We start from the raw sequence: 115,343 nt of genomic DNA, 5'->3' as shown, positions 1-115,343 counted from the left end.
CGAGGTTTCGCTGTTCACCCCGGCCGGCATTCGTTTCGTCTGGGCCATTCCGCTGTACACGGTGCTGCTGGTGGCGCTCGGCCTCGGCCTCGTCGCACTCGTGCGGCAGACCTACATCGTCGTCGCCGCCGTCCTGTTCCTGAAGCTGGGTACCGAAGCGGCACTATTGCTCGCGAGCGTCGATTTCGGCAACGCGCTGCGCCGGTATTCGCCGTTCATCAACGCCGAGTACAGCACCGGGCAGATGCAGGGAATGCCGGACGGCATCTGGGGTAGGAACGTGGCGATCGCGTTCTACGCCACCTGTTTCCTCACCGTTTTCGGCATCGGGCTGTGGAGGTCCGCACGGGTCGACCGGACCTGACCTTCACCGAGGGGAAAGCCGGATCCGCATGCGGCGGAACGGCTTTCCCCTCGCCTCGATAACCGCGGCGAATCCCCGTCGACCGATCAGTTCTCCGCCGCCGCGCGGTAGCCCCGCACCGACAAGGCGCCGAACACCGCGACCATTCCCACCGACCAGGCGATGGTCTGCAGCAGCGGTGTGACGGTCGCCCCGCCCTGCAGGAATCCGCGCATGGCCTCGATGGCGCAGCTCATCGGCTGTGCGCGGACGATCGGCTGGAGCCATCCGGGATAGCTGTCTATCGCCACGAATCCGGAGTTGAAGAACATCCCGACCAGCACCACGATCGAGAAGATCTGCACCGCCTGCCGGCCGACCGGGCTGAGCGCGACCGCGACCACCAGCGGTGTGAACCCGGCCACCACGATCACCGGCACCACGAGCACGCCGAGCACTCCGACCACGCCATGGTCGAACCGCAGCCCCAGGATCACCCCGACGACCAGCACCAGCACCGTCGCGACGAAGGCACGCGCGCATTCGGCGAACAACCTGCCGAGCAGACCGCTGAACCGCTGCACCGGCAGTGACCAGAACCGCCTGAGCAACCCGTTCTCCCGCTCGCCGACAAGCGATTCGGCCGTACCCATCGCCCCGTACATCGCGCCGGCCACCGCGATCAGCGGCACGAAACCGTGCAGCGGCTCGCTGCCGCCGACCGCGCCGAGGGTGCGGCTCAACACCAGATCGAAGGTCAGCAACAGCAGGATCGGCAGCACGAGCGTCGAGGCCACCACCACCTGCTGCCGGCTCCAGCGGCGCAGCAGCCGCTCGGTCTCGACCAGCGCTTCGTTCACCAGTGTCGTCATCGCCGTCCCCTCTCCGCCCACACCGCCGACGCCGCCCCGACCAGCAACAGACCCACGGTCCACGCCGCGGCGACCGGCAGTGAGTCCGGGTAGCGCCCGTCGGCGAGCCCGCGCAGGGTGTCGGCCAATTGGGAGACGGGCTGATTGCGGACGAACGGTTGGACCCAGCCCGGAAACCCTTCGGCCCGTACCAGTCCGGTCGAGATCATGATCAGCAGCAGTTGCGGCACGAACAGGACGGTCGCGCCCAACTGCGGATTGGCCGTCGCGATGCCGAGTGCGTCGGTGGCGAGCATCATCGCGACGCCGAAGCCGAGCGCGAGTCCGACGAAGACCACGGTGGGACCCGCACCGTGGAAGCGGAACCCGAACAGCGTCCCCATGACGAGGGCGCCGCACAACCCGACGACCGCGCGCACCAGATTCGCCGACATCCGCGCGGCCGGCGGTACCCAGGCCCGCACCGGCAGGGCACGCAGGCGGGTGCCCATTCCCCCGGCCACTTCCCGGGCGGCACGGTCACCGGCGAACATCGAGCCGAAGAACATCGCGTGCACGACGATCAGCGGCAGCAGGTACTGCGCGTAGTCGAATCCGGCGGCCGCCATCGACTTGTGCAGTGGCACATGGAAACAGACGAAGAAGATCAGCGGCGCGGTGAAGGCGAGCACGAGGTCGCCCTCCCGCAGCGCGGCTCGGATCGAGCGTTCGCTCAGCGCCGCCCACTGCCGGCCGGGATCGGCGGTCCATGATTCGGCGATGCCGGCCGGTGCTCCGGGCGCGCTCGCCACGGTGACGCTCACACCGCCGCCTCGGTCGTGAGCCGGATGAACACCTCGTCGAGCGAGGGGCGCCGCAGGGCGATATCGATCAACTCGATGTCGGCCGCGGTGATCCTGGCGAGCGCCGCGGCCAGTGTCGCCGCGCCGTCGGGCGCGGGCAGGGCCACGCGGTCGGCGGATTCGGGCACGGTGCACTCCCCCAGTCCGGACAGTGCGGCGACCACGGCCGGCACATCGCCCGCGTCGACCGGAACCACCTCGCAGAAACTCGAACCCGAGCGCGACTTGAGCTCGTCGGCGGTGCCCTCGGCGATCACCGTTCCGTGGTCGACGACGACGATGTTGTCGCTGAGCGCGTCGGCTTCCTCGAGGTACTGCGTGGTCAGCAGAATCGTCACCCCGGCGGCTTTCAGTTCGCGGATCAGCGCCCACAACCGCTGGCGACTGACCGGATCGAGACCGGTGGTCGGCTCGTCCAGGAAGACCACCGCGGGCGAACGCACCAGGCCGCAGGCGATGTCGATGCGGCGCCGCATTCCGCCGGAGTACTGCCCGACCCGCCGGTCGGCGGCGTCGGTCAACGAGAATCGTTCGAGCAGTTCGTCGGCGCGCTGCCGGGCGGATCGGCGCGTGTGCCCCAGCAACCGGCCGAAGAGCACCAGATTCTCACGGCCGGTGAGCATTTCGTCCAGCGCCGCGTACTGGCCGGTGAGCATGATCGACTTGCGTACCTCGGCGGCGTCGCGCACGACGTCGAATCCGGCCACCGACGCGCGACCGGCGTCCGGCCGCACGAGCGTCGACAGCACCGACACCATCGTGGTCTTTCCCGCGCCGTTCGGCCCGAGCATGGCGAGCACACTGCCCGTCCGCACCCGGAAGTCGATGCCGCGCAATGCCCGTACGTCGCCGAACGATTTCTCGACCGATTCGACGACGACGGCGTCGTCGTGCTCCGCCCGCGGTGGCGCCATCGCGTTCTCCATTCTGTGTCGTTACTCGGCTCCGCCGTCGCGAACCGCGGCGAAGACTCGCTGGTCGAGCAGGGCAAGGGGATGATCGGTGTCCGGCAGTACCGCGATCGGCCGCAGTCCCGCCGCCGAAAGCTGTTCGCGCCATTCGTCCTCGGTGAGGAAGATCCGATCGGTGCCGGCGCGCACGTCGGTGGCGCCCGCCAGTGGCCGGCCGTCGGGCGGGGACATCAGGAAGTGCACGGAGGTCAGCAGTTCGCAGTGCGCCCAGCAGGTCTCGATGATGACCACCGCGCCGCCCGGTTCGAGCAGATCGTGTAGTTCGTTCAGGGTGTGTCCGATGTGACCGGCATTGTGCAGCACGTTCGACGCGATCACCACGTCGTATCGTGGCTGCCCGCGCAGGTCGGTGTTCATGTCGACGAGGGAGAAGCGCATCCAGGAACGATCGGCGAATCGCACACGCGCGGCGTCGAGGAAGAAGTCGGACACATCGGTGAAGTGGTACTCGACCGGCAGCCCGTCGAGCCCGGCGACGACATCGTCGGTGGTACCGCCAATGCCCGCGCCCAGCTCCAGGATCCGGACCGGGGTACGCCGTTCGCGCAGCCGATCGACCAGCCCGGCGACGATCTCGCGGGCCGCGCGATTGAGGTAGCGGCTGATCAGGTTGCTGCGGTAGGCGGACTCGGCGACGAGCATGTCGCCGCCCGGGAAGAGCAGTTCCTGCACCCGCATACGGTCCCGGGCGAGGTCGGCCAGATGGTCGTCGCTGGCGGTGAGGAACGTCGCGAGCTCGGGGGCGTACCCGAGGTCGGCGCACACCTCGGCGAGCCCGCCGCGGATCGTGGGCGGCGGCGCACCGGCCGGGCGGTACCCGAGATCCGGGTCGCCGGTGAGACAGCCGTGCGTGGTCAGTGCCTCGAGCCATTGACGCAGCAGCCAGCGGTGCCGGGGCGCGAACCCCAACCGGTCGGCGATCGCGGCCACCGACTGCGCGGTGGTGTGATCCGCCGCCGGGTCGTGCAGCGCCGGCTCGACCACGCGCAGCATGGCCGCGAGCCCGAAGCCGTCCATATCCGCTCGGGCCGAACGGAATCGGTCGACGTCGAGATCGGCGGGCACGATCTGTTCGGCCGCCCGGCGTGCCCGGTCGGCGAGGTCGGGCGCGGCCCGCGGCGGGCTCTGCGCCGGCGTGTGACCCAGCATCCGGATGACGTCGTCGATCGAGGCGCCGCTGATCAATTCCGCCACCGGCAGCTCGACGCCGAACTCCGCCTGCACCCGGCGGCGGAACTCCAACGCCTGCAACGAATCGAGACCGAGCGCGACGAGCGATCGCGTGCGGTCGATGACGTCCACGTCGTCCTCGCCGAGCGCGCGGGCGACCAGTTCCACGATTCGCGTCCGCGGCTCGACCGCGGCGACGACGGCCGAACCGACGGGAGCGGAACGTTCCACGGCGGCGGGCGCGGGCGCGCTCAACTCGGACAGCAGGCTCCCGTGGCCGAACGCTCCGAACACCGACCGCCCGCGATCCCAGTCGAAGGCCGCGACGATCGCGTTCGCGTCGAGACCGCCGAGCCCGAGCGCGATGGCGTCCGCCGAATCCATCGGCAGATAGCCGACTTCGGCGAGCGTCGACACATCCGCGGCCCCGGCCCCGCGATGTACCGCCCACTGCCCCCATTGCACCGAGACGCACTCGGTGCCCGCGGCGCGCGCCCGGTGCGCGAGCGCGTCCAGCATCCGGTTGGCCGCGGCGTACACGATCGTTCCTCGGCCACCGAGCGTGGCGGCGAGCGACGAGCACAGCACGACCCGGCCGTCATCGGTCAAGGGCAGCAGTTCGAGCACGTGCTCGAGACCGGCGATCTTGGCCCGCAGTGCCCCGCCGACGTGCGCGGAGGTGATCTCGGCGAGGTCGGCGCTCTCCACCCCGGCGTGGTCGGCGGCGGCGTGGATGATCAAATCGGGTGGCGCGTCGCGGAATTCGTCCGCGAGCGCGCGCACCGCCGCGGGGTCGCCGATATCGCAGGCCCAGACCCGCACATCGGCCCCGCGTACCCCGGCGAGCCGCTCGGCGACGGCGGGCGTGGCGCCCGTACGGCTCACGAGCGTGATCCGCCGCGCGCCGGAGCGGGCGAAGTGGTCGCAGAACTCGAGTCCCAGTTTCCCGGTGCCGCCCGTGATGACGATGTTCTGCCGGGCGGGAACGAGCCCGGCGCCGACCACTCCCGTGGTCAGGCGCTTGGCGTATCGATACCCCGCGCGCACCGCCAGCTCCGCCTCGCCCGTCGTGTGCAGCGCGACGAGGATCGACTGTGCCGCATCGGGAGTCGGGGCCGCCGGCAGGTCGAGGTGCCGGAACGCGATCCCCGGATGTTCGGCGCCGATCGACCGGAAGCCGGCGCCGATCGCGGCGGCGGCGGGGTCCGGCAGGTCACCGTCGAACACGGCCTCGGCGCCGACGGTGACGAGCCAGCATTCGGCGACCCGCCGGCCCGGCTTCGACCACCAGGACCGCTCGGCGAAGAACTGGGTCACCGCGGCCGCGGCGTCGCGGTCCGAGAGGTCCGGCAGCAGTACCGCGACGGTATCGATGTCGCCGTTGTCACCGCCCGCGTCGCTGTCGACCGGACGGGCGGTCGCGTCGAGGTCCGCGGCGGCGGCGCACAGCTGTCCGACGAGCTCGGCACACTCGCCGAACGGGTCGGCCAGACCGATCGACCGCGGGGCGGTCAGTGCCGATCGGGTTGTCCGCGTCCAGCTTTCGACCAGCAGTTGCGGCCGGGCCGAGGCCGGAGCCGTGGCCCGCGGGGTGACCGCCCGCACGGAGTCGCGACCGGACTCGAGCCAGAGCCGCTGCCGGCTCATTCGCATCGCCGGAAAGTCCAGCAGCGGCAGGCCCGGGTGCGCGGCGGCGACCCGCAGGGCGGACCATCGGTATCCCGAATCGGCGACCGCCAGCTCGGCCAGATTCCGGGTGAACGGTGCGAGATCCACGGCCGTTCGGTTCGACGTGGCGGACACCGTCGCGGCGGGCGTGGCCGCGAGATTCTCGCGTAAGGGCAGGTGCAGGGTGGGATGGGCGGCCAGTTCTACGAACGAATCGAGATCGTGCTCGACCGCGGCGGCGACCGCGCGATCGAAACGGACGATGTTGCGCAGGTTCAGGAACCAGTAGTCGTGCAGCGGGCGGTCGGCGGTGACGGGCGTGCCCAATGTCGCACCGATGCAGTCGATCTCGCTGTCCAGGAAAGCCGCCGCGACGTGGTGGCGCCGCAGCGTGGCGCCGAACTCGCCGCGCAGCTCGTCCACCTTGTGGGTGTGCGCGGGGTATCCCACCTTGATCACCCGGCTGAACCGGCCGATCGCGGCGAGTTCGGCGACGACCTCGGCGACGGTCGCGCGTTCACCCGAAATACCCACCAGGCGCGGCGAATTGATCACCGAGACCGCCGACCATCCGGGGTGCGGCGCCAGCAACGCCTCACATTCGTCTCGATCGGCTTCGACCAGCGCCATCGCGTAGGCATCCGAGGCGATGCGGTCGACCGCCTCGGCGCGTGCTCCCACCACCACGAGTGCGTCGGCGAGCGACATCTTTCCCGCCACGTACGCCGCGGCGATCTCACCCTGACTGTGCCCGACGACGCCGACCGGCTCGACCCCGGCCGCGCGCCACATCGCGGCGAGACCGGCCATCTGCAGGAACAGCGCGGGCTGCACGATTCGCGTCGCAGCGCCGGAAGCCGCGGTGCCGCCCGATGTTTCGGGGTCGGCGAGCAGGTACTCGACCGGCGCGGTTCCGCGTTCGCCGAACAATTCGGCGAACAGCGCCGCACAGCGATCCACTTCCGCGCGATAGGCCGCGGACCGCTCGTAGTACAGCCTTCCCATTCCCGGCCGCTGCCCGCCCTGCCCCGGAAAGACGAACGCGTGCCGCCGAACCGCGTCGGCCCGGCCCAGCACCAGAGCGGGGTGAGCATGACCGTCGAGGAGTGCGCGCAGCGCGTCGAGCAGACCGTCCCGATCGACGCCGAGCACCAGGGCCCGATGGCGGCGCGCGGCGCGCGTTCGGAACAGCATCGCGGCGACCTCGTCGACCGAGACCGCGGGATGATCGGCCACGTAGGACAGGATTCCCACGGCCTCCTCGCGGAGCAGGTCCGTATTGTCGGCCGACAGCAGGACCGGCACCGAACCGTCGGGCAACCGATAACTATCCATCGACGGCCTCCGCCGGATCGGGCATCGAGATGATGGCGTGAGCGTTGGATCCGGCGGCGCCGAACGACGAGACCGCGCCGTAGCGGTAACCATCGACCGCCTGCCACGGCGTCGGAGTGTCCACGAGCCGCAGCCCGGAGCGATCCCAGTCGACCCGGGTGGTCGGCCTGCTCGCGAACAGCGTCGGCGGTACGACCCCGTGCAGACCGGACAGCAGCAGTTTCGCCAGGCCGAGCATTCCCGCCGCCGCCTGAGCGTGTCCCACATTGGATTTCACGGATCCGAGCAGCGGTGTCCCCGCTGTCCCGTACGTGTTCTGCAACGCGGTGATCTCGACCGGATCCCCGGCGCGGGTGGCGGTGCCGTGGCCTTCGATCATGCCGATCAGCGCCGGGTCGATGCCCGCGCTCGCGATCGTCTTGGTGATCAGCCGCTCCTGCGCCTCCTGGCGCGGCACCAGGATCGGCCTGCCCGCGCCGTTGTGATTGTGGTGCGAGGCCAGGATCCGGCCGTAGACGCGGTGCCCGAGCCGCCGCGCCCGCGATTCATGCTCCAGGACCACGAATCCGGCGCCCTCGCCCCACAGGGTGCCGCTCGCGTCGTCGGAATAGGAGCGACAGTGGCCGTCGGCCGAGACGGCGTTGTACTTCGCGAACTCGTAGAAGGCGATCGGCTCGCCCATGACCGACACCGCGCCCGCCAGTGCCCATTCGCACTCCCCGGCCCGGACCGCCGCGGCGGCCAGGTGCAGCGCGGTCAACGACGAGGCGCACGCGGAGTCGACGGCGACGGTCGGTCCGGTCAACCCGAGGCTGTGCGACACGCGCCCCGGCGCGCCGAACACGCTGAACCCGATGGTCCGCTGCCCGGAGTGCTCGTTGACCTCCGCGAGCCGCGGACCGTACTCCATCGCCGAAATGCCCAGGAAGCAGCCCGCGTCCGCGCCGTCCAGCTCGAAGGGATTGATCCCGGCGTGCTGCAACGCCTTCCAGGCCACGCGCAGCGCCACCCGCTGCTGCGGGTCGGCGGCGACGGCCTCGTTCTTGCCCATGCCGAACAGCGCGGCGTCGAATTCGGCTGCGCCGTCGAGGAAACCACCGGCATCGCGCAGCCCGCCCCAGCCGTCGAGTTCGTGCAGCGACAGCATTTCCTCGATGTTCCACCCGCGATCCCGGGGAAACGGGCCTATCAGTTCCCTGGATTCGACGACAGCGGCCCACAACTCCCGCGGTTCCTCGATGCCCCCCGGAGCCTCCACGCCGATACCGGAGATGACGATATGGTCGGTGTCCCTGCTCATGCGGCCCGCCCGGCGGCCAGCAATCGGGCCAGCGCCTCGACGTGATCGTTCAGGTAGAAGTGACCGCCGTCGAAGACCGTGATCTCCACGTCGTCGCTGTGCCGGCGCCAACTGTTCAGATCCGCGAGGGACACGATCGGGTCGCGATCGCCGCCGATGGCGTGGATCCGGGTGGCGATCTTGACGTCGGGCGGGCACGAATACCCGTCGGCGGCAGCATGATCGGCCTTGATCGCCGGCAGCGAGACCCGCATGAGGTCGCGACTGGCGAGCACCTCGGACCCCATACCCTGCAGCATCGTCAGATGGTCGAGCAGCCCCTCGTCATCGGTTGGCGTCGGTGTGCGGTGCTCGCCGCGCGACGGGGCCACCGCGGCCGAGAGCACGGCCTGGGCGACCGGCAGCCTTTCGGCCTCCGCGAGCCTGATGAACTCGAACGACACCATCGCACCCATGCTGTGGCCGAAGGTGAAGAACGGCCGCCCGCTGCGCGCCACCGCGCCGCGGACTTCGGCGAACGCACCCGCCGCGATCTCGCGCAGCGAGGTCAACGCCGGTTCGTGCGCGCGATCCTGGCGCCCCGGATACTGAAAGACGTACACGTCGAAATCGGCGCTGAACGCCTTCGAGAAGACGCGGTACGCGGATGCCCCCGCACCGGCGTGCGGAAATATCAGCAGCGGCGGCGAACCCGGCGAACCCGGCTTGTGAAACTTTCTCGTCCATCCCGGTTTGCCCATGTGCCTACTCCGCGCTCGATGTCGCCGTGCCGAATTTCGCCGCGCTGAACCGGTTTCCGAGAGCCGCGAGCGTGGCGGCGTCCAGTCCGGACGCCCCCATGGGTTCGATCGCGGGAACGGGCGCGATCGCCGCGGTCGGTGGGGCCGCGTCCAATTGCCGGGCCAGCTCGTGGATCGCCGGCGCGCTGAACACCGTTTTGACGTCCAGCGCGAACCCCTGTTCGCCGAGCAGTGTCGCGAGCCGCAGGGCCGCGATGCTGTCCCCGCCGAGGGAGAAGAACGTGTCGTCGCGACCGATCTCGTCATCGTCGGTGAGCGCGAGTACCGTCCGGATCGCTTCGGCGACAGTCGTTTCGGCGGCGGTGCTCGGTGGTCCGCCGAGGCCGGAGGTGAGCATCCCGAACTCGAACTCGGCCGAGGCGAACAACGGCATCGAGTCGTCGGCGTCGCCGATGCCGGTCCCCGGGTCGGCCGCCCAGGCGCCGGCGCGCGCGGCGAATCCGTCGGCGAAGTGTTCGATCTCCGGGCGTCCGGCGAACTGCCGTGGAAAGGTGATCTCGATCGTGACCGCGCCACCGCTCGCCGGTACGACGTCGAACACGATGTCCACGTCGTGCGGTCTGGCCACCTGCCGCGCGATCTCGCGCGCGGCCCCGGCCTCGAAGTCGAGCACGAGGGGTCCGGCCGAACGAACCTGCAACTGCGCCTGGAAGAGCGGGCCGCCGCCGGTGAGGTGGGTCAGGTGCTCGATGCGCGGGCCCGCGTGCGCACGCGCCCGCGAAAGCACGTGCGCGGTCGCGTCGATCAATTGTCCGGCCGTGCGGTCCGCGAGATCGACGCGGATGGCGAGCCGGTTTGCGAAATTGCCGATCACCCCGGCGGATTCGGGCGTCCGGGCGGGGTCGATGAGACCGATCACGACGTCGTCGCCGAGCCCCGCGTCGCGCAGGGCCGCGGCCGCGAGTGCGAGCAACGCCGCGCTCGGTTCGGCGTCGCCGGCCAGCGCCGCCACGGTGTCCGACGACAGCGTGAGGGTCCGGCGCGAGATTCCACCGCCCGCGCCGACCGCGGCGACCGGCACCGGCTCGGGCGCGTCCGCCAACTGCTCGGTCCAGAACGCGATCGCGGGATCGGCGGCGGCCGCCGACAGACCCCGGACCTGTGCGGCGGCGAAATCACGGTAGTGCCCGGACGCGGCGACCGGCTCGCCGCCGTATCCCGCGAACAGGCCCGTCACCAGCAGGTCGAGTGCCTGATCGTCGGCCGCGACCTGATGCACGGTGACGGACAGGACCGCGCGAGCGGGTAGCCGATACAGGCGCAGCCGGATCGGACGTTGCCGTACGAGATCGAATCGGTGCTCGGCGTCGGCGACCAGCGCCGCGAACAGTTCGACGTCGCCGGTGATGCCCTCGATGACCTCCACGACCGAATCCGGTGTGGAAAGCACTGTCTGATAAGGCATTCGGCGGTCATCGGGAAAGACACTGCGCAGGATCTCCTGCGCGTCGAGCAGCGCGACGGCGGACCGGTCGAGGGCGCCCGGATCGAGTTCGCCGGTGATCTCCATGGCGGAGAACAGGTTCGGCGTCACCGGTGGACCGTCACCGGTGTCGGATCGGCGCAGCCGTTCCGGCAGCAGTGCGGCCTGCTGCGCGAGTGACAGCGGCACCGGGCGCTGTCTCGGCACATCTACATCTGGCATCGCGAATCCCCAACCCGCGGAGCGAAAATACTTGGGCGCCACCGGCGAGCAGCCCCGCACGGTAGCGAAGCCTACCCTAACCTAATTGACGGCTCCGTGTCCTCTTCTCCATGCTTTGCACTTCGGCTTCCTCGATCCGGCAACCGATTTCGGCAACCGTGTCGATCGAACGCTCGACCGCGTCGCGACGCTCCGCACTCGTCGTCGCGAGGCCGGCGGCGGACCCGGAACCCGATGCGCCGGAGATCAACTCGGGCGCGTCGGCGCGCGACCCACTCGCGAGTGAATGTTGGTTAGGCTAACCTGGCATTCATGGGTAAAGGTATCAATGGACTGCTGCTCAAAGCATGGCGCGCCGACGATTACCGACTGACAGTCACCTCGGTCGACAGCGTCACCGACAAGTACCTCCGCATCGGCTTCACCGCGGGTGGTCTGCTCACCGATCACCCGGTGCACCCGACGCAGTGGATCCGGATGTGGTTCGCCGACGACGACGGTAAGGAGCACCAGCGCGGGTACACCCTCGTCGATCCCGACCCCGCCTCGGACACCTTCGGCGTCGAGTTCGCGCTACACGGTGGTCCCGCGTCGCGGTGGGCCCAGAACGCCGCGGTCGGCGACGTCGTCGACGCCAGCGTCATGGGCAAGGGCGTCGGCGTATCGAAATTCACTGCGCCCGAGACCGAGCCCTCGGAGTACGTGATCTTCGGCGATACCGCGTCCCTGCCCGCGATCAACTCGCTCCTGGGCGCCATCGGCGACGCTCCCGCGCGGGTATGGCTGGAATGGCAATACGACTCCGACCCCACCCTGCCGATCCGATCCCGCCCCGCTACCGAAGTGACGTGGCTGCAGCGAATCGACAACGGACGGCTGATGCGCGAACAGGCCGAATCGATCTCCGTCGCGGACGGCGCCTTCGCCTGGATCGCCTGCGACGGCGCCACCACACGATCGATCACCAAAACCATGAAAACCCAGCACGCGCTGCCGAAAGAGGCGATCAAGGCCCAGGCGTACTGGCGGTAGGCACGTCGATCTCGGCCACCTCCACGAACATCCGGGCGACCCGCTCGAGCCGGTCATCCGCCGCTCGCCGCGCGAGCAGGTCCGCGAACGCGCGGATCGTCCGGGTTTCGAAGACGTCGGTCATACGGACGTCGTCCACCTGCAGCAATCCACGTACCTTCGCCACGAACGTGGTGACCAGGACCGAGTTGCCGCCCAGATCGAAGAAGTCGGTCTCGACGCCCGGCCGCTCGACTTCCAGGACCGCGGCGGCGATGTACTCGAGCGCCGCTTCGAGCACGGTGGCCGGCGGCACCACGATCTCGCGCCGATCGCCGGATCGTTCGAGGAGTTCGGCGCCGACGGCGGTGCGATCGATCTTGCCGTTCGGCGTCAGCGGCGCGGAGCCGGGGACCACCACGACATCCGGAACCATGTGGGCGGGCAGAAGCGCGGCAACGTGATCGACGAACTCCGCTGGTGGCGTTGGTGTTTCGGCGTACACCGCAGCGAACAGGCGCGGGTTCGGCTCCCCCACCACGGCGGCGACAGCGTGCCGGACGCCGGGGTGCGCGGCCAGGGCCGCCTCCACCTCACCGAGTTCGACCCGATGGCCGCGGATCTTCACCTGATGATCCCGGCGGCCGAGGAAGTCGATGCAGCCGTCGGGGCGATAGCGCGCGAGATCGCCGGTCCGGTACCACCGCACGCCGTCCCGGTCGATGAAGCGCTGCGCGGTGCGTTCGGGATCGCCGCGATAGCCCGCGGCGACCGCGTGCCCGCCGATGAGCAGCTCGCCCGTCACCCAGTCCGGGCAGTCGTCGTCGCGCTGGTTGACCACGCGGCAGCGCACGCCCGCCAGCGGACGACCGTACGGGACGGTCGCCCAGTCGGCCGGCGTGGCGTCGGTGACCTCGTACCAGGTGGAGTGGATCGCGGTCTCGGTCGTGCCGCCGAGTCCGACGAACCGCAGCCCGGGCACCGCGGCGCGCAGGCGCCGGGCCAGGTCCGCGCTCACCGTGTCGCCTCCGGTCAGCACCAGGCGCAGTGACCGGATCCGGTCCGGATCGGCTGTGGCCGAGAGCATCTCGACGAGTCCGGGTGCGCAGTTGAGGACGGTGACGCCGGTGGCCGCGATGGTGTCGGTCCACGCGTGCGCGTCGCGCTCGTCACCCGGTTCGAGGCACACCAGCGAACCGCCGGCCGACAGCGCGGCGAAGATGTCGAACACCGACAGGTCGAACTCGAGCGCGGACAGGGCGAGCAGCCGGTCGTGCTCGTCGATGCCGAACTCGGCGCGGATCGCGTCGACGGTGTTCGCCGCCGCCGCATGGGTCACCTCGACGCCCTTGGGCTCGCCGGTGGAACCGGAGGTGTAGAGCACGTAGGCGAGCGCGGCCGGATCGGTGTGGATCGGTGCGTCGAGCGTGTCCGCGACGTCGTCGAGCCGGATCGCGATCAGGTCGGCCGCCGACTCGGAATCGTCGGTGATGACGTGCCGCGCACCGGAACTCGCGAGGATGCGACGACGGCGGGCGAGCGGCTGACCGGGGCTGGCCGGGACGTAGGTGGCCCCGGCGGCGAGCACCCCGAGCACGGCGGCGACCTGGCGGCCGCGTCCGGCGAGCGCGACAGCGACCGAGTCGTTCGGGCGAACCCCCGCCGACCGCAGGGTGTGCGCGAGGGTGAGTGCCCGCCGCGCCAGCTCACCGTAGGAGACATCACCGTCGGCGGTGACGAGTGCGATCCGTTCCGGGTCGCGGGCGGCGCGCTCGAAGAAGTGGCCGTGCAGGGTTCGCGGCGCCGAGTCGACCTCGGGTATGTCGCCCGCCCGTGTTCGGAGCGTCTGTTCCCCCAGCCGTGTGGGCAGCGGTCGCTCCCACGCGTCCGCCGAGCCGGCGAGCAGCTCGAGCGCGGCGCGGAACCGTGCGAACATCTCGTCGATCGCGCTGCCCGCGAACGCGTCGCGGCGGAAGTCCCAGTTCAGCAGGATGCCGCCGTTCAGTTCGAGCGCTTGCGCGTCGAGGTTCACCTGCGGACCCTGCGAGAGCACCCACACCGACTCGCCGAACACCTCGAGGCTCTCCGGCGCGAACAGCTCGCCGAGGTGCAGTGCGGAGGTGTAGACGACCGAGGCGGTCACCGCGGTGCGGCGGGCCCGGCCGAGATCACGCAGGACTTCGAGTCCCTCGTAGGACGAGTGCGCCGCGGCGACCCGCATCTGGCGCATCAGCCGTGCGGCGGCGTCGGCGAAACCGTAGGAGCCCTCGCGCAGGTCGACGGTCAGCAGGATCGAGTTGGTGAAGTCGCCGACCACCTGATCGATCTCGGGGTGGATCGGCTGCCGGTTGAACAGTGGGAGATTGAGCAGGAACCGCTGCTCGGACGACCACTGCGCGACGGTCTCGGCGAACACGGTCGCGAACACCGCGTCGGGGGTCAACCGGTGCCGGTACGCGAGGTCGTACAGGCGCGTCTTGGTCTCGGCGTCGAGCCACGCGCGATAGCGCACGCTGCGCCGGGCATCGGCACGGCGCGATTCCGCCACGGTGGGCAGGGCGGGGATGTCCGGCAGCTCCGGAATGCGTTCCGCCCACCATTGCCGATCCTGCTCGTACTGCGGGGGCGTCTGGCTGCCCCGCCAGTTCACGTAGTCACGGAACGTCACCGCGATGGGCGGCAGCGCATCCGCGGAGTCCGAGCGGTACAGCACCGCGAGGTCGGCGAGCGCACGCCGGTAACTCACCGCGTCGCCGATCACCATGTCCATATCCAGGTGCAGCCGGTGCCGGTCGCCGGGCAGCAGCGTCAGGGTGAAATCCACGACCCGCCCGGCCGCCACGTCCATGCGCTGATGGCTCTTCTCGTCGCGGAGTCGTTCGAGCTCGGCCTCGATCCGGGCCGGCGCCGCGTCACGCAGATCGACGATCGTCCAGATGTCGGGGGGCGCGGCGGGCATCGTCTGCTGCATGCCGGTCGCCAGGAACCGGGTTCGCAGCATCGGGTGCCGGTCCACCAGCCGCCACACGGCGCGTTCGAGTCGAACGGGATCGATTGCGGTGCCGTCGAACTCGGCGTAGAGATGCGCCGCGACCCCGCCGAGCGCCTGGCCGTCGTGCCTGCCGACCCAGTAGGCGTGCTGCATCGGTGCGAGCGAAAAAGGCTCGCCGTCATCGGAACTCGTGGATACGACGGGCAGGGGCGCCGCCACCGCGCGGGTGGCCAGCAACTCCGTCCACCCGGTCACGGTGGGGTCGGTGACGAGTTGCGACGGCGTGACGTCGAAGCCGTGCTTGCGCCACATCGCGGCCATGACAACCAGTTTCAGCGAATGCAGGCCGTAGCGCACCAGATCCTCGTCGAACGAAATGGTCTCCGGTGTCACCTCCAGTTCGGCTGCGACGATCTCTCGAACTTCCTCGCGGGTGATCAAATCTTCTTCTCCCGAACGCAATTGAGTATTGCTAGGCTAACCTAAGTTCAACAGTTTGGTCGATCCGTGCGAGACGGCGGCCGGTAGGGATTCACTGTGACAACCATCGATGGCATCGGCGTCGACTCGAACCGATCGGAACTGCTGCGACTTCTGCTGGGGGGCTGGATGAGTGCGGGCATCGGTGCCGCCGTGGAGCTCGGAATCGCCGACGCGCTGCATCCACACCCGGCCGACCCCCGGACCCTGGCGAAAGCCGTCGGCGCGGAACAGGAACCACTCACCCGGCTGCTCCGGCTGTTGCGGTCACTGGGGCTCGTGGACCGCGATTCGACCGGCGCGTACGCGCTGACCAGCACCGGCGAACTGCTGCGCGCGGACCATCCCCAGTCGATGCACGACCTCGTGCGCCTGTACCAGGAGGGGTATTTCGCCGACGCGTGGCGATCGCTGGTACCGGGCGTGCGCACCGGAGCGCAACCGTTCGCGCTCGCGCACGGGCAGTCGGTGTTCGACTACCTCGCGGAGCGGGCCGACGCACTGGCGACGTACAGCGCCGGAATCGCGGTCGGCAGCGAATTCGTCGCCGCCCTCCCCGAGCACATCGACTTCGAGGGTCGATGTGTGCTGGACGTGGGCGGCGGCGACGGCACGCTGCTCGACGCGATCCTGACGGCGGTCCCGACCTCGACCGGAATACTGCTGGAACGAGCGGCGGCGGTCGGCCCGGCCACCGAACGGCTCCGATCGCACGTCACGGACGGGCGCTGCGAGGTGATCGCCGGCGATTTCTTCTCGGCCCTGCCCGACGGCGCCGACACGATCATCCTGTGCCGGGTGCTGCACAACTGGAACGACGACGAAGCGGCGCGGATTCTGCGCAACTGCCGCGCCGCGCTGCGTCCCGGCGGGCAGCTGCTGACCATCGAGCGCGTCGTCTCCGAGCACCGGCCGACACCGGTGACCGCCGTGTTCGACGTGCACATGTTCGTGATGACGAGCGGTCGCGAGCGAACCGATGTCGAGTATCGGAAACTCCTGACGGACAACGATTTCGAGCTCACCGAGATCCGGCCGCTGCCGCTCGAGATGAGCGTCGTGCAAGCCCGTGTCCGCTGAGACCAACGGCGCGTCCGGGCCGAGCGCCGCCATGATCCAGGCCGGGATCGTCGTCGACGAACTCATCCGCTGCGGGGTTCGCGAGGCGGTGCTCTGCCCGGGGGCGCGCAACGCGCCACTGTCGTTCGCCCTGTTCCGGGCCGACGCCGAACACCGGCTGCGGCTGCACGTTCGCATCGACGAGCGCAGCGCCGCCTTCCTCGCGGTCGGACTGGCCGTCGGCGGCGACCACCTCGTCGCGGTGGTGACCACGTCGGGCACCGCGGTCGCCAATCTGCTCCCGGCCGTCCTGGAAGCCGGCTACAGCAACGTTCCGCTGCTGATCATCAGCGCCAACCGGCCACTCGAACTGGTCGGCACGGGAGCGAACCAAACCATCACGCAGCCGGGCATTTTCGGCGATGCCACGCGCATCGCCCTGGTCCTGAACCAGGCGGATCAGCACTACGACGCCACCGGCGAGCGCCTCGCCGCCCACAACGCGCGCTGGCGCGCCGCGGTGTGCCGCGTCGCCGCCGCCGCGCTCGGCCGGCGCGACGGCGCCCCCGGCCCGGCTCATCTGGACATCCCGTTCGCGGAACCGCTGATCGGCTCGGGCACGACCACCACCGTGCCGGGGCGGCCGGGATCGGCGCCGTGGACCGACGTCGTCCAGTCCTCCCTCGACGCCCCGGCCACGGTGGATCTGCGCCCGGACACCCTGGTGATCGCCGGGCACGGCGCCCCCGAGTCGCCCGCGCTGGCCGGCGTGCCGACGATCGCCGAACCTTCGGCGCCCCAACCCGCGCCACGCTACGCGGTGCATCCGCTGGCCCTGCCGCACCTGCAGCCCGAACAGGTGATCGTGCTGGGCCGCCCGACGTTGCACCGATCGGTCGCCCGATTGCTCGCTGCACCATCGGTCCGGGTCATCACCGCCGCCGCGGACAGGAACTGGACGGATGTCGCGGGAACCGCCACCGTCGCCGCCCGGCACATCCGCACGGTCGGCGCGCCCACCCGCGCCTGGACCGAAACCTGCCGGGACACCACCGATATCGCCGCCGCCGCGGTCGACCGCATGCTCGACGACACCGCGCGGACGACCGGGCTGCACGTGGCCCGCGCGGTCACCCGGGCGCTGCGAGGCGGGGACACACTGGTTCTCGGATCGTCGAACCCGATCCGCGACGTCTCGCTGACCTGGCGGCGGGACGCCCGCGTGCGCGTGGTGTCCAACCGCGGTGTCGCGGGCATCGACGGTCTCGTCTCGATGTCCATCGGCGCCGCGCTGACCGGTCGCCGGACCGTCGCGTTGCTCGGTGACCTGACCTTCGCGCACGACAGCGGCGGCTTGCTGATCGGCCCGTCCGAACCGACGCCGCACGATCTGACGATCGTGGTGGCCAACGACAACGGCGGGGGGATATTCGGCCTCCTCGAGCAGGGTGCGCCGCAGTTCGCCACCGTGTTCGAGCGGGTCTTCGGCACGCCGCACGGCACGGACCTCGCGAAACTGTGTGCGGCGCACGGAGTTCCGCACGCGACAGCGGACACCGGCGACCTCGGCGGCGCGCTGCGTGACGGCGGCCGCGGAGTGCGCGTCGTCGAAGTACAGACCGCTCGGGACGGATTGCGGGAGTTGCACGCGGCGATCCGGAGCGAAGTGGACAGCGGACTGTGTGCCGAGGCTCGGCAGACAGCGGTGCAGCGAACATCGGAGTAAGGAGATCGTCGTGCTCGACGGGTTCGTACCTTGGCCGGACGACTTCGCCCGGCGCTATCGGACGGCCGGCTACTGGATCGGCGAAAGCCTGGGCGATTCGCTACGCCGGTATGGCGACACCTTCGGAGACCGGATCGCGCTGGTCGATCCGGGCGGCGCCGGCCGCGGCGGGATCGAATGGAGCTACGCGGAACTCGACGCCGAGGCCGACCGGTACGCTGCGGGCCTGTACGCCTCGGGAATCCGATCGCGCGACCGCGTCGTCGTCCAGCTACCGAACCACGCCGAGTTCGTCGCGCTGATCTACGGCATCGTCCGAATCGGCGCGATCCCGGTGTTCGCCCTGCCCGCGCACCGCTACGCCGATATCGCCTACTTCGTCGAGCACACCGGGGCCGTCGCTTATGTGGTCGTGGACGAATACGACGGCTTCGACTACCGCGACCTCGCGCGCCGGGTCGCGGCGGAGTCCACGACGCTGCGGCACATCGTGATTCACGGCGCGGCCGCCGAGTTCACCGCGCTCGCGGACCTGCGCGCCGATCCGATCGAGCTCGCCCCGGTCGATCCCGCCGACGTGGCGGTGCTGCTCATGTCGGGCGGCACCACCGGACTGCCGAAGCTGGTGGCCCGCACGCACGACGACTGGTCCTACAGCGGCCGCGCGGTCGCCGCGTCCTGCGACTACGACGACACCACACGACACCTGATCTGCCTGCCGATTCCGCACAACTGGACGCTGACCCACGGCATGCTCGCCACCTTCCACGCGGGCGGACGGCTCGTCCTGGCCCCGAGTCCCGATCCGTCGGTCGCCTTCGAGATCATCGAGCGGCAGCGGATCACCGACACGGGCCTGGTTCCGGGTGCGGCGCTGGCGTGGGTCGAGAGCGCCCCGTACTACGACTTCGATCTCTCCTCGCTGCGCCGAATCGTCATCGGCGGCACCAAACTTCCCACCGAGCTGGCGCGCAGGGTCGAGCCGGCGCTCGGCGGCAAGGTGCACCAGGCCTTCGGAATGGCCGAGGGACTGTGCGGATTCCAGAGCGGCGCCGACGACCTCGAACTGCGGCTCACCGCGCAGGGCAGACCGGTCTCGCCCGCCGACGAACTCCGGATCGTCGGGCCGGACGGCGACGTGGTGCCGGACGGCGAGGTCGGCGAGCTGCTCACCCGCGGGCCGTACACGATCCGCGGCTACTACCGCGGCGGCGCGCACAACGAGCGGTCGTTCACCCCGGACGGGTTCTACCGGACCGGCGATCTGGTCCGGGTGCTGCCGAACGGTCAGGTCGTCTTCGAGGGCCGGGTGAAGGACCAGATCAACCGCGGCGGAGAGAAGATCGCAGCCGAGGAGGTCGAGAACCACATCCTCGCCCACGAGCAGGTGCTCGACGTGGCGGTGGTCGGGCTACCGGATTCGCTGCTGGGCGAGCGCAGTTGCGCGTTCGTGCGGGTGCGCGACGGCGCGCGCGTCGACCAGTCCGCGCTGGCCGGCTTCCTCACCGACCGCGGCGTCGCCCCGTTCAAGATCCCGGACCTGGTACGGACCGTCGACGAACTCCCGCGCACGGCGGTCGGCAAGATCGACAAGAAGCGGCTGGCGACGTTCTCCTGAGACGTGCCGTCGCGGCCGCGCTCCGAATTGCTCGGAGTGCGGCCGCGACGTGTCACCGGGTCCGGATGTCGTGGTACCCGACGAGCACCCCGTGCGAGAACCCGTAGGTTTCGTTGCCCCGCACACGTTTCGGCGTGACGGCGGCACCGGGGCTCGCGGACCGATATCGAGGCCGCGAACAGCCGCGGCGCCGATGATGTCGTCGGGTATCGGACAGGCCGGTGCGTGGCGCCCGCTACGGCGGCGGACAGCGGGCGCCCTCGACCGAGAACGGTTGAGTTCGACCGCCGGTCAGGCCTCGAGCGCGCGGGCGGCGACCAGCGCGACGATGCCGCGCTCCCACAGCCGGGCGAGGCGATCGATCTCGGCCGCCTCGAACAGCGACTCGCTCCAGCGCCAGTGCGTCATGAGCCGCGGCCCGTCGGGTGTCGGCTCGATGGCGCAGACGACATCGAGCGCGTAGCGCAGCGGCAGGTCCGGTTCCCCGGCGATCGGCAGCGCCGCCGCGAGGGCCGGATCGGTGACCATCGACCACGAGTGCCCGGTCGATCCACCGAGGTCCAACCGGCCGAGGTAGTTGAACTCGACCTGCGGCTCGTTGGCGTCGGCCAGTCCCGGCACGCGGGAAATCTGCTGCAGCAGACCGAAATCCACTCCCTGCTCGGGCAGCGACCCGAGGTGGTCGGTCACCGACTCGAGCAGCAGCCGCGCCGCCGTCCCGTCGGTGAGCGCGCGTCCGGCGTGCGCGCCGCCGCCGATGCGGACCGGGAACACACTGGTGAACCAGCCGACGGTGCCCGAGGTATCGGCGCCGACCACCGCGTCGTGCCGGCCGTGGCTCTCCAGTGCGACGAGCGAGCCCGCGGTGTGGTCCTGCCCGCGCTCGCGTCGCCACGCTGCCAGCGTCGCCGCGAGCGCGGCGAGCAACAGCTCACGCACACCGTCGCGTCCGGTCGCCGCGGCCAGCAGCTCGGCGGTCGTCGCCGTCGGCGTCGGCACGACCGTCACGCGCAGCGAGGACCAGGTGTCGATGCGCGGATCGGGTTTCCGGCTCCCGATCGCCGGGTCCGGCGCGCCCACCTGCGCCATCCAGTAGTCGCGCTGGGCGAGCACCTCGGGCGTACCCGCTCGCTCCCGAATCAGTTGGGACCAGTGGCGATACGTCGTCTGTTCCGCCGGAACGGCAGGCGCGGCGCCCGCGGCGACCCGATCCCACGCGGCGGCGAGATCGGCCAGCAGGATGTGCCAGGACACGACGTCGACGGCCAGGTGGTGCACCGCGACGAACAGCAGATCGCCGTGCGGCGTCCCGCGCAGGCTCACCGCCCGCACCAGATCGCCTGCGCGGGGATCGATGTCGTCGATCGCGGACCGGGCGACGGCGGCGAGCACGGTCTCGAACGGCTCCCCCGTACCCGAGGCGTCGACTCGGGACACCACGTCCGCGGCCCGGACACTCCCCGGCTCGCGCGTCACCAACCGCGGGCCGTCCGGCCCGTCGGCCAGCCGTGCGCGCAGCGCGTCGTGCCGGTCGAGCACCGCCTGGAGCACGGTGTCGAGGTCGGCGCCCGGGATTCCGGCGGGCACCGAGATCAGCACGTGCTGCGTGAACCGGCGATAGCTCCCGTGGTCGAGCATCCAGGACACGATCGGCAGCGGCGGGATCTCGCCGTAGTCACCCGCGGCCGGCGCGAGGGGCGCCGGCCCACGGTCGATGGCCGCGGCGAGATCGCGAATCGTGGGCGACGCGAACACCATTCGCGGGGTGAGGTGCAGTCCCAGTCGGCGCGCCTTGTTCACCACCGAGATCGCGACCACGCTGTCCATGCCCGAGGCGAACAGGTCCTCGTCGATACCGGGCGCCGTGCCGTCGAACACTTCGGCGAGGATCTTGCTCAGTGCGCGCTCGGACTCGGAGTCCGAGGTGGCCGATGCCGGACCGGTGGCGCGCAGCGACTCCTCGGCGAGCGCCGCGAGCGCTCGCGCGTCGCGTTTTCCGTTGGTGGTCACCGGCATCCGCGACAGCGCCACCACCCGGGCGGGCACCATGTACGCGGGCAGGCGTTCGGTCAGCGCGGCACGCAGCCCGCCCGGATCCGCGGATCGGCCGGGTTCGGCGACCACGAAACCGACGAGGCTCGCCGCGTCGCCGCGGCGCACCACCGTCGCCGCCACCGCGGCGATCCCGGGCAGTGCCCGCAGCGCCGCTTCCACCTCGCCGAGTTCGATGCGGTAACCGCGGATCTTCACCTGCTCGTCGGCGCGGCCCAGGTAGTCCAGTCCCCCGCCCGGCAGCCGGCGAACGAGATCGCCGGTGCGGTACATGCGGTGGCCGGACCGGAACGGATCCGCGACGAACGCGGCCGCGGTGGACCCCGGTCGAGCGGCGTAGCCGCGAGCCAGCTGCGGGCCCGACAGGTACAGCTGGCCGACGGCGCCCACGGGCGCCAGGCGCAACCGGGAATCGAGGACGTAGGCCGACATGCCGGCGGTCGGCGTGCCGATCGTCGGCGCGGTCGCGCCCGGCGCGCGCACCTCGGCGACGACCGCCTCGACGGTCGTCTCGGTCGGTCCGTAGCAGTTGTGAACGGCGAGCGCCGACAGTGCGCGCAGCCGGGCCCACAGCTGCGCGTCGATAGCCTCGCCGCCCAGGGCGAGAACACTCAGGCGGTGATCGAGCAGTCCCGCCGCCGTCAGTTGCCGGAACATCGACGGGGTCGTGTCGATCATGTCGATCTCGTGCCGGGCGATGCCGTCGACCAAGAGTTGCGCGTCGCGGGTGGCCGCGTCGTCGAACAGGTGGACGCTGTGACCGTCCAGCAGACCGACGAGGGGCTGCCAGGAGGCGTCGAAGCTCAGCGACCAGGCGTGCGCGATGCGGAGCTTGCGGCCCAGGCGCGCCTGCGCGGGCCGGTACACCCGCTCCCGGTGATCGTGGAAGTAGCTCACCAGTGCCCGGTGGGTGCCGATGACACCCTTCGGTTCGCCGGTCGATCCGGAGGTGAAGATCAGGTACGCGCACTGCAGCGGGTGCCGGGCGCTGTTCGGCCGCGCCCCGGTTGCGCCGTCGCGACCGTCCACCGCCGTGAGCACGAGGTCGGGCGCGGCCTGCCGCAATATCGACTCGATCCGCGCCGCGGGCAGCGACATGTCCACGGGGACGTACGCCGCACCCGCCGCGAGGGTGGCCAGAATCGCCACGATCGAATCGACACCGCGTGGCATCTGCAGGACCACAACGGATTCGGGGCCGATTCCGGCGGCGGCGAGCTCGTCCGCCAGCCGGTCGACCGCCGCGCCCAGCTCCCGATAGGTCAGCGCCGCGGTGTCGGTCGTGAGCGCCACGGCGTCCGGGCTCGCCGCCACCTGCCGCTCGAACAGGTCGGCGACCGTGGCCGCCGACTGCTCATCGGCCGCGGTGGCGCCCATCCACAGCAGTTCCTCGCGCGCGCCGGCCGGCAGCACATCGAGGTCGTCACACCGCGATTCGGCCGCGTCGGGCAGGCGCCGCAGCAGGGCGAGCAGCGCGTCGCCGATGTCGGCCGGACGCAGCGGCAGCGCCCCCGGCACGGCTTCCACGGTGATCAGCAGTTCGGCCCCGTCGGGAAAGGCCACCACGGTGAGCGGATAGTGGGTCATGTTGCCGGTCGGAACCGGCCGGAACGTCACCTCACCGGTCGTCACCGGCTCGAGCAGATCACCGAGCGGAGCGTTCTCGAAGACGAACATCGTGTCGAACAGCGCGGTGTGCCCCGCGGTGCGCTGCACCGCCGACAGGCTCAGGTATCCGACGTCACGCATCGCCGCCGATTCCCGTTGCAGCCGAGCGCATTCGGCCGCGACCGACGCCGACGGATCCAGCTCGAAAGCGACCGGAACAGTGTTGAGGAACAGCCCGATCATGCGATCGATGCCGCCGAAGTGCTCCGGCCGTCCGGTCACGACGGTCCCGTACACGACCGACCGGCGGTCGGTGAGCCGGGCCAGCAGGATCGTCCACGCGTACTGGACCACGGTGTTGAGGGTGAGCCCGTGCTCGCGTGCCCAGTTCCGCAGCCGCGTGACCTCGGCGGCGGTGAGCACGAACGGGCTGACCTGCGCGGGCTCCGGCGCCGCCGACTGGGAGATGCCCATGGTGGTGCCGCCGGCGGCGATCATCAGCGGTTCGCTCGCGACGGCGAGATAGTCGGACCAGCGCTGCTCGGCCGCCGGAACGTCCTGTGCCACAACCCAGCCGATGTAGTCGCGGTACGGCCGCACCGGTGGTAGGGACGCGGCGTCTCCCCCGGCCCGGTACAGCTCCTGCAGCTCGGCGAAGAACACCCCGAGCGACCACCCGTCCATCAGGATGTGGTGGACCGACACGATCAGGCGCCACCGCTGCGCGTTCCGCAGCCGGACGAGCTTGATCCGCAGCGCCGGACCCCGGCCCAGATCGAACGGGCGCCGCAGTTCCGCCGCGGTGAGCGCGTCGAGGTCCTCCGGCGTGGCGTCGCAGTCGGCCCAAGGCAATTCCACCGCGGTCGGCACGATCTGCACCGGCCGCGGCAGGTCCTCGTCCCAGAACATGACGCGCAGATTCGGATGCCGGCGCAGCATCGCCTCGGCGCTGCGGCGCAGCACCGGAACGTCCAGCGGGCCGTCGATATCCATGACGAGCGGCATGGTGTAGACGTCGTGTCCGTCCTGCGACAGTCGTGCGAGCGCGAACAGCCCCTGCTGCAACGGGCTCAACGCGAGCACATCGTCGATACCTGCTTCGCTCGTCATTGCCACATCCGTCGTAACACCAGTAGTCCTTCATCGGCGCTGTCGAGGATCGCCGACTCGCCGCTCGGCCGGTCCGGGTCGTCCGCGACGGCACGCAATGTGTTCTCGAACGCGGTCCGGATGATCCGGGCGTCGTCCGGTTCGAACGCGTCCGGCGCGTAGGCCAGCATCGCGCGCACCCGATCGTCGTCACCCAGCGCGTTCGCCGGGAAGATCAGCAGCACGAGCGGATGGTCGGTGCCGCCGCCCCAGTCGAACGACTCCAGCGTCAGGCCGGCCACGCCGAGCAGCCGCTCCAGATCCTGCCGGCCCGGCGGATACGACTCGAACACGCACATGCTGTCGAACAGTGTGCGAGCGCCGGCGGCCCGCATCGCCGAGGAGAGCCGATACTGCGGGAACTCCATGAGTGCCATTCGCCGCGAACGGATCTCGGCCAGATGATCGCGCCAGGTTCGGTCCGCGCGCAGCGGGATCACGACCGGCACCGTGTTGGCGAGGCATCCGATGGCGGTGTCGACGTCGTCGAGTTCGGGCGAGCGTCCCGACACCGCCTCGCCGAAAACGGCGTCGTCCGAACCGGTCACGTAGCGCAGCGCGTTCGCCCAGGCCAGTTGGCACACCGCGCTGAAGGTGGTGCCCAGCTCCGAGGCGAGTGCGGTCAGGCGGTCCACCACGGCATCGTCGATGACGAAGCTGTCCGTGACCGGAACGGTATCGCCCGCCGCGCGCCCCGGGGCGACCAGGCAGGGTCGCACCCCGTCGAGGTAGCCGTGCCAGGCCCGCTCGGTGGCTGCTTCACGATCCCGGGTCAGCGCGAGGAACTGCGCGAAGGTCGCCGGATTTCCGATCGGCGGCGCGGCGGGATCGGCGTACTGCGCGAACACTTCTCGCGGCAGCAGCTGTCCGGACCAGCCGTCGCCGAGCATGTGGTGCATGGTCGTGACGAGCAGATGGGCGCCGTGCGGGAGGTGAACGACCGTTGCCCGGACCAGCGGGCCCCGCGCCAGATCGAATTGTTCGGCCTGATCGGCGCGCAGGAATTCGGCCAGTCGCGCGTCCGCGTCCGCCGCCGCGGTGAGATCGATGTCCCGGATCGGGACGTCCAGGTGGTCGAAGACGATCGCGTACGGCTGCCCTGCCCGCGACACCGACACCGCCACACGCAGATTGGGATACCGGTTGACGGCGGAGTCGAACGCGCGCGCGAGCCGATCACGGTCCAGCGCGCCCCGCACGGTGATCAACGTCTGGCCGTTGTACAGCCCGTCGGAGCCGGCGACCAGGGCGGTGTAGTACAGCCCCGCCTGCATCGGCGCGAGCGGGTACACGTTCTCGTAGTCGCCGTAGCGATCCCGCCACGTGTCCAGATCGAGCTGGGTCACGTCGGCGGCGAGCACGTCACTCGGGGTGAGCCGCCGGACAGGTTGGGCACGAACGGTTTCCGCCAGTTCACCCAGTGCCGATGTCCACTGCCGGGACACCTCGCGCGCGTCGTCGGCGGCCAGCGCGCCGGTCGGGAACCGGAACGATGCCCGCAGCGTCGCCCGGCCCGATTCGGTGAGCGTCACGGTGTTGACGTCCAGCAGCGCCGCGACCGGCATAGCCTCGTGCGCGTGCCCGCCGAGGTACCCGAACTCCGGCGCGACGTCCCACTCGCGCACCCGAGCCGAATCCGAGCCGACCGCGAACCGGCCCATGTAGTTGAAGCTGATCTGCGGCGCCCGGTACCGCTCGAGCACCGGACGCGTCTCGTCGTTGCACCAGCGCAGCAGACCCCAGCCGATCCCGGAATCGGGCACCGCGAGCAACTGTTCCTTGCCCGCCTTGACCGCGGCCTCGATTTCGAACACCTCGCCGGTCAGCGCGACCGGATAGGTACTGGTGAACCAGCCGACGGTGTTCGCGAGATCCGCACCGGCGAACAGGGTTTCGGAACGTCCGTGCCGTTCCATGGTGAGCGCCACCGCCGCGACGTCGCGATCGCGGGCGCGACGGAATCGGTGGATCGCGACGACCAGCGCCGCCACCTGGATGTCCAGGAAGTCGCAGCCGAACGCCTGCGCCGCGATCGTCGACAGGAACGCGGTGTCCTCGGGGTTCACCTCGGCGGTGACCTCGCCCATCGTCCCGACGGTGTCCACGGCGGGATCCAGCGCACGGCTGCCGAGCGGCGGATCGGCGCACTGCGCCACCGACTCCCAGTACGGCAGGGCGGCGACCACGCCGTCGGCGGTGGCATGCCGGACGAGGCTGGCGTTCCAGGCCCGCACCGAGGTTCCCGCGTCCGCGGGCTGCGGTCCGCGCTCCCACTGCTGCCGCAGGTCGTCGTGGATGATCCGCCACGACACGCCGTCGACCACGAGGTGGTGCGCCACGATCAGCAGGCGGCCGGCGGATAGGTCGGCGGCCCGCACCCACACCGCCGCGCACATCCGGCCCGCCGCCGGATCGAACCCGGCGGCGACGGCGCGCAGTTGCTCGGCCAGCACCCCCGCCACGTCGTCTTCCCAGCGCGGCACCTCGACTTCGCGCAGGTCGAACTCGCCGGACGAGATCGCCGGCACGTCGTAGCCGACGCGGCCGTCCGGGCCGGTGGCGATGCGCGCACGCAGCAGCGGATGCCGGTCGGCGACGGCGCGAACGGCCGCCCGGAGCTCGTCGAACGAACAGTGCGCGGGCGTCACGACCGCGGTCGCCTGGCAGTAGGCGGCGTAGTTCGCGCTCTCCTGCACCAGCTGGATGGCGATCGGGTGCAACGGAATCCAGCCGGTGTCCGCGCCGACCGCGGCCAGCGCGGGAGCGGCGATCGCGTCGATCGGTTCGGTCGCCGCCGCGATCGCCGCGACAGTGCGCGCTTCGAACAGCGCACTCGTCGTCACGAGCAGGCCGCGCTTCTTGAGCGCCGACGACATCCGGATCGCGCTGATGGAATCGCCGCCGAGCGCGAGGAAGTCGTCGTCGGCGGCCGGCTCGACCGCGATACCGAGGACCTCGCGCACGACCGCGGCGACCGCGTGCTCCGCGGCTCCCCGCAGCGCGCGGCCGCCGGCCCGGCCCGCGCCGCCGCCGAAATCCGGTGCCGGAAGGGCCTTTCGGTCCAGTTTGCCGTTCGCGGTGAGCGGCAGCGCGTCCAGCCGCACCAGAGCCGCGGGGATCATGTAGTCGGGCAGCCGCTCGGCGAGGAACGCCCGGGCCGGGATCGCGGCGTCGGCTTCTCCGGTCGTGGCGACGTAGTACCCGACCAGCGCCGCGCCGCCGTCCCGCTCGACGGCGACCGCGGCCGCGGCGGCGACGCCGGGCGCCTGCCCCAGAACCGTTGCGACCTCGTCGAGTTCGATGCGATGACCCCGGATCTTGACCTGATCGTCGGTCCGGCCGAGATACTCCAGACTGCCGCTGGGATGCCAGCGGGCGACATCACCGGTCCGATACATTCGCGCACCGGGCTCGCCGGCGAACGGACTGGCGACGAAGGTGCCCGCGGTGTGCCCGGGCCGGCGATGATAGCCCTGCGCCAGTTGCACACCGCCGAGGTACAACTCACCGGCGACGCCGATCGGCGTCTCCCGCAGCCGATCGTCGAGCACGTGCACGGTCGAATTCCATTCCGGCAGACCGATCAGCGCGTTGCGGAAGCGTTCTGGGGCGGCCAGCGCGTTCGCGAAGTCCTCGTGCGTGAGGTCCATGGCCGCTTCGGTCGGGCCGTAGAGCCCGAGCACCCGCCCGCCGAACACGCGCGCGGCCGTGTCGACCAGCGGTGGCGGGACGGCCTCGCCCCCCAGGTACACGAACCGCATCGACCGCAGTCGCGCCGGATCGGGCTCGGCCTCGAGAAAGACCCGCAGCACACTGGGGACCAGCGAGATCTGGGTGATCCGGCGCGATTCGATGATGCCGGCCAGCGCCTCCACGTCGGCCTGCCACCAGTCCGGCGGCGGCAGTACCGTGGCCGAACCCGTACACAGGGCGTTGACCAGTTCGAAGACCGACACGTCGAAACCGATCGGCGCCTTCTGCAGAATGCGCTCGGCGCCGAAGCCCAGGTAATCGCGCACCCACTGCACATGGTTGGCGATAGCGCGGTGATTGACGACCACGCCCTTCGGTCTGCCGGTGGTGCCCGAGGTGTACAGCAGGTAGGCGGCGTCCAGCGGATGGATCGGGCGGGCGAGCGCGGCGGCCGGCACCGGTGCGGAATCCAGTCGAGCGAGGCGCCCGAGAATCGAGTCGTCGTCCAGATCCAGCACCGGGACACCCGCAGCCGGCGCCGGCGCGGCAGAACCGGACGCGGACTTCACCACCACGGCCGGCCGCGCGTCGCCGAGCATGAACCCGATCCGATCGGCGGGATAGCTCGGATCGATCGGGACGTACACCGCGCCCGCTCGCAGCACCGCCGCGAACACCACCGGCAGCCGGTCGCTGCGCCTGGCATACACACCGACCCGATCACCCACCCGCACACCGGTGTCGATCAGCAGGCGGGTGAATCGATTGACCTGTGCGTCGAATTCGGCGTAGGTCAGTTCGACGTCGTCGAACACCACCGCGACGCGCTCGGGGTAGGTGGCGGCGGAGTGCCGGATCATCGCGTCGACGGTATCGCGTTCGATGGGCACGACCGCGCCGCGCGACCAGGTGCGGATCGCCGCGCGGTCCGACGGCGAGAGCGCCAGCAGGTCGTCGACGCGGACGTCGGCGGCGGCTCGCGCCAGGGTCTGATCCAGGTACTCGAACAACCGCGCGATGGTCGCGGCGTCGAACAGATCGGTGCGGTAGGTCAGCTGAACGTCGACCCGGTCGGCCTGCAGGAACGCCTCGACCGAGACGGGGAACAACGAGGCGCCGTGATCGGCCAGCTCACAGGTGGTGACGACGCCGGGCAGCCGCGGGCCTTCGATCTGCTTGTGCAGGAACAGCACCATCGTGTCGAACAGCGCCGAACCGACGTTTCCGGTCGCGGCGTTCACCGCGCGCACCACGCCTTCGCGCGGAAAGTGCGCGTGCGCGAACGCCGACGTGGTCACCGCGCGCACATGCTCGACCAGCTCACCGAAGGTCGTGGCGCCGGCGCCGGTCAACCGCAGGGGGATGACGTTGCTGAAGTTCCCGACGAGCAACTCGGTGCCCGACTCCGCCCGGTTCGCGACGGTCGTTCCGACGACAACGTCGGACTGGCCGGTGAACTGGCGCAGCGCGACGTGATACGCGGCGAGAAAGACCGCGAACGGCGTCGCGCGCAGGGCAGCGCTCAGCGCTCGCAGGTTGGTGTCGGCCGCCGCGCCTAGCGGGCGGTCCAGGCGGGCGCCCCGCTCGGTGACCTCGGCGGGACGCCGGTCCACCGGCAGCTGGAGTTCGGTTGTCGCGCCGTCGAATTCGCTCGCCCAGAAGGCGATGTCCGCGGAGTGGTCGGCGGTCTCGAAGGTGTTCTGCTCCCACTCGGCGAAGTCGGCGACCTGCAGGCGCGGCGGCTCGGCCGAGATCTCCCCCGCGCGGGCCTGGCGGTAGTACCGCTCCACATCCCGCGCGAGCGGCAGCATCGCCATGCCGTCCCAGGCGATGTGGTGGATGAGCAGCACCACGGTCAGCCGGCGCGGATCGAGGCGCACGAAGGTGATCCGCATCGACGATTCGCTCGACAGGTCGAGTGGCTCGTGCGCGGCCGCGTCGATCAGTTCGGCGCGCCGTTGCCGTGCCTGATCGGCGGTCGAGGCCGTGAGGTCGACCCGCCGCACGCGCGGCGGCAACTCGTCGTGGACACGCTGGTAGGGGTTACCCTGCTCGTCCTCGTGGTAGGTGGTGCGGAGCACTTCGTGCCGCCGCGCCAGCGCCGAAAACGCCCGCAACAGCGCGTCGTCCACGACGTCGCCCTCGAAATCCATTGCCAGACACAGGTTGTACGCGGTGCTGTCCGGCGCGATCTGCTGATGCGCCCAGACATATCGCTGCGCGAAGGACAGCGCGGCGCGGGTGGAATCCGCGCGCACGGGTACCGCGGGGGCGAGTGCGAGCCCCTCTTCGGCGAGCCGTGCGCGCATCGTGGCCTGCAGGTCTTCCAGCGATGGCATCTCAGTCGAACCGATCTTCGTGTCGAGTTACACCGGCGCCGGCTCGAGCCGCCACCCGCTCGCGTGCGAGCGCTGCGCCCAGAAATCGGCGTATCGGCCACCCAGCGCCAGCAATTCGTCGTGGGTGCCGCGTTCGACGACGCGGCCGTCGGCCACGAACAGGATCTGATCCGCGTGGGCGATCGTGTCGAGACGGTGCGCGACGACGATCACCGTCTTGCCCCGCGTCACCTCGTGGATGCCGCGGACGACGACCGCCGTACTGTGCGGATCGAGCGCACTGGTCGCTTCGTCGAGCAGCACGATCGGCGCGTTCTTCAGCAGTGCGCGCGCGATCGAGACCCGTTGCCGCTCACCACCGGACAGGGTCGCTCCGCCTTCGCCGACCCGGGTGTCGTAGCCGTCGGGCAAGCGGTCGGCGATCTCGTCGACCCGCGCCGCTCGCGCCGCCTCGAGCACCTCGGCATCGGTGGCGTCGGGCCGGCCGATCCGGATGTTCTCCAGCACCGAGCGGTCGAACAGGTAGACGTCCTGGAACACCAGACTCAGCTGCCCGAACAGCGTCGCCGACGGCTGCTCGCGCACATCGTGCTCGCCGACCAGCACCCGGCCCGAGTCCACGTCGGTGAAGCGCGCGGCCAGGCGCAGCAGCGTGGTCTTGCCCGCGCCGCTCGGCCCGACGATCGCGGTGGTGGTGCCCGCGGGCACGGTGAAACTCACGTCGGTCACAACCGATTCGCCGGGCCGGTAGCCGAACGAGACCTCCTCGAAGCGCACGGCCGGCGCGCCGGGTGTCACCGGCGTCCCCGCCTCGGGCAGGGGCGTTTCGGCGAGCAGTCCGGTGACCCGATCGAGCGCGGCCGCGGCGGCCCGCAGCCCGCCGCCGAGCGCGGCGGCCTGGGTCAGCGGGTCGACGAAGCGCGCGCTGACCGCGATGAGCGCGATCGCCGTTGCGGCCGAAAGCGATCCGCCGGTCACCCGCGCCAGGACCAGGGCGACCAGCACCAGCAACACCGCCTGCACCGACAGCGCGAACACGATCAGCCCCGGAACCGCGCCGAACGTGAGCCGGAGGTTCGCCGAACGCTGGCGGCGCAGGGCGATGTCGAGCTGGCGGTCGCCCGCGGCGACCGAGCCGAACGCGCGCAGTACCGGCTGCGCCTGCGCGAATTCGACCACCCGGGAGTCCGATTCGGCCGCGGCGTCGTGCGCGCGGGCTTCCGAGCGCGCGTAGCCGCGGGCGGTGAGGGTGTTCACCAGGAACAGCGCCGGGGCGGCCACCAGCATCGCCAGCGCGAGACGCCAGTCGACGAACAGCATCCCCACCGCGACCCCGAGGGGAACGACGACGCTGGAGACCGCCTTGGTCAGCAGATGCGCCACCGCACCCTGGATTTCGCGCACGCTCTCCACCGCGGTCCGCGAGAGCACGCCCGAATGCCGGGTCCGGAACCAGCCGAGCGGCAGCGAGTTCAGCTGGTCGCCGATCCTGGTCTGCATGTGACGCTGCATCCGGACCGCCATGCGCAAGGCCACCATCGTCTGGAGGTAGCCGAGCCCGGCGACGACCGCGACCGCGACCGCCATCGCCCCGGTCCACAGCCATGCCCGGGCGAGGTCACCGGAGAACATCGCGTCCAGCGTCGGCACCAGCAGGAGATAGGCGACGGCTTCGGCGAGACCCTGGGCGACTATGGCCGCCAGCAATTTCGGTGTGAGCGGGGCGAACTCGTCCGGTACGAGCCCGAACAGCTTGCGAAACATCGAGTCTCCTGCCTATCGCCGCGGTGCGGCGGTCTGTCCCGCGACGGTGGCGAGTGCCGCTTCGTTGATTTCCCAGAGCCGCTGGTAGGTGCCGCCCGCGGCGCGCAGGCTCGCGTGGTCGCCCTGTTCGACCACGGTGCCGCCGTCGAGCACCAGGATGTGGTCGACCTCGGTGATCGTGTGCAGCCGGTGCGCGATGACCAGGACCGTGCGCCCGGCCACCAGCACGGCCAGCGCGTCCTGCACGGCGGCCTCGGACTCGGGATCGGCGAACGCGGTCGCCTCGTCCAGCACCAGGACGGGGGTGTCCGCCAGCAATGCCCGGGCGATCGAAAGCCGTTGTGCCTCACCGCCGGACAGCGTCGCGTCGACACCGATCTCGGAGTCGTATCCGCGCGGCAGCGCGAGGATCCGGTCGTGGATCTGTGCCGCCCGCGCGGCCCGCTCGAGCGCGTCGTCGTCCGCATCGGCGGCGGCCAGGCGCAGGTTGTCGCGAATCGAACCGCGGATCAGCCGGACGTCCTGGAACACGAATCCCACCGTGCGGTACAGCTCGGCACTGGGATAGTCGCGGATGTCGCGCCCGCCGATCGTGATCCGCCCGGCGGTCACGTCGTAGAACCTGGGCAGCAACTGCGCCAGCGTCGACTTACCGGCCCCGCTCGGGCCGACCAGCGCGGTCACCGTTCCCGGCCGCAGTTCGAGGTCGACATCGCGCAGGACCTGATGATCCTCCCGGTAGCCGAAGCCGACGGATTCGAATCGCACCGTGGCCGTTGCCTCCTCGGCCGGGGTGGCCCCCGGGCCGGGCGCCAGCTCGGGCTCGCCCAGCAGCTCGTGCAACCGCGTGGCCGCGATACCCGCGGTGCGCAGCGCCTGTCCACCGTAGCCGAGACCCAGCAGCGCGCCGCCGAGACCGAGACCGACCAGCAGGAACGGCAGCACGTCCAGCGCCGGCACCCACTCCAGCTGCACGGCGCCCAGCCCCGCGATCACCACGACCACCAGGACGAACACCGGCGCTACGATGAGGTCCGAAACCGCCTGGAGCCGCAGCATCGGTACCTTCCACGCCTCCATGCTGCGCGTCTGGGCGTCGACCGCGTCCTGGAACTCACCGTGCGCCTTGCCCGCCTGGCCGAACGCGCGGACCACCTGGATGCCGTCGACGAACTCGATCACCGCGGCCTGCGTGCGCCGCTCCGAGCGGTTGTACACCGCGAGCCGATCCATGCTCTTCTGATCCATCATGTTCTTCAGCGCGATCGCGTAGGCCACCAACAGCACCAGCAACACCACGGTCAGGTGCCAGTCGACGGTGAACAGATAGCCGAGCGTGACCAGTGGCACGACCAGCGCGCTCACGAACTCCACGCGCGCGTGCGCCACCATGAAGTGCAGTGCCTCGACATCGTCCTGGAGCAGCTTCTTCACCTCGGCCGACGAATTCGCGCCGAACCAGCCGAGCGGGACCCGGGTCAGTTTGGCCGCCAGCAGCCGGCGCAGGGTCAGCTGAAAGTTCGCGTCGGCCAGATGGGTCCAGCTCAGCGCGACCACCTGCAGCACCGCGCGGGCGGCGAACAGCGACACGGCGATCCACAGCAGAGCCCACACCCTGCCGTCGTCGGTGTCCGCGGCGAGCAACTCCCGGCAGATCTCGACGATCAGCACGAACGGGACCACCGCGCACACCGACGCCACCGCCGCGATGAGGCCGGCCCACGCGAGCGTCGCCCGTACCGGGGCCAGTATCTCCTTGCGCGCCAACGCCATCTCGCGCTTGCGTGCCTTCATCACCGCCCGCGACGGCCGGTTTCCCGTGTCTTCCGCCCACGCCTCGACATCGGCCGCCATGCGTCCCCGCCTCTCGATTGCTCCGGCTGCCGGGGACCCGCTGTGGCACAACACGAGTCCCGCGGATATAGGTTAGCCTAACTTCGCTTCGCGAGGGGGTGTGTCGCGAAGGAGGTCTCGAGGGCACCCGGTTCACGGCGCCACGTTCGCGATACGCCAGTGCCGCGCCCGCCGGTACTGTTCCCCGATCCGCGCGAAAGCCCCTCCCGTGCCGAGCAATTCGGCCGGTGACCCCTGCTCCGCGACCGCGCCGCGGTCGAGCACGACCACCCGGCCGGCCGCCGCCAGCACGGCCGGGCGGTGGGCGATCACGATCACCGTGCGATCGGGATCGGCGCCGAGATCGATGATCGCCCGGGAGATCGCCGCCTCGTTCTCCGGGTCGAGCGCGGAACTGGCCTCATCGATGAGCACGATGCGCGCCTGTTTGAGGATCGCCCGGGCGATCGCGACGCGCTGACGTTCACCGCCCGAGAGCTGGGCCCCGGCCTCGCCGACCCTGGTCTGCCAGCCCTCGGGCAGCCGGGCGATCAGTTCGCCGAGCCTGGCCGCCGCGGCCGCCGCGTGGAGTTCGTCCCAGGTCGCGTCCGGGCGCGCGAGGCGCAGATTGTTCTCGATGGTGTCGTCGAAGAGGTACACGTCCTGGAAGACGACGGCGATGTCATCGAGCAGCGCTCCCGGATCGAGGTCGCGAACGTCGACGCCGCCGACGCGCACCCGGCCCGCGTCCACATCGAAGAATCGGGCGATGAGCCTGGTCACCGTCGTCTTGCCCGAGCCCGAGGAACCCACCAGCGCCGTGGTGGTGCCGGGCGCGAAACACAGCGACACCGCGCGCAGCGCGGGTTCGCCGGCACCGGGGTAGGTGAACGTCACGTTGTCGAATTCGATTCCGGCCGACTCGATCTCACGGACCGGCCGCGCGGGTGCGGGCAGGGCGGGAGTGGCGAGCAGCAGTTCGATGCGCGCGATCTTGTTCGTCAGGGCGCGCAGAGCGCCGATCAGGTCGACGAGTCTGCCGAGCGGCTCCAGGAAGCGAGCGCCCAGCACCAGCAGCGCGATCGCCTCGGGAATCGAGATCCGATCGCGCAGGACGAGTTCGGAGCACAGCGCGAGGACGGCGACGAATCCGGCCATGATCACCGCGGCGTATACGAAGAAGGGCCGGCGCGCGCGGCGCATCCCCGCGCGATAGGTCTCGCGATGATCCCGCAGTGCGGTGACCATCGCGGGCGTGCCGCCGGCATGACCTGCCGCGCGCAGCACCGGCTGCGCCTGCCCCAGCTCGATCGCCCGCCCGGCGACCCCGGCCGAGGCCCGTTCCAGCTCGATCTCGGCCGCTTCGGCGATCCGCCCCGCCCGGCGCAGCGTCCAGGTTGCCAGCAGCGCTATCACGCACAGCAGCACCGTCATTCGCCAGTCGACCAGGAGGGTCACCGCGACGATGGTCGCCGGCAACAGCGTCGAGGTGATCGCGGGCCCGGCGACGGTCACGGCCAGGTGCGCCGCGTCGCCCACATCGGCGGTCATCGCCCGCGCGAGCCGGGCCTTGTGTTCGGCCGTGAACCACCCCAGCGGCAGGGTGCTCACGTGACGCATCAGCCGGCGGCGCAACTGCGAGCCGAGCGCACCCGCCGCCGCGAAACCCACCGGCGTGGCGATGACGCTCAGCACCGCGTACACCACGGCGCCGATCGCGCCGAGCACCAGCCAGGGACGGGCCGCGGCCAGGTCGGGCGCGGGGCGCGCGACCGCGGCCAGAATCGGCACCAGCAGACCGAGCATCAGCCCCTGCAGGACGGCCTGCGCGCCCGTGAGCAGCCACAGGCCGGCCAATATCCGCGGCTCCGGCCACAATCGGAACAGTCGGCGGATCATACGAGAACCCCTTCCTGCGCCGCCCACATCCGGGCGTACAGCCCGCCGTGCGCGAGCAACTCGCGGTGGGTGCCGCGCTCGCACACGCGTCCGTGGTCGAGTACGACGATCCGGTCGGCGTCGGCGATCGTGTTCAGCCGATGCGCGATGACGATGACCGTTCTCCCGATCATCAAGGTGGCCAGCGCGTTCTGGACCGCGGCCTCACCGTCGGGGTCCAGCGCGGCGGTCGCCTCGTCCAGGACGACGATCGGCGCACCGGACAGGATGGCTCGCGCGATCGTGAGGCGCTGACGCTCGCCACCGGAGAGACCGCCCCCGCCGGCGTCGAGCCGAGTGTCATATCCCTCGGGGAGTCGCTCGATCACCTCGTCGATGTGCGCCGCCGCGGCCGCGGCGCGCACCTGGGCGTCGCTCGCGCCGGGGCGGCCGATGCGAATGTTCTCCGCGACGCTGTCGCGCAGCAGCGAAACATCCTGGAAGACAAGCGACATGGACGCCAGCAGGTCGGCGGACGGAATCGAGCGCACGTCGACGCCGCCGATCCGGATCGACCCGTCACCGACGTCGTAGAAGCGTGGCAGCAGGCTCGCGAGTGTCGTCTTACCCGCGCCCGACGGGCCCACGAAAGCGGTGACGCTGCCCGCCGGGCACACGACGCTGACGTCATCGATCGCCGCGGTCACCCCGTCGTAGGAGAACGAGACATGATCGAATACGACGTCGTGACCCGCCGGCGGGCGCGGGGACCGCGGTTCGGGTAGCGGCGAAAGAGCGAGCAGCCGTTCGATGTTCGCCGCACCCATGCGGCCCTTGCGCACGCCCTGGGCGGCGGACACCATCGGGAGCACCGAGTTCGGCAGCCCGACCCCGACCACCAGGAACGCCACCAGGTCGGCGACGGTGAGCATGTCCGCCCGCAGCAGCACCAGCCCCGCCGCCGTCACCACCGTGAGCACGGCCATCTCCGAACCGAACAGCCGCGAGGCCGCCGAGCTGTAGCGCACCTCGGCGACCCACACCGCGAACGCTCGCGCGAATTCCGCCACCGCGTCGTCGAAACGGCGCAGTACTCGCCCGCCGGTGCCGAACGCCTTCACCACCTGGATGCCATCGGCGTACTCGACACTCGCGGCGCTGATCCGGTGCTCGGCGGCGATGAGCCGGTTCGTGTGAGTCGTCATGGACCGCATGGAGATTCGGTAGCAGACCAGCATCAGCGCGGGAGCGGTCAATGCGATCAGCGCCATCGGGACGTCGACGAAGAACAGGTAGCCCGCACCGACCGCGAGCACGGCGGCGGCGCCGGTGAGCTGACCCAGCGCGTGCGCGATGACCTCGTGCATCTCCTCCAGATCACCTGTCATCGCCCGTTTGACCCGGCCGGATCCGACGGCCCGGAACCACCCCAGCGGCACCCGGCCGAGATGGCGCACGATCCGCCCGCGCAGCTCGTGCAGAATCGCCGCATCCGCGAAATGCCCTACGCGCGAAGACTGTACGAACAATGCCAGCCATAGTGCGGCGCCCGCGGCCCCCACACCGACCCACACCCGAACCGTTGTCGCGGCCCCCTCGCGGTTGTCGAGGACGGCCCGGGCGATTTCGGCGACGGCGATGTACGGCACCAGCCCCGCCGCCCCGCTCAACGCGGACAGCACCGCACAGATCACCAGGTATCCCCGAACCGGGGCCAGGAGCCGCGCCAGGGCTCCCGTATTCGCGAGTTCCGCCGATTCGTCGACGGTCGAACTACTCATGCGCCTGTCACCTCTCCGGAATCACGATCAAGATAGGACTGCCTAACCTCACTGAATCGTGGATCCTCGAGTCGACTTGATGTCAAATGAAGTCATGGACAGTCCCCGGGTGGTATCGATCGGCCAAGCGGCCGCGCTCTTCGGCCTCACGCCGTCCACACTGCGCTGGTGGGAGTCCGAGGGCGTCCTGCCTGCGCCGCCGCGCCGCAACGGGCACCGGGTCTACGACGAGCCCGCGCTGCGCCGGATCGGCCTGGCCTACCTGTGCCGCGTGACCGGGGCCATGCCGCTCCAACACGCCGCCACGGTGACCAACGGGAGCCGAAACGCACACTGGCACAACTCGGTACGAAGCCACGCCGACCAACTGGCGGATCGAATCGACCAGTTGCGCAGCGCCCACGCGTATCTGCTGCACCTGCTGCAGTGCCCCGACGACGACATCGTCGGCGACTGCCCCGACCTGGCCGCGGAATTGATCGAGCACACCCCGCGCGGCCGGATCGCCGGCACGGACCTGCTCGACGCGGCCGGATCCCACCCCGAACACCCGCCGACCCGGCCACCGCGTGATGAAACAACCCGCGCCCGTGACGAAAACCGCGCGCGACCGGACTGCTGCGCGGTCTGCGCGACACCCCTGGCCCGGGCTACGCGAGGCCGGCGCCGTGTCTATTGCTCACGCGCGTGCCAACAGAAGCGCTATCGGTCGGTCGCCGCGGCCCGGGACAGAGTCGCACCGAATACGCCGTGTGCGTTGGACTTTCACTCCGACTCGACCGGATAACGCCACCCGAAAGCACTCGACCGTATCAGCATCTTGACGCGATTCTGGACACCTGTCTATGTTGAGGTGTGGCCCAGACCCCAGCCTCGGAAGGCAACCGGAGTCGTCCGCGCAGCCTCGTCATCGGCGCCAGCGGGTTTCTCGGCTCGCACGTCACCCGTGAGCTCGCCCGGCGCGGCGAGACGGTGCGCGCAATGGTGCGCGCCACCAGCTCGTTGCGGGCGCTCGACGGCCTGGACATAGAGCTCGCCATCGGCGACATTGACGATCCGGTTTCGCTGCGGGCGGCCATGACCGACGTCGACACCGTTTACTACTGCGTGGTCGACGCCCGCCCGTGGCTGCGAGACCCAACACCCATGCTGCGCACGAACGTTGAGAGTTTGCGGACGGTGCTGGATGTGGCGGTGGACGCCCACCTCCGGCGCTTCGTGTTCACCAGTTCGATCGCGACACTGCCGATCGGCCGCGATGCCGTCGACGAGGAGTCCGGCCCGCACAACTGGCAGCACCTCGGCGGGGATTACGTTCGCTCACGGGTCCGGGCGGAGCAACTCGTCCTGGACTATGCGCGCGAGCGCGGCCTGCCCGCGGTCGCGATGTGCGTCGCGAATACCTATGGCGCGGAAGACTATCTGCCGACCCCGCACGGCGGATTCGTCGCAGCGGCCGCACGCGGCGTGTTGCCGTTCTACGTGCGCGGCGCCGGCGCCGAGGTCGTCGGGATCCGCGACGCGGCCGAGGCCCTGATCCTCGCGGCGGAGAAAGGCAGACCCGGGGCGCGGTACATAGTCTCCGCGGGCTTCCGCGCCACCCGCGAAATCCACGACTACGCGGCATCTCTCACCGGTGCGCGCCCGGCACGGTTCGGTATCCCCCGGATGCTCCTGCCCGTGATCGGCGTGCTCGGCGAAGTCACCGCGTGGGCCACGCGCACGGACGTGCGCGTCACCCGCACCACGATGCGCCTGATGCACATCATGACCCCCGTGGACAACACGAGGACCCGCAGCGAACTCGGCTGGACCCCTCGCCCGATCGAAGATTCCCTCGCCGAGGCGGCCGCCTTCTTCACCCGCCGACGCCGCCGCGAGAGTTCGCCCGCCGATATCGATTCCTGACATCCACGGTCGCCGCGACAGCCTCACAGCAACCTCCCAGCACTCCTGGACGCCACGTCCAGGCACGCCCGGCACAGTGAAGTTCATCCACTTGGAGCTACCCGTCAGGGTGACCGACACTAGGGAGAACAGCTATGGGGTTCACGAAATCGACGGTCGCCAAGGCCGCTGTCACAGCAGGTGTGGCGCTCGGTGTGCTGGGCATCGGGGCCGGGGCCGCGAACGCGGATCCCCACCCGGACATGAACAATCCCGGCCAGTCGCAGAATCACGATCAACGCGACGATCGTGGCGGCGACCGGCAGGACAATCGAGACAACGACCGGCCCGATCGGGAACAGCATCGCAACAACGGCTTCTGGTTCTTCGACCGGTGGGTTCCGCTGCCCTGGTGAGGTGTGAACGGCCGCCCAGGCGTCGAGAACAGCCGCGGCGGCGCACTCCTGTTCACGCAGCAGAACTACACCTGATCACCTCGAACGGCTTCCGAGGTCACGGTCGCCGGATTCGCCGGGGGGATAGCCTGTCCGAGTGACGCGTTCGGAGCGGGCATCCCCCGTCGGCGCCCTGCTGCGCGAGTGGCGGCAGCGCCGTCGGCTGAGCCAGTTGGAACTGGCGCTGGCCGCCGACAGCTCGGCGCGGCACGTGTCCTGCGTCGAGACGGGGAAGGCGCAGCCGAGCCGGGCCATGGTGCTCAAACTCTGTGACGTGCTGGATGTTCCGCTGCGCGAACGCAATACGGTGCTGCTGGCGGGTGGTTTCGCCCCGGAGTATCGCGAGAGCGTCCTGGGCGACGTTCAACTCGCCGCTGCCCGCGCTGCCCTGGACACGATGCTCGCCACGCACGAGCCGTATCCCGCGATCGCGGTCGACCGCTACTGGAACGTGGTCGCCACCAACCGCGCGATGGGCCTGTTCTCCGGCGAGGTCGACGAACACCTGATGGAACGCCCCAACGTGTACCGCCTGGCCCTGCATCCCGCCCCGCCCGGCGCCGCGACCCGCATGATCAACCACGGCCAGGTCCGAGCGCTCCTTCTGGACCGCCTCCAGCGCCAGGTCCGGACGACCGGCGACCCGTTCCTGCGTGACCTGTACGAGGAGGTCTCGCGCTACCCGGTCCCGCCCGGCACCGAACCCGATTCCGCCGCGCCGACGTCCTTCGCGGTGCCCCTGCGCGTCGCCACCCCGAGGGGCGAGCTACGGATGTTCAGCACGATGGTGACCTTCGGGGCGCCCTCCGACATAACCCTGGCGGAACTGGCGATCGAACTCTTCTATCCGCTGGACGATTTCACCGCCGAGACCCTGCGCACGCTCTTCGCCGACACGGTGCTGTCATTCTGAAAGACCGGGCGCGTCCGATCATCGCCCGGTCCAGCCCGGGGCGGGGTGCATGTCTTGCACAGCTCCGCGGCCGCACCGGCGAAGGCGCGAAAGTCTCGGTCGAAGCGACCATCGATGATGGGGCTGATCATCCCTAGCCGACTGGCGAAGTCGGCGGCACGGTCGAACTCGGATCTTCGTTCTGCTCCAGACAATCGCCGTGGTCGTGCAAGATTCGAGAACCTCTAACGTCAACCAATACGCCATCATCCGACCTCGCGATCCCATGTGATTAGAGGTGGTCATCTATGGCTTTGCGGATCAAGGCCCGCCCGGCGTCGCCGTAACAAGCTTGATCGGACAACATGGCGAAAAGCTTGCTGTACAGGCCGATCTCACGTGGTTGGTTGATCGTCAGTTCGGCACTGACTGTCTCGACCAGAACGAGGCGATTGTCGTACATCACGAAGCCGTTGATCGCCGCTCCGTACAGGCGGGCCTGTCGAGGCACGATACCGATCACAATGCGCGGAGATGCCATAGCCGACAACAGGTGTTCCATCTGCCCGACCATGGTTGCGGAATCGCCCACTGTCGTACGCAGCGCCTGTTCCGCGATCACGAAGGAGAACTTCCGATCACCCTGGTGGAGTACCCTCTGACGCTCGAGCCTGGCCGCAACGCCCTCATCGAGGTCATTGGGGATGCCGCAGAACAAGATCATCCGACCCAGTACCGCCTCGACGTAGGCCGGCGATTGCAACAGACCGGGACCACGGTGGGCTAATACGTGCGTAGATGGGATGTAGCGTGTTCGTTCCGGCTCAACGCCTTCTGTTTTCGCCTGGTGCCGAGGCCGAGCGCCCTGCGCCATTCCGTGTACGCGGATTCGATGTTCCTGAGTGTGGCGATCAAGTCCGCCAGCTGATCGCCACTGTGCGTATGGTCGCCGCACCAGGACCGCAGATCTTCCTCGGTGGGAGTCTGCCTGCCGTACTCGAGCTTGCTGATCTTCGACTCGGGCCAGTTCGCTCGCTTGGCGAGCGCACGACCGGTCAGACCGGCATCACGACGAAGCTCTCGGAGCCGCAGTCCGAGAGCTTGCCGTTGTTCATGTACCGCGCTGGTCACCGTGCCTGAAGAGCTACGTAGTCGGCATACGGCACAGCTGCCGCCCACACATAGTCGCGAACCTCCTGGCAGTGAGCAACAATCCGCGGGTCGGTCGTGACGACAGAGCCCGCGATCTCACCGGACGGCTTGAACGCCGTGAACGTGACCGTGTGATCGTCAAGTAGCCAAAAATCGTCCGTGCTGAGCCGACTCACATCTACGAGGTGCCTTGGTACATAACCGATTTGCTCGCCGGCTTCGGCATTGAGTCTCGCGACATCCAGCTCCCAGCGGATGTAGTCGGTGTGCGGGACCGTCACCACCCTGACACGCCGCATCACCGCCCCGCGTTCGGTGAGCGCACGAACCGCACTCAACCACCCCTGGAACCATCGGTAGTCGTCCTCGGGACCACCCTCGAGCCAGTTGCGGAAGATCTCGTTCTCTCCGGGAGAGTCGTAGTTGTCCTGCAACTCCAGGTGGAATGCTTCCCGCGTACTGCTGCCGATCAGTGCCGTGTGTTCTCGACTGTCAAGAAGCCTCACCGTAGAACGTCCTTTCCCGCTTCGGAACCACAACGGCCGCCTCGTTCGGCTCGATCTCCATCTTTGCCAACACTTCCGGGTCCGTTACCGGGCCGCCACTTACCAAAAACGTTCCCCGCCCAGTGTCGGTGAGTGGCGACCCGATGACCGTGTCGGTGTCCGCGAAGGCCGGCAACAGATACGGGATTTCGACCGTCCCGGGTCATCAGCGGGTCAGCTGCCACTGGCCCAGGTCGATCACCCGACACGCGGGTTCGTCGCCGCAGACCGCCTCCACGAGGTTGGACACCATCTCAGGGTCGCCGACCGATCCGTCGGCCCACACGGGTTCCCATGTCCCGTCGGCGAACTGGAGCCAACTCCGAGGCCGCTCGAACTCGAACTCTTCGAGCCCGGAATACCCGTCATCCTCGTCGTCGAAGATCACGCCGCATCACCTCCGGGCCTGTCACCGCGATAGTCGTTGTACCGAGGCGCGTTGATCAGCGACCATCCCCGGTGCGTGATACGCCATCCCGCCGGGGCGCGCCGGCTACACCGTGCCAGGCCCGAGTTGGCTAACGCGTTGATCATCTTCCGCGTGCCGGAACTCGTGAAACCCGTTCTCTCCCCGAGCTGTCGGACGGTTAGCGACTGCGCCGGCTCGAGGGTGGCCAGCGTGGCGAGCACCATGGCCTGTGACTCGGTAAGCGACATGTGCGTACCCCCTGTCGTCGTTGGAGAGGCGGTCCGGGGCCGAGACTCCAACGGCCCCGGACGCCTGAGATCGACGGTACGAACTCGAGCCCATTCGACGCGAGCATCTTGCACTTTCTTGCACAAGATGTTGACCAATATCGCTGCCACTAGGGATCATTGAGCACAGCAGTGAAAGTTCACGACACCAATAGGGGAACTCTCATGAAGCTCGAACGACTCGGCGGAGACTCCGTAAACGGACAGTCACCCACTCTGTATCAGAGCGATCGCGGCACTTACGTCATTCAAGGCTGGCGAACCGACCAGACCGACACCATCGAAATACCGCATCGATTGATCCAGTTCCTGAAACCGGGAACCTGCTTCGGTGCCACGCTTCACGACAGCGGGCACGGTACCTTCACCGTCACCGGGGAACCCGTGACCGATCGGGAGGCACTCGATCGGATACAGCCACCGGACCACGAAGCGGCGATCGAGGTCACGATCGGTCGAGAGCGGAGGCGCGATGTACCACATGGACTTTGACGGATTGGTTACCGCGTTCCGCAGTCACGAGCGCGCGTTCCACCTCGAGGTCCGCGACGACTACACCGGCGTTCCCGGCGAAGCCGAAGCGCTGGAACGCTTCCTGACCGGACGGCCACTCGATCCGGAGTTCACCGCCCAGTGGTACTCGCTGATGGAGGAAGTCACGAGGAACGGAACCGCAGTCCAGCGGGTACGCGTGGTGACCGAACCACATACCGACTACATCCGGTTCGCGCTGGCCACCACGCCGGGCAGTGTCGCAGTGGGCGACGACATCCGGTGGCTCCCCCGGAACCTCGCTCCGGTCGGCCTGCCCGAGGATGATTGGTGGCTCTTCGATGAGGACCTGGTCGCGTGGACCGTGTTCGAGCACGACGGAACCGCACTACCGGGGTGGGTCGCCAGCACAGACCCGGCCATAGCAGCCCATTACGCACAGCTCCGAAACCAACTGTGGGGTAAGGCCATTCGGGACAGCGACTACGCGCGTTGACCAACGTCCGGCAGGCACGCCGCGACCTCGGGGCACGACTTCGTGATCTCCGGCTCGCGGCGCACCTGCGTGCCTACCAACTCGCCGAACAGGCCGGCTGGTCAGCGTCGAAGGTCTCCCGCATCGAGAACGGCGCTCACTCGCTTACCGAGGCCGACCTGGAGATCTGGTGCCGGCTGACCGGCGCAGAGCTGGCCTACCCCGACCTTCGGGCCACACTCCGCAACGTGAATGCCGCTTGGATGGAATGGCGGCGCATCGTCGGCACCGGTCACGCGCGCCACCAGGGCGAGATCGGCGACCTGGAATCCCATACGGAACTGCTCCGCAGCTATGACCCGCAGGTCATTCACGGCCTGCTACAAACCGAAGACTATGCTCGTGCGGTGCTGACGGCCGCCGCCGGCTTCCTGCACATCAGCCAAGATCTGAACACCGCCGTCGCAGCACGAATGCGCCGACAGGCAGTCCTGCGCACAGCCCGCCACAGGTACTTCTTCCTCGTCGGCGAACCAGCACTGCATGCCACCGTGGGCAGCAGCGAGATCATGCGCCATCAGCTGTCACACCTGCTCACAGCGATGAATCTACCGAATGTCGTAGTCGGCATCGTGCCGCTGACAGCGGAGTTCTTCTACCGCACAACAGAGTTCGCGATCTACGACCAGAAGACGGTACTGATCGAGACTGTCACAGCAGAGTCAACGATCACTCAGCCCCACGAGATCGCCCTCTACGAAAAGCTGTTCACCGTGCTGGCCGATCAAGCGTGTTACGGCGATGATGGACGTGCGTTGATCCACAAGGCCGCAGGCTCCCACGAATAGCATCGGGCCGCGCGGCGGGCAGCCCTGCGGCGTCCGCTTTGGGACACACATGGACGCGATGGACTCGACGAAGCCCGAGATTCGACGCCGGCCGCCGTCACCCTGCGCCAAGCCCCAACTCGCAATCTCACCGGACAGTCTCATTCCCCACGACTGCGGCGAACACCCCGGTCGTAAGCACGAGCAATCCGTATGCGACCGCACCAAAAGTCACCCATCCATGTGACTGCAGGACCGTCGGCAAGTGACGGCACGAACCCCTACCCGGGGCGGGTTCACACAGACCATGCGACTGAAGTAGCGTGCCGTCACATGAGCGAAGATCTGGTTGGGAAGAGTGCGCTGGTTACCGGGGCGAGCCGGGGAATCGGGTTCGGGGTCGCGGCGGAGCTGCTGCGGCGGGGAGCCAACGTCGTCGTGACCGCGCGGAAGATCGGGCCGTTGGAGGAGGCCGCGGAGCAGCTGCGGGGGCTGGGGTACTCCGGCAAGGTGGTCGCGGTCGCGGGGAACTCGGGTGAGGCCGAGGCGCGGGCCGAGCAGGTCGCCACCGCGGTCGCGCAGTTCGGGTCGTTGGACGTGCTGATCAACAACACGGGTATCAACCCCGTGTACGGGTCGCTCATGGAGGCCGACCTCGACGCCGTGCGCAAGATCTTCGACGTCAATGTCGTTGCGGCACTGGGGTATGTGCAGGAAGCGCACCGGGCGTGGATGGGTGAGCACGGCGGGGCCGTCGTCAACGTCGCCAGCGTGGCGGGGCTGCGGTCCACCGGCGTCATCGCCGCGTACGGCGCCTCCAAGGCGGCGCTCATCCGGCTCACCGAGGAGCTGGCGTGGCAGCTCGGACCCAAGATCCGCGTCAACGCGGTCGCGCCGGGCGTCATCAAGACCAAGTTCGCCGACGCTCTGTACTCGGCCGACGAGGAGGCCGCGGCGGCCGTGTACCCGATGAAGCGGCTCGGGTCGCCGGAGGACGTGGCCGCGCTGATCGGATTCCTGGCCTCGAGCGAATCGGCGTGGATCACCGGCACCACCATTCGCGTGGACGGCGGCTTGCTCTCCACCGGCGGCATCTGAGCACTCACCACCGAGCAGAAAACAGCCCGGCTCGCAACGAATACCGTTGCGAGCCGGGCTGTTCCGCTACGCGGATCGAGAGCCACGGCTCACCGCCAGAGCAGCGCCCCCAGCGTGTCGCTGTGCCGGTACCGCAGGTACTGCTCGACGGTGTCGGTCGCCACCGACGCGTCCGCGGTCGCGAAGGTGATCACCAGGAACTGCCCTTCGCTGCCGTCCCGCCATTTACCGGTGTGCCAGTTGGCGATATAGCTGCCCGAGCGCAGATTCAGATCGTTGTCGTCGAACTGTCCTTCGGCCCCGGACGCCGCCGTCGCGTCACCCATACCGAGCACGAACTGGGTGAGCATCAGCCCGCCGTTCTCGGACTTCCACACCATCTCGGCCGCGTACTGGCAGCCCAGCCCGGTCAGCTTGCCGCCCTCTTCGATCGGGCCGCAGGTGGAGTAGTCCTTGCCCTCCACCCACGACGCCTGCAACGCGACGTCGCCGAGCTTGAAGTTCCAATCCTGGCCGTACTCGGTGTAACTGAACTTGCCGCCCGACGGCGCGGCCTTGGTGGTCGTGGTCGACTTGGTGGTGGTCGGCGCCTCCGAGGTGGTCGACTCCTCGGTCGTGGTGGTCGAGGTCGTGGACGCCTGGTTCTGACCGCCGTCGTCCTTGGTCAGCACCACGACCGCGCCGATCGCCACCGCCAGCACCGCCACCACGCCCAGCACCACGCCGACGATCAGGCCGGTGTTCGAGCGCGGCGGCGTCGGCGGCTGCCCGTAGCCCTGCTGGCCGTACGCGGGCTGCTGGCCACCCCACGGCTGCTGCGGCTGCTGCGGTTGCTGATGCTGCCAGCCCGAATTGGGATCGGGCTGCTGCGGCTGCTGCCACCCGGAGTTCGGGTCCGGCTGCTGCGGCTGCTGCCACCCGGAATTGGGGTTCGGCGGGGGCTGCTGGGCGGCCCAGTTCACCTGCGTGGGATCGGCGGGCGGCGGTGCGACCGGCTGGTCCCACCACGCCGGGTCCGGCTGCTGACCCTGGCCGTGGGGATCGCCGCCGCTGCCGGACGGCGGTCCGGGTGGATACGTCATCTGCTCAACCTTTCGCACCGCGCCGGGCCCTCCCCGGCCCAGCCATCGTCTCCGAAGCGTATGACGGTCACCCGGCATGATCCAATCTCCGGGTGACCTCCGACCTTCTCGTGTGCGGATCGGGCCCGGCCGGACGGGCCCTGGCTCATCGTGCACTCGCCACAGGACTATCGGTCACGGTGATCGATCCGCAACCTCGGCGGCGCTGGCCGGCCACCTACGCGGCGTGGGCCGACGAACTTCCGGACTGGATCGCGGCGCACTCCATCGCCGCGGCGGTCGACCGGCCGGTCGCCTGGACCACCCGCCGCATCGAGATCGACCGCCGCTACGTGGTATTCGATACCGCGAAACTCCAGGATTCACTCGATCTCACGGGTGCGCGCCTGATTTCCGACCGGGTCACCGAGATCGTGCCCCCGAGCCGAGCCGGCGGCGGCATCGATCTGCCCTCGGTCCGCCTGGAGTCGGGGCGGATACTGGCCGCCGGGCGGATCATCGACGCGCGCGGGGTGTCCCGCTCCCCCGCGCGCGCCGAGCAGACCGCGTTCGGCCTCGTCGTGGACCGCGCGCGCTGGCCCGACGCGGACACCCTGTTCATGGACTGGCGCGACGACAACGGCGCCGCGCCGGGTGAACCCCGCTCGTTCCTGTACGCGGTGCCCCTGGGACCGGACACGGTGCTCCTGGAGGAAACCTGCCTGGCGGGACGCCCCGCCCTGGATTCGCGGGTGCTGCGCGAACGGCTCGTGCACCGGGTGCGATCGCGCGGACTCGAACCGACCGGCGACGAGCCGGTGGAGCGGGTGCGGTTCCCGGTGCAGGGCGGGCGGCCGCGCGACGGATTCTTCGGGGCCGCGGGCGCTTTCACGCACCCGGCCACCGGATACAGCGTCGCGACGGCGCTGAGCGCAGCCGACGCGGTCCTGATGGGCGAATCACCCTGGACCCCGGGCGCGCGCGGCGTCCGCGTGCTCCGGCTGGCGGGCCTGCGGGCGCTGCTGGCCCTGGACCCCCGGGACCTGCCGGTGTTCTTCGATCGGTTCTTCGAACTGCCGGTCCCGCTCCAGCGCGCCTACCTCTCGGGCCGGGCCGACCTGCCCGGCACCGTGCACGCCATGTCCGCGCTGTTCGCCGCGCTGCCCTGGCGGTTGCGGGCCGGGCTGGCCCGATCGGTGGCGGTCGGGGCCAGGCCGGTCGGCAGGGCACGATCGGGTACCGAGGCGCGCCTTCACGGGTAGCGACCCGGCCGAAGCGGACAAAATCGAGTATCGGCTACTCGCGACCCCGTCCCGGGGCGGGGTTCGAATGGAGTCGTCCCATTCCCCCGCTCCACGAGGTGTCCGCCATGATCGACTATCGAACACACCTCGCCGCCCTCGCCCTGCAGACCGCGCACCTGGCCGCCCGGCCGATCGCCGATCCGGTGCTCGCGGCCCAGCGCGACCATCAGGTCGGCGCGGTCCAGACCGCTTCTCGAACAGCGCAATTGGGCGCGCTGGTCGATCATCTGTTCCGGCACGCCGGCACCGACGGCGCCGAACTCGCCCTGCTGGAACGCGCCGCCGCGCTGTGGTCGGACGGGCTGCGGTTGTACGCGACCGTCGAACGCGTACGCGACGACGTCCAGGCCGCCCTGGCGGATCCCGCCGCTCCGGGCGCGCCCGCGGCCTTCTGCGCCGCGACCCGAACGCTGCGCGCGCTGGCCGAGGAATTCCAGGACAAGCACGCCGACATCGCCGCGCTCACCACCGACATGCGCGCCATGGAGCACATACCCGAGCATCCGCGCCAGGGAGATCTGCGCACCGACCGCTGGCCGTGGGGTGACCTGTTCCTGGCCCGGCGCACCGACGCCTTCGCGCGAACCATGTTCGCGCACGCCGACTCTCCCGACGAACTCGCCTTCGCCTTCGGCGTGCTCTCCAGCGCGACGGCCAACGCCTGCGGCTCGGCCTTCCACGGTCAGGTGGTGGGCGGGCCGCGGCGCTCGCATCGCTTCCGGGACCGGGTCGCGGCCAACACGCTCGGCAGCTGGTTCGCACAGTCGCGGCCGGAACTACGGCGCTGCGCCGACATCGCCGACCGCATCCGCTTCGGCGCTGGCCCCGAACCCGAACTCCCCCAGCACATCGCCGATCTGCTGCGGACCGTGCTCGACGAGGTCTACGACCCGGCGGCCAGTCCGCAGGCACCGGACCTGCACCTCGGATATCGCCGGCTCATCCGGCATCTGGAACTGCTCGACGGCTTCGAACAGCCGCCCGCGCCGACACCGCTGCCGCTCACCCTCATCGCCGAGATCTACGGCGATCCGGCCAACCCGCCCGCCCCCATCACCACCCCCACCACCGCCACACCGCCGGTAGGGCACGGGCCGGGCATCACCCCGACCTCCTACACCGGCCCCGGCGGCACCCTCGGCGATCCGACCCCCACGGACTCGCCCCCGAATGCCGGTGAGGCCTGCGGCGCCTTCTGGCTCGGAGTCCTGGCCTTCCTCGGCTTCGCGGTCCTGCTCGGCGGACCGTGCTGGGAGCAGTGGGGCAGCGGCAAGCGCTGCACCTACTGGGACAAGTACGTCGCGAAGAACTTCGAAACCGCCTTCACCCCACCGGCATTGACCCAGGAAGAGCGCGACGACCTGGCGAGCCAGCAGCAGCCGCTCGCCGCCGGACAGCTCGGCGACGCGGCGGTGCTGCGGCAACTGACCGAACTGGCGGCACAGCTGTTCGAGTTCCAGAAGGGGCTGTGGGAGGCGCTGGCCAAGGCCAAGGCGTACCTCACCGGCAGCGGACTGCTGTATCCCGACGGCAACCTCGGATTTCCGCTGTACCGGCAGTTCCTGACCGTGCCCGAGACGACCGGGTGGCCCCGCAGGCCCGAGCCCGACCCGGTGCGGCGCTTCTACCGGTACCCGCCGACGCCCCTGGAACACCCCGTGGCATACCAGAACCTGCTGCCCCCGGGCGCGGGACCGGCACGCCTGCGGGTCCTGCTCGGCGCCGCGCTGACCGAACCCTGGGTCGACATGATCTCCGGCGTGCGCGGTACCACGAACCCGGACCTGGACGCCGATCGCGGTGTGCGGCACGGCTGCTGGGCCGCGACCGGCTCGGTGCACGACAACCCGATCGACGTCCGACTGCTCGGCTATCAGGAAATGTAGGGATCCGGCGATGCCCGAGAACACACCACCCGCAGCCGAATCGCCCGACGATGCACGGGAGAACTGGCACCCCGAGCACGAGGAGCAGGGCGAGCACACCGGCAACGATCGCCCGTTCCTGTTCGTGCACAGTTACCCGCCGCCGGTGATCGGGGGCGGGTATCCGCCGCTGGACACCGGCGCCAGACCGCTGCCGCCCGCGGTGTGCTGGTACCTGTGCACCGGCATCGAAGCCATCACCCCCTACGTGCCGGGTGAGCGACTCTCGGTGCGGGTGACGATCGGCAACTGGCAGGGCGGCAACGCCGAGACCCTGGCGAATGTCGCGGTGTGGTGGTCACATCCGGTCGGCGGGCCGACGGTACCGGACAAGGACAAGTTCATCGGATTCGCCGCCGTGGCCGTCGCGCCGCACGGCGGCCGGGCGACCACCGTCACCCTGACCACCGCCGACCCGATTCCGGTGGCCGCCGGACCGCACATCTGCCTGCTCGCCAAGGTGTGGCACGTGCTCGACCTGCCCGCCGGAACGCTGGCCGACCCGGTGAACGACCGGCACTGGGCGCAGCACAATCTCGCTGCCGTGCAGGCGAATTCACCGGTCCCGATCAGTTTCCTGATCACCAACCCCACCGAGGATCGCACCGCGAACCTGGTGCTGGTGCGGGCGGCCGACTCGGCGCTGTGGCCGCACTTCACCGCCGGTGACACCTGGCGTCCGGCCCGCGCCGCGGCCGACCTGCGCCTCACCGATCCGGTGACGGGTGAATCCGTCTACGGCACCGGCGCTCTCGACCACGCGGTCGAACTCGACCCGGGTGAGCACCGCGAACTGCGGCTCGACATCCACGCCGCGGATCCGCTCGAGCCCGGGACGGTCGCACCGTACGAGATCCTGCAGTGCGACATCGACCGCCGCCCGCTCGGCGGGATCGGCATCGCACTGCGCGGAGACCCGCGATAGCCGAGCGGCTCGGATCAGCGCCGCTCGGCGGGATCGGATTGCCGCAGCCCGTCCAGGATCTCGGCGGCGTGGTGCACGAACAGCAGGTGGCCGACGCCGGGCAGCACGGTCAGCCGGCTGTTCGGCAGGCCCGCGGCCAGGTGCCTGCCGTCCAGCAGCGGAACGTTGTTGTCGGATTCGCCGTGCCAGACGTGCACGGGCACGGTGATGTCGGCGAGACGGAAGCCCCAGGGGCTGGTGAGCGATTGCAGGTCGGCCGCCACGCCGTGGCTACCCTGACGGAAGGCTTCGGTGATGTTGGCCTGGAGTTTGTCGGCGAGTTCGGGGTCGGCGGCGATGAGTTCGCGGTCGTGCGGGCACATTTGACCGACCAGGGCGTCGATGCCGCCGGGTTTGTGGACGAACATCGACAGGCGGGCGGCCAGCGGCCGGGACAGCAGCGGGAACTTGCGCAGCAGCGCGAGCAGGCGCCGGCGCCGGCGCCCGGCCTCGTCCAGTTCCGCCGCCGCGCTGAGGGTTTCCAGCGGCGCCGGGCCGCTGACCACCGCCACCGCCGAGACGCGATCGCCGAGACGGGCAGCACAGGCCAGCGCGTGCGGGCCGCCGCCGGAGACGCCGACGGTGGCGAAGCGGTCCAGGTCGAGGTGGTCGGCCAGCGCGGCCACCGCGTCGGCCCAGTCCGCGACGACGCGGTGCCGGTCGCCCATGGGGGTCAGGCCCATACCCGGGCGGTCGATGGCGATCAGCCGGATGCCGGCCGCCGCGGCCGGCCCGTCGAAGGCGACCGCCTCCACGTGGGAACCGGGAGCGCCGTGGCAGTACACCACCGGCGCACCCGCCGGATCGCCGTAGTCGACCAGCCCGAGCGGGCCGGTGGGCAGTGAAATCGTCCGTGCTCGAGGGGAAGTCACCCGAGCAGGGTAGGGGGCCGCACGGCGTGGCGGGTGCCAGATGCTCGAAAGTTGCTCCCCCGCACGGCGGGTCAGCCAATCTGGGTGGCTGACCGCGCCGCCGGGCCGGCGCGAAAACGCCGAACCGCAGCACGGACCGAATCCGGCCTCTTCGGCCGCGGCGGGCCCGCTTCGGCGCGCGCACGGCACGGCCGTTCCGGGATCGGCTGCCACACGATTGCCGGGCGCGCGTGCACCGAAACTCCGGCGGCGACCCCGGTATTCGGGTCCGCGCGGCGGGACCCGACGCCGATCCGGTCGCGGCGTTCAGGCCGTGACGCGCGGGCCCGGGACGACGATCGCGACCGCCACGACCCCGAGCCTTCCCGGACCGGTCAGCGCGATTCGATCAGCTCGATCGTCGCCTCGAGCACCTCGAGTCCGGGCGCCGCGGGCACGAGGATGAACTCGTCCAGCCCGGCCGCCTCGGCCGCGTCCAGGGCCCGATGCAGGGTGGGCGCGTCGAAGGTCTTCATCGAGGCGGCCGCCGCGGCGGCGTTGTCCGACCCCATGAAGTCCAGGTACTGGGCGGTGAAGTCGCGCACCGCCGTCGCCGGATCCGGGACGCCCAGGGCGTAGAAGCAGCCGCTGACCAGCCGCGGCGCGGTGTCGTTGCCGGCGTCGGTCCACGCCCGGCGGGCGGCCTCGGCGGAATAGGAGATCTCCGCGGGCACGCCGCCGACGCTGAAGGCCACCACGCCGTCGGCCCAGCGGGCCGCGCGGGCCAGCGACTTGGGGCCCAGGGCGCCGGCCAGGATCGGCGGGCCGCCGGCCTGCACGCACGGCGGGCCCAGCGGATCACCGCCCGGTACCGGCGGGGTGCCCGCCCACAGCGACCGCAGCTCGGCCACACCCGCGTCCAGGCGATCGTGGCGGCGGCCGAAATCCGCGGCGAGACTGCGGTAGTCGTCGCGCCGGCCGCCGACGCCCACCGCCAGGGTCAGGCGGCCGTCCGAGAGCACGTCGAGGGTGGCGGCCTGTTTGGCGACCAACTCCGGCGGATGCGCGGGCAGCACCGTCAGGTTGACGAAGATGCGAACGCGTTCGGTCAGCGCGGCCGCGGCGGCCATCGTGGTCCACATCTCGGGATTGTGGAAAGCCATGCGCTCCCCGCACGAAATGCTCGAGAACGGGCCCTGTTCGGCGCGCAGGCACCAGTCGACGGTCGAGCTCCGGTTATAGCCCGAACACATGGTGGGCAATGCGATACCGATATCCATGCGCCCTACTGTCGCACCGGTCCCGCTGTGGCGCAGGGTGTTCGCGCTAGCTGTTGATCCAGTCACCGAGCCGCGGCAGGGTATTGCGCCAGCTGCGTTCCATGGCGTTGCGCTGCATGCGCTGGCGGCGGTCCTCGATGTCGAAACCGGTCTGGGTGAACAGCAGCCGGGTGCCGCGGCCCTGCGTCCGCAGCGTCCAATCGATGGTCCAGGTGGCCGGCGGATCGGCCAGGGAGTAGGACCAGCTGTAGGCGAGCTGTTCGAGCGGGCGGGCGATCAGCACCTCGCAGTCGACCTGACCGGGTGCGATGGCGGAGGTGTTGAACAGGAAATGGGTGCCGACGGTGGGCTCGAAGCCGGTCGGGCGCACCATCCAGCGTTCGAGCATCTCCGGGTCGGTGAGCGCGTTCCACACGACCGCGCGGGGTTGGGGGAAGAAGCAGCCGAGTTCGACCGCGGCGGGGTTCAGTCCGGAGTCGGCCGTCATCGGCTCACCGCCTCGGTGGTGTCGGTACTGCCCGCGAGAAGCGATTCTCGTTCGTCGGCCATGACTCTCCTTCCTCCGTGCGGTCACGTATCCCCCGGCGTGCGTGTTCCCGGTTCGCGCCACGGTGGCGGCGGTCCGGGCCGTGCGGCCGTGCCCATACGCTACGAACTCCACCGGGGTGGAGGTTCAAGCCATTGTGACCGACGGCACCGGACGGGGCACGCTTGTCGGCGCCGGAGAGTTGGCCCGCGACACCGGAACTTGGCGGTGTACACGCCGAGGACACGCCGGGGTTCGGTGCGGGTGCATATCGGCACGGCGCGCCCCGGCAGGCACAATCAGGACATGCCAGACGGTCCGCAGCCCACCTCCGATCACGCGGGGTACTCGGTGCGCACGGTGGCCGAACGACTCGGGATTCCGACCGCGACGCTGCGCAGCTGGAACCGGCGCTACCGCATCGGGCCCGAGCAGGAACGGCCCGGCAGCCACCGGCTGTACACCGAGGCCGACATCGCCGTGCTGACCCGGATGGTGGATCTCATCAGGGCCGGGTCGACCCCGGCGGGCGCGGCGGCCGCCGCGCGCGGTCCCGTGCTGTCCCTCGGCGATCGGGCGGTACTGCTCACCGCCGCGTTCGCCCTGGAGAGCCGCGCGGTGTGCGCGCTGCTGGAGAGCCACATCCGCGACTACGGGGTGATCGCGACGTGGGATCGGCTGTGCCGTCCCGCCTTCGGCGATATCGTGGCCCGTCAGCTCGACGGCGAGGGCTGCGTGGACGTGGAGCATCTGCTCTCGTGGTGCGTCATCGCGACCCTGCACCGCGCCGCTCCCCCGCCGGACGCCCCGCCCGCGCCGCTGGTGCTGGCCTGCACCGGCGGTGAAACCCATTCGCTGCCAATCGAAGTGCTGCGCGCCGCGCTGGCCGAACACGGGGTGGGCGCGCACATGCTCGGCCCCGACGTGCCCACCGCCGCCCTGCGCGACACCCTGCACCGCCTGCCCGCCGGCGCCCGGGTGCTGCTGTGGTCGCAGCAGCGGGAGACGGCGCTGACGGCGGCGGTGCGGGCGTGTCAGGGGGCCGGTGCGCGGGCCTATGTCGCCGGGCCGGGCTGGGACGGTCTCGCCCTGCCCGTCGGAGTCGGCCGCATCGACAGCCTCGCCGAGGCGGTCGAGGTACTGCGCTGAGTCCCCGGCCGCCGACTGTGGCGAATGGATAGACCGCCACGGGGTCGCCCGCGCGCACCTGCCCACCCAGCCCCTCGATCATGCACGCGGAGCCTTACGCGGCCGCAGGTGTCCGCCGAATGCGGGGCGCTCGCGCGGCACAGGATCCACGCGAGCCGGCAGGGGTCAATCCGTGGCGCACAGTGGCGCGATGGCCTCGTCACCGCCGGTTGTCGGCGAGGTCAGGAACAGGCACTCGTTCGCGCCCGCCGCGGTGATGGCGGTGCGGATCTCGGTCCACTGCCCGTCGCTCAGGGCGGGGGTGCGCGAGAGGACGAAACCGGCGGTGCGAGAGGGATTCAGCACCAGCGCCCAGCGATAGTCGGGATCGAGCGCGGTCACGACGTAATTGGTGGCGGTGTCGGTCTCGCCGCGGAAGTTCACCGCCAGTTGCGCGTTGGTCGAGGGATCGGTCACCCGGGCCGTGCCGACGATCTCGTTGGGCCCGCCGGTCCAGGTCGTGCAGGAGTTGCGGACGGTGACATCCCCCGCGGGGTCGAGGGTGTAGTTCGCGCGGGTGTCGCGGGCACAGACGAGGTTGAAGAACTGCGGTATGGCGGCGAGCTGATTCCAGGTGCCCAGGTAGCGCGTGAGATCCAGGTTCGGGACGGGCGCCGCGGGGGCGGCCGCGGCCTGACCGGTACCCGCGGTCAGCGTGGCGCACACACCCGCGACGATCGCGCAGGCGGCTTTCGAGGCGAGGCTCTGTCGTGTCGTGTTCATCGCTCCCACAATCGTTCTCGCGATCGGCCCGCCGCGGTCGGGCGGGCCGCACAGCTGATGGTTCCCTTAGCGATGCGAAACCGATGCGCTCGGTACGCCGGGAATGGTCCGCTCCGCATTACCCGGACACACCGGGCACAAACCCGGTCACATGCCCCGGAATTCGACGATCGGCGCCGGATACACCGAGGCCGGGATTCCCGCACGCCACGGCCGCTGGATCTCCGCGCCGGGCAGATGCGCGATCTCGGGCAGCCAGCGCCGCACGTAGACGCCTTCGGGATCGAAGCGATCGGCCTGCCGCAGCGGGTTCAGGACGCGGCTGGACCGGGTGTCCGTGCCGGTGCCCGCGACCCACTGCCAGTTCAGGCGGTTGTTCGCGATATCGGCGTCGACCAGCCAGCGTTCGAAATGCTCGGCGCCGAGCCGCCAATCCACCTGCAGGGTCTTGCTCAGGAAGCTCGCGGTGATCATGCGCGCGCGGCCCGGTTGCAGGCCCTGTGCGAGCAGTTGCCGCATGGCGGCGTCGACCATCGGGTATCCGGTGCGCCCCACCTTCCAGGCTTCGAAACCGTCTTTGTCGTTCAGCCAGGTCCGGCCGTCGGGCCGATAGTCCTCGCTCGCGACCTCGGGCCGGTCCGCGAGCACCTGGTGGTGGAAGTCGCGCCAGGCGATCTGCCGTACGAACGCCTGCCCGCCGGTGGTGGAGCCGTCGGTGCGGAACACCACCTCGGTCGGCGACAGGCAGCCGAAGTGCAGGTAGGGGGACAGCCCGGAGGTGCCGTCGACCGCGAGCTGATCCCGGAGGTCGCCGTAGTCGTCCACCGGCCCGGACACCCAGCGCGACAGCAGCTTCCGGCCGGTGGTCTCCCCGCCGACCTCGAGTTCCGGCGAGCCCGGGCCATCGCAGAGTTCGGACGGATCGGGCAGCGGCTCGCTGTCGATGTCCGGAACGGTCACGCGCTCGGGCACCGGCAGCGGCCGCCGCAGCGGGGTCTCCGACCAGCGCCGGTAGTACGGGGAGAAGACCGCGTAGTGCCCGCGGCCGGTGTCGGGCTTCATCTCGGCCGGGTCGACCGCGGTGATCGAGGCCGGATGCGTGCGGACCTGGCAGTCCAGATCCGAGAGTTCGTCGCGAATGTCCTGCTCGCGCTCGCGGCTGTACCGGCTCACGTCCTCGGCGATGTGCACGGTCGTGGCGCCCACCTCGGCGGCGACCCGCGCGACCTCCTCGGCCACGCGCCCGCGGCGGACCACCAATCGCCCACCCCGAGAACGCAATTCGGTGTCGAGTTCGGCCAGGGCGGTGAGCAGGAATCGGATTCGGTTGGGCGCCTCGCGCACGCGGGCCACGATGGGCTCGTCGAACACGAACAGCGGCACGACCGCGTCGTCGCGTGCGGCGGCGGTGAGCATGGGGTTGTCGCGAATGCGCAGATCGCGACTGAACAGTGCGATGGAGACCGACATGGCACCAGCCTATCGCCGAAACGATGCGTAAACGATTCAACACGGCGAGTCCGCACGCATGTCCGACCCCTTGTCACCGACACGACCGGCGCTGACACCGCACACTTCGCTATCGTCGGTATCGGCAACGACCGACGAGAGAACCGGCCGGGAACGACGTTCCCCGGCGACAGGAAAGGAACCACTATGGGTGTCAGTCTGGCCAAGGGTGGCAATGTCTCACTGTCCAAGCAGGCTCCGAATTTGACCGCGGTATCGGTGGGTCTGGGCTGGGACGTGCGCTCGACCACCGGCGCCGACTTCGACCTCGACGCCAGCGCGCTGGCCACCGATCCGAACCACAAGGTGTTGTCGGACAGCCATTTCGTGTTCTACAACAACCTCAAGTCCCCCGAGGGCAGCATCGAGCACACCGGCGACAACCTCACCGGTGAGGGCGACGGCGACGACGAGGTGATCAACGTCGATCTCGCGGGCACCCCGCCGACGATCACCAACATCTTCTTCCCGGTGTCCATCCACGACGCGCAGGCGCGGCAGCAGTCCTTCGGGCAGGTCCGCAACGCCTACATCCGCGTGGTCGACCGCGCCAACGGCGCCGAGCTGGCCCGCTACGACCTGACCGAGGATGCCTCGACCGAGACCGCGATGGTCTTCGGTGAGCTGTACCGCAACGGCGCCGAGTGGAAGTTCCGCGCCATCGGCCAGGGCTACGCCTCCGGCCTGGCCGGCATCGCCCGGGACTACGGCGTCAACCTCTGATCTTCGACACGGCCGCGCGCCGTGTGGGGGTGATGACGGAACGGGCCGCACGCGGTGGCGTGCGGCCCGTTCCGTGCCGTCGCTGACGAGCCCGCGCCGATCTCAGCTCGTCTCGTCGCCGGCGCCGTGTTCGGCGGGTATGCGGCCGAACCGGCCCTGCTGGAAATCCTCGAACGCCCGCAGGACCTCGTGGCGCGTGTTCATCACGAACGGACCCGCCATCGCGATCGGTTCGCGAATCGGCCGGCCGCCCAGGAAGTAGAGCTCGAGGGCCGGACTGTTCGAATCCTGGGTCTCCGATGCCCGCGCGGTCAGGACGTTGCCCTGCTTGCCACCCGCGAACACCGCCGTCTGACCCTTCCGGATCGGGCGCTGGTCCGGGCCGACGGTACCGCTGCCCGCGAGCACGTAGACCAGGCCGTTGAACGTTGCGTCCCAAGGCAATTCGACCGCGGCGCCGGGTGCGAGGGTGACATGCGCGAGCGTGATCGGCGTATGGGTCGAACCCGGTCCCGCGTGCCCGCCGACCTCGCCCGCGATCACCCGGATCAACGCGCCACCGTCATCGTTCGTCAGCAGGCTGATCTCGCCACCGCGAATATCCTGGTAGCGCGGCGTGATCAACTTCTGCGCGGCAGGCAGGTTCACCCACAGCTGCACGCCGTGGAACAGGCCACCGCTCACCACGAGCTGCTCCGGCGGCTTCTCGATGTGCAGGATTCCCGAACCCGCCGTCATCCACTGGGTGTCGCCGTCGGTGATCGTGCCGCCGCCCCCGTGCGAGTCCTGATGCTCGAAGACGCCGTCGATCATGTAGGTGACGGTCTCGAATCCCCGATGCGGATGCCACGGGGTGCCCTTGGGCTCACCCGGGGCGTAGTCCACCTCGCCCATCTGGTCCATATGAATGAACGGGTCCAGGAGCGCGGCATCGATGCCCGCGAAGGCCCGGCGCACCGGGAAGCCCTCACCCTCGTAGCCGGTGGGCGCGGTGGTGACCCCCCTTACCGGACGCGGAATCGGTGTGGGCGGCATCTGGATTCGCGGCAACGCGGTGATGTTGTCGGCGGTTACTGCGGGCATCGTGTTCTCCCGGAGATCGACTGAACAGCGGTTGGTAGACAAGTCAGCCAATTCGCGGCCGATTCATTCCCGGAAGAAGGAGCGCGCCGAGGGTTTCGCTCCCGCTCGGCGCGCAGCCGTCAGACCAGCGGCGTGAAATCCCGGTTCGCGATATAGCCCGGACGCGGCTCGTCGGCGGCGAACGGTTCGACGAGGGCGTTCTCCACGCTGTTGAAGACGAGGAAGATTTTCGAGCGCGGGAACGGGGTGATGTTGTTCGCCGAGCCGTGCATGACGTTCGAGTCGAACACCAGGGCCGCGCCCGGTGTGCCCGTGAACTGGGTGATCCCGCAGCGCGCCGCGAGTTCGACGATGTCCTCGCCGCGCGGCACCCCGACCTCCTGGCTCCGCAGCGACTCCCGATAGTGGTTCGGCGGGGTCTCGCCCTGACAGGGAACGAACGTCCGATGCGATCCGGGCATGAGCATCAGGCTGCCGTTGAACGGGAAGTTCTCGGTGAGCGCGATCGACACGCTGACCGCGCGCGGCGCCGGCATGCCGTCCTCGGCGTGCCAGGTCTCGAAGTCCGAATGCCAGGAGAAGCCCGCACCCGACAGCCCGGGCATGTAGTTGATCCGGCTCTGATGCAGGTAGACCTCCGAACCCAGGATCTGGCGGGCGAGCCCGGCGATCCGGCTCTCACGCACCAGGTCCGCGACCATGGAACTGAGCTCGTGCACGGCGAAGATCGAGCGCACCCGCCGGGACCCCTTCTCGATCACCAGCCGCTCGTCGAGCATGAGTTCCGGGTCGCTCGTCAGCCGCGACACCTCGGCGGCGAAACCGGTCACCTCACCCCGGTCGAGCAACTGCGGCACGATCGCGAAGCCGTCGGCGTCGAAGGTGTCCAGCCCGTCGGATTCGATCGTGCCCCACACCGTCGGGTCGGTACGCCTGCGGTGCGGCGCGGGAGCAAGGGTCCGGGTCGGGTAGCGGTCGATGATTCGGTTGTCGGTCAACGACATTCGGTGAAAACTCCTGGGGTTGTCGACTGGTAGGGGCAGCGGCGGTATGCACCCCGCTCTCGCCACCACGCTGGGCGATGACCCGTTCAGGCTGGCAAACCAACATTGAGGAACCCGGTCCGCGGACTTTGAGGTTCCGTGTCGATCCGATGTCGGCTCCCGGTCGAGTTGGGCGGCGAGAATTCGATGCCGCCCCGCGATCGGTCTGCCGAGCAACGAAACGCAAACACGGAAAAGGCAGGTCAGATAGGACTTACCAGCCAAATGAGACAGCCCGGGTTACTATCGGGCAATGCGGTCGATCTGGAAGGGCTCCATCGCGTTCGGGTTGGTCAACGTCCCGGTCAAGGTTTATACCGCCACCGAGGACCACGACATCAAATTTCATCAGGTCCACGCCGCCGACGGGGGGCGCATTCGCTACGAGCGGTTGTGCACCATCGACGGGCAGCCCGTGCAGTACGCCGATATCGACAAGGCGTACGAATCGCCGGACGGGGACCGGGTGATCCTGACCGACGAGGATTTCTCCAAGCTGCCCGCCGCGGAGAAGCACGAGATTCCGGTCCTGCAATTCGTGCCGTCCGAACAGATAGACCCGATTCTGTTCGACAAGAGCTATTACCTCGAACCGGATTCGACCACGCCGAAAGCCTATGTCCTGCTCGCCAAGACGCTCGAGCAGACCGACAGGCTCGCGCTGGTGCACTTCACGCTCCGGCAGAAGACCCGGCTGGGGGCGCTGCGGGTGCGGGACGGGGTGCTGGTGCTGCAGACCATGCTGTGGCCCGACGAGGTGCGATCGGTGGCGTTCGAGAAGCTGGACGGGGTGGCCGCGCCCAAGGCGCAGGAATTGAAAATGGCCGAGACCCTGGTCGATACGCTCTCCGATGATTTCGACCCGAGCCTGTACGTGGACGAATACCAGATCGAATTGAAGAAACTGCTCGACGAGGCGATCGCCAGCGGCAGCAGCAAGGTCACCCGCGCGCCCGAGGCCGCCGCACCCGAAATGGACGCCGAGGTCGTGGATCTGGTCGCCGCGCTGCAGCGCAGTCTGGAAGCGTCCGGCCGCGGCGGAGGCACGAAAGCGGCCCCCGCCAAAGCCGCGAAATCGGCGGCGAAATCCACGACCCCGGCCAAGAAGACCGCCGCCAAGAAGACGACCGCGAAGAAAGCGCCGAGCAAACAAACCCGCAAAGGCGCGTGAGCACGGCGGACGGGTCACCGGAGCCCGGAACTGGCAAACTGGCGGCTATGGAACCCGCCATAGCCATCGTGCCCATGGGGCTCGGCCATCTCCGCCAGGTCCTGGATCTGGGCTACGAGGTGTTCGACACCAACACCAAGCCCTACACGTCCTGGTCGCTCACCTCGGTGGCCGAACACCTGGACAGCCCGAGCCGCTCGTGCTGGGTGGCGGTGGATTCCGATCGCGTGGTGGGATTCGTGCTCGGTTCCATGGAGTTCGAGCTCCGTGACGACTGGGCGTACCTGGAGTGGATCGCGGTCGCACCCGACATGCAGGGCCGCGGCATCGCGGGCCGGTTGATGAACGCCTGCTGCGAGACCCTGTTCAACAGCGGCGCACGGCGCATCGTCACCGACGTCGAGAACCACAACACCGCCTCGGCCTCGCTCATGAAGCGCAACGGCTTCACCGAGGGCACCACCGTGACCCTGTTCGTGCGGCCCAATCCCGCACCGGGTTTCGAGGACGCCCCCGCCGAGGGTGACAGCGAGCAGATCACCCTGACCCCCGGCACCAAACGCGAACTCATCCGCAAGGGCCGCATCGCCGGCGAGGGCGGGCGGGCGCGCATTCCGCGCTGAACCCGCGGCGGCGAAGTTGTCGGACCCCGCCGCTACGGTGTCGGCCATGACCGACACCACCATGGACGCCATCAACGCCGCCGTCATCCTCGGCCGGACGGGCGAGCCCGCGCGGGCGCGCGAACAGCTTGCCGCGCTCTGGGATTCGGTCGGGGCGGACGGCGACGCGCTGCACCGGGTCACCATCGGGCATTTCCTGGCCGATCTGCACGATCATCCGGCCGACGCGCTCACCTGGGACGTGCGCGCCCTGGACGCCGCGGACGCGCTCACCGACGCACGAGCGCGCGAGCATCATTCCACACTGCAGGTCAGCGGGTTCTATCCGTCGCTGCACCTGAATCTGGCCGACAACTACCGGCGCCTCGGCGCGTTCGACACCGCGCGCCGGCACCTGGCCGCCGCCCGGGAGCGCCTGGACGTACTCGACGACGACGGCTACGGCTCGGTGGTGCGCGCCGGGGTGGAGAACGTCTCGCGCGCCCTGGCGGAAGAATCGACCGAACGACTGCCCACGCACTGAATCAGTAGCACGCCCAGGGGTTTTCGTGCCATCTGTCCGGAACCTCCCCGGATAAGACAAATGTGCGCCGCACCGGACGAATCCGGTACGGCGCACATCAGGTTCGGACCGTGATCAGCGCGCGTTATCGGTGCACGCCGACAGGATCACCTTGGCCGCCCGCGGCGAGGACGAGCCGAGGTCCGGGAACTGCGGGGCGCTGTTGCCCAGCACGTCCGTGGCACTCTTCTCGGCCTCGGCCTTGGTCGGCGCCCACGCCCAGCCGAAGCGGGTGTCGGCGCCCTGCGACACCGCACCGCAGGCATTGGCGAAGCGAACGACCGACTCGCAGTCGCTCTGGCCGCACTTGGCGATGGCGGCGTTCTCCGCGGCGCCGTAGCTGCCGTAGTTCACCGCGTACGCCACGTTTCCGGTGCTCCGCGACAGCGCGAGCGCCCCGTAGAGGTCACCGGCAGTCGCGGTGAACACCGGCTCTTCTCCCGCCGCCGAGGCGGGACCTGCGGCCATGGCACCCATCGCCGCCATCGACATGATCGCGAGGCCCATTCCGGCCTTGCGCAGCAACGACATTCGATACTCCCCGTCATGAATTTGTCAGAACGGGTCGAATTCTTGTCGAGCGCCGAACCAATGTCCAATTGGAACTGGACAGTCTCCAACTTTTGGAGGATTTCCGGTTCCGGCATTGCCCGACCGGCGAACTGCACACCGACCCGGGGAAATCGTCTCAGACGCGACGCATAACCGAGACGACTTTGCCGAGTACGGTGGCCTCGTCGCCGTCGATCACACTGTAAGCGGGGTTGCGCGGCTCCAGGTACACGTGGCCGTTGCTGCGGCGATACACCTTCACCGTGGCCTCGCCGTCGATCATGGCCGCGACGATCTCACCGGAATGCGCTTCGCTCTCCTGGCGAATGATGACGATGTCGCCGTCGCAGATCGCGGCGTCGATCATGGAGTCACCGCGCACGCGGAGTCCGAATACGGTGCCGCGACCCACCAATTCTCGGGGCAGCGAGAGAATGTCGTCGGTGTGCTGTTCGGCGAGGATGGGGGCGCCGGCCGCGATATCGCCGACCACCGGAACGGACACCGTATTCTCCGGCTGCGTCCGGCCGGGCGCGGAGTTCAGGAACAATCGCACATCCATGGGCCGGGTGACCGATTCGCTGCGGGTCAGGAATCCGCGATCCTCCAGCGCCTTCAGATGCCTGGACACCGAGGACCCCGACCGCAGGCCCACCGCGTCGCCGAGTTCGCGGGTGCTGGGCGAATACCCGTGCCGCTGTACCCAATCCCGGATGGCGGCCAGAATCTGCTGCTGGCGCGGGTGCAGGGTGGAGGTGTCGAGATGCTCGAATCCATCGAAGTCGTCGTATCCGGTCACCCGCGCATCCTACGGCGCGAGGGCCCGGTTCCCCGATCCCGGCGGGTTCGGTCCCCCGTGTGTCGAGCGCGTGGACTAGTTTGGTCGGCGTGAGTTGCGAATTCATCGTCCTACCGGCCGATTCCGTCGCCGCGCCGCACGAGGTCACCGGCTACCTGGAATCCCGACTCGGAACGCCCGCCGCGGTCAGCCTAGGTCTGATCCTGGCCGACCTGTGGCGCTGGAACACCGAGATCCCGGTGTGGAACGGCCGCATCATTCTCGAACCCGCGGGTGACTGCATCCGGATCTCGGTGCCCGAGCACGCGGCCTGGCGCGCGCTGCTGTGGATCGAGGAGCTCATCGCCGACACCGGTTTCGCGCTCTACGATCCGACCGACGGCACCCTGGAACAGGCCGAACCACGCAAACTGCGGGTGAATCTCGGCGGCGCGCGCTACTTCCGGACCCTCACGCCGCGGCAATTGCGTTCCTGGATACCGCAATTGCACCTGTTGACCACGAAGCCGTTCCTGATCGTGGACGAACCCGGCAACGAGGGCACCTTCATCCAGACCTACCGGGAAGCGCCCGACGAGTACATCCTGGAATACCGCGACGGCGACATGGTCACCACCAGCGTGCAGGATCCGCTCCTGGTGGCGCGGCTGATGTGGGACTGGGTCAACGACCGGCACGACGCGCTGAACGAGCTGCACTGGGAACCGGTGTCCTGACCCGGTTCCCGGGGGCGGTCAGTAGTAGAAGCACACCAGCCCGGTGCCCTTGTCCTGACACACGCGCAGCCATTCGACCAGATCGGCGACCGACGCCCGCACGGTGTCGTCGGCCAGCCGATCGAGGTCGGCGTCGGCGAATATCTCTGCCAGGGAGGTGATCTCGCGGTTGTCGAGGTACCCGATGCTCGGGAAGTCCTCGATCTCGGGCAGGTTCACCGGCGACCCGCTCAGCACCAGTTCGGACGGGTCGAAGTCGACGCCGATCTCGGCCAGCGCGTTCTGCACCAGCGCGAAGTACCCGAATCGCATACCGGCCCAGTGCGCGTTGTTCAGCTGACTGCCGCTGTGCCGACACAGCGCCTCGAGCGCGTGCCCGTACGAGGGCCCGAAGTCCCGGTGCATGGGCTCCCCCCGCAACAGCTGCCGGATGACGTCCCCGGGCGCGAGCCCGACGTCCTCGGCCTCGTCGAGCCGCTCGAGCACGGCGGCGGGCGCCGATCGCACGATGTCGTCGACGAACTCCTGGCCATAGGACCCGATCAGCCGAAGACCTTCCAGGTCAACGGCATACGGGCTGACAACGTAGGACACGATTCCCCTTCCGGCACGCGGTCGGGCACACACTAACAGCCCCGCCCGCGCGGTGGGTCGCCCGGCAGCCGGATCCGCTCAGCCCAGCAGGTGGGGCAGGCCCGCACGGTAGCGCTGGGCGTCGAGCTGTTTGAAGGGCTCGAAGATCGGCGGGGCGAACAGGGGGAAGATCGAGGCCCGGGGAGCGTTGTCGGCGGCGGCATCGAGGACGGCGTTGGCGGCGGTGCGGCCGGACTCGTTGGCGCCCTCCATCGTCGCCAGATCGATGTGGGTGCGGACGTGGTCGCCGGCGAAGAAGAGGTTCTCCACCGCGCAGTGGGAGGTGGGGCGGTGATCGTAGGAGCCTGCCGTGTTCACCAGCAGCGGGGTGTCGTTCACGGCCGCGCCGCCGTCCCAGTGCACGCCGGGATCCAGGAACCAGGAGTGAATGTCCTCGTCGCGCAGCCAGCCGGTCCCGGTATTGAGCCACGACTTCAGCTGGGCCCACACCTCCTGTGCCACTTCGTCTTTGGTGCACTGTTTGGCGGTCTTGCCGAACAGGATCCCGGGGGTGTCCCAGTCCGAGACGTCGACCGAGAGGCACTCGCGGACGGTCCCGTCGCCGTAGCGCGCGGCGAAGTCGCCCACCCACATCGGCGCCTGGCGCAGGGCGGTCAGCGCCCAGGGTGAGCCGAGTGCGGCGACGTGTCCCTCGGGGAGTTCGGTCGGCGTGGTCAGGTAGTACTGGATGCCGACCATCCAATCGACCTCGAGGTTCTGCATGCCCGCCAGGCTCGGATCGGCGTTCAGGATCGCGTCGTTCAGCAGGGGCACCGTGCGTTCGACCGGCATCGCGCACACGTACCAGTCCGCCTCCACCCGGCCCACGCCGGCGACGGTCGCGCCGCTGATCCGGCCGCCGTCGAGGTGCAGCCCGGTCGCCTTGGCCCCCATGACGAATCGCACACCGCGCCCGCGCAGGTGGTCCACCCACGGATCGATCCACGCCTCGTTGGTGGGCCGGTTCAGGATGCGGTCGACCCCGCCCTGGTAGCCGGGCACCAGGCCGGTGCCGGCCAGCACCAGCGCCTCGCCGATCGTGCCGATGGTGCGCGCGGAACTGCGATGCGGCTTGGCCGCCACGGTGATTCGAGTGAGCGCGTTCACCAGGTACTCGCGGTACGCGGTCGATTTGCCGTTCGCCTGCATCACGTCGGTCCAGGAGCGGTACTCCCACTCCCCGAACCGGCGCTCGGTGGAACTGGTGAACCAGCGCATCATCTGCTGGGTGAAGAACGCCAGTTCGGTGGGCGGCAACTGCGGGATGAAGCCCACCGCCCCGGAGATGGTCGACTGGATCACCTCCGGGGTCAGCTGGGCGAGCCCGCCCGGCTCCACCGGCAGCACGATAGGCGGCAGATTCGGGAAGCCGGCCGTGGTCGCCTCCACCCGCACCAGATTGTCGGCGACGCCACGCGGGTTGCCCGGGAACGGAATTCGGCTCATGGTCTCCGGAATGTGCTGATAGCAGCCGGGGAAGAAGCGGAACCCGTGCTCACCGGGCAGGTCCGCCCGCCCGCCCGCCGCGGTGCCCGGCACCGGCATGCTGCGGGCCTTGCCGCCCAGCGCGAGCGGTTCGTAGACGGTGACCTCGTAACCGCGGTCGATGAGTTCGTGGGCGGTGGTCAGCCCCGAGACGCCGCCGCCGAAGACCGCGACCGACCGGCCGGCGGCGTGTGCTCGCATCGGACCGATGGCGGGCAGGGTGACCGCGGCGGCCGCCAAAGCGGTGCCGCGCAGCATGTTTCGTCGGGAGATGGCGGTGACGGGCGTATCGGGTCGGGGGTTCACGGAATCACTCCTGGGTGCGTGGGATGGAGGGGCGCGGAGGGTAGGTGGAGACGGTGCGAGCGGATGACTGCGGAGCCGTCGCGGGCGGATGGGGCCGCAGGAATGTGCGGCGAGGTGACCGCGGAGACGGCTGAGGGGTGGACGGGCGAGGTGCGTACCGCCGCCGGGTGGCGATGGGCGGTACCGGGAGTGGCGGGACGACGGGTTGTGGAATGGGCGAAAGCGATGGGCGGTTGCGGGCGGGTGGCGGAGTAGGTGGCGAGAGCCGGTGCGGGGCGGCGACTTCGGGCAGGTGCTGGAATGGGTGGAAACGATGAGCCGGCGCGGATGGCGACCGCGGCGCGCGGCTCACACGGGGCGTCGCCGCGGATGCGGCGACCTGCCGGACCGGGATCCGGCCGAATCAGCTCGGCGCGACGATCGCGGTGTCCGGCCGCGCGGGGAGCGGCGGCAGTCCGTCGCGGCGGGCGCGCAGGCGCTGGTGGTGTTCGGTGGCGGTGTCGAGCAGTTCGCGCACCAGGGTGTGCGCCACCGGAACCGGCGCGTGCCTGCGGACGGCCCGCGCAGCCAATTGCGCCGAAACCCGCAGCGGCAGCATCTGTTCCGGCGGCCGCACACGGGTCATGACTTCGAGCACCCGGGCGGCCAGGCCCGGGTCGGCGTCCGCGGCGCGATACAGTTCCACCTCCAGCGGAGTCATGGCCGCGCCGCGCGCGAGCCGGTTGGTCCACTGATAGATGGGCAGGCATTCCAGCTCGCGCTGCCGCTCCCAACCCAGCAGCGCGGCGTCCAGCGCCGCGGGGTCCGCCAGCACCGGGGCGGCGGCGCGGGCGAGCAGGCGGCCGTAGCGCAGCGCGTCCCGGATCCCCTGCGCGGTGATGGGATCCTTGAAATGCCCGGCGTCACCCGGCAGCGCCCAGCCCGGGCCCGAGGAGCGCCGGAAGTAGGAGACCAGGTCGAAGGCGGTGCGCACCCGGCCCGCGAGCGTGCAATCACGCAGGCGCTCAGCGAGTTCCGGGATCTCGCCGATGAAGCGGCGGTACAGCGCTTCGGCGGTGCGCGGGCTGCGTTCGGCGCGTTCGACCGGCGGCTGGATCAGGCACAGCACCAGGTCGCCGTCGCACGGGAACGCGGTGCCGAGCAGATCGCCGCTGCGCCACTGTGCCGCGACATGCCGTTGGCCCGGATGCGCGTCGTGCCAGTAGCCGAAGTAGCAGGCGCGACCGCTGGCGGCCTCCCGGTAGGGCGCGGTGGCCCCGACGAGTTTCGCGACGGTGCTGCGGCGGCCGTCCGCGCCGACGACCAGGGGCGCGCGCACCTCGGCGACCACACCGGCGCGATCGGTGTAGCGCACGCCCGCTATTCGGTCCCGCTCGCGGATCAACTCGGTGACCAGCGCGCCCTCGCGCAGGTCCGCGCCGTGCTCGCGGGCCGTGGCCACCAGCGCCGCGTCCAGGCCCGAACGCCGCACGCAGAGTGCGTAGTCCACGCCGTCGACGGCCGCGAACTCGGTGCGGACCGCGTAGCCCGCGCCGCCGGCGAACGCGGTACCGAGCCGGGGTGCGCCGAGTTCCAGGACCCGGTCGAGCGCACCGAGCGCGTCGAGTTCGGCCACGCCGGTGGGCCAGAGCAGATGCGTGGACAGGGTGTCGGACGGGAACCGGCCGCTGTCCAGGGCGATGACATGTCTTCCCGCGCGGGCGAATTCGACGGCGGCCGCGGTTCCCGCGCACCGTGTTCCGACTATGACGACTTCGGCGAATTCGGTGCGCATCGAAACTCCCACTCGAGGGACAGAGTGTTCGGACACTGTGTCTCACATGAGAGGGTGAGATGAAAATCGTCTCTTGTCAATACTTTTCACTCCGACTCGGCGTGTCGCCCGCGTTGCGGCACAATGGCCCCATGACTCCCCCACCGCACCGTCACCGCAGTGCCGCGCTCGGGGAGCCCGCATGCCCTCGCTGACCCGCGTCGCGCGCACCGGGCGCGCACAGCGCGACGAGCGCCGCGAAGCCGTGGAACGCCGCGTGCTGGCGGCGGTGGACGACCTGCTCGGCGGCGGAGCGACTTTCACCGAACTGGCGGTCCAGCGCATCGCCGCCGAGGCCGACATCGCCCGCTCGACCTTCTACCGCTACTTCCCGGACAAGAGTCAGCTACTGATCCGCATGGCCGAACTCGCCACCGACGACCAGTTCAGCGCGGCCGAACAGTGGTGGTCCAGCAGTCACGCCGACGGCGAGGCCGGCGTCGTGCACGCCATGCGCCTGATGATCGCGGGCTCGCGCCCGCACGCCCAGCTGCTGCGGGCGCTGTCGGAGGTCTCGGCCTACGATCCCGACGTCGGCCAGTACTGGCGCGGCCGCGTCGGCTCGTTCGTCGCCCTGGTCTGCGAACGCCTGCACACCGACCAGTCCGCGGGACGCCTCCCCGCCCGCGTCGACATCACTGCGACCGCGATCGTGCTGACCTGCATGGTCGAACGCTCCATCGACTTCCTGCTCGGCACCGACGCGGTGGACGACGAGCAAATGGCCCGCTCACTGGGCCGCGCGATCTGGCTGACGATCTACGGCGACGCCATCCAGACCTGACCGGTGCCGGGGCCCGTACTTTTCGGGGCACACCAACTACTTCTGAACGAATCCCGTTTCGGATACTTTGGCCGCCATGAAGCACAATGCTCTTCGCTACGGCGTGGCCGCGTTCGCGGTGGCGGGTGCGACCGTCGCCGCCTGCGGCCCGGCCGCAGCCGACATCGCCCTCGTCCCCGCCGAGCCCGCGGCGGTGACGGTCGCCGACGAACCGGCCACCACCGGCAGCACCAACAACGGCAGCGTCAATTCCCTGTCCTCCGGGGCATCGTCCCTGGTGCCGCCGAAGCTGCTGCCCGACCTCGCCAACAGCGCGAGCGGACAGGCGGTGTGGCCGACGATCGCGGAGAACCTGGTCTGGCCGCTGCGCTGCATGCTGATCTCACTCAGCGGCACCACCTGCGGCGACAACGACATCTTCGACTGAGCACCGACATCGACTGCCGCGCAATACGATCAGCGGCTCATCGAAACAGACAGCGGCCCCCGCCCAAGAGGCGGGGGCCGCTGAGTCGGTCCGATCTACACCGTGAACCCGAGGGCGCGCAGCTGCTCGCGGCCGTCCTCGGTGATCTTGTCCGGGCCCCACGGCGGCATCCAGACCCAGTTGATCTGCAGGTCCTCGACCAGGCCGCTGCGGACCAGGGCGTTGCGGGACTGATCCTCGATCACGTCGGTCAGCGGGCACGCCGGGGACGTCAGGGTCATGTCCAGCTTGCAGATGCCGTCGGTGACCTTCATGCCGTAGACCAGGCCCAGATCGACGACGTTGATCCCGAGCTCGGGGTCCACCACGTCGCGCATGGCCTCCTCGAGATCCTCGAGGAACTTGATCTCTTCCTCGGTCAGCTCGGCTTCGGGCTCGGTGGCCTCGACCGCGGCGGAATCCGACTGGGCGGCAGTCACTTCGGCGGCCGGATCGGCCGGGGCGGGCGTGGTGTCACTCATCGTTCTTCTTCTCCCCGTTCGACATCGACGGTTTGGTCTCCTCGACGGAGGCGATCTGCACGACCGCGTCCTTGAACGCCATCCATCCCAGCAGCGCGCACTTCACGCGCGCCGGATACTTGGCCACACCGGCGAAGGCGATGCCGTCGCCGATCACATCCTCGTCCCCGTCCAGGGTGCCGCGACTGGTGATCATCTCGTTGAACGACTCGACCACCTTCAGCGCCTGCTGCACGGGCAGGCCGATCACCTGATCGGCCAGCACCGAGGTCGACGCCTGACTGATCGAGCAGCCCTGACCGTCGTAGGAGACGTCCTTGACGTCATCGTTCTCGTCCAGGTGCACACGCAGCGTGATCTCGTCACCGCAGGTCGGGTTGACGTGATGCACCTCCGCGCCGAAGGGCTCGCGCAGCCCCCGGTGGTGCGGGTGCTTGTAGTGATCCAGGATCACTTCCTGGTACATCTGCTCCATGCGCATGATCTATGCAACTCCGAAGAAGCTCTGAGCCTTCCGCACCGCGGCGATCAGCGCGTCCACCTCGTCGAGGGTGTTGTAGACGGCGAAGGAGGCGCGGGCGGTGGCGGCCACACCGAACTTGCGGTGCAGCGGCCAGGCGCAATGATGGCCGACGCGGATCGCCACACCCTCGTCGTCGAGGATCTGACCCACGTCGTGGGCGTGGATGCCGTCGACCACGAAGGCCACCGCGCCACCGCGATCGGCGCTGTCGGCCGGGCCGACGATGCGCACGCCCTCGATCTTGCTCAGCCCTTCGAGGGTGTGCGCGGTCAGCGAATGCTCGTGCGCGGCAACCGCGTCCATCCCGAGCGCTTCCAGATACCGCACGGCCGCGCCCAATCCGACGACCTGCGAGGTCATCGGCACGCCGGCCTCGAAACGCTGCGGCGGAGCGGCGTAGGTGCTGTGGTCCATGAAGACGGTCTCGATCATGGAACCGCCGGTGATGAACGGCGGGGTCTCCTCGAGCAGCGCGTACCGCCCGTAGAGCACGCCGACACCCGACGGGCCGAGCATCTTGTGCCCGGAGAAGGCCGCGAAGTCCACACCCAGCTCACGGAAGTCCACCGGCATGTGCGGCACCGACTGGCAGGCGTCGAGCACGACCAGCGCGCCGACTTCCTTTGCGCGACGCACCAATTCGGCGACGGGCGCGACCGCACCGGTCACGTTGGACTGGTGCGTGAACGCGACCACCTTGGTGGCGGGCGACAGCTCGAGCGAGTCGAGATCGATCCGCCCGTCGTCGGTGACGCCGTACCACTTCAGGGTGGCGCCGGTACGCCGCGCGAGCTCCTGCCACGGCACGAGATTCGCGTGATGCTCGAGCTCGGTGATGACGATCTCGTCACCCGGGCCCACGTGGTACGGGAACCGCGCGTCACCGAAGGCATTGGCCACCAGGTTCAGCGACTCGGTCGCGTTCTTGGTGAACACGATCTCGTTCACGCCCACGCCCACGAACCGGGCGATGTCCGCGCGGGCGCCCTCGTACGCGTCGGTGGCCTCCTCGGCCAGCTGATGAGCGCCACGGTGCACCGCCGCGTTGTGCCGGGTCAGGAACTCGCGTTCCGCGTCCAGCACCTCCGTCGGCCGCTGCGAGGTGGCGCCGGAATCCAGGTAGACCAGGGGTTTGCCATCGCGCACAGTGCGGCTCAGGATCGGGAAGTCGGCCCGGATACGGGCGACGTCCAGGGCGGGCACCGTGGTCGTCATAACTAGGCTCCTACAGCAGCAGAGGTGAAGCGCACGTAGCCGTTCGAGTCGAGTTCTTCGGCGAGTTCCGCGCCGCCCTCGGCGACGATGCGACCGCCGACGAACACGTGCACGAAGTCCGGCTTGATGTAGCGCAGGATGCGGGTGTAGTGGGTGATCAGCAGGACGCCGCCCTCTTCGCGCTCCTTGTAGCGGTTCACGCCCTCGGAGACGATGCGCAGCGCGTCCACGTCCAGGCCCGAGTCGGTCTCGTCCAGGATCGCGATCTTCGGCTTGAGCAGGCTCAGCTGCAGGATCTCCTGGCGCTTCTTCTCACCGCCGGAGAAGCCCTCGTTGACCGAGCGCTCGACGAACGACGGGTCGATCTCCAGCTCGGACATCGACTCCTTGACTTCCTTGACCCAGGTGCGCAGCTTGGGGGCCTCGCCGCGGACGGCGGTGGCGGCGGTGCGCAGGAAGTTGGAGACCGAGACGCCGGGAACCTCGACCGGGTACTGCATGGCCAGGAACAGGCCGGCGCGAGCGCGCTCGTCGACCGACATCTCCAGCACGTCCTCACCGTCGAGGGTGATGGTGCCCGAGGTGACCGTGTACTTGGGGTGACCGGCGATGGCGTAGGACAGGGTCGACTTGCCCGAGCCGTTGGGGCCCATGATCGCGTGCGTCTCACCGGATTTCACGGTCAGGTTGACGCCCTTGAGGATCTTGATGGGCTCGCCGGACTCGTCGGGGTTGGCGACCTCGACGTGCAGGTCCTTGATTTCCAGGGTGGTCATCGAATTCGAATTCCTTTATGGGGAGGGAAGTATGGGGGTTCAGGTGGGTGAGCGTCAGACGCCCACGGCGGCGAGTTCGGCCTCGATGGCCGCCTCGAGCCGCTCCCGAACCTCGGGGACGGCGATCTTCTGGATGATCTCGTGGAAGAAGCCGCGCACGACCAGACGCCGCGCCGCCTCCTCGGTGATACCGCGCGAGCGCAGGTAGAACAGCTGCTCGTCATCGAAACGACCGGTCGCCGAGGCGTGTCCGGCGCCGACGATCTCGCCGGTCTCGATCTCCAGGTTCGGCACCGAATCGGCGCGCGCGCCATCGGTGAGCACCAGGTTCCGGTTCACCTCGTAGGTGTCGGTGCCCTCGGCGGCCGCGCGAATGAGCACGTCGCCCACCCACACGGTGTGCGCGTCCGGCTTCGAGGAGCTCGGATCACCCTGCAGCGCACCCTTGTACTGCACGTTGGACTTGCAGTTGGGCTGCGAGTGATCGACCAGCAGGCGCTGTTCGAAGTGCTGGCCGTCGTCGGCGAAGTACAGGCCGAGCAGCTCGGCGTCGCCGCCCGGGCCCGCGTAGCGCACGTTCGCCGCCAGGCGCACCAGATCGCCGCCGAGGGTGACGTTGGTGTGCCGCAGCGTGGAGTCGCGACCCACGCGCGGGTGGTGCATGGTGACGTGCACGGCGTCGTCGGCCCAGTCCTGGACGATGACGGCCGACAGCTTGGCGCTGTCCCCGAGCACGAATTCCACGTTGTCGGCGAAGGTTCCGCTGCCCCGGTAGTCGATGACCACGGTGGCGACGGCGAAGTTGGCCAGGCGGATCTGGGTGTGACCGAAGGCCACCTTGCCCGCGCCCGGACCGGTGATGGTCACGAAAACCGGCTCGGCCACTTCGGTTTCGGCGCCGACCGAGATGACGGTCGCCTGCTCGAAGCCCGAGTAGGCCTGCGCGGCAACGCGATCGGTGGGCACCCCGCCCTGGCCGAGGCGCTCGTCGGCGCGCTCGACCGTTTCCACGGTGACGCCCTCGACCGAGTTGACCTCGACCGTCGCCTGCCCGTCCCGCACGGCGGTGCCGTCGTGCAGGCCGTTCAGGCGGCGCATCGGGGTGAAGCGCCACGCCTCGTCGCGACCCGAGGGGATCTCGAAGGCGTTGACGTCGAACGAGGCGAAGACCTCGCCCTTGTTCACCGCCGGGGTACGACCCTCGGCCGCAACGGCTACGTTCTCGACCGTCATCAGCCGACGGCTCCTTCCATCTGCAGTTCGATCAGGCGGTTGAGCTCGAGGGCGTACTCCATCGGGAGCTCCTTGGCGATGGGCTCGACGAAGCCGCGCACCACCATCGCCATGGCCTCGTCCTCGGTCAGACCGCGGCTCATGAGGTAGAACAGCTGGTCCTCGGACACCTTGGACACCGTCGCCTCGTGGCCCATGGTCACGTCGTCCTCGCGGATGTCGACGTACGGGTACGTGTCCGAGCGAGAGATGTTGTCCACCAGCAGCGCATCGCACTTGACCGACGAGCTCGAGCCGTAGGCGCCCTTGTTCACCTGCACCAGACCGCGGTAGGAGGCACGACCGCCGCCGCGCGCCACGGACTTGGAGATGATGTTCGAGGACGTGTGCGGCGCCAGGTGCAGCATCTTCGCACCGGTGTCCTGGTGCTGACCCGCACCGGCGAACGCGATCGAGAGCACCTCGCCCTTGGCGTGCTCACCGGTCATCCACACGGCCGGGTACTTCATGGTGACCTTGGAGCCGATGTTGCCGTCGACCCATTCCATGGTCGCGCCCGCCTCGGCCTTGGCCCGCTTGGTGACCAGGTTGTAGACGTTGTTCGACCAGTTCTGAATGGTGGTGTACCGGCAGCGGCCACCCTTCTTCACGATGATCTCCACGACCGCGGAGTGCAGCGAGTCCGAGGAGTAGATCGGCGCGGTACAACCCTCGACGTAGTGCACGTAGGCGTCTTCGTCGACGATGATCAGCGTCCGCTCGAACTGACCCATGTTCTCGGTGTTGATGCGGAAGTACGCCTGCAGCGGGATGTCCACGTGCACGCCCTTCGGCACGTAGATGAACGAGCCACCGGACCAGGTGGCCGAGTTCAGCGCCGAGAACTTGTTGTCGCCGGACGGGATGACCGTGCCGAAGTACTGCTGGAACAGCTCCGGGTGCTCCTTGAGCGCGGTATCGGTGTCCAGGAAGATGACGCCCTGCTTCTCGAGATCCTCGCGGATCGAGTGGTAGACGACCTCGGACTCGTACTGCGCCGCGACACCGGACACGAGGCGCTGCTTCTCCGCCTCGGGGATGCCGAGCTTGTCGTAGGTGTTCTTGATGTCCTCGGGCAGGTCCTCCCAGGTGGCAGCCTGCTTCTCGGACGAGCGCACGAAGTACTTGATGTTGTCGAAATCGATGCCGTCGAGGTCCGAGCCCCAGTTCGGCATGGGCTTCTTCTCGAAGATGCGCAGCGCCTTCAGCCGGAAGTCGAGCATCCACTCGGGTTCGCTCTTCTTCGCCGAGATATCGCGCACGACCTCCTCGGACAGGCCGCGCTTGGCACTGGCACCGGCCACATCCTTGTCGGCCCAGCCATACCCGTAAGTCCCGATCGAGGCGATGGTCTCCTCTTGGGACAGCGGCTGCACCTGGTCGGTCGTCGTCGTCATTCGGCACTCCTTCCGGAGTCGTTGTGTAGATGCCGTTGCGGGCTGTGCAACGGAACTTGCTGCGGGTTCCTGCGGTGGTTTATGCGGTAGTGGTTCTAGGGGGCACGGCCAGCGGCAGCACCGGGACATGCGTGGTGCACGCGCAATCGCCGTTGGCGATGGTCGCCAGGCGCTGCACGTGCGTGCCGAGTAATTCCCGGAAGGCCTCCAGCTCGGCGGCACACAGCTCCGGAAACTCCTCGGCCACATGCGACACCGGGCAGTGATGCTGGCAGATCTGCACGCCCGCACCAACTTTCCGGGTGGAGGCGGCGAAGCCGGCTTCGGTGAACGCTTCCGCGATCTCCTCGGCCTTCTCGGTCGTCGCCTCCGGGGTGGTCCCGCCGAGCCGCTCGATTCCGGCGACTATGGCGGCGACCCGCTTGCGCGCGAACTCGGTGATGGCCTTGTCGCCGCCGATCTCGCGCAGCTGGCGCATGGCCGCGCCGGCGAGGTCATCGTAGGCATGCCCCAAACGGCCCCGGCCGGTGGCTGTCAGCTGGAACTGTTTGGCCGGGCGCCCGCGGCCCTTCTGCTGCCACGCCGCGGACCGGGCGGCGCGTGCCTCGCCCGATTCGATGAGCGCGTCCAGGTGCCGTCGCACGCCCGCCGGGGTCAGGGCCAGCCGCTTACCGATATCGGTGGCGGTGATGGGCCCCTCTTCCAGCAGGAGCTTGATGACGGCCTCGCGGGTGTGGCCCTCACCGGCGGGTCCGGACGCGACAACGGGCCGGGCGCCCTTCCGGCGCCCGGTCTCCGCTCCCGCATTCCGCAAACCCACGGTTTTCACAACATCAGTGTGACGGAATTCCATCCCGCGTTCCAGTAAGGGTCACCTGACTTCGGGGGGCTGGGGCGTGTGACTCTCTGCACACCGTCCAACCTGCGCCGGATTGGCCCGACCAGCGGGCCGGATTCGCGGGAAATTTGCGGTCGCGCGAGGGCTCGACCGAACCGACCGACCAGCGTCCACCAAAAAGGGTGAAATCCCGGCAGATCCCCGACGATTGGCAAATCGATAGCTACGCTCGAGCCACCACCTTCCCTATCGAGAGGCGGCCGTGTGGCAGCGGACATGGATTTCGATGTGGTCATCGTCGGGTCCGGCTGCGGCGGGAGCGTCACCGCGCTGCGGCTGATCGAGAAGGGCTACCGGGTGGCGGTGATCGCCGCGGGACGCGGGTTCGCCGAACCGGGCGGGGAGGCGCGGGCGCAGGTGCCGGGGGACGCGTTCTTCGGCGACGAGCGGTGGGCCGGGATCACCGATTGGCGAGCCGAGCTCGAGCCGTATTACGAACGGGCACTGAGCATTCCACCTCGGCGCTACCTGACCTGCGCCGAGCGCGGCGGGGCGCGGATCGTGCCGATGACGACGGTGATGACCGTGCGGCCGTTACGCGCCGGCGGGTGGAAGGTGTCGGCCCAGCGCACCGGGCGGCCGTGGTGGGTCGGGCGGCGGACGTTCACCGCCGGGCAGGTGGTGCTCGCGGCCGGGGCGCACGGTACCCGGCGATTGCTGGCCGACATGCGCGATCGCGGGGTGCTGAATCATCTGTCGGCGCGATTGGGCGAACCCACGCCTACCGGCGGGGACCGTGACGGATGGGGGACGCACGCGGGGCACGCCGGACCGGATGGCCGCGAGATGTCCGCCGGCCACACGGCCCTGCGTCACCTCGTGGCGACCGTGCGGTCACGAACGGGCGCGGGCACGATCGGCCTGCCGGGTACCGACCGGGAGCTGGGTGGATGCTGTATCGGCGGGAATCCGCGCGACGGGGTGATCGATGCCTATCACCGGGTGTTCGGCTACCCCTCGCTCAGCGTGGTCGGGGCGGCCGCGGTCACCGCGGATCCCGGGGTGAATCCGGCGCTGACCGTGTGTGCGCAGGCCGAACGCGCGGCGGCGTTCTGGCCGAACGTCGATGAACCCGATCCCAGGCCCGGTCAGGGTGGGGTGTATCGGCGGATTGACGCGGTGCGGCCGGAGTATCCCCTCGACGCGGCAGCGGTAGTGCAGGGGAAATCGGACGGTGCACCCGGCACGCAGCCAGTGCAGCCGCGCGATACTCCCGCCCCCCGGCCCCACAGCGGCGTGCAGACCGACGAATCGGGCCGCCACTGGCAAGGCGACGAGCCAGAACGACGCGGGCACAGCGACGAGCCAGGTCGGACCAGGCAGGACGACGAGCAGAACGCAGGTGGGCAGGACCCCTCTAACAGCTGATTCGCGCGGCGATCACGGCTCGAATTCACCTCGACGGCAGGAGTTTTCATGGGGAACGCGATCGGGCAGTTTCTCAGTCACGCGGTCGGTGTGGCGATCAGTCCGGTCGCGCTGATCGCGGTCATTCTGCTGGTGGCCGTGCCGCGGGGCGGACGGGCAAACGCCCTGGCCTTCGCGCTGGGGTGGGTGCTGGCGGTGGCGGGCATCTTCGCGGGGCTGCTGCTGATCGCGGAGGCGGCGGGCGCGCACCGGGACGGGCATCCGGGGACCTGGGTCGCCTGGTTCCGGCTCACCCTCGGCGTGCTGCTGGCGCTGATGACCCTGCGGCAGCTGCGACTGGCCCGCGCCGCCGAGGTCGGTACGCTGCCGCGCCGGCTGGAGAACCTCGAGCAGTTCACCACCACGAAATGTGTCGTCCTGGGCGTGGTGCTGGTCGTGGCGAGTCCGAAGAACGTCATGCAGATCGCGTCCGGGGCGGTGACGACCGCCGAGTCCGCGTTGCACGTTCCGGGACAGCTCGTCGCCGGACTGGTCTTCGTGGCCATTTCCTCACTGGGCGTGCTGATTCCACTCGCGATGCACTTCGTGAGCAGCCGCTCGTCCTCGGCCACCCTGGAGCGATGGAAGGACTGGACCATCCGCAATCACTACGTGGTCATGGCGGTGTTGTTCGCGCTGCTGAGCGCGAAATCGCTGGGCGACGGGATCAGCGGGCTGTTCTGATCGGGACAGTGCGCCGCCTCTGATCGATACAGTGCGCCGCACTGATCCGCGTTCGGGGGCGTTCCTCCCGTCGGACAAGGCCACACACCCGTGAATCGGGCCATGCCAGATCGGTAGAAGCCGATCCGCCGCAACGGCTTCCGCCCGGGCGATCCCGTCCGAGGCGCTGCTGCCCCCGAATCAGGGCCGGGGAATGTTGCGCAGGTTGCTGCGGGCCAGCTCGACCATCCGGCCCACCCCGCCGCCGAGCACGATCTTTCCGGCGGCCAGCGCGAAGCCCTTGACCTGGGCGGCGTCGATCTTGGGCGGCAGCGAGAGCGCGTTGGGGTCGGTCACCACGTCCACCAGGACCGGCCCGGGCTCGGCACACGCCTGTTCCAGTGCCGCACGAACTTTCGTCGGATCGGTGACCCGGATCGACTTCAGCCCGACAGCCGCGGCGATGGCGGCGTAGTCGACGGGTTCGTGGTCGGTGCCGTAGTCGGGTAGCCCGTCCACCAGCATCTCCAGTTTCACCATGCCGAGCGAGGAGTTGTTGAACACCACGATCTTCACCGGCAGCCGATGCCGCCAGACCGTGAGCAGCTCCCCCATCAGCATGGCCAGCCCGCCGTCGCCGGACAGCGAAATCACCTGGCGGCCCGGGAAAGCCGACTGCGCGCCGATGGCGTGCGGCAGGGCGTTGGCCATGGTGCCGTGCCGCCACGAGCCGATGATGCGGCGGCGGCCGTTCGGGCTCAGATAGCGGGCGGCCCAGACGTTGCACATGCCGGTGTCAACGGTGAACACCGCGTCGTCGTCGGCGATCTCGTCGAGCAGGGCGGCGACGTACTCGGGGTGGATCGGGGTGTGGTGCTCGATGTCGTGGGTGTAGGCGTCCACCACGTGCTCGAGCGACGCGGCGTTGCGGCGCAGCATGTCGTCCAGGAACGCGCGGCTCGGTTTGTGCTGCACCACCGGCAGCAGGGCGTCGATGGTCGCGGCGACGTCGCCGTGCACCGCGATGTCGATGGCGGCGCGGCGGCCGATGCGGGCGGGGTCGCGGTCGATCTGGGCGATGCGGCCGTCCTGCGGCAGGAAGTTGTCGTAGGGGAAATCGGTGCCGAGCATGATGAGCAGGTCGGCCTCGTGCATGGCCTCGTACGCCGCGCCGTACCCGAGCAGACCGGTCATGCCCACGTCGTACGGGTTGTCGAACTGGATCCACTCCTTACCGCCCAGGGCGTGCCCGACCGGGGAGTTGACGCGCTCGGCCAGGGCCATGACCTGCGCGTGCGCGCCGCGCACCCCCGCGCCGGCGAACAGGGTCACCGTGTCGGCGTCGTTGATCGCCTCGGCGAGCCGGTCCACCTGCGCCGCGGGCGGCACCGCGACCGCGGCCTCGGTCACCAGGTCCGACCGCCAGCCACGATGCTCGGCCTCACCCTGCAGCACGTCGCCGGGCACGACCAGCACCGAGACCCCGCGCCTGCCGAGCGCGGTCTGCATGGCGATATAGGAGAGCCGGGGCATCTGGTCGGCGATGCTCACCATTTCGCAGAAGTGGCTGCATTCCACGAACAGTCGCTCCGGATGGGTCTCCTGGAAGAACCCGGTGCCGATCTCGCGGCTGGGAATGTGCGAGGCGATGGCCAGCACGGGCGCGCCGTTGCGGTGCGCGTCGTACAGCCCCTGGATCAGATGGGTGTTGCCCGGTCCGCAGCTCGCGGCGCACACCGCGAGGCGACCGGTCAGCAACGCTTCGGCTCCCGCGGCGAAGGCGGCGCTCTCCTCGTTGTGGCAGTGCACCCACTCGATGCCGGATGTTCGCCGGATCGCGTCCACGAACGGATTGAGGCTGTCGCCGACCAGTCCGAACACCCGCTCGACCCCGGCGGCGACGAGCACGTCGACCAGCTGGGTAGCAACCGAGTTACGAGCCATGATCTCCCCGTTCCCTCGTAGGGCAGTACGGAATCGATCGGCGATCACCGCACCGGCCGCGCGGCGATCCCCCTCGCACTCTAATTGATAGCCAAATATTCGCCAGTCGCCGAGAGCGGTTCGAGACCCGGCGTTCGGCCGCCGCGATCTCCCCTACGTCGGGGCCGGGTCGGCGACCGGAACCTCGGACAGGCTCAGGCGGATCAACCGCGACATGGCCGCCGCCACCGTCAGCAGCGGCTCGTCCGAGCGGCGGACGCGGGCCAGCAGCGTCGCGCCCTCGTAGGCCGCGACGACCGTGGTGGCCAGTTCGCGCGCGTGCGCTTCGGGCATGCCCATCTCGGTGAGCAGCTCGGCGAAACCGCTCGCCATGGCATCGAATGCCGAGACGCAGGCGGTGCGTACCGCGGCCACGTCGGTACCGCCGTCGAGCGCCGGGGTGCCCACCGGGCAGCCGTCGGTCCACTGGGACGCAGTCAGTTTGGTGACCATGACCTCGAACAGCGTTGCGGTCCTGTCGAACACGTCCTCGGGCGCGTCCCGGATCATCTGCCCGATCACCACCCCCGTGCTGGTGACGGCGGACACCGCGATCTCCTCTTTCCCGCCCGGAAAGTGGTGGTAGATCGACCCGTACGGCAGTCCGGCCGCTTCACTCAGCTTCTTCAGTCCGAACCCGTGATAGCCGTGCCGGGCCAAAAGCCCGGCCGCCGCCATCTCGATTCGCCGCTTCGACTCCGACACCATCCCCCCAGCGTATGAGCGGGGTACGACACACAACCCGGTTTCGGTCTCGAACCCGCGTCAAACCGATTGCACAGAGTGCGTTTTCACACCCGCCGCACCGAACTCCCCACCCGCGGAACACTTCCCCGCTACCCGACGGGAGATGCATGGCAGGCGGGCCCACGCGAAGCCGGGCCGCACCAGCAGCCGGTGCGGTCCGGCAACCGCGCACAGCTCCGCCGGGTGCGAACACGTGACACCGACCGTGCACGCTCGCCGGCCGCGATCCGCGCGTGCGCCCTCCGAAATCACGCCTCGGGGCACCGGGCATCCGCGAGCGAGAGCGGATGCGGGCGGGCTGGTGGCGACGCACCGGGGGTAGGGGCGGGCGATCGGAGTCGGGGGTGGTTCGGCCGACTAGGCTTCGGGACCGTGGCGGTAGTGGACGGCGCGCGGCGCAGAGTGATCGAACTGGGACGCCGGGCGCTCGGCCTGGACGTCTCACCCGCTGATCACACGATCGCGGTGCTGCACACCGCCGACGCGGACGCACCGGGACTGGACCGGCGAGAAACGCTGCAGCTGATGCGGATCCGCCTGCTCGGGGCGACCGGCGCGGTGATCATGGCGATCGCGGCCCTGGGCGTCGGGGCGCAGCCGGTGCACCAGAACCCCACCTCCGGGGTGCGGGTGCTGGGCTTCTTCGCGCGGGCGCACACCTCGACCCTGGCGCTGTGCATGATCGGCGCGGTTCTGGTGGTCATGGCGTGGCTGCTGCTCGGGCGCTTCGCCGTCGGCGGGTGGGGCGGCAACCCGCTGCACCGGCTCACGCGCTCGCAGCTCGATCGCACGCTGCTGCTGTGGATCATCCCGCTCAGCGTCGCACCGCCCATGTTCAGCAACGACGTGTATTCGTATCTGGCGCAGAGCGAGATCGCCGCGCGCGGACTGGACCCCTACGAGGTCGGGCCCGCGGGCGGGCTGGGCATCAACAACGTCCTGACCAACAACGTGCCCAACATCTGGCGCGAGACCCCGGCGCCCTACGGCCCGCTGTTCCTGTGGATGGGTCGCGGCATCGCGGAACTGACCGGCGACAACATCATCGCCGGGGTGTGGCTGCACCGGCTGCTCGTACTCGCGGGCGTCGCGCTCATGGTGTGGGCGCTGCCGCGGCTGGCCCGGCGCTGCGGCGTGGCCGCGGTCAGCGCGCTGTGGCTGGGCGCGGCGAACCCGCTGGTGCTGTTCCACCTGGTCGGCGGCGTGCACAACGACGCGATCATGCTCGGGCTGATGCTGGCCGGCCTGGAATTCTGCCTGCGGGCCGCCGAGGACACCCACCCGTTCGACCGGCGCGCGTGGGCGCTGCTGGTCTTCGGGACCGTGATCATCGCGCTGTCCTCCTCCATCAAGATCACCTCGATCATCGCGCTCGGCTTCGTCACCATGGCGCTGGCCAAACGCTGGGGCGGCGGGCTGAAGGTCGTCATCGGCACCGGCGCGCTGCTGGGCGTCATCGCCCTGGCCACCACGTTGTTTGTGAGCGGCGTCAGCGGCCTCGGCTTCGGCTGGGTGCACACCCTCAATGTGGCCAGCGCCGTGCGCAGTTGGATGTCGCTGCCCACCGCCATCGGGGTCATCACCGGATTCGGCGGCGTACTGCTCGGACTCGGCGACCACACGACGGCGCTGCTCGCCATCACCCGGCCGATCGCCGGCACCGTCGCCGCGTTCATCACCGTGCGCATGCTCGTGGCCACCTGGACCGGCCGCCTGCATCCGGTCGGCGCGATGGGCGTTTCCCTCGGCGCGATCGTGCTGCTGTTCCCGGTCGTGCAGCCCTGGTATCTGCTGTGGGCCATCGTCCCGCTCGCGGCCTGGGCCAACCGGCCCGCGTTCCGGGTGCCCGCCGTCTGCTTCTCCGCCGTGGTCAGCGTGATCGTCATGCCGCGCGGCGCCGACTTCTACGTCTTCCAGATCGTCGAGTCCGCCATCGCCACCGTGATCGTGGGCCTGGCGTTCATCTTCCTGACCCGAAATGTGCTGCCGTGGCGCAAACAGCCGGGGGTGTCGGCTCCGTCACAGCAGCCCACGGCCTACGGTGTCTCATCGTGACCGCAGCCTCCGCACCCGCCGTCAAAGTCGACGGCATTGTGAAACGCTTCGGCGAGACCACCGCGGTGGACGGCATCAGCTTCGAGATCGAACGCGCGCAGGTGCTGGCCCTGCTCGGCCCCAACGGCGCGGGCAAGACGACCACCACCGAAATGTGCGAGGGCTTCGTCGCCCCCGACGCGGGCAGCGTGCGCGTGCTCGGCCTGGATCCCGTCGCGGATTCGGATCGCCTGCGCCCGCGCATCGGCGTCATGCTGCAGGGCGGCGGCGCGTACCCCGGATCGCGCGCGGGCGAGATGCTCGACCTGGTCGCCTCGTACTCCGCGCGGCCGCTGGACCCGGAATGGCTGCTGAAAACCCTCGGCCTGCAGGACGCCCGCCGCACCCCCTACCGGCGGCTCTCGGGCGGTCAGCAGCAGCGGCTGGCACTGGCGTGCGCGCTGGTCGGCCGCCCCGAGATCGTCTTTCTCGACGAGCCCACCGCCGGATTGGACGCCCAGGCCCGGCATCTGGTGTGGGAGCTCATCGACGCGCTGCGCCGGGACGGTGTGAGCGTGCTGCTCACCACGCACCTCATGGACGAGGCCGAACAGCTCGCCGATCAGCTGGTCATCATCGACCACGGGCGCATCGTGGCCCAGGGCACCCCGAGCGAGGTCACCTCGCACAACGCCGAGGGCCGCCTGGCCTTCACGGCCCCGCCGAATCTGGACCTGTCGCTGCTGGAAGCCGCACTGCCGGAAGGGTTCCTGCCCAAGGAGGCCACCCCGGGCTCCTATCAGCTGCGCGGCGAGATCACCCCGCAGGTGCTGGCCACCGTCACCGCGTGGTGCGCGCGAATCGACGTGCTGCCCACCGATATTCGCATCGACCAGCGCCGGCTGGAAGATGTCTTCCTCGAACTCACCGGACGGGAACTGCGCGGATGACCGAGACGCTGAACCGCTTCGCGCCGGGCACCTTCGCCCCGAATCCGCAGCCGACGACCCGGGCCCGCATGATGGCCGCCCAGACACGGCTGGAACTGATCCTGCTGCTGCGCAACGGCGAACAGCTGCTGCTGACCATGTTCATCCCGATCACGCTGCTGATCGGCCTGACGCTGCTGCCGCTGACCGGGCTCGGCGAGCACCGGGTCGATCGAATCGTGCCCGCGGTCATGATGGTCGCGGTCATGTCGACCGCGTTCACCGGGCAGGCCATCGCGGTCGGCTTCGATCGCCGCTACGGCGCACTCAAACGCCTCGGGGCCACCCCGCTGCCGCGCTGGGGAATCGTCGCGGGCAAGTGCGCGGCGGTGCTGATCGTGGTGGTGCTGCAGTCGATTCTGCTGGGCGCCATAGGTTTCGCGCTGGGCTGGCGGCCCTCGATCGCCGGGCTCGCGCTGGGCGCGATCGTGATCGCGCTGGGCACGGCGACCTTCGCGGCGCTGGGCCTGCTGCTGGGCGGCACGCTCAAGGCCGAGATCGTCCTGGCGCTGGCGAACGTGCTCTGGTTCGTCATGCTGGGCATCGCGAGCCTGGTGCTGATGTCCGACGACGTCCCGCAGGCGGTGAACCTGCTCGCGCGCGCGGTGCCCTCGGGCGCGCTGACCGCGACCCTGGAACGGGCGTTGCAGGGCGGCGTGGACTGGTACGGGTTCGCGGTGCTGGCCGGCTGGGGCGGGCTCGCCGGCTGGCTGGCGACCAAGTACTTCCGCTTCGACTAGACGCGCGCTGCCACCCGTTTCGGGTCACCCGGCGCAATCCACGACACGCCGTAGTAGGCCCGATGACGGGGTGGAATGCGCTCCCGCTACCATCGACGCGTGCTATCTCGCGCCTTCCAGCGATTCGCCGACCGGTTCCCGCTCCCCTCCCAGCGGACGCAGCTGATCATCGCCTTCGCGGTGATCCTGTCGCAGGCCGGAATCTCGGTCACCGGAGCCATCGTCCGCGTCACCGCCTCCGGGTTGGGCTGCCCCACCTGGCCGCAGTGCTTCCCGGGCAGCTTCGTCCCGGTCACCGTGGCCGAGGTGCCGGTGATCCACCAGGCGGTCGAATTCGGCAATCGCCTGCTGACTTTCGCGGTGACCCTGTGCGCGGCCGCCGTGGTGATCGCGGTGACCCGGGCCCGGCGCCGGCGCGAGGTGCAGATCTACGCCTGGCTGATGCCCGGCGGCACCGTGCTGCAGGCCATCATCGGCGGTATCACCGTGCGCACGGGCCTGCTGTGGTGGACCGTGGCGGTGCACCTGCTGGTGTCGATGCTCATGGTGTGGCTGGCCACCCTCCTGTACGCCAAGATCGCCGAACCGGACTACGGCACCGAAACCATCCTGGTACCCAAGCCGCTGCGCCTGCTCACCGCCCTGAGCGGAATCGCGCTCAGCGCAACGCTTGTCGCGGGCACGCTGGTGACCGCGGCCGGTCCGCACGCCGGTGACAAGAGCATCGAGCGCCCGGTCGCCCGGCTCGAGGTGGAGATCAGCACGCTGGTGCACCTGCACGCGGAGCTGCTGGTCGCCTACCTGAGCCTGGTCGTCGGTCTCGGCTTCGGCCTGGCCGCCATCGGCATGACCGCCGCGATCCGCAAGCGCCTGATCGTCCTGATCGCCCTGATCTCGAGCCAGGCCCTGGTCGGCATCGTGCAGTACTTCACCGACGTCCCGGCCGCGCTGGTCGCCATCCACGTCGGCGGCGCCGCGGCCTGTGTGGCCGCGACCGCCGCCCTGTGGGCGTCGATGCGCACCCGAGAAACGGTCGCGGCGGTCGAGCAGACCACCGAACCCGAACTGGTGCGATAGGCGGGGACGACCGACCCGAGGACCCTGTCAGGCGCCGTCGTAGGCGCGGCGCAGGGTCTCGATGTCCATCTTCTTCATCGGCATGAAGGCGGCGGTGACCCGGTCGACCTGTTCGGGGGTGCCGTTCTGCAGCATCTCGTCGGCGACGGCGGGCGAAATCTGCCAGGACACCCCGTAGCTGTCCTTACACCACCCGCACTGTTCCGCGGCCGGGTCGGCGGACAGCAGTTTCCAGTAGCGATCGATCTCGTCCTGGGTGTCGCAGGGGACCAACAGGGACACGGCCTCGTTGAAGGTGAAGCCGTGGTCCGGGCTCGAGCTGTCCATCGCGGTGAGCCAGGTGTCGGACAGCCGGAAATCGGTGAACATGACCGACCCCTCGGGTTCGGGGGCGTCGGGCGGATAGGGCGCCAGGGTGCCGCGTTGCGAGTCGGGGAAGACCGACAGGTAGAAGTCGGTGGCCTCGCGGGCCTTGCCCGCGACATCACCGACGAACAGCAGCGACGGAACGATGAACGGTCGCGGCTCACCGGCCGGATCGGTGAGCATGAGCTGCCAGGTGAAGCCGTATTTGTCGGCGACCCACCCGTAGCGTTCGCTGAACGGGTAGGTGTCCAGCGGCATCAGCGCGGCGCCACCGTCGGACAGCGCGGCCCAGGCCGCGTCGAGGTTGTCGCGGGCCCGCGGGTCACGGGACGGATCGAAGTTGACGATGAAGGAGATCGACGGATTCGGCGTGAACACCGGGCCCGCGCTGATCGCCATGAACTGCTGGCCGGCCAGCGTGAAATAGACGATGTCACTCTCGCCCGTCGGACTCGGCACATTGCGAATGGTCGTCACGCTCGTGACGGCGGAGTCCGGGAAAACGCTCGTATAGAACTCCGCGGCTTCACGTGCCTGATCGTCGAACCAGAGGTGGGGGACGATTGAGGTCATCACCCGATGCTAGCCCCGGCGCGATCAGGTTCGGTCCGCGATGGCGATGTGGCCGGTGCGCAGAAATCGGGGGCGGCGCGGGGTGATGTCGAGGTCTTGCGCGATCGTCAGCAGATCGATGTCGGTGGTCACCTCGAAACCGTGTGCGGCGAGCAGGGATTGGAGTACCGGCGGGGTCCAGGACGAGCGGAAGGGCTCGTCGGCGAGGGGGTTCGGGCGGCGCGCCCCGCGCAGGAGAAGACCCAGCGCCTTGCGGCCGAGGGCGTTCATGGGCGAGGGCACGGGATAGCTTATGACGAAGCGGCTGCCCGGGGCGCTCACCGCCGCGACCAGGGCGACTGTCGCCGTGACCTGGTCCGGGGTCAGGTACGGCACGACCCCTTCCCAGATCCACGTGGTGGGCACCCCCGCCTCATGGCCGGATTCGGCCAGGCGAGCGGCGAGAGAGTCCTCGGCGAAGTCGACCGGAACGAACGTCAGCGATTTCGCCAGGGGTGTGCGCTCCCCCAACCGGGCCCGTTTGTCCTGCTGCGAGGCGGGCTGATCCACCTCGAAAACCGCCGTGCCGGCGAGTTCGGGCATCCGCCAGGCACGGGCGTCCAGACCCGCGCCGAGCACCACCAGTTGCGGATGCGCGCTGTCGCGCACGCCGTCATCGATGGCGACCGTGCGGGCGGCCATGAGTTCGGCTGTGCCGGAGAGCAGTTCGAACTCCATGCGCGGCCCGAAGCCCTCGGGGCGCTCCCCCGCCCGGGCGAGCGCCACGGGATCGCGCTCGTCGGCGTGCAGCAGCTGCACCGCGAGCGGATCCGCGAAACGCCCCACCGCCAACCGGCCGTCGGCCACCGCGCGGCCCTGGCACACCAGGACCGCCGTTCGACTCGCCTTGCGCTCGATCATCGTTGAATTATCCGCGGCCCGGGCACGCGCGCCGGGACGACAGGCTCAGAAGTTCTGCCAGGCCGGCTTGTTCTCGAAGGCGAAGCGGTAGTAGTCCACGGATTTGAGGTACGAGGCCGCGCTCGGATCCACGATGACCGTCACGTGCGGATGCATCTGCAGGATCGAGGCCGGGCAGTAGGCCGAGACGGGTCCTTCGACCGCCGCCGCGACCGCCTCGGCCTTGCCCATGCCGATCGCGATCATCACCAGATGCTCGGCGTCGCCGATGGTTCCGAGGCCCTGGGTGAGCACGTGGGTCGGCACCTTGGACAGGTCGTTGTCGAAGAACCGCGCGTTGTCCTCGCGGGTCTGCGGGGTCAGCGTCTTCACGCGGGTGCGCGAGCGCAGCGAGGAGCCGGGCTCGTTGAAGCCGAGGTGGCCGTTGGCCCCGATGCCCAGGATCTGCACGGCGACCGGACCGTTCTCGGCGATCTTGCGCTCGTAATCGGCGGCGGCGGCCGGGATGTCGGCCGCGGACCCGTCCGGGGTGTGCACCAGCGCGTCGTCGAAGTCCACGTAGGAGGTGAACTCGTCGCGGATGAACTGGCGGTAGGACTGCGGATGTCCGGCGGACAGCCCGATGTACTCGTCGAGCAGGAACGCCTGCACCCCGGCGAAGCTGAGTTCGTCGTCGTTGTACTGGCGAATCATCTCGCGGTAGGCGCCCAGCGGGGAGGAGCCGGTGGCCAGGCCGATCGAGCGGGCGCCGGCGCGAACGTGGTCGGCCATGATCCGACCCGCCAGCACTCCGGCGTCGACCAGGTTTTCGGCGATCACGAGTTCCATGGAATTCCGTCCTTGTACACGGTCAATGGGTTCAGGTGGTGGTCGGTGACGAGCAGATCCGCCCGCAGGCCCGGGCGCAGCGCACCGACCCGGTGCGCGAGGCCGAGCAGGCGGGCGGGGGTGGCGGCCGCCGCGAGGGCGGCATCCCAGAGCTCCACGCCCGCGTGGAACACGGTGCGGCGCAGCACATCCGACGCCGAGGCGGTGCCGCCGGCGATAGCGCCCGGACCGTGCGGGTCGTACAGGCGCGACACGCCGTCCCGCACCACGACATCCAGACTGCCCAGCTGGTACCGGCCGTCGGGTTCGCCGGCGGCGGCCATGGCGTCGGTGATGAGCGCGAGATTGTGCGGTCCGAGCGTGTCGAAGACCATCCGCACGGTGCCGTCGGCCAGGTGCACGCCGTCGGCGATGACCTCGGCCACCACGTCACCGCGCCCGGCCGCGGCCATGGCGGCGGTGAGGAAGTTCGCGTCGCGATGCGCGAGGGCGGGCATCGCGTTGAACAGGTGGGTGATGGACACCCGCCGGCCCCGGTACATGGCGTGCACCGAGCGGTCGTAGTCGGCGACGGTATGGCCCAGGGACAGCACGACATTCGCCTCGGCGAGCACATCGGCGAGCGCGTCGAACCCGTTCACCTCCGGGGCGATGGTGACCGAGACGATCCGGCCGCCCGCGTGGTCGACGAGCCGGCGCAGCATGGCCGGGTCGCCGTCGTGGATGCGTGCGGGATCGTGTGCGCCCCGCCGGTGTTCGCTGATGAACGGGCCCTCGAGGTGGATGCCCGCGAGCAGTCCGGAATCGACGGCGGGGCCCAGCACGTCGATACGAGCGCGCAGTTCGTCCTCGGTCGCCGAGACCAGCGAGGCCACCAGCGTGGTGGTGCCCCGGCCGCGATGGAAGCCGGCGGCCGCCGCGACACCCGCGGGATCGGCGTCCGGGAAGCCGAATCCGCCGCCGCCGTGGCAGTGCACGTCGATGAGCCCGGGCATGATCACCGGCGGCGGACCGGTGACCGTGGGCTGTTCGCCCGGGAAGTCCCGGGCCGATCCCACGTACTCCAGGACCGGTCCGTCGAAGGACACCACGCCGTCGGGGATGTCGCCCGCGTCGGTGAGGGTGAGGATCCGGCCGCGCAGGGTCGTCCTCACCGACCTCGCCCCAGGGCTGTCCGGGCCGCGTGAACCGCGTCCGCGGCGGTGCGCGCGGCCACCACGGCGGCCGCCGCGGCCCGGCACTGTTCGAGGGTGACCGCCGCGAGCGCTGCCCGCACACCGGCCAGCGAGCGCGGCGCCATCGACAGCGTCTCGACTCCCAAACCGACCAGCACGCAGGCGAATTCGGGATTGGACGCCGATTCGCCGCACACCCCGACCTTGACGTCGTTCCGGTTCGCTCCCGCCACCACCGCGGCGATCGTCGCGGCCAGCGCGGGCTGCCACGGGTCGTGCAGCGGAGCCAGCGCGGAGGACATGCGGTCCGCGCCGAACAGATACTGCGACAGGTCGTTGGTGCCGATCGAGAAGAAGTCCACTTCCGCGCCCACGTGCTCCGAACGCAGTGCGGCGGCGGGGATCTCGATCATGACGCCCGCCGCGTCGAGCCCGGCGGCCCGCGCGCGGGTGACGAAGTAGTTCGCCTCCTCGACGGTGGCGACCATGGGCGCCATGACCTTGACCGCCGCGCCGGTGTCCCGGCGGGCGGCCTCGATCGCGGTGAGCTGATCGAGCAGTGTCCCCTCATCGACACTGCTCAATCGCAATCCACGTATTCCGAGCGCCGGGTTCTCCTCGTCCGGCAGGCCGAGGAACGGCAGCGGCTTGTCCGAGCCCGCGTCCAGGGTGCGCACGGTGACGGGCCGCTCCCCCAGTTCGGCGAACACCTCGGCGTATTTGGCGGTCTGCTCTTCCACCGTGGGCGCGGTCTGCGCGCCGAGGAACAGGAATTCGGTGCGGAAGAGCCCGACGCCCTCCGCGCCGAGTTCCACCGCGAGCCGGGCGTCGGCCGCGCTGCCCACGTTGGCCAGCAGCGGAACCGCGTGCCCGTCGGCCGTGCGGCCGGGTCCGGTGGGCGCGTCCGCCTGCCGCGCACGCGCGGCGAGCGCTTCCTCGCGACGCGCCGCGTCGGGTTCGAGCCGCACGATTCCGGTCGTGCCGTCCAGCACCACCTCGGTGTTCTCCGCGATCTCGACCGCGCCGGGGGCGGCGACCACGGCCGGAATCCCCAGGGCCTTGGCCAGAATGGCGGTGTGCGAGGTGGGACCGCCCGCCACGGTGAGCAGGCCGACGACGATCTCGGGATCGAGAGTGGCGGTGTCGGCGGGTGCGAGGTCCTGTGCCGCGAGCACGAAAGGCGTAGCGCTGTCCGGGATTCCGGGCGGGTCGACGCCGAGCAGTTCGGCAACCACGCGCTGCCCGACATCGCGCAGATCCGACGCGCGTTCGGCCATCATGCCGCCGAGGGCGGACAGTTGCCCGGCGAAGTGCGCCACCGTCTCGGTGACCGAGTGGGCGGTCGGGCCGCCCGCCCGGATGCCCGCGCGCACCTGGTCGAGCAGCGCGGGGTCCGCGGCCAGCGCCGAGGTCATGAACAGGATGTCCGCGGCCGGGCCCCGCGCTTCGAGCGCCTGGGCGGAGTACCGCGCCGCGACGGCCTCGAAAGCGGCTTCGGCGCGGGCGATCTCGGCCTCGACGTCGCTCCCGGGGGTATCGGAGGCGCTGGTGACCGGCGCGGACGCCAGCCACTTCACCGGTCCGAGCGCCACTCCGGGAGCGGCGGCGACACCGTGGATCTCACGCGTCAAGATCGGTCTCCAGCAGGGTGACGAGCCGGTCGAGCGCGGCGTCGTTGCCCTCGTCGGTCGACAGGGTGACGGTGTCGCCCTGCTTGACGCCCAGCGTCATGACCTGCAGCAGACTGCCCGCGGCGACGGCGGGCTTGCCGTCGATCGAAATCGTCACGGGCACGGCCGATTCGGCGGCCGCCTTGGCGAACAGGGCGGCCGGGCGGGCATGCAGCCCGGTCTTGGACGCGACGGTGGCGGTACGGGTGATCATTACGCGACGTTCTCCTTCTCGATCTCTTCTTCGTCGGGTTCACGACCCGGTGTCGGCAGATTCCAGCGCTTGATGATGAAGCTGAAGGTGACGTAGTAGAGGACGGCGTAACCCAAGCCTATGGGGATGAGCAGCAGCGGATGCGTTGCCTTGCCGAAGTTCAGCAGATAGTCGATGGCGCCCGCGGAGAAGGTGAAGCCGTCGTGGATGCCCAGCGCGTTGGTCAGCGCGAGGGCCGAACCGGTGAAGAGCGCGTGGATGAGCAGCAGCGGCCAGGCCACGAAGATGAACGCGAATTCCAGCGGTTCGGTGATGCCGGTGACGAAGGCGGTCAGACCGGTGGAGAGCATGATGCCGCCGACCACCTTGCGGTTCTCGGGCTTGGCGTTGCGCCAGATGGCCAGGGCCGCGGCGGGCAGGCCGAACATCATGATCGGGAAGAAGCCGGTCATGAAGGTGCCCGCGGACGGGTCGCCGGCCAGGAAGCGCGGAATGTCGCCGTGGGCGCCGTTGTAGTCGCCGATCACGAACCACACCACCGAGTTCAGGATGTGGTGCAGACCCAGCGGCAGCAGCAGGCGGTTGGCGAAGCCGAAGATGCCGCCACCCGCGACCGCGTTGTTCGCGACGGTCTCACCGAGCCAGGTCAGCCCGGCGTTGAAGGCCGGGTAGACGAACGACATCGCCACGCCGATGACCACGGCGGCGCACGCGGTCAGGATCGGGACCAGGCGGCGGCCGGAGAAGAAGCCGAGGTAGTCCGGTAGCTGGGTGCGGTGGTAGCGCTGCCACAGTATGGCCGCGGTCAGGCCCATGACAATGCCGCCCAGGACACCGAAGTTCACCAGGGCCTGAGCGCCTTTGGTGTCGGTCTTGCCCTCCATGACCACCGGGGACATGGCTTTCAGTACGCCGTTGAAGGCCAGGTAGCCGACGACGGCGGCCAGGGCCGTCGAGCCGTCGGCCTTCTTGGCCCAGCCGATGGCGATGCCGACCGCGAACAGCAGGGGGAGGTTGTCGAGCAGTGCGCCACCGGCTCCGGCGATGACATCGGCGACGGTCTCGGTCGCCGACCAGCGGCCGAGCATGTCGTCCTGTCCCAGCCGTACGAGCAGGCCCGCGGCGGGTAGCGTGGCGATCGGCAGCATCAAGCTGCGGCCGAGTTTCTGCAGTCCGGACAGGTCGATTGTCTTGCGCGCGCTCTGGGCGGCATCGGCCATAGCGGTGGTCCTCAGTCTGTGAATAGGGTCACCCGACGGTATGGTGACTGGTTATAACCACAGTAAACTGGTTATAACCACCTTTGTCCACTCGACACGCACGGAGGAAAGATGTCGAAAGTCGATCAGATCGTCGCCGGACTCGGCGGCACCGCCAACATCGTCGAAGTCGAGGGGTGCATCACCCGGCTGCGCGTCGAGGTGAAGGACGCCTCCCTCGTGAACGAGAAGGACCTCAAGGCGGCGGGCGCGCACGGCGTGGTCAAGGCCGGCGCCGCGGTCCAGGTCGTGGTCGGCCCGACCGCCGACGCCCTGGCCGAAGACATCAACGACCTCCTCTGAGCGCGATGAGCACACAGATTCTCGCGCCGCTGCCCGGCACCGCGATCCCGCTGTCCGAGGTGCCCGACCCGGTGTTCTCGGCCGAGATGGTCGGCGCCGGCGTGGCCATCGAACCGCCCGACACCGACGACGACATCACGGTGGTGGCACCCGTCGCGGGCACGATCGTGAAGCTGCACCCGCACGCGGCGGTGATCCTGACCGACGCGGGCGCCGGCGTGCTCCTGCACGTGGGCATCGACACCGTAGGCAAGACCGACCTGTTCCGGTTGCAGGCCGCCGAGGGCGATCGCGTGGAGGCCGGCCAGGCCCTGGTGACGTTCTCCCCCAACGCGGTTCGCCGTATGGGGCTGAGCGCCGCCGTGCCGGTCGTGGTGATGGACACCGCGCCGGGCTCGGCCCGCGACGCGGCGGCCGGAACGGTGGAAACGGGTGCGGTGCTCTTCTCGATCTGAGGAGGTTCACACATCGAGCCCCGGCCCTTCGCGGGCAGGGGCTCGATCGCTGTCACGGCCGCGAAATCGACCGGGGCTCAGTCGTTCTGGTTGCCGTCGCCGGCGGAGACGGTCATGTAGACCTGGTAGCGGTCGGCGCGGTACCAGGACTGGGCATGCTCGACACAGCGGTCGCGCGAATAGGATTGGCGATCGAACGCCAGCAGCGGCGACCCCACGTCGGTGCCCAGCCAGCCCGCGCCACGCTCGTCGGCGGCCACCGCGCGCACCGTCTGATCGGCACGGTCGATCGGGCAGTCGTACTCCTTGGCCAGCAGCGAGTACAGCGACTGCGTGAGGTCGTGATCGAGCAGGCCGGGCAGCAGGTCGGCGCGATACCAGCCGTCGTCGATCGAGATCGGCAGACCGTCGGCCAGGCGCAGGCGCACCAGGTGAAAAGCCTTGTCCTCGATGGAGAGTCCGAGCGCGGCGACCGTCGCGGGCGGCGGCGGCGCGAGATCGGTGTGCAGCACCACGGTGCTGGGGGTGCGGCCCAGGCGGCGCATGTCGTCGCTGAACGAGGCCATGTGCAGGCGCGAGCGGGCCACGCGTTCGGCGACGAAGGTCCCCTTGCCCGGAACCCGGGTGATCACGCCCTCGGAGTCGAGCTGGCCGAGCACCTCGCGCACGGTCATGCGGCTGACGCGGTAGTCGTCGCAGAGCTGGCGTTCACTGGGCAGCATCTCGCCGGGGCGCAACTGGGAGCACAGCGTGGTCAGCGCGGAACGCAACTGCGCCTGTTTCGTCACTCGGCCCGACACGGCATCCTTCACTTGTGCACGCTCCCGCGCCCGGCGGGAGCGGTGACTTGTGAGCAGGGACCTACTTCTCGTTGCGCGCCTTGGGGAATCGCTTCTGCTTGGCGACCCAGCCGGCCATCTTCGCCCAGTGCCCCTTCGCCGGGGTGACCAGGTTCACGAGTTCACGATTCCATTCATCGGCCTCGGTGAGCCCGTCCACGACCTCGACGAGTTCCTTCGCGGTGGCCAGATCGCCCACGACGCGGTCGCCGAGCACGCCGTCCTGACCGACCAGGGTGACGCGCACACCGATACGGCCGATGGGCTGCAGCACCGCGGTGGCGGAACCGCCGTGGTCGGAGACGAATCCCTTCACCGAGTCGACGACGGACGGCGACAGCTTGACGGGTGCCGGGGCAGCGGTAGTGCTCATGCCCGCAGTTTACCCATGGGTAGATCGAAGTCCACGAACGGCGGCCGTCGTCCGCCCGGTCGCACGCCGGGTGTAGAAACGACTCATGCGCGCCATCCAGGTTTCCGAGCACGGTGGTCCCGAGGTCCTGCGCACCGCACAGGTGCCCGATCCGCAGGCCGGGCCGGGGCAGTTGCTGGTCGAGACCGAGGCGATCGGCGTGAACTTCATCGACACCTACATCCGCACCGGGCGCTACCCGCAGGCGGTGCCGTACGTGCCCGGCTCCGAGGGCAGCGGCGTGGTGCTCGCGGTCGGCGCCGGCGTCACCGACTTCCGGGCCGGGGACCGGGTGGCGTGGGCCGCCGCGCCCGGCAGCTACGCCGAGCAGGTCGTGGTGGACGCCGCGGTGGCGATCCCGGTGCCCGCGGGCGTGGAGCCCGCGGTCGCGGCGTCGGCGCTGCTGCAGGGCATGACGGCGCACTACCTCATCGAGTCGGTCTACAAGCCCGAGCCGGGCGAGACCGTACTGGTGCACGCGGGCGCGGGCGGGGTCGGGCTGATCCTGACCCAGCTGCTGGCCGCGCGCGGGGTGCGGGTCGTCACCACCGTGTCCACCGACGACAAGGACAAGCTCTCGCGCGAGGCGGGCGCGGCCGAGGTGCTGCGCTACGACGAGATCGCCGCGCGGGTAAGGGAACTCACCGGCGGCGTGGGTGTGGCGGCGGCCTACGACGGCGTCGGGGCCTCCACCTTCGAGGCGAGTCTGGCGTCGCTGCGCGTACGCGGCACCCTCGCGCTGTTCGGTGCGGCCAGCGGGCCGGTGCCGCCCTTCGATCTGCAGCGCCTCAACCCGGCCGGCTCGATCTTCGTCACCCGGCCGACCCTGGTGCACTACACCCGCGATCGCGCCGAATTGCTGTGGCGCGCGGGCGACATCATGAACGCCATCGCCGACGGGACGCTCTCGATCCGGGTCGGGGCGACGTATCCCCTCGCCCAGGCCGAGCAGGCGCACCGCGATCTGGAGGGGCGCAAGACCACGGGATCGATTGTCCTGCTGCCCTAGTCGGACGTATTCGGCAGATCGACCGCCGGGAACTGAACGACCGCCGAACTCGGCTGTTTCGTATGGGCCGCCCTGATCCCCGGTCGCGAGGTTGCCGGCGCCCCGCGTGCCCGGGCCCATATCTGTACGCGACAGCGCGGATCATGCCCGCGGCGCGGTCAGTAGTCTCGGCCGGTGAGGCCGCGGTAGGTGAAGCGGGTCAGGGCGTCGATCGCTTCCTGGTCGGTGAGTTCGATCGCGCCTTCCTCCACGGCCTGGAGCAGGCCGGTGGCGAGCAGGAACATCATGGCGAGACTGGCGTCGACGCTGCCGGGCAGTTCCAGACCCGCGGGCCCGAACCCGTCGACGTGGTCGGCCATCTCCGTGCGTTGCTGTGTCCCGAAATCGGCCGCCATCCGGGCGAACTCGGCGTTGACCAGGCCCGCCTGATGCACCGCGCGCATGACCGCCCAATTCTCGCGGGCGAAGTCCCAGTACTCGGCCAGGTGGTAGCGCACCGCCGCCGGATCGGTGAAGTCCGGATTGTGCTCGGGCCGCTCGGCCGCTGAATCACCTTCGTCGGCAAGGTCTTTCAGGAGCGCCTGGAGCAGCTCCTCCTTGCTCGCGAAGTGGTTGTAGAACGAGCCCGCCGAGCGCCCCGCCGCCGCGGTGATGTCGGTGATCTTGGTGTTCAGATAGCCGCGCTCGGCGAACAGCCCGCGCGCGGCGGCCTTGAGCGCCTGTTCGGTCTCCGTCGACTTCTCCCGGCGTCGCCCGGCCACGCACACCACCTCCTTGACAGCGGAAAGTACCACCCACAATACTGAATCCACATTCAGTGAATCTCGATTCAGTAATTGGAGCCGTCATGTCAGTGCAGGTCCTCATCGCCGGCGCCGGTCCCACCGGCCTCACCCTCGCCATCGACCTCGCCCGGCGCGGCGTGCCGGTGCGCGTCATCGACCGTGCCGCCGAATTCTTCGACGGCTCGCGCGGGGACGGGATCCAGCCGCGCACGCTGGAGGTGTTCGACGATCTCGGAGTCCTGGCGGCGGTCCTGGCCGCCGGTTCGCCGCAGGCCACCCTGCAGGTGCACATCGGCGGCGAACACGTCATGGACCGGCGGATGACCGCGTGGCGGGAGCCGACTCCGGCCGTGCCGCAACCGAATCCGTGGGTGCTCGGGCAGTCCGACACCGAACGGCTGCTGCGCGAGCGGCTCGCGGAGTTCGGGGTGCGGGTCGAACTCGGCACGGAACTGACCGATTTCACCGCCGACGCGGACGGGGTGAGCGCCACCCTGGTCCGCGGCGGCGAGTCCGAGACCGTGCGCGCGGATTACCTCGTCGGCGCGGACGGCGGGCGCAGCACCGTGCGCAAACGGCTCGGCATCGCCTTCGAGGGCGTCACCGACGAGTCGGTGCGCATGCTGCTCGGCGACGTGCGCGCCGACGCCCTCGACCACGGGTTCGGCTACTGGTTCGCCCGGCCGGACGCGCCGATGGACGGCATCGCGCTGACCCCACTGCCGGGCGGACGGCACTTCCAGTTCGCCACAGCCGTATCCGGGGACGGCGACGCGAATCTGGCCGTGCTGCAACGGTATGTGCGCGAGCGCTCGGGGCGTTCGGACATCGAGCTCGCCGACCTCGGCTGGGCGACGGTGTGGCGTCCCAATACCCGCCTGGCCGAACGGTTCCGGGAGGGCCGGGTGCTGCTGGCCGGGGACGCCGCGCACGTGCATCCGCCCACCGGCGGACAGGGCCTGAACACCGGGGTGCAGGACGCCTACAACCTGGGCTGGAAACTCGAAGTCGCACTGCGTGATCCCGGAGCCGACAGCGAGGCGCTGCTCGACTCCTACGCGACCGAGCGCCGGGCGGTGGCCGCACAGGTGCTCGGGCTCTCCTCGGAACTGCTGGACAAGGCGGTGCAGGGTGATCCGGACGCCATGGATCGGGAGGGTACGCATCAGCTCGACCTGAGCTATCGGATGCTGTTCCCGGACACCGGTTCCGCGGATCTGCGCACCGGTGACCGCGCGCCCGATGCGCCGCTGGTGACCGGTGACGGCCGGAATGTCCGGTTGTTCGACATGTTCCGGGGACCGCACGCGACGCTGCTGATATTCGGCGACGGTGCGCCGGCGCTCGAATCCTTCGGGGTGCGACCGCGCCTCGTCCGGATCGTACGGCCCGGGGCACGGAGCGAGAACGCGCTGATCGACGCCGACGGGCACGCCGCCCGCGCCTACGACGCCGCCGACGGCACCCAGATCCTGGTCCGCCCTGACGGATACGTGGGGGCACGCACGCGCTGAGCGGGTATCCGCCCGGCGCCCGGATGATTCGGGCCTCGAGCGGGGTCATCCGCCCGGCATCGCCGTGTCATCCGGATCAGCGCAACGGGGTTCGAGCCACGCGTTCGAACACCCGAGGCGTCTGTTCCGGGTGTCGGGCGCACACCCGCGAACGAGCCCCGGCCGGACCCAGACCGATTCCGGCAACCGGTGAGTTGCCCTCCCCCGGCGCGTCGTTCGGCGAAAGCGTGCAGAATGATCTTGCTGCACCGCAAGACGATTCGCCACGTCCGATCACGGGACGCCGTAAGGTTGTCGCGGCGTTCGTTCGGGCGGGCGGCAGGTAGAGGCATCGGTCAGAGGTGGTTCGCATGTTGGTGAAGGTCCGAAACGACGACCCGTCGCGGTTGTCGGCCACCGAGCGCACCGTCGTGAACTGGCTCAAGTCGTGGAGCGGCCCGCACGCGGTGCCGGGCATCGCGATCGTGCAGTGCCAGGACGCGGACGTGGTGGTGTGGACGCCGCAGACCAGTGTCGTGGTCGGCGTGCACGGTTTCACCGAGCGGGTCACCGGCACCCTCACCTGCGCGCAGGACGAGCCCTGGACGATCGACGGCAAACCCGCGCCCATCGACGGGGACGCCAATCCGCTCGAGCGGGTGCGGCGCCAGACCGCCGAGCTCGCCCGCCAGCTGAGATCCGCGCCCGGACGGGAGGAAGTTCCGGTGAGCGGCCTGGTGCTGCTGTGCCCGCAGCTGGGCAGCCGGATCAAACTCGAGAAGGGCGAACTGCCCCCGGGCATCGACGTCCTGATCGGCGACGGCCCCTCCTCCCTGCGCAACTACTTCACCACGATCGCCGAGGGCGCCGACCCGTCCTGGGATGCCGCCCAGGTAGGCCAGGCCCTGGGCGCGCTCGGATTCGCCGCCGCCGCAACCTATTCCGACCTGGTGTCGGAAGGCTTCCCCCCACCGGAGTCCGCGCGCACCTCCCCGCCGCCGCTGGCCGCCGCCCCGACGGTCAAGGTGCCCTCGGTCCCGGTCCAGCAGGATCCCCCGCCCGCCCCGCCGCCACCCGCCACCGAGGCCCGTTCCGGCAGTGGTGAATCCGCGCCCGGCAAGCCCGCGGACGAAGCGCCGCAACAGGAACCGGAGAAGTCCGGCAAGGGCAAAGCGGCCGCGGGCGGCGTGATCGCCGGCGGCGCGGCGGCCGCCGCCGCGGTAGCGGCCTACCGCCACCTGACCGGCGGCTCCTCCCCCTCCGATCGCCCCGAACGCACCCCCGACCCGCAGGGCCCCGCCGCCCCGCCTCCCACCCAGCCGGGTCCGGGCGCACCCCAGGTCCCCGGTGCCCCCCACGGCTCCGGCCAGCCCCAGGGCCCGGGCGTCAACCTCGGCCGATCCCAGCCCGCTGGCCCCCAGGCCCCCGCCGGTCCCCAGGGTCCCGGCCAGGCCCTGGCGTACGGTGCCCAGGGCCCCGGCGCCCCCCAGCAGCCGCGCCCCCAAGCGCCCCAACGCAATCAACCCCCCGTTCCCCCGAACGCACCCCCGACCGCCCCGGTGGCCAACCCCCAGGCCCCCTACGCCGCGCCCCCGACCCGCCCCACCGGCGGCCCGGGCTTCCCAATCTGGAACACCCCCCAGTCCACGACCCACCCCACCAAACCCCGCCGCCGCAAGGACATTCCGATAGTCGGCGCGATCGTCCTGGTGTTCCTGATCCTGCTGATCGCCGCGATGTGCACCGGCCGCACCACCTCGACAAAAGACGACGAGACGAACACCCCCACCCGCCCCACCACCTCCCAGCGCACCACGACCCCCGGCGGTTCGACCACCACCGACCCCACGATCCCGAAGACGACCATCCCCCCGGCCTGCTTCCCCCTCGACCCCAACTGCTGACGTGCCGCCGGCTCCGATGGGCCAATTCGGCGGTCCGAAGCCCTATCTCGGCTCCCTGGTCGATGTCGACACCCTGGACGCCTGGACTGACGCCCTCGAAGTTCGGCTCGCGAGAGCGACGGCCGCAGTCCTGCCGCCCGACTGGACCACCGCCGAACTCTGGTTCTCGATCGTCGGCGATGCGGGCTACATCGGCATCCAGGCCACCACCGGTACAGGAGAAAAGTCGAATCTCCGCATTACCGGCGAGGTGATCGGGCTGCTGAACCAGCACAAACTAATCGCCCACGATCCGGACGAAGGCACCTGGTTCAGCGGGCAGGTGCGCCTCACGCCCGACGGGTTCTACCGCGCGGCGTTCTCCGACCGCGAGACCCCGTCCTGGGTTCCGGCGCCGACGAACGACGACTACCGGCGCGAGTTCGAACGCTTTCCCCGCGACCCCCGCTGGACTCCCGAGGATCTGCGCCACCTGCTCGCGTGATCCGGCGGTGCGCGCGACCCACCGGCACGCGCGGCTATGTTCTTCGTGGTGATTGTTCGGGGCGGGCCGAGAAGAGAGTGGGTGCCATGCACTGGGATCAGATGACCGACACACCCGAGGATCTGCGGCGGCGGGCCACGCGGCTGCGGCGGGGTATGGGGCAGTTGGGGGTGCTGGAGTCGATCATCGACGCGGCGGAGGGGCCCTGGCTGGGGATCATGGACGCGGACGGGCGTGGGACGGCCGAGCTGCGCATGCATCTGGCGGGGCGGTACCGGGTGTCGGCCGCGGTGACCAGTGCGGGGAAGTTGAGCCTGGTGCACGTCAACGACCTCACGCGGCGGCGGTCCGAGCGGGTGCTGTCGGGAAAGACGTTGCTGCGCAAGGGCTGGACCGAGGCCGAGCCCATGCCCAAGCAGCCCGAGTGGCTCGAATACGTGGTGTCGTGGGTAGAGAACGTCAGCGGCGAGGTGGACCGGCGCGTGGTGATCGAGTGGCGCCTGCTGGGCGCGGACCGTCGGCTGAACAGCCTGAACGACACCATCGCGGGCATGCGCGCCAGCCTCGACGAGCAGGTCCAGGTCCGCGACGCCCTCGCCGCCGAGGTGGCGGACCTGCGCGGCGAGCTCGAGACCCTGCCGCCGGCCGGCCCCGAGGCCCGCACGATCGCCGCGCCCGAGCCGGTCGAGGAGCCGGACGCTGCAGTCGCCGACGTAGAGGCGAACACCGCCGAAGTCCCGGACGCCGCAGTCGCGGACGTACAGGCGAACGCGGACGATGCCCCGGACGCCGCAGCCACGAACGGCGAGGTCTCTACGGCCGAGGTCTCGCCGATCGACAAGACGGCTGTCGAAGCGACCGATACTGAGATCCCGGTCCCCGGCAACTCGACCGCCGAGAACTCGCGAGACGATGCCCCGGCTCACGCACTCCCGGACACCGACTCCGCAGCCGCAGAGACCACCGAGCCCGGCGTCTCTCCCACGCCGTCCGTCGAGTCCGAACCCGCGACTGCCGAGCGCCCCGAATCGTCCGGCTCGGACTCCTCCCAGGATTCGAGCGCCCACCCCGGCGCGGACCACGCCGTAACCTCCCACAGCTGAACCACTCGGCGCCCTCGAGCGCCGCAAAACGCGAACCGCCGCCGAGCACGTGCTCGGCGGCGGTTCGCGATGTATCAGCTCGGGCGTCAGCCGAACAGGATGTTCCCGATCGTGTTCCACCCCATCACCGAGTCGACGGCGAGACCGCAGAACACGATGGCCAGGTAGTTGTTCGACTGCAGGAACAGGCGCAGCGGCTTCACCGGCTCACCGCGGCGCACGCCCGAGTAGAGCTGGTGTGCCATGAGCAGGAACCAGGCGCCCGCGGCGATGGCCACCGCGGCGTAGATCGCGCCGGCGGCCGGGACCAGGGCCAGGGTGGCCAGCACGGTGAGCCAGGTGTAGATGACGATCTGCTTGGTGACGACCTGTTCGGTGGCGACCACCGGCAGCATGGGCACGCCCGCCGCCTTGTAGTCCTCCTTGTAGCGCATGGCCAGCGCCCAGGTGTGCGGCGGCGTCCAGAAGAAGATGACCAGGAACAGCACGATGGCGGGCCACGCGATGGTGCCGGTGACCGCGGACCAGCCGACGAGCGCGGGCATGCAGCCCGCCGCGCCGCCCCACACCACGTTCTGCGAGGTGCGGCGCTTGAGGCCGAGGGTGTAGACGAAGACGTAGAACAGGATGGTCGCCACGACCAGCGCGCCCGAGAGCAGGTTCGCCTGCCACCACAGCCACGCGAACGAGCCGAGGCCGAGCGTGATGCCGAAGATCGCCGCGTTGCGGGTGGGCACGGCCTCGCGGGCCAGCGGACGCTTGGAGGTCCGCTTCATGACCTTGTCGATGTCGGCGTCCGCGACGCAGTTCAGCGTGTTGGCGCTGGCCGCACCCATCCAGCCGCCGAACAGCGTGGCCAGGATGAGGCGAATGTCCACGGTGCCGCGGTCGGCGAGCAGCATGGTGGGAATCGTTGCCACGAGCAGCAGCTCGATGACGCGCGGCTTGGTGAGCGCGATATAGGCCAGGACCCGGCGGGTGCCGGCTGCCAGCGGTCCACTGCCCGTGACGCGCTCAGCAAGCACCGTCCCGGAGGTGCCGTGAGCGCCACCCGGCTGTTGCCCAATCCGCACTGTTTCTCCTCGCACGCCGTGCACTTGATCCGGTCTCGACCAGCAGCGCGCTCGGCCGTTTCCCTGCGTGCGGGCCCCGGCGGCGCGGCTACTACTACACGGAATGGTAGACCCACGCCGAGCTATCGCTAATTCGCCCTCTGTGTCCGCGGCCTCGGCTCGGCTCCGGCGTGCCCGCGGCCGCCGGTGTCCCGTTCAGGTCGGTTACGGACTTTCGCACTCGGCGCGGACCTCCCGGAAACGGGCCGCGGGCACCCGTTCTCGTGCGTGTCCGGGACTCGTGAAGTCGGCCTGCCCTGGGCATTTCGTGATTTTTCCACCGGGTACGCCCGGGCGTGTCACGTATCGCGGCGCCGTCGCGCGGTCACGGGCAGGTCCGCGCCCGGACACGAACTCACGACACGGCGGCCGGTGAACGCGGGTTCCCGTATAGCGCGGAAACGGCCCCCTTTAGGGTGGTAGTAGTCCGGTGCGCTGTCGGATGCTCGTGTCGGCGCATCGCGCATCCCCCCGCCAGCGAAGCCGCCGACAACCTCAGTGTTCACGAGAAGGTCAGGAGAACCTCGGTCGTGTCAGTCACAGACGACATCCGCGCCCTCACGCAGCCGCATCACCCCACCGACTGGAGCGACCTGGACACGAAAGCCGTCGATACGGCGCGTGTCCTGGCCGCCGACGCGGTCCAGAACGCCGGAAACGGACATCCGGGCACCGCGATGAGCCTGGCGCCGTTGGCGTACACGCTGTTTCAGCGCATCATGCGGATCGATCCGAGCGATCCGGAGTGGGTGGGACGCGACCGTTTCGTGCTCTCCTGCGGCCACTCCAGCCTGACCCAGTACGTGCAGCTGTACCTGGCCGGTTTCGGTCTGGAGCTGAACGATCTCGTCGACCTGCGCAAGTGGGGCTCGCTCACCCCGGGCCACCCGGAGTACCGGCACACCGCGGGCGTGGAGATCACCACCGGCCCGCTGGGCCAGGGCCTGGCCTCGGCGGTCGGCATGGCGATGGCGGCACGGCGTGAGCGCGGTCTGTTCGATCCCGAAGCGGCACAGGGCGAGAGCGCCTTCGACCACTTCATCTACGTCATCGCCTCCGACGGCGACATGGAAGAGGGCGTCACCTCCGAGGCGTCCTCGCTCGCAGGCACCCAGCAGCTGGGCAACCTGATCCTGTTCTACGACGACAACCGCATCTCCATCGAGGACGACACCCGCATCGCCTTCACCGAGGACGTCGCCGAGCGCTACCGCGCCTACGACTGGCACGTGCAGGTCGTCGAGGGCGGCGAGAACGTCACCGGCATCGAGGAGGCCGTGGCCGCCGCGCAGGCCGTGACCGACAAGCCGTCGATCATCCTGCTGCGCACCATCATCGGCTTCCCGGCCCCGAACAAGATGAACACCGGCGCCTCGCACGGCGCCGCGCTGGGCAAGGACGAGGTCGCCGCCACCAAGAAGATCCTGGGCTTCGACCCGGAGAAGAACTTCGACGTGGACGCCGCTGTCATCTCGCACGCTCGCACCCAGGTCGCCGATCGCGCCAAGGCCGCCAAGGCCGCCTGGCAGGATCAGTTCGACGCGTGGGCCGCCGCCAACCCGGAGAACAAGGCGCTGTTCGATCGCCTGTCGACCCGCAGCCTGCCCGAGGGCTGGGCCGAGTCGCTGCCGTCGTGGGACGCCGATCCCAAGGGCATGGCCACCCGCAAGGCGTCCGGCGCGGTCCTGGCCGCCCTCGCCCCGGTGCTGCCGGAACTGTGGGGCGGTTCGGCCGACCTCGCCGAGTCCAACAACACCACCATGCCGAACACCCCGAGCTTCGGCCCGGAGACGATCTCCACCGGCATGTGGAAGGCCAACCCGTACGGCCGCACGCTGCACTTCGGCGTCCGCGAGCACGCCATGGGCTCGATCCTCAACGGCATTGCGCTGCACGGCCCGACGCGTCCCTACGGCGGCACCTTCCTGGTGTTCTCCGACTACATGCGGCCCGCCGTGCGCCTGGGCGCGCTCATGCGCACCCCGGTCACCTACGTGTGGACCCACGACTCCATCGGCCTGGGCGAGGACGGCCCGACGCATCAGCCGATCGAGCACCTGGCCGCGCTGCGCGCGATCCCGGGCCTGAACGTGGTGCGCCCGGGCGACGCCAACGAGACCGCGCACGCCTGGCGCGTCATCCTCGAACGTGACTCCGCGGAACGGCATTCGCACTTCTCGGTGTCCGAGCCGCCGCACCAGGACGGCCCGTCCGCGCTGGCGCTGACCCGTCAGGATCTGCCGATCCAGGAGGGCACCTCGTACGAGGGCGTCGCCAAGGGCGGCTATGTGCTGGCCGAATCCTCCACGGCCACACCGCAGGTCATCCTGATCGGCACCGGTTCGGAACTGCAGCTGGCGGTCGAGGCGCGCGCTACCCTCGAGGCGCAGGGCATCGGCACCCGCGTGGTGTCCATGCCGTGTGTGGAGTGGTTCGACGCGCAGGACCAGGCGTACAAGGATTCGGTGCTGCCGCCGTCGGTCAAGGCGCGCGTCACGGTCGAGGCCGGAATCGCCATGCCGTGGTACCGCTTCGTCGGCGACGCCGGTGAGATCGTCTCGATCGAGCACTTCGGCGCCTCGGCCGATTTCAAGACGCTGTTCCGCGAGTTCGGCATCACGACCGACGCCGTGGTCGCCGCCGCCACCCGCTCGCTCGCCAAGGTGAAGGGATAGTCAGAACATGACCCAGAACGCGAATCTCGCGGCGCTGTCCGCCGCCGGGGTTTCGGTGTGGCTGGACGACCTGTCGCGCAATCGAATTCGGTCCGGAAACCTCAAGGACCTGATCGATACCCGCAGTGTCGTCGGCGTCACCACCAACCCGTCGATCTTCCAGGCCGCGCTGTCGCAAGGCCACGACTACGAGTCCCAGGTGAACGAACTCGCCGCCCAGGGCGCGGACGTCGACACCACCATTCGCACCATCACCACCGATGACGTGCGCGCGGCCTGCGACGTGTTCGCCGATGTCTTCGCCGCCACCGGCGGCAAGGACGGCCGCGTCTCGATCGAGGTCGACCCGCGCCTGGCGAACGACGAGGACGGCACGGTGGCCCAGGCCATCGAGCTGTGGAAGATCGTCGACCGGCCCAACCTGTTCATCAAGATTCCCGCCACCGAGGCCGGTCTGCCGGCCATCTCGCGGGTCATCTCCGAGGGCATCAGCGTGAACGTGACGCTGATCTTCTCGGTCGAGCGCTACGTCGCGGTGATGGGCTCGTACCTGGCGGGCATCCGCAACGCCAAGACCGCCGGGCACGACGTGGCCAAGATCCATTCCGTCGCTTCGTTCTTCGTCTCGCGCGTGGATTCGGAGATCGACAAGCGGCTCGAGGCCATCGGCTCGGACGAGGCGCTGGCGCTGCGCGGCAAGGCCGGTCTGGCCAACGCCCGCCTGGCGTACGCGGCCTACCAGGACGTGTTCGACGGCGGCGACCACACCTCGGTGTTCGCGCAGCTGCGGTCCTCCGGCGGCGCGAACGCCCAGCGCGCGCTGTGGGCTTCGACCGGCGTGAAGAACCCGGACTACCCGGACACCCTGTACGTGACCGAGCTGGTGGGCCCGAACACGGTGAACACCCTGCCGGAGAAGACCCTGCAGGCCGCCGCGGACCACGGCGAGATCACCGGCGACACCCTGTCCGGCACCGGACCGGAGTCGCAGGCGATCTTCGATCAGCTCGCCGCCGTCGGCATCGATCTGGCCGACGTGTTCGATGTGCTGGAGTCCGAGGGCGTCGAGAAGTTCGTGACGTCCTGGCAGGAACTGCTCGATGCCACAACCGAGCAGCTCCGGGTAGCAGGAGGCAACTGACGGTGGCAGCCCGCGCGGCGGCAAAGGTCACGAAGGGGAATCCGCTCCGCGATGAGCGGGACAGCCGGGTACCCCGGATCGCTGGACCTTGCAGCATGGTGATTTTCGGAGTTACCGGTGACCTGTCGCGGCGCAAACTGCTGCCGGCCATCTACGACCTGGCGAACCGGGGGCTGCTGCCCCCGGGTTTCGCCCTGGTCGGATTCGCCCGCCGGGAGATGACCGACGAGGAGTTCGCGGCGCTCGTGCACGAGTCCGTGAGCTCCTCCTCGCGCACCCCGTTCCGGGAAGAGGTGTGGCAGCAGCTGCGGGACGGATTGCGTTTCGTGCAGGGCACTTTCGAGAACGACGCGGCCTTCCATCGGCTCGCGACGACCTTGAAGGACCTGGACCGCGATCGCGGCACCGGCGGCAATCACGCCTTCTACCTGTCGATTCCGCCGGACGAGTTCCCGGTGGTGCTGGACCAGCTGTCGAAGAACGGTCTGGCCCAACCGGGTATCGCCCCGCAGGGTCAGCCGCCGGCGTGGCGGCGCGTCATCATCGAGAAGCCGTTCGGCCACGACCTGGACAGCGCGCTGGATCTGAACGCGCTGGTCAATCGGGTGTTCCCGGAGTCATCGGTGTTCCGCATCGACCACTACCTGGGCAAGGAGACGGTGCAGAACATCCTGGCGCTGCGCTTCGCGAACCAGCTGTTCGATCCGATCTGGAACGCCAACTACGTCGACCACGTGCAGATCACCATGGCCGAGGACATCGGCCTGGGTGGGCGCGCGGGGTACTACGACGGCATCGGCGCGGCCCGCGACGTGATCCAGAACCACCTGTTGCAGCTGCTCGCGCTGACGGCCATGGAGGAGCCGGTTTCCTTCCAGCCCAAGCAATTGCAGGCCGAGAAGATCAAGGTCCTCTCGGCGACCAAGCTGGTCGAGCCGCTGGAACAGACCACCGCGCGCGGGCAGTACACCGCGGGCTGGCAGGGCAGCGAATCGGTCGTGGGCCTGTTGCAGGAGGAGGGTTTCGACCCGAATTCGCGCACCGAGACCTACGCGGCCATCACCCTGGCGGTGGAGACGCGGCGCTGGGCCGGGGTGCCGTTCTACCTGCGCACCGGAAAACGCCTGGGCCGCCGCGTCACCGAGATCGCGGTGGTGTTCAAGCGCGCCCCGCACCTGCCCTTCGACCAGACCATGACCGAGGAACTCGGGCAGAACGCGCTCGTGATTCGCGTGCAGCCCGACGAGGGCATCACCATGCGATTCGGGTCCAAGGTGCCGGGTTCCTCCATGGAGGTCCGCGACGTGAACATGGACTTCAGCTACGGCGAGGCCTTCACCGAGGACTCCCCCGAGGCGTACGAGCGGCTCATCCTGGACGTGCTGCTCGGCGTTCCCTCGCTGTTCCCGGTGAACGAGGAGGTCGAATTGTCCTGGCGCATCCTCGATCCCGTGCTGGAGCAGTGGGCCGCGACCGGTAAGCCGGATCCGTACGAGGCCGGCACCTGGGGCCCGGAGTCGGCCGACGAGATGCTCGCGCGCAGCGGGCGGGAATGGCGGCGGCCATGATCATCGACATGCCTGACACCGACACCCGTGAGGTCTCCAAGCGGCTGGTCCAGCTGCGCGAGGCCAACGGCGTGGTCACCATGGGTCGCGTGCTGACCCTGGTGGTGTGCACACTGGACAGCTCCGAGGCCGAGGACGCGATCGACGCCGCGAACGACGCCAGCCGCGAACACCCCTGCCGGGTGATCGTGCTGGCGCGCGGGGATCGCAACGCCGCGACGCGGTTGGACGCCCAGATCCGCGTGGGCGGGGACGCGGGCGCGGCCGAGGTCATCGTGCTGCGGTTGCAGGGTGAGCTGGTCAGCCACGAGAGCAGTGTCGTGATCCCGTTCCTGCTGCCCGACACCCCCGTGGTGGCGTGGTGGCCGCGCGGGGCCCCGGAGTTCCCGTCCAAGGATTCGGTGGGCCGCCTGGCCACGCGCCGCATCACCGACGCGACGTTCGCGCCGGATCCGCAGGGCACCATCAAGAAGCGGCGCGCCTCCTACGCCTCGGGTGACACCGATCTGGCGTGGAGCCGCATCACCTACTGGCGGGCCCTGCTGGCCGCCGCGCTGGACGAGGCGCCGTTCGAGGCCGTGGAGTCGGTGACGGTGTCGGGTCTGCGCGACGAGCCCGCGCTGGACATGCTGGCGGGCTGGCTGGCCGCGCGCCTGGACTGCCCGATCGTGCGCCGCACCGGTGAGCTCAAGGTGGAGGTCAAGCGCCCGACGGTGTCCATCTCGATCGCCCGCCCGCAGCACGGCCGCACCGCGACCCTGACCCGCACCGGTGAGCCGGATCAGCGTTTCGCGCTGGCCCGCCGGGAGACCCGGGACTGCCTGGCCGAAGAACTGCGCCACCTCGATGCCGACGTGATCTACGCCGAGGCCCTGACCGGAATCGAAAAGGTGAACTATGAGTGAGCCCGTCGTCGAAACCTTCGCCGGTACCGAAGAACTCGTCATGGCCGCGGCCGCGCGCTTCGTGGCGCTGGTCGTGGAGGCCCAGCGCCTGCGCGGGTCGGCCTCGGTTGTGCTGACCGGCGGCGGCAACGGCATCGGGTTGCTGGAGTGGGTCCGCAAGGCGCCGGGCGACATCGACTGGTCCAAGCTCGACGTGTTCTGGGGCGACGAGCGCTATCTGCCCGCCGGCGATCCCGAGCGCAACGAGTTGCAGGCCCGCCAGGCGCTGCTGGACCACGTGCCGGTCGATCCCACGCGGGTGCATCCCACCGAAACCTCCAGCGGCGACTATCCGGACGTGCTCGAGGCGACCGGTGAGTACTCCGCGGCGGTGCACGCACACCTGGCGCAGTACGGCGCGTTCGACGTGCACCTGCTCGGGATGGGCGGCGAGGGGCACATCAACTCGCTGTTCCCACACACCGACGCGACCCGCGAGGACCGCGAACTCGTTGTGGCGGAAACGCATTCGCCCAAGCCGCCGGCCGTGCGCATCACCCTGACGCTGCCCGCCATCCGGCGCTCGCGGCACGTGGTGCTGATCGTCGCGGGCGAGGCCAAGGCCGCCGCGGTCGCCGCCGCGCTCAATGGCGCCTCGCCCCTGGACATTCCGGCCGCGGGCGCGATCGGCAGCGAGTCGACCACCTGGCTGCTGGACACCGCGGCCGCGAGCGACCTGCCCGGCTGACGGAGTTCGACCCCGGAACCGGTCCCGTCCATGGGGCCGGTTCCGCGTTTCCGGGGGTGTCGGCATACCGACTCGCGCCCGGGCACACCGGTGATCATCCCGTTCGCGCCGTCCGCGCGACCGGGCTGGAAGAATCCGGTCAATGACCTACCTCAGCCACGTCGACGTTCTGCTCATCGCCACCCGGGGCGATGAGGTGCTGCTCGCCCGCCGGGCCAACACCGGCTACTCCGACGGGCTGTGGAATCTGCCCTCGGGCAAACTCGACGCCGACGAGGACCTCGAGGCCGCCATGATCCGCGAGGCGGCCGAGGAACTCGGGATCACCCTCACCCGCAAGGACATTCGCATGGCGGCCAGCCTGCACGTGCGGACCCCGGACGAGGTGGGCCGGGTCGGGTTCTTCTTCCACGCCGACCGCTGGGTGGGAGAGCCCTACAACGCCGAACCGGACAAGTGCTCGGACCTGCGGTGGTTCCCCATCGATCAGCTGCCCGCGGACACCGTGCCGTACACCAGTGCCGGGGTGGACCTGTACCTGCGCGGGGAGAACTTCGGCCTGTACGGGTGGCCGACCCCGCTAGCGGAGCGCTGAATGCGCCTGTCCGGCACCCGCGCCCGCGCGGCGCGGGCCGCGGTCGCGGTGGGAGCGGCGCTGCTGGCGTTGATCATGCTGCCGCGTCCCGCCTCCGACGCACCGCCCTTCGATCCCGGACGGGTGCCCGGATCCCAGGTCGTGTGGGTGACCGCCCGGGCCGGAGCCTCGCACGCGATGCTGGAACTGTGGGAGCGAAATCGCCTGCGCGAGTGGAAGCAGACCTTCGCGGCGCGGGCCCGGGTGGGCGGCGAGGGCATCTCCGAGCACGCGCGCGAAGGCTCGGCGTACACCCCGCAGGGCATCTTTCCCCTGACCGAGGGTTTCGGCAGGCGGCCCGCTCCGGCGGCGCGGCTGCCGTACCTGGACGTCGGCTCGTCCGACACCTGGTGGTGGGTCTCGGACACCGAAAGTCCGTACTACAACCAGCGATTCCGCTGCGCCGAGACCGCGTGCCCGTTCGACACCACGGCCGGTGAGAACCTCGGCCGCACCGGGGAGGCGTACGACTACGCGCTGGTCATCGACTACAACCGGGCGCCGGTGGTCCCCGCCGCCGGTTCGGCGTTCTTCCTGCACGTGGCGACCGACGGGCCGACGGCGGGCTGCGTGGCGGTCTCGGCGGATGTGATGCGCAGCCTGCTCACCACGCTGCATCCCGATCACCAACCCGTAATAGGCATGTACGCCCACTGAATCCGGCTCGAGCTGCCATGCTGAGGACCATGGCGCAGACCGACCCGATCGGCGCGTGGAAATCTCTGCGCGCCGGCAATGAGCGTTTCACCAGCGGTACCCTCGAACATCCCGGTCAGGGCGCGGCCGAGCGCGCGAAACTCGTACACGGACAGCAGCCTTCGGTCATCCTGTTCGGTTGCGGGGACTCACGGGTGGCGGCCGAGCTGATCTTCGATCAGGGCCTCGGGGACATGTTCGTCGTCCGCACCGCCGGGCACGTGATCGACTCCTCGGTGCTGGGGTCCATCGAGTACGGCGTCGAGGTGTTGCGCGTGCCACTGATCGTGGTGCTCGGGCACGACAGCTGCGGCGCGGTGAACGCGACCATCAAGGCGCTGGACGGCGGCGACGTGCCCGGCGGTTTCATCCGCAGCATCGTCGAGCGGGTCACCCCGTCCATCCTGATCGGCCGCGCGGAGGGGTTGACCGGCGTCGACGATCTCGAGGCCAGGCACGTAGTCGAGACCGGGCGGCTGTTGGTGGAGCGATCCATGGTGGTCTCGCGCGCGGTCGCGACCGGGAACTGCGCCATCGCGTGCGTGACATACGAATTGGCCGACGGCAGGGCGCGCCTACATCGGGTGATCGGCGACATCGGCGAGTCGGCGACGCTCAACGATCCCGAACCCACGGAGTGATACCGGCCGCCCGCTCGGTTGCCGGGACCTGCGCACCGCGCTGACGGCTGTGTCCCGTCCACGGGTACCCTCGGCAGCGAATCTCTCTCATCGTCGCTGGACAGCGAGCCCGCGGGCGCTCTCACCGCCCGAAATCCGTTCCGCGCGAATCTGTGCCACGTCGGCTACATTGCTCGGCGTATTCCCCCTCAGCGTTCCGATCGAGCTAGACAGAGAGTAGAGAAATTGAGCAGCGGCAAGGACCTCGCACTGACCCACGTCAGTGTGCTCGTCGGCAATCAGCGCGAAGCCCTGGAGTTCTACCGCGACGCCATCGGCCTGGAGGTCCGCCAGGATATGCCGTTCGGCAAGGCCCGCTGGCTGACGCTCGGTCCCGCGAGTCAGCCCACGATCGAGTTCCTGCTCGAGGTGCCCGAGATGGTGCCCAATGACGGTGTGCAGCAGGGTGCGCGCACCCGGATAGCCACCGGCGCGCAGGGCACCCTGATCTTCGGCACCGACGATGTGGACGCCACGTTCGAGCGTCTCGAGGGCGCCGGGGTCGAGGTGGCCCAGCGGCCCATCACCCAGCCGTACGGGGTGCGCGACTGCGGTTTTCGCGATCCCTGGGGCAATCACCTGCGCTTCTCCCAGCAGATGCCCTGATCCGGTCCGGTGCGAATCCCTAACCCAGCCAGTTCGGCAGGGGTTCGCACCGCTCGCGCCAGTCGCTCGAAAGTCCGGAAATCCCCAGTCGCGCACCGAGAATCCCGCCGACGATGGCGCATGTCGTGTCCATGTCCCCGCCCGCCGCCGCCGTCCGCCACAGGGCCTCCGTGACCTCGTCGCCGGCCCATGCCCCGGCCGCGATCCAGAGGCAGAACGGCACGGTGTCCGGCGCGGAGGTTTCGCTTCCATTGCCGAGCAGCGCAACGACTTCCGTGAGATCCGCCGATCCCGGCAGGGTTGCCGCGGTGCCGATCCGCTCGCGAACCAACCCCGCCGGAGTGCGCGCGGCGACGGTCTCGAGCAACTCCCGTCCCCGCAATCCCGGCTGCGCTACGCCGAGCGCGGCGGCGGCCGCCACGGCGACGGCTCCGGCGATGCCCTCGGGATGGGTGTGGGTCACCGTCGCCGATGCGGCCGCTTCCGCCGCCGCCCGCTCGAGATCGTCCGCGTAGAACGCGCCCACGGGCGCGACCCACATGGCAGCCCCGTTCCCCCACGAGCCTTGCCCATTTCGCGCAGCACCCGCCAGCTCACGCCAGTCGGCGTCGCGATCGCGGATCAGCCGCAGGATGCGAGCCGTCCCCGGCCCGTACCACCGGTAGATGTCGTAGTGCGCGGCAAACGATTTCGCCAACTCGTCCTGGTCGATCCGCCCGTGGTCGCGCAGTACCGCGAACACCGACGCCGCCATCTCGGTGTCGTCACTCCACAACCACGGCCCGGGCAGCAGGGAACGTTCGCGCAGTGCGGTGTGATTGATCGGGTCGGCGTACGCGGACCCGAAACCGTCCCCGATGGACACCCCGAGCAGGGCCGCGTAGGCCCTTTCAGTCGCAGTCGTCACGATGTCCACAGTATTGTCGGCTGCCACTGGACGGTGGCATCGAGCTCGGGTTCGCTGTATCCCGACATGTTCGGCCGCTGCCGAATACCAGCTCGTCGGCACCGATACCGTCTCGGCCGTGCGACGGGCTAATTCGGCATCCGAACCTCGGGCGGACCCGTGTCCTCGGTGAGCCAGAAGTTCTTGACGTCGAGGGCATGGACACTGAACGCCGCACCGAACACCGCCGCGCACGCGATGACCGACGCCGCCGCGATCCGGGTGGTACCGCGCGCTCCTCGCTGTCGGCCACGTCGTGTCACGACCGCCACCAGGGCCGTCATCACGACGGCGGACAGCAACGCGGACAGCAGCGACCGCATCGTCAGGTCCGGCGGCGCGAGCCGCACGAGGTAGTGCGCGAGGGCTTCGCGAGGGGTCTCGGTCATCGCCAGCGAACTCCATTCGGCAGCGGCGGTGGCGATTTCCCGCGCGACGACCCAGAACACTCCGAACAGCACCACAGCCGCCACCGCGCCCCACCCGAGTGCCGTCGCTCGCGGCACGGAAACCGCCACGCGCGTCAGCACTCCCGCCGCGAGTCCGGCCGCCGCCACTCCCACCGCCAGCGGCACCACCAGCAGCTGCGTGAAGATCGAGCACTCGGGCCAGGCCAGCGCGGCGATGTCGAGGGCCGCCAGCCGCCGGCCGACGATCACCCCGGTCACCACTCCCCCGACCGCCGACAGCACTGCGACCAGAAGTACCCCGAAGCCGACCCACGGTAGGCACCGGCGCAGCCATTCCAGCTCGGCGCTCGCACCGGGCTCGGAGGGAGGTCGGCCGTGGCCGGTTTCATACAGCGAATCACTCACTCCGCCACCGTATGTCAGGTGAATGGGCGGAGTTGGGGTGAATAGCGAAGAGGGTTCGGCGGGCTCAGGAGGCGCTCGATAACACCCGATATTTCGGGGGGCAATTTTAGTCGCGCAAAATAGCCGATTGGCCCGAATTGCGTTGTATCTCAATAGAATTGGGCTATTCATGTTTGCTATGAAGGAGTAGGATAGGGGTATGGATTCGAGAGAGGTACCCACCATCGCGGGGGGTGGCCAGGCACACGCCCCCCCGGGGGGGTAACACGTCCAAATAAACATGTTAAAAAAATCTGATTTAGTGGTGCTACAGGTTATTGATGAA

The 115,343-nt window shown here is 69.7% G+C and carries 100 protein-coding genes and 1 pseudogene (1 of these 101 running past the window's edge); 47 read left to right on the top strand and 54 right to left on the bottom strand.

The annotated features are described in order from the left end of the window. A protein-coding gene (locus ACWIGI_RS15900; protein ID WP_454203113.1) for a hypothetical protein crosses the window boundary here: on the top strand, positions 1-364 show its 3' end. The gene continues 446 nt to the left of window position 1, outside the view; the window shows 364 of its 810 coding nt (coding positions 447-810); its start codon lies off the left edge, out of view; it ends in the stop codon at positions 362-364. An 86-nt stretch (positions 365-450) separates the two neighbouring features. Here the strand turns inward: ACWIGI_RS15900 and ACWIGI_RS15895 are convergent, their stop codons facing one another. The 7 genes from ACWIGI_RS15895 to ACWIGI_RS15865 are packed head-to-tail and all read right to left on the bottom strand — an operon-like array spanning position 451 to position 10,946. Next, the gene (locus ACWIGI_RS15895) at positions 451-1,215 is read right to left on the bottom strand and encodes an ABC transporter permease (RefSeq protein WP_454203112.1); all 765 of its coding nucleotides are present in this window, start codon (positions 1,213-1,215) and stop codon (positions 451-453) included. Further along, positions 1,212-2,018, bottom strand: coding sequence for an ABC transporter permease (locus ACWIGI_RS15890; protein WP_454203111.1), 807 nt, complete (start codon positions 2,016-2,018; stop codon positions 1,212-1,214). Before ACWIGI_RS15890 ends, ACWIGI_RS15895 begins: the two co-directional genes overlap by 4 nt. Then, positions 2,015-2,971: an ATP-binding cassette domain-containing protein gene (locus tag ACWIGI_RS15885; protein ID WP_454203110.1), complete on the bottom strand. Its 957-nt coding sequence runs from the start codon at positions 2,969-2,971 to the stop codon at positions 2,015-2,017. The genes ACWIGI_RS15890 and ACWIGI_RS15885 overlap by 4 nt, the downstream gene beginning before the upstream one ends. A gap of 21 nt (positions 2,972-2,992) precedes the next feature. After that, positions 2,993-7,201, bottom strand: a complete 4,209-nt coding sequence (gene nbtC / locus ACWIGI_RS15880; RefSeq protein ID WP_454203109.1) for a nocobactin polyketide synthase NbtC — start codon at positions 7,199-7,201, stop codon at positions 2,993-2,995. Further along, a complete protein-coding gene (locus ACWIGI_RS15875) occupies positions 7,194-8,501 on the bottom strand; it encodes a beta-ketoacyl [acyl carrier protein] synthase domain-containing protein (RefSeq protein WP_454203108.1) in 1,308 nt (435 codons plus the stop codon). The genes nbtC and ACWIGI_RS15875 overlap by 8 nt, the downstream gene beginning before the upstream one ends. Beyond that, positions 8,498-9,241 carry a thioesterase II family protein gene (locus ACWIGI_RS15870; RefSeq protein ID WP_454203107.1) on the bottom strand — a complete coding sequence of 248 codons (744 nt, stop codon included), beginning with the start codon at positions 9,239-9,241 and terminating at the stop codon, positions 8,498-8,500. Before ACWIGI_RS15870 ends, ACWIGI_RS15875 begins: the two co-directional genes overlap by 4 nt. A 4-nt stretch (positions 9,242-9,245) precedes the next feature. Further along, on the bottom strand, positions 9,246-10,946 hold the full coding sequence (locus ACWIGI_RS15865; protein WP_454203106.1) for a condensation domain-containing protein: 1,701 nt from the start codon (positions 10,944-10,946) through the stop codon (positions 9,246-9,248). A gap of 312 nt (positions 10,947-11,258) precedes the next feature. On the opposite strand from ACWIGI_RS15865, the gene ACWIGI_RS15860 reads away from it, so the two are divergent. Continuing rightward, a complete protein-coding gene (locus ACWIGI_RS15860) occupies positions 11,259-11,978 on the top strand; it encodes a siderophore-interacting protein (protein ID WP_454203105.1) in 720 nt (239 codons plus the stop codon). Here the strand turns inward: ACWIGI_RS15860 and ACWIGI_RS15855 are convergent. Beyond that, a complete protein-coding gene (locus tag ACWIGI_RS15855) occupies positions 11,953-15,390 on the bottom strand; it encodes an amino acid adenylation domain-containing protein (protein WP_454203104.1) in 3,438 nt (1,145 codons plus the stop codon). The genes ACWIGI_RS15860 and ACWIGI_RS15855 overlap by 26 nt on opposite strands. 96 nt (positions 15,391-15,486) lie before the next feature. Between ACWIGI_RS15855 and ACWIGI_RS15850 the strand changes: the two genes are divergently transcribed. The 3 genes from ACWIGI_RS15850 to ACWIGI_RS15840 are packed head-to-tail and all read left to right on the top strand — an operon-like array spanning position 15,487 to position 19,832. Next, complete coding sequence (locus tag ACWIGI_RS15850; RefSeq protein ID WP_454203103.1) at positions 15,487-16,509, top strand: methyltransferase; 1,023 nt, start codon at positions 15,487-15,489, stop codon at positions 16,507-16,509. A 31-nt stretch (positions 16,510-16,540) separates the two neighbouring features. Further along, positions 16,541-18,214, top strand: coding sequence for a 2-succinyl-5-enolpyruvyl-6-hydroxy-3-cyclohexene-1-carboxylic-acid synthase (gene menD / locus ACWIGI_RS15845; RefSeq protein WP_454203147.1), 1,674 nt, complete (start codon positions 16,541-16,543; stop codon positions 18,212-18,214). Positions 18,215-18,224: 10 nt separating this feature from the next. Further along, complete coding sequence (locus tag ACWIGI_RS15840) at positions 18,225-19,832, top strand: (2,3-dihydroxybenzoyl)adenylate synthase (RefSeq protein ID WP_454203102.1); 1,608 nt, start codon at positions 18,225-18,227, stop codon at positions 19,830-19,832. A gap of 291 nt (positions 19,833-20,123) precedes the next feature. Here the strand turns inward: ACWIGI_RS15840 and ACWIGI_RS15835 are convergent, their stop codons facing one another. The 6 genes from ACWIGI_RS15835 to ACWIGI_RS15810 form a co-directional block, all read right to left on the bottom strand. After that, on the bottom strand, positions 20,124-24,602 hold the full coding sequence (locus ACWIGI_RS15835) for an amino acid adenylation domain-containing protein (protein WP_454203101.1): 4,479 nt from the start codon (positions 24,600-24,602) through the stop codon (positions 20,124-20,126). Then, positions 24,599-30,673: an amino acid adenylation domain-containing protein gene (locus tag ACWIGI_RS15830; RefSeq protein WP_454203100.1), complete on the bottom strand. Its 6,075-nt coding sequence runs from the start codon at positions 30,671-30,673 to the stop codon at positions 24,599-24,601. Before ACWIGI_RS15830 ends, ACWIGI_RS15835 begins: the two co-directional genes overlap by 4 nt. Before the next feature lie 27 nt (positions 30,674-30,700). Beyond that, the gene (locus ACWIGI_RS15825) at positions 30,701-32,437 is read right to left on the bottom strand and encodes an ABC transporter ATP-binding protein (protein WP_454203099.1); all 1,737 of its coding nucleotides are present in this window, start codon (positions 32,435-32,437) and stop codon (positions 30,701-30,703) included. Positions 32,438-32,449: 12 nt separating this feature from the next. Beyond that, positions 32,450-34,291, bottom strand: a complete 1,842-nt coding sequence (locus tag ACWIGI_RS15820; protein ID WP_454203098.1) for an ABC transporter ATP-binding protein — start codon at positions 34,289-34,291, stop codon at positions 32,450-32,452. Positions 34,292-34,423: 132 nt separating this feature from the next. Next, positions 34,424-36,169, bottom strand: a complete 1,746-nt coding sequence (locus ACWIGI_RS15815; RefSeq protein WP_454203097.1) for an ABC transporter ATP-binding protein — start codon at positions 36,167-36,169, stop codon at positions 34,424-34,426. Next, a complete protein-coding gene (locus ACWIGI_RS15810) occupies positions 36,166-37,929 on the bottom strand; it encodes an ABC transporter ATP-binding protein (protein ID WP_454203096.1) in 1,764 nt (587 codons plus the stop codon). Before ACWIGI_RS15810 ends, ACWIGI_RS15815 begins: the two co-directional genes overlap by 4 nt. A 94-nt stretch (positions 37,930-38,023) precedes the next feature. Between ACWIGI_RS15810 and ACWIGI_RS15805 the strand changes: the two genes are divergently transcribed. From ACWIGI_RS15805 to ACWIGI_RS15790, 4 genes are all read left to right on the top strand, one after another. After that, positions 38,024-38,716, top strand: coding sequence for a helix-turn-helix domain-containing protein (locus ACWIGI_RS15805; RefSeq protein WP_454203095.1), 693 nt, complete (start codon positions 38,024-38,026; stop codon positions 38,714-38,716). A 68-nt stretch (positions 38,717-38,784) separates the two neighbouring features. Next, complete coding sequence (locus ACWIGI_RS15800) at positions 38,785-39,837, top strand: NAD-dependent epimerase/dehydratase family protein (RefSeq protein ID WP_454203094.1); 1,053 nt, start codon at positions 38,785-38,787, stop codon at positions 39,835-39,837. 134 nt (positions 39,838-39,971) lie between these two features. Further along, a complete protein-coding gene (locus ACWIGI_RS15795) occupies positions 39,972-40,232 on the top strand; it encodes a hypothetical protein (RefSeq protein ID WP_454203093.1) in 261 nt (86 codons plus the stop codon). A gap of 136 nt (positions 40,233-40,368) precedes the next feature. Continuing rightward, positions 40,369-41,184: a helix-turn-helix domain-containing protein gene (locus ACWIGI_RS15790; RefSeq protein ID WP_454203092.1), complete on the top strand. Its 816-nt coding sequence runs from the start codon at positions 40,369-40,371 to the stop codon at positions 41,182-41,184. A 271-nt stretch (positions 41,185-41,455) separates the two neighbouring features. On the opposite strand, the gene ACWIGI_RS15785 is transcribed toward ACWIGI_RS15790, so the two are convergent. From ACWIGI_RS15785 to ACWIGI_RS15765, 5 genes are all read right to left on the bottom strand, one after another. Next, on the bottom strand, positions 41,456-41,887 hold the full coding sequence (locus ACWIGI_RS15785) for a DUF5753 domain-containing protein (protein WP_454203091.1): 432 nt from the start codon (positions 41,885-41,887) through the stop codon (positions 41,456-41,458). Between the two features lie 59 nt (positions 41,888-41,946). Then, positions 41,947-42,294 (bottom strand): helix-turn-helix domain-containing protein, encoded by a 348-nt coding sequence (locus tag ACWIGI_RS15780; protein WP_454203090.1) that lies wholly within the window; start codon positions 42,292-42,294, stop codon positions 41,947-41,949. Continuing rightward, on the bottom strand, positions 42,291-42,821 hold the full coding sequence (locus ACWIGI_RS15775; RefSeq protein WP_454203089.1) for a DUF6879 family protein: 531 nt from the start codon (positions 42,819-42,821) through the stop codon (positions 42,291-42,293). Before ACWIGI_RS15775 ends, ACWIGI_RS15780 begins: the two co-directional genes overlap by 4 nt. Positions 42,822-43,026: 205 nt before the next feature. Beyond that, complete coding sequence (locus tag ACWIGI_RS15770) at positions 43,027-43,248, bottom strand: hypothetical protein (protein ID WP_454203088.1); 222 nt, start codon at positions 43,246-43,248, stop codon at positions 43,027-43,029. Continuing rightward, positions 43,245-43,517 (bottom strand): MarR family transcriptional regulator, encoded by a 273-nt coding sequence (locus tag ACWIGI_RS15765; RefSeq protein WP_454203087.1) that lies wholly within the window; start codon positions 43,515-43,517, stop codon positions 43,245-43,247. The genes ACWIGI_RS15770 and ACWIGI_RS15765 overlap by 4 nt, the downstream gene beginning before the upstream one ends. Before the next feature lie 204 nt (positions 43,518-43,721). Between ACWIGI_RS15765 and ACWIGI_RS15760 the strand changes: the two genes are divergently transcribed. From ACWIGI_RS15760 to ACWIGI_RS15745, 4 genes are all read left to right on the top strand, one after another. Further along, on the top strand, positions 43,722-44,048 hold the full coding sequence (locus tag ACWIGI_RS15760) for a hypothetical protein (protein ID WP_454203086.1): 327 nt from the start codon (positions 43,722-43,724) through the stop codon (positions 44,046-44,048). Continuing rightward, complete coding sequence (locus ACWIGI_RS15755; RefSeq protein ID WP_454203085.1) at positions 44,038-44,544, top strand: DUF6879 family protein; 507 nt, start codon at positions 44,038-44,040, stop codon at positions 44,542-44,544. Before ACWIGI_RS15760 ends, ACWIGI_RS15755 begins: the two co-directional genes overlap by 11 nt. Next, positions 44,541-45,371 carry a helix-turn-helix domain-containing protein gene (locus tag ACWIGI_RS15750; protein ID WP_454203084.1) on the top strand — a complete coding sequence of 277 codons (831 nt, stop codon included), beginning with the start codon at positions 44,541-44,543 and terminating at the stop codon, positions 45,369-45,371. Before ACWIGI_RS15755 ends, ACWIGI_RS15750 begins: the two co-directional genes overlap by 4 nt. A 312-nt stretch (positions 45,372-45,683) precedes the next feature. Next, the gene (locus ACWIGI_RS15745; RefSeq protein WP_454203083.1) at positions 45,684-46,448 is read left to right on the top strand and encodes an SDR family oxidoreductase; all 765 of its coding nucleotides are present in this window, start codon (positions 45,684-45,686) and stop codon (positions 46,446-46,448) included. 89 nt (positions 46,449-46,537) lie between these two features. Here the strand turns inward: ACWIGI_RS15745 and ACWIGI_RS15740 are convergent, their stop codons facing one another. After that, the gene (locus ACWIGI_RS15740) at positions 46,538-47,530 is read right to left on the bottom strand and encodes a hypothetical protein (protein ID WP_454203082.1); all 993 of its coding nucleotides are present in this window, start codon (positions 47,528-47,530) and stop codon (positions 46,538-46,540) included. A gap of 110 nt (positions 47,531-47,640) precedes the next feature. Here ACWIGI_RS15740 and ACWIGI_RS15735 point away from each other — a divergent pair, with 110 nt between their 5' ends. From ACWIGI_RS15735 to ACWIGI_RS15725, 3 genes are all read left to right on the top strand, one after another. Further along, on the top strand, positions 47,641-48,771 hold the full coding sequence (locus ACWIGI_RS15735) for a lycopene cyclase family protein (RefSeq protein ID WP_454203146.1): 1,131 nt from the start codon (positions 47,641-47,643) through the stop codon (positions 48,769-48,771). A gap of 107 nt (positions 48,772-48,878) precedes the next feature. Then, positions 48,879-50,699, top strand: a complete 1,821-nt coding sequence (locus ACWIGI_RS15730; protein WP_454203081.1) for a hypothetical protein — start codon at positions 48,879-48,881, stop codon at positions 50,697-50,699. 10 nt (positions 50,700-50,709) lie between these two features. Further along, positions 50,710-51,663, top strand: coding sequence for a hypothetical protein (locus tag ACWIGI_RS15725; RefSeq protein ID WP_454203080.1), 954 nt, complete (start codon positions 50,710-50,712; stop codon positions 51,661-51,663). A 14-nt stretch (positions 51,664-51,677) separates the two neighbouring features. Here the strand turns inward: ACWIGI_RS15725 and ACWIGI_RS15720 are convergent, their stop codons facing one another. The 3 genes from ACWIGI_RS15720 to ACWIGI_RS15710 all read right to left on the bottom strand — a co-directional run bounded on the left by ACWIGI_RS15720 (position 51,678) and on the right by ACWIGI_RS15710 (position 54,320). After that, the gene (locus tag ACWIGI_RS15720; RefSeq protein WP_454203079.1) at positions 51,678-52,574 is read right to left on the bottom strand and encodes an alpha/beta fold hydrolase; all 897 of its coding nucleotides are present in this window, start codon (positions 52,572-52,574) and stop codon (positions 51,678-51,680) included. 374 nt (positions 52,575-52,948) lie between these two features. Continuing rightward, complete coding sequence (locus ACWIGI_RS15715) at positions 52,949-53,833, bottom strand: LLM class flavin-dependent oxidoreductase (protein ID WP_454203078.1); 885 nt, start codon at positions 53,831-53,833, stop codon at positions 52,949-52,951. 46 nt (positions 53,834-53,879) lie between these two features. Then, positions 53,880-54,320 carry an SRPBCC family protein gene (locus ACWIGI_RS15710; protein ID WP_454203077.1) on the bottom strand — a complete coding sequence of 147 codons (441 nt, stop codon included), beginning with the start codon at positions 54,318-54,320 and terminating at the stop codon, positions 53,880-53,882. 345 nt (positions 54,321-54,665) lie between these two features. On the opposite strand from ACWIGI_RS15710, the gene ACWIGI_RS15705 reads away from it, so the two are divergent. Then, a complete protein-coding gene (locus ACWIGI_RS15705) occupies positions 54,666-55,508 on the top strand; it encodes a MerR family transcriptional regulator (RefSeq protein ID WP_454203076.1) in 843 nt (280 codons plus the stop codon). Between the two features lie 165 nt (positions 55,509-55,673). Here ACWIGI_RS15705 and ACWIGI_RS15700 read toward each other — a convergent pair whose 3' ends face one another. Both ACWIGI_RS15700 and ACWIGI_RS15695 read right to left on the bottom strand, forming a co-directional pair. Further along, positions 55,674-56,270, bottom strand: coding sequence for a lipocalin family protein (locus tag ACWIGI_RS15700; protein ID WP_454203075.1), 597 nt, complete (start codon positions 56,268-56,270; stop codon positions 55,674-55,676). Between the two features lie 147 nt (positions 56,271-56,417). Further along, entirely contained in the window at positions 56,418-57,740 is a 1,323-nt protein-coding gene (locus tag ACWIGI_RS15695) for a cryptochrome/photolyase family protein (protein WP_454203074.1), read from the bottom strand. A 186-nt stretch (positions 57,741-57,926) separates the two neighbouring features. Between ACWIGI_RS15695 and ACWIGI_RS15690 the strand changes: the two genes are divergently transcribed. Then, entirely contained in the window at positions 57,927-58,502 is a 576-nt protein-coding gene (locus ACWIGI_RS15690) for a TerD family protein (protein WP_454203073.1), read from the top strand. 102 nt (positions 58,503-58,604) lie between these two features. Here the strand turns inward: ACWIGI_RS15690 and ACWIGI_RS15685 are convergent, their stop codons facing one another. Next, positions 58,605-59,585 carry a pirin family protein gene (locus ACWIGI_RS15685; protein WP_454203072.1) on the bottom strand — a complete coding sequence of 327 codons (981 nt, stop codon included), beginning with the start codon at positions 59,583-59,585 and terminating at the stop codon, positions 58,605-58,607. A gap of 119 nt (positions 59,586-59,704) precedes the next feature. Then, on the bottom strand, positions 59,705-60,589 hold the full coding sequence (gene thpD / locus ACWIGI_RS15680) for an ectoine hydroxylase (RefSeq protein ID WP_454203071.1): 885 nt from the start codon (positions 60,587-60,589) through the stop codon (positions 59,705-59,707). A gap of 292 nt (positions 60,590-60,881) precedes the next feature. Between thpD and ku the strand changes: the two genes are divergently transcribed. From ku to ACWIGI_RS15665, 3 genes are read left to right on the top strand one after another with little or no spacing between them, the layout of a single operon-like run. Beyond that, positions 60,882-61,799 carry a non-homologous end joining protein Ku gene (gene ku / locus ACWIGI_RS15675; RefSeq protein WP_454203070.1) on the top strand — a complete coding sequence of 306 codons (918 nt, stop codon included), beginning with the start codon at positions 60,882-60,884 and terminating at the stop codon, positions 61,797-61,799. Positions 61,800-61,846: 47 nt separating this feature from the next. After that, positions 61,847-62,422: a GNAT family N-acetyltransferase gene (locus tag ACWIGI_RS15670; RefSeq protein ID WP_454203069.1), complete on the top strand. Its 576-nt coding sequence runs from the start codon at positions 61,847-61,849 to the stop codon at positions 62,420-62,422. A 46-nt stretch (positions 62,423-62,468) separates the two neighbouring features. Then, positions 62,469-62,945, top strand: coding sequence for a hypothetical protein (locus ACWIGI_RS15665; RefSeq protein WP_454203068.1), 477 nt, complete (start codon positions 62,469-62,471; stop codon positions 62,943-62,945). Positions 62,946-63,059: 114 nt separating this feature from the next. Here ACWIGI_RS15665 and ACWIGI_RS15660 read toward each other — a convergent pair whose 3' ends face one another. Together ACWIGI_RS15660 and lexA are read right to left on the bottom strand one after the other, a co-directional pair. After that, positions 63,060-63,515 (bottom strand): DUF4189 domain-containing protein, encoded by a 456-nt coding sequence (locus ACWIGI_RS15660; RefSeq protein WP_454203067.1) that lies wholly within the window; start codon positions 63,513-63,515, stop codon positions 63,060-63,062. A gap of 157 nt (positions 63,516-63,672) precedes the next feature. Continuing rightward, positions 63,673-64,335: a transcriptional repressor LexA gene (gene lexA / locus ACWIGI_RS15655; protein ID WP_454203066.1), complete on the bottom strand. Its 663-nt coding sequence runs from the start codon at positions 64,333-64,335 to the stop codon at positions 63,673-63,675. Between the two features lie 89 nt (positions 64,336-64,424). Between lexA and ACWIGI_RS15650 the strand changes: the two genes are divergently transcribed. Further along, positions 64,425-65,051, top strand: coding sequence for a hypothetical protein (locus ACWIGI_RS15650; protein WP_454203065.1), 627 nt, complete (start codon positions 64,425-64,427; stop codon positions 65,049-65,051). An 18-nt stretch (positions 65,052-65,069) separates the two neighbouring features. Here the strand turns inward: ACWIGI_RS15650 and ACWIGI_RS15645 are convergent, their stop codons facing one another. The 3 genes from ACWIGI_RS15645 to ACWIGI_RS15635 all read right to left on the bottom strand — a co-directional run bounded on the left by ACWIGI_RS15645 (position 65,070) and on the right by ACWIGI_RS15635 (position 69,249). Continuing rightward, positions 65,070-65,645 (bottom strand): DUF7691 family protein, encoded by a 576-nt coding sequence (locus ACWIGI_RS15645; RefSeq protein ID WP_454203064.1) that lies wholly within the window; start codon positions 65,643-65,645, stop codon positions 65,070-65,072. 78 nt (positions 65,646-65,723) lie between these two features. Continuing rightward, complete coding sequence (locus ACWIGI_RS15640) at positions 65,724-67,427, bottom strand: hydroxysqualene dehydroxylase (RefSeq protein ID WP_454203145.1); 1,704 nt, start codon at positions 67,425-67,427, stop codon at positions 65,724-65,726. Positions 67,428-67,878: 451 nt separating this feature from the next. After that, a complete protein-coding gene (locus ACWIGI_RS15635; RefSeq protein WP_454203063.1) occupies positions 67,879-69,249 on the bottom strand; it encodes an NAD(P)/FAD-dependent oxidoreductase in 1,371 nt (456 codons plus the stop codon). Between the two features lie 181 nt (positions 69,250-69,430). On the opposite strand from ACWIGI_RS15635, the gene ACWIGI_RS15630 reads away from it, so the two are divergent. Both ACWIGI_RS15630 and ACWIGI_RS15625 read left to right on the top strand, forming a co-directional pair. After that, complete coding sequence (locus ACWIGI_RS15630) at positions 69,431-70,072, top strand: TetR/AcrR family transcriptional regulator (RefSeq protein WP_454203062.1); 642 nt, start codon at positions 69,431-69,433, stop codon at positions 70,070-70,072. A 76-nt stretch (positions 70,073-70,148) separates the two neighbouring features. Next, complete coding sequence (locus ACWIGI_RS15625) at positions 70,149-70,499, top strand: hypothetical protein (RefSeq protein WP_454203061.1); 351 nt, start codon at positions 70,149-70,151, stop codon at positions 70,497-70,499. Between the two features lie 95 nt (positions 70,500-70,594). On the opposite strand, the gene ACWIGI_RS15620 is transcribed toward ACWIGI_RS15625, so the two are convergent. From ACWIGI_RS15620 to ACWIGI_RS15590, 7 genes are all read right to left on the bottom strand, one after another. Then, positions 70,595-71,020, bottom strand: a complete 426-nt coding sequence (locus ACWIGI_RS15620; protein ID WP_454203060.1) for a metal-sulfur cluster assembly factor — start codon at positions 71,018-71,020, stop codon at positions 70,595-70,597. Further along, positions 71,013-71,501 (bottom strand): Fe-S cluster assembly sulfur transfer protein SufU, encoded by a 489-nt coding sequence (sufU, locus tag ACWIGI_RS15615; protein ID WP_454203059.1) that lies wholly within the window; start codon positions 71,499-71,501, stop codon positions 71,013-71,015. Before sufU ends, ACWIGI_RS15620 begins: the two co-directional genes overlap by 8 nt. A gap of 3 nt (positions 71,502-71,504) precedes the next feature. Continuing rightward, the gene (locus ACWIGI_RS15610; RefSeq protein ID WP_454203058.1) at positions 71,505-72,758 is read right to left on the bottom strand and encodes a cysteine desulfurase; all 1,254 of its coding nucleotides are present in this window, start codon (positions 72,756-72,758) and stop codon (positions 71,505-71,507) included. Between the two features lie 2 nt (positions 72,759-72,760). Continuing rightward, a complete protein-coding gene (gene sufC / locus ACWIGI_RS15605; protein WP_454203057.1) occupies positions 72,761-73,534 on the bottom strand; it encodes a Fe-S cluster assembly ATPase SufC in 774 nt (257 codons plus the stop codon). Positions 73,535-73,588: 54 nt separating this feature from the next. Further along, complete coding sequence (sufD, locus tag ACWIGI_RS15600; RefSeq protein WP_454203056.1) at positions 73,589-74,767, bottom strand: Fe-S cluster assembly protein SufD; 1,179 nt, start codon at positions 74,765-74,767, stop codon at positions 73,589-73,591. Further along, a complete protein-coding gene (gene sufB, locus ACWIGI_RS15595) occupies positions 74,767-76,203 on the bottom strand; it encodes a Fe-S cluster assembly protein SufB (RefSeq protein WP_454203055.1) in 1,437 nt (478 codons plus the stop codon). Before sufB ends, sufD begins: the two co-directional genes overlap by 1 nt. 79 nt (positions 76,204-76,282) lie before the next feature. Beyond that, positions 76,283-77,056 carry a helix-turn-helix transcriptional regulator gene (locus ACWIGI_RS15590; RefSeq protein ID WP_454203054.1) on the bottom strand — a complete coding sequence of 258 codons (774 nt, stop codon included), beginning with the start codon at positions 77,054-77,056 and terminating at the stop codon, positions 76,283-76,285. 261 nt (positions 77,057-77,317) lie between these two features. Between ACWIGI_RS15590 and ACWIGI_RS15585 the strand changes: the two are divergent. The 3 genes and pseudogenes from ACWIGI_RS15585 to ACWIGI_RS15575 all read left to right on the top strand — a co-directional run. Beyond that, positions 77,318-77,434, top strand: a pseudogene (locus ACWIGI_RS15585) (FAD-binding protein); the annotation flags it as partial. A 174-nt stretch (positions 77,435-77,608) separates the two neighbouring features. Then, positions 77,609-78,469, top strand: a complete 861-nt coding sequence (locus tag ACWIGI_RS15580) for a GMC oxidoreductase (protein WP_454203144.1) — start codon at positions 77,609-77,611, stop codon at positions 78,467-78,469. Between the two features lie 48 nt (positions 78,470-78,517). After that, entirely contained in the window at positions 78,518-79,192 is a 675-nt protein-coding gene (locus ACWIGI_RS15575) for a GAP family protein (RefSeq protein WP_454203053.1), read from the top strand. Between the two features lie 180 nt (positions 79,193-79,372). Here the strand turns inward: ACWIGI_RS15575 and ACWIGI_RS15570 are convergent, their stop codons facing one another. Further along, entirely contained in the window at positions 79,373-81,115 is a 1,743-nt protein-coding gene (locus tag ACWIGI_RS15570; RefSeq protein ID WP_454203052.1) for a pyruvate dehydrogenase, read from the bottom strand. A 153-nt stretch (positions 81,116-81,268) separates the two neighbouring features. Next, positions 81,269-81,862: a TetR/AcrR family transcriptional regulator gene (locus ACWIGI_RS15565; RefSeq protein WP_454203051.1), complete on the bottom strand. Its 594-nt coding sequence runs from the start codon at positions 81,860-81,862 to the stop codon at positions 81,269-81,271. Between the two features lie 411 nt (positions 81,863-82,273). Here ACWIGI_RS15565 and mptB point away from each other — a divergent pair, with 411 nt between their 5' ends. From mptB to ACWIGI_RS15545, 4 genes are all read left to right on the top strand, one after another. Then, a complete protein-coding gene (gene mptB, locus ACWIGI_RS15560; protein WP_454203050.1) occupies positions 82,274-83,956 on the top strand; it encodes a polyprenol phosphomannose-dependent alpha 1,6 mannosyltransferase MptB in 1,683 nt (560 codons plus the stop codon). Continuing rightward, positions 83,953-84,885 carry an ABC transporter ATP-binding protein gene (locus tag ACWIGI_RS15555; protein ID WP_454203049.1) on the top strand — a complete coding sequence of 311 codons (933 nt, stop codon included), beginning with the start codon at positions 83,953-83,955 and terminating at the stop codon, positions 84,883-84,885. Before mptB ends, ACWIGI_RS15555 begins: the two co-directional genes overlap by 4 nt. Then, the gene (locus tag ACWIGI_RS15550) at positions 84,882-85,664 is read left to right on the top strand and encodes an ABC transporter permease (protein ID WP_454203048.1); all 783 of its coding nucleotides are present in this window, start codon (positions 84,882-84,884) and stop codon (positions 85,662-85,664) included. Before ACWIGI_RS15555 ends, ACWIGI_RS15550 begins: the two co-directional genes overlap by 4 nt. A 99-nt stretch (positions 85,665-85,763) precedes the next feature. Then, the gene (locus tag ACWIGI_RS15545) at positions 85,764-86,741 is read left to right on the top strand and encodes a COX15/CtaA family protein (RefSeq protein WP_454203047.1); all 978 of its coding nucleotides are present in this window, start codon (positions 85,764-85,766) and stop codon (positions 86,739-86,741) included. 27 nt (positions 86,742-86,768) lie between these two features. Here ACWIGI_RS15545 and ACWIGI_RS15540 read toward each other — a convergent pair whose 3' ends face one another. Genes ACWIGI_RS15540 through ACWIGI_RS15510 form a run of 7 tightly spaced genes read right to left on the bottom strand, consistent with a single transcriptional unit; the run spans position 86,769 to position 93,687 of the window. Next, complete coding sequence (locus ACWIGI_RS15540; RefSeq protein ID WP_454203046.1) at positions 86,769-87,680, bottom strand: VOC family protein; 912 nt, start codon at positions 87,678-87,680, stop codon at positions 86,769-86,771. A 24-nt stretch (positions 87,681-87,704) separates the two neighbouring features. Continuing rightward, positions 87,705-88,580, bottom strand: coding sequence for a class I SAM-dependent methyltransferase (locus tag ACWIGI_RS15535; protein WP_454203045.1), 876 nt, complete (start codon positions 88,578-88,580; stop codon positions 87,705-87,707). A 45-nt stretch (positions 88,581-88,625) separates the two neighbouring features. Next, positions 88,626-89,408, bottom strand: a complete 783-nt coding sequence (gene nagB / locus ACWIGI_RS15530) for a glucosamine-6-phosphate deaminase (protein WP_454203044.1) — start codon at positions 89,406-89,408, stop codon at positions 88,626-88,628. After that, positions 89,396-90,562 carry an N-acetylglucosamine-6-phosphate deacetylase gene (locus ACWIGI_RS15525; protein WP_454203043.1) on the bottom strand — a complete coding sequence of 389 codons (1,167 nt, stop codon included), beginning with the start codon at positions 90,560-90,562 and terminating at the stop codon, positions 89,396-89,398. The genes nagB and ACWIGI_RS15525 overlap by 13 nt, the downstream gene beginning before the upstream one ends. After that, positions 90,559-92,214 (bottom strand): phosphoenolpyruvate--protein phosphotransferase, encoded by a 1,656-nt coding sequence (ptsP, locus tag ACWIGI_RS15520; protein WP_454203042.1) that lies wholly within the window; start codon positions 92,212-92,214, stop codon positions 90,559-90,561. Before ptsP ends, ACWIGI_RS15525 begins: the two co-directional genes overlap by 4 nt. Further along, entirely contained in the window at positions 92,204-92,467 is a 264-nt protein-coding gene (locus ACWIGI_RS15515) for an HPr family phosphocarrier protein (RefSeq protein WP_454203041.1), read from the bottom strand. The genes ptsP and ACWIGI_RS15515 overlap by 11 nt, the downstream gene beginning before the upstream one ends. After that, positions 92,467-93,687 (bottom strand): PTS transporter subunit EIIC, encoded by a 1,221-nt coding sequence (locus tag ACWIGI_RS15510; RefSeq protein ID WP_454203040.1) that lies wholly within the window; start codon positions 93,685-93,687, stop codon positions 92,467-92,469. The genes ACWIGI_RS15515 and ACWIGI_RS15510 overlap by 1 nt, the downstream gene beginning before the upstream one ends. 111 nt (positions 93,688-93,798) lie before the next feature. Between ACWIGI_RS15510 and ACWIGI_RS15505 the strand changes: the two genes are divergently transcribed. After that, complete coding sequence (locus tag ACWIGI_RS15505; protein WP_454203039.1) at positions 93,799-94,029, top strand: glucose PTS transporter subunit EIIB; 231 nt, start codon at positions 93,799-93,801, stop codon at positions 94,027-94,029. A gap of 5 nt (positions 94,030-94,034) precedes the next feature. Next, a complete protein-coding gene (locus ACWIGI_RS15500; RefSeq protein WP_454203038.1) occupies positions 94,035-94,484 on the top strand; it encodes a PTS sugar transporter subunit IIA in 450 nt (149 codons plus the stop codon). A gap of 77 nt (positions 94,485-94,561) precedes the next feature. On the opposite strand, the gene ACWIGI_RS15495 is transcribed toward ACWIGI_RS15500, so the two are convergent. Together ACWIGI_RS15495 and ACWIGI_RS15490 are read right to left on the bottom strand one after the other, a co-directional pair. Next, positions 94,562-95,296 (bottom strand): GntR family transcriptional regulator, encoded by a 735-nt coding sequence (locus ACWIGI_RS15495; protein WP_454203037.1) that lies wholly within the window; start codon positions 95,294-95,296, stop codon positions 94,562-94,564. Positions 95,297-95,345: 49 nt separating this feature from the next. Then, on the bottom strand, positions 95,346-95,696 hold the full coding sequence (locus ACWIGI_RS15490; RefSeq protein WP_454203036.1) for a hypothetical protein: 351 nt from the start codon (positions 95,694-95,696) through the stop codon (positions 95,346-95,348). Between the two features lie 85 nt (positions 95,697-95,781). Here ACWIGI_RS15490 and ACWIGI_RS15485 point away from each other — a divergent pair, with 85 nt between their 5' ends. After that, on the top strand, positions 95,782-96,744 hold the full coding sequence (locus ACWIGI_RS15485; protein WP_454203035.1) for a quinone oxidoreductase family protein: 963 nt from the start codon (positions 95,782-95,784) through the stop codon (positions 96,742-96,744). Positions 96,745-96,902: 158 nt separating this feature from the next. Here the strand turns inward: ACWIGI_RS15485 and ACWIGI_RS15480 are convergent, their stop codons facing one another. Then, on the bottom strand, positions 96,903-97,556 hold the full coding sequence (locus tag ACWIGI_RS15480) for a TetR/AcrR family transcriptional regulator (RefSeq protein WP_454203034.1): 654 nt from the start codon (positions 97,554-97,556) through the stop codon (positions 96,903-96,905). A gap of 35 nt (positions 97,557-97,591) precedes the next feature. Here ACWIGI_RS15480 and ACWIGI_RS15475 point away from each other — a divergent pair, with 35 nt between their 5' ends. The 4 genes from ACWIGI_RS15475 (at position 97,592) to ACWIGI_RS15460 (ending at position 102,513) form a co-directional block, all read left to right on the top strand. After that, complete coding sequence (locus ACWIGI_RS15475) at positions 97,592-99,043, top strand: FAD-dependent monooxygenase (RefSeq protein ID WP_454203033.1); 1,452 nt, start codon at positions 97,592-97,594, stop codon at positions 99,041-99,043. 350 nt (positions 99,044-99,393) lie between these two features. Continuing rightward, positions 99,394-100,926, top strand: a complete 1,533-nt coding sequence (locus tag ACWIGI_RS15470; protein WP_454203032.1) for an NERD domain-containing protein — start codon at positions 99,394-99,396, stop codon at positions 100,924-100,926. 1 nt (position 100,927) lies between these two features. Continuing rightward, a complete protein-coding gene (locus tag ACWIGI_RS15465; protein ID WP_454203031.1) occupies positions 100,928-101,410 on the top strand; it encodes a hypothetical protein in 483 nt (160 codons plus the stop codon). A gap of 101 nt (positions 101,411-101,511) precedes the next feature. Further along, positions 101,512-102,513, top strand: a complete 1,002-nt coding sequence (locus ACWIGI_RS15460; RefSeq protein ID WP_454203030.1) for a hypothetical protein — start codon at positions 101,512-101,514, stop codon at positions 102,511-102,513. An 86-nt stretch (positions 102,514-102,599) separates the two neighbouring features. On the opposite strand, the gene ACWIGI_RS15455 is transcribed toward ACWIGI_RS15460, so the two are convergent. After that, positions 102,600-103,586, bottom strand: coding sequence for a heme o synthase (locus tag ACWIGI_RS15455; RefSeq protein WP_454203029.1), 987 nt, complete (start codon positions 103,584-103,586; stop codon positions 102,600-102,602). A gap of 569 nt (positions 103,587-104,155) precedes the next feature. On the opposite strand from ACWIGI_RS15455, the gene tkt reads away from it, so the two are divergent. The 9 genes from tkt (at position 104,156) to ACWIGI_RS15410 (ending at position 113,257) form a co-directional block, all read left to right on the top strand. Beyond that, positions 104,156-106,300, top strand: coding sequence for a transketolase (tkt, locus tag ACWIGI_RS15450; RefSeq protein ID WP_454203028.1), 2,145 nt, complete (start codon positions 104,156-104,158; stop codon positions 106,298-106,300). 7 nt (positions 106,301-106,307) lie between these two features. Beyond that, positions 106,308-107,441, top strand: coding sequence for a transaldolase (gene tal / locus ACWIGI_RS15445; protein WP_454203027.1), 1,134 nt, complete (start codon positions 106,308-106,310; stop codon positions 107,439-107,441). A 2-nt stretch (positions 107,442-107,443) separates the two neighbouring features. Continuing rightward, on the top strand, positions 107,444-109,009 hold the full coding sequence (gene zwf / locus ACWIGI_RS15440) for a glucose-6-phosphate dehydrogenase (protein WP_454203026.1): 1,566 nt from the start codon (positions 107,444-107,446) through the stop codon (positions 109,007-109,009). Then, on the top strand, positions 109,006-109,914 hold the full coding sequence (gene opcA / locus ACWIGI_RS15435) for a glucose-6-phosphate dehydrogenase assembly protein OpcA (protein ID WP_454203025.1): 909 nt from the start codon (positions 109,006-109,008) through the stop codon (positions 109,912-109,914). Before zwf ends, opcA begins: the two co-directional genes overlap by 4 nt. Continuing rightward, positions 109,907-110,641, top strand: a complete 735-nt coding sequence (pgl, locus tag ACWIGI_RS15430; protein WP_454203024.1) for a 6-phosphogluconolactonase — start codon at positions 109,907-109,909, stop codon at positions 110,639-110,641. Before opcA ends, pgl begins: the two co-directional genes overlap by 8 nt. Before the next feature lie 142 nt (positions 110,642-110,783). Further along, positions 110,784-111,236, top strand: coding sequence for an NUDIX hydrolase (locus tag ACWIGI_RS15425; RefSeq protein WP_454203023.1), 453 nt, complete (start codon positions 110,784-110,786; stop codon positions 111,234-111,236). Continuing rightward, entirely contained in the window at positions 111,237-111,932 is a 696-nt protein-coding gene (locus ACWIGI_RS15420) for a L,D-transpeptidase family protein (RefSeq protein ID WP_454203022.1), read from the top strand. It abuts the gene before it with no gap. Positions 111,933-111,961: 29 nt separating this feature from the next. After that, the gene (locus ACWIGI_RS15415) at positions 111,962-112,612 is read left to right on the top strand and encodes a carbonic anhydrase (protein ID WP_454203021.1); all 651 of its coding nucleotides are present in this window, start codon (positions 111,962-111,964) and stop codon (positions 112,610-112,612) included. Between the two features lie 225 nt (positions 112,613-112,837). Beyond that, on the top strand, positions 112,838-113,257 hold the full coding sequence (locus ACWIGI_RS15410; RefSeq protein ID WP_454203020.1) for a VOC family protein: 420 nt from the start codon (positions 112,838-112,840) through the stop codon (positions 113,255-113,257). 19 nt (positions 113,258-113,276) lie between these two features. Here the strand turns inward: ACWIGI_RS15410 and ACWIGI_RS15405 are convergent, their stop codons facing one another. Next, positions 113,277-114,164, bottom strand: coding sequence for an ADP-ribosylglycohydrolase family protein (locus ACWIGI_RS15405; RefSeq protein WP_454203019.1), 888 nt, complete (start codon positions 114,162-114,164; stop codon positions 113,277-113,279). A 128-nt stretch (positions 114,165-114,292) separates the two neighbouring features. Beyond that, complete coding sequence (locus tag ACWIGI_RS15400) at positions 114,293-115,018, bottom strand: hypothetical protein (protein ID WP_454203018.1); 726 nt, start codon at positions 115,016-115,018, stop codon at positions 114,293-114,295. Positions 115,019-115,343 lie beyond the last annotated feature (325 nt).

The sequence above is a fragment of the Nocardia sp. NPDC055321 genome (assembly GCF_053645575.1).
The sequence above is the reverse complement of the archived record's forward strand: the minus strand, read 5'-3'. Positions and strand labels throughout refer to the sequence as shown.

What these genes read in the sequence shown, in the direction of transcription:
- ACWIGI_RS15755 (WP_454203085.1), top strand. Translation starts at nt 44,038, where the DNA reads ATGGACTTTGACGGATTGGTTACCGCGTTCCGCAGTCACGAGCGCGCG.
- thpD (WP_454203071.1), bottom strand. Translation starts at nt 60,589, where the DNA reads ATGTCGTTGACCGACAACCGAATCATCGACCGCTACCCGACCCGGACC.
- ACWIGI_RS15795 (WP_454203093.1), top strand. Translation starts at nt 39,972, where the DNA reads ATGGGGTTCACGAAATCGACGGTCGCCAAGGCCGCTGTCACAGCAGGT.
- nbtC (WP_454203109.1), bottom strand. Translation starts at nt 7,201, where the DNA reads ATGGATAGTTATCGGTTGCCCGACGGTTCGGTGCCGGTCCTGCTGTCG.
- ACWIGI_RS15420 (WP_454203022.1), top strand. Translation starts at nt 111,237, where the DNA reads ATGCGCCTGTCCGGCACCCGCGCCCGCGCGGCGCGGGCCGCGGTCGCG.
- ACWIGI_RS15590 (WP_454203054.1), bottom strand. Translation starts at nt 77,056, where the DNA reads ATGGAATTCCGTCACACTGATGTTGTGAAAACCGTGGGTTTGCGGAAT.
- ACWIGI_RS15490 (WP_454203036.1), bottom strand. Translation starts at nt 95,696, where the DNA reads ATGAGCACTACCGCTGCCCCGGCACCCGTCAAGCTGTCGCCGTCCGTC.
- ACWIGI_RS15825 (WP_454203099.1), bottom strand. Translation starts at nt 32,437, where the DNA reads ATGTTTCGCAAGCTGTTCGGGCTCGTACCGGACGAGTTCGCCCCGCTC.
- sufU (WP_454203059.1), bottom strand. Translation starts at nt 71,501, where the DNA reads ATGCGCATGGAGCAGATGTACCAGGAAGTGATCCTGGATCACTACAAG.
- opcA (WP_454203025.1), top strand. Translation starts at nt 109,006, where the DNA reads ATGATCATCGACATGCCTGACACCGACACCCGTGAGGTCTCCAAGCGG.
- ACWIGI_RS15805 (WP_454203095.1), top strand. Translation starts at nt 38,024, where the DNA reads ATGGACAGTCCCCGGGTGGTATCGATCGGCCAAGCGGCCGCGCTCTTC.
- ACWIGI_RS15635 (WP_454203063.1), bottom strand. Translation starts at nt 69,249, where the DNA reads ATGCGCACCGAATTCGCCGAAGTCGTCATAGTCGGAACACGGTGCGCG.
- ACWIGI_RS15810 (WP_454203096.1), bottom strand. Translation starts at nt 37,929, where the DNA reads ATGAGTAGTTCGACCGTCGACGAATCGGCGGAACTCGCGAATACGGGA.
- ACWIGI_RS15485 (WP_454203035.1), top strand. Translation starts at nt 95,782, where the DNA reads ATGCGCGCCATCCAGGTTTCCGAGCACGGTGGTCCCGAGGTCCTGCGC.
- ACWIGI_RS15460 (WP_454203030.1), top strand. Translation starts at nt 101,512, where the DNA reads ATGACCGACACACCCGAGGATCTGCGGCGGCGGGCCACGCGGCTGCGG.
- ACWIGI_RS15515 (WP_454203041.1), bottom strand. Translation starts at nt 92,467, where the DNA reads ATGATCACCCGTACCGCCACCGTCGCGTCCAAGACCGGGCTGCATGCC.
- sufD (WP_454203056.1), bottom strand. Translation starts at nt 74,767, where the DNA reads ATGACGGTCGAGAACGTAGCCGTTGCGGCCGAGGGTCGTACCCCGGCG.
- ACWIGI_RS15745 (WP_454203083.1), top strand. Translation starts at nt 45,684, where the DNA reads ATGAGCGAAGATCTGGTTGGGAAGAGTGCGCTGGTTACCGGGGCGAGC.
- ACWIGI_RS15725 (WP_454203080.1), top strand. Translation starts at nt 50,710, where the DNA reads ATGCCCGAGAACACACCACCCGCAGCCGAATCGCCCGACGATGCACGG.
- ACWIGI_RS15875 (WP_454203108.1), bottom strand. Translation starts at nt 8,501, where the DNA reads ATGAGCAGGGACACCGACCATATCGTCATCTCCGGTATCGGCGTGGAG.
- ACWIGI_RS15570 (WP_454203052.1), bottom strand. Translation starts at nt 81,115, where the DNA reads ATGGCTCGTAACTCGGTTGCTACCCAGCTGGTCGACGTGCTCGTCGCC.
- ACWIGI_RS15685 (WP_454203072.1), bottom strand. Translation starts at nt 59,585, where the DNA reads ATGCCCGCAGTAACCGCCGACAACATCACCGCGTTGCCGCGAATCCAG.
- ku (WP_454203070.1), top strand. Translation starts at nt 60,882, where the DNA reads ATGCGGTCGATCTGGAAGGGCTCCATCGCGTTCGGGTTGGTCAACGTC.
- ACWIGI_RS15505 (WP_454203039.1), top strand. Translation starts at nt 93,799, where the DNA reads ATGTCGAAAGTCGATCAGATCGTCGCCGGACTCGGCGGCACCGCCAAC.
- ACWIGI_RS15535 (WP_454203045.1), bottom strand. Translation starts at nt 88,580, where the DNA reads ATGATCGAGCGCAAGGCGAGTCGAACGGCGGTCCTGGTGTGCCAGGGC.
- ACWIGI_RS15865 (WP_454203106.1), bottom strand. Translation starts at nt 10,946, where the DNA reads ATGCCAGATGTAGATGTGCCGAGACAGCGCCCGGTGCCGCTGTCACTC.
- ACWIGI_RS15475 (WP_454203033.1), top strand. Translation starts at nt 97,592, where the DNA reads ATGTCAGTGCAGGTCCTCATCGCCGGCGCCGGTCCCACCGGCCTCACC.
- ACWIGI_RS15705 (WP_454203076.1), top strand. Translation starts at nt 54,666, where the DNA reads ATGCCAGACGGTCCGCAGCCCACCTCCGATCACGCGGGGTACTCGGTG.
- ACWIGI_RS15700 (WP_454203075.1), bottom strand. Translation starts at nt 56,270, where the DNA reads ATGAACACGACACGACAGAGCCTCGCCTCGAAAGCCGCCTGCGCGATC.
- ACWIGI_RS15670 (WP_454203069.1), top strand. Translation starts at nt 61,847, where the DNA reads ATGGAACCCGCCATAGCCATCGTGCCCATGGGGCTCGGCCATCTCCGC.
- ACWIGI_RS15860 (WP_454203105.1), top strand. Translation starts at nt 11,259, where the DNA reads ATGGGTAAAGGTATCAATGGACTGCTGCTCAAAGCATGGCGCGCCGAC.
- ACWIGI_RS15820 (WP_454203098.1), bottom strand. Translation starts at nt 34,291, where the DNA reads ATGGCGGCCGATGTCGAGGCGTGGGCGGAAGACACGGGAAACCGGCCG.
- sufB (WP_454203055.1), bottom strand. Translation starts at nt 76,203, where the DNA reads ATGACGACGACGACCGACCAGGTGCAGCCGCTGTCCCAAGAGGAGACC.
- sufC (WP_454203057.1), bottom strand. Translation starts at nt 73,534, where the DNA reads ATGACCACCCTGGAAATCAAGGACCTGCACGTCGAGGTCGCCAACCCC.
- ACWIGI_RS15510 (WP_454203040.1), bottom strand. Translation starts at nt 93,687, where the DNA reads ATGGCCGATGCCGCCCAGAGCGCGCGCAAGACAATCGACCTGTCCGGA.
- ACWIGI_RS15415 (WP_454203021.1), top strand. Translation starts at nt 111,962, where the DNA reads ATGGCGCAGACCGACCCGATCGGCGCGTGGAAATCTCTGCGCGCCGGC.
- ACWIGI_RS15540 (WP_454203046.1), bottom strand. Translation starts at nt 87,680, where the DNA reads ATGACCTCAATCGTCCCCCACCTCTGGTTCGACGATCAGGCACGTGAA.
- ACWIGI_RS15630 (WP_454203062.1), top strand. Translation starts at nt 69,431, where the DNA reads ATGCCCTCGCTGACCCGCGTCGCGCGCACCGGGCGCGCACAGCGCGAC.
- ACWIGI_RS15830 (WP_454203100.1), bottom strand. Translation starts at nt 30,673, where the DNA reads ATGCCATCGCTGGAAGACCTGCAGGCCACGATGCGCGCACGGCTCGCC.
- ACWIGI_RS15575 (WP_454203053.1), top strand. Translation starts at nt 78,518, where the DNA reads ATGGGGAACGCGATCGGGCAGTTTCTCAGTCACGCGGTCGGTGTGGCG.
- ACWIGI_RS15765 (WP_454203087.1), bottom strand. Translation starts at nt 43,517, where the DNA reads ATGTCGCTTACCGAGTCACAGGCCATGGTGCTCGCCACGCTGGCCACC.
- tal (WP_454203027.1), top strand. Translation starts at nt 106,308, where the DNA reads ATGACCCAGAACGCGAATCTCGCGGCGCTGTCCGCCGCCGGGGTTTCG.
- ACWIGI_RS15715 (WP_454203078.1), bottom strand. Translation starts at nt 53,833, where the DNA reads ATGGATATCGGTATCGCATTGCCCACCATGTGTTCGGGCTATAACCGG.
- ACWIGI_RS15580 (WP_454203144.1), top strand. Translation starts at nt 77,609, where the DNA reads ATGACGACGGTGATGACCGTGCGGCCGTTACGCGCCGGCGGGTGGAAG.
- ACWIGI_RS15710 (WP_454203077.1), bottom strand. Translation starts at nt 54,320, where the DNA reads ATGACGGCCGACTCCGGACTGAACCCCGCCGCGGTCGAACTCGGCTGC.
- ACWIGI_RS15550 (WP_454203048.1), top strand. Translation starts at nt 84,882, where the DNA reads ATGACCGAGACGCTGAACCGCTTCGCGCCGGGCACCTTCGCCCCGAAT.
- nagB (WP_454203044.1), bottom strand. Translation starts at nt 89,408, where the DNA reads ATGGAACTCGTGATCGCCGAAAACCTGGTCGACGCCGGAGTGCTGGCG.
- ACWIGI_RS15835 (WP_454203101.1), bottom strand. Translation starts at nt 24,602, where the DNA reads ATGACGAGCGAAGCAGGTATCGACGATGTGCTCGCGTTGAGCCCGTTG.
- ACWIGI_RS15425 (WP_454203023.1), top strand. Translation starts at nt 110,784, where the DNA reads ATGACCTACCTCAGCCACGTCGACGTTCTGCTCATCGCCACCCGGGGC.
- ACWIGI_RS15785 (WP_454203091.1), bottom strand. Translation starts at nt 41,887, where the DNA reads ATGATCTTGTTCTGCGGCATCCCCAATGACCTCGATGAGGGCGTTGCG.
- ACWIGI_RS15625 (WP_454203061.1), top strand. Translation starts at nt 70,149, where the DNA reads ATGAAGCACAATGCTCTTCGCTACGGCGTGGCCGCGTTCGCGGTGGCG.
- ACWIGI_RS15740 (WP_454203082.1), bottom strand. Translation starts at nt 47,530, where the DNA reads ATGACGTATCCACCCGGACCGCCGTCCGGCAGCGGCGGCGATCCCCAC.
- ACWIGI_RS15690 (WP_454203073.1), top strand. Translation starts at nt 57,927, where the DNA reads ATGGGTGTCAGTCTGGCCAAGGGTGGCAATGTCTCACTGTCCAAGCAG.
- ACWIGI_RS15620 (WP_454203060.1), bottom strand. Translation starts at nt 71,020, where the DNA reads ATGAGTGACACCACGCCCGCCCCGGCCGATCCGGCCGCCGAAGTGACT.
- ACWIGI_RS15500 (WP_454203038.1), top strand. Translation starts at nt 94,035, where the DNA reads ATGAGCACACAGATTCTCGCGCCGCTGCCCGGCACCGCGATCCCGCTG.
- menD (WP_454203147.1), top strand. Translation starts at nt 16,541, where the DNA reads ATGATCCAGGCCGGGATCGTCGTCGACGAACTCATCCGCTGCGGGGTT.
- ACWIGI_RS15640 (WP_454203145.1), bottom strand. Translation starts at nt 67,427, where the DNA reads ATGCTGCGCGGCACCGCTTTGGCGGCCGCCGCGGTCACCCTGCCCGCC.
- ACWIGI_RS15660 (WP_454203067.1), bottom strand. Translation starts at nt 63,515, where the DNA reads ATGTCGTTGCTGCGCAAGGCCGGAATGGGCCTCGCGATCATGTCGATG.
- ACWIGI_RS15760 (WP_454203086.1), top strand. Translation starts at nt 43,722, where the DNA reads ATGAAGCTCGAACGACTCGGCGGAGACTCCGTAAACGGACAGTCACCC.
- ACWIGI_RS15730 (WP_454203081.1), top strand. Translation starts at nt 48,879, where the DNA reads ATGATCGACTATCGAACACACCTCGCCGCCCTCGCCCTGCAGACCGCG.
- ACWIGI_RS15895 (WP_454203112.1), bottom strand. Translation starts at nt 1,215, where the DNA reads ATGACGACACTGGTGAACGAAGCGCTGGTCGAGACCGAGCGGCTGCTG.
- ACWIGI_RS15565 (WP_454203051.1), bottom strand. Translation starts at nt 81,862, where the DNA reads ATGGTGTCGGAGTCGAAGCGGCGAATCGAGATGGCGGCGGCCGGGCTT.
- ACWIGI_RS15695 (WP_454203074.1), bottom strand. Translation starts at nt 57,740, where the DNA reads ATGTCGGTCTCCATCGCACTGTTCAGTCGCGATCTGCGCATTCGCGAC.
- ACWIGI_RS15665 (WP_454203068.1), top strand. Translation starts at nt 62,469, where the DNA reads ATGACCGACACCACCATGGACGCCATCAACGCCGCCGTCATCCTCGGC.
- ACWIGI_RS15885 (WP_454203110.1), bottom strand. Translation starts at nt 2,971, where the DNA reads ATGGCGCCACCGCGGGCGGAGCACGACGACGCCGTCGTCGTCGAATCG.
- ACWIGI_RS15470 (WP_454203032.1), top strand. Translation starts at nt 99,394, where the DNA reads ATGTTGGTGAAGGTCCGAAACGACGACCCGTCGCGGTTGTCGGCCACC.
- ACWIGI_RS15815 (WP_454203097.1), bottom strand. Translation starts at nt 36,169, where the DNA reads ATGATCCGCCGACTGTTCCGATTGTGGCCGGAGCCGCGGATATTGGCC.
- ACWIGI_RS15870 (WP_454203107.1), bottom strand. Translation starts at nt 9,241, where the DNA reads ATGGGCAAACCGGGATGGACGAGAAAGTTTCACAAGCCGGGTTCGCCG.
- ACWIGI_RS15610 (WP_454203058.1), bottom strand. Translation starts at nt 72,758, where the DNA reads ATGACGACCACGGTGCCCGCCCTGGACGTCGCCCGTATCCGGGCCGAC.
- pgl (WP_454203024.1), top strand. Translation starts at nt 109,907, where the DNA reads ATGAGTGAGCCCGTCGTCGAAACCTTCGCCGGTACCGAAGAACTCGTC.